95 protein-coding genes, 2 tRNA genes and 3 pseudogenes (2 of these 100 running past the window's edge) are annotated in these 115,343 nt (G+C 63.8%); 46 read left to right on the top strand and 54 right to left on the bottom strand.

Translation table 11 applies throughout. From position 1 onward, the window contains the following. Positions 1-870, bottom strand: partial view of a Fe(3+) ABC transporter substrate-binding protein gene (locus tag KF719_RS11530; protein WP_293508857.1) — the 5' portion only. 183 nt of this gene lie to the left of the window's left edge; 870 of the gene's 1,053 nt are visible here — the first part of the coding sequence; it begins with the start codon at positions 868-870; its stop codon lies beyond the left edge, outside the window. A 100-nt stretch (positions 871-970) separates the two neighbouring features. Beyond that, complete coding sequence (locus KF719_RS11525; protein WP_293510644.1) at positions 971-2,017, bottom strand: ABC transporter ATP-binding protein; 1,047 nt, start codon at positions 2,015-2,017, stop codon at positions 971-973. Positions 2,018-2,133: 116 nt separating this feature from the next. Between KF719_RS11525 and KF719_RS11520 the strand changes: the two genes are divergently transcribed. The 8 genes from KF719_RS11520 to KF719_RS11485 all read left to right on the top strand — a co-directional run bounded on the left by KF719_RS11520 (position 2,134) and on the right by KF719_RS11485 (position 15,852). Continuing rightward, positions 2,134-3,831, top strand: coding sequence for an iron ABC transporter permease (locus KF719_RS11520; protein ID WP_293508856.1), 1,698 nt, complete (start codon positions 2,134-2,136; stop codon positions 3,829-3,831). A gap of 128 nt (positions 3,832-3,959) precedes the next feature. Continuing rightward, complete coding sequence (locus KF719_RS11515; RefSeq protein ID WP_293508855.1) at positions 3,960-5,036, top strand: efflux RND transporter periplasmic adaptor subunit; 1,077 nt, start codon at positions 3,960-3,962, stop codon at positions 5,034-5,036. Positions 5,037-5,051: 15 nt separating this feature from the next. Beyond that, entirely contained in the window at positions 5,052-8,192 is a 3,141-nt protein-coding gene (locus KF719_RS11510) for an efflux RND transporter permease subunit (protein ID WP_293508854.1), read from the top strand. A 6-nt stretch (positions 8,193-8,198) separates the two neighbouring features. Beyond that, positions 8,199-10,034 carry an acetyl-CoA hydrolase/transferase C-terminal domain-containing protein gene (locus KF719_RS11505; RefSeq protein ID WP_293508853.1) on the top strand — a complete coding sequence of 612 codons (1,836 nt, stop codon included), beginning with the start codon at positions 8,199-8,201 and terminating at the stop codon, positions 10,032-10,034. A 36-nt stretch (positions 10,035-10,070) separates the two neighbouring features. Beyond that, the gene (locus KF719_RS11500; RefSeq protein ID WP_293508852.1) at positions 10,071-10,796 is read left to right on the top strand and encodes a glutathione S-transferase N-terminal domain-containing protein; all 726 of its coding nucleotides are present in this window, start codon (positions 10,071-10,073) and stop codon (positions 10,794-10,796) included. A gap of 190 nt (positions 10,797-10,986) precedes the next feature. Further along, positions 10,987-11,547, top strand: a complete 561-nt coding sequence (locus tag KF719_RS11495; protein WP_293508851.1) for a PadR family transcriptional regulator — start codon at positions 10,987-10,989, stop codon at positions 11,545-11,547. Continuing rightward, positions 11,540-12,673, top strand: a complete 1,134-nt coding sequence (locus KF719_RS11490; protein ID WP_293508850.1) for an efflux RND transporter periplasmic adaptor subunit — start codon at positions 11,540-11,542, stop codon at positions 12,671-12,673. Before KF719_RS11495 ends, KF719_RS11490 begins: the two co-directional genes overlap by 8 nt. Then, positions 12,670-15,852, top strand: a complete 3,183-nt coding sequence (locus KF719_RS11485) for an efflux RND transporter permease subunit (protein ID WP_293508849.1) — start codon at positions 12,670-12,672, stop codon at positions 15,850-15,852. The genes KF719_RS11490 and KF719_RS11485 overlap by 4 nt, the downstream gene beginning before the upstream one ends. A gap of 7 nt (positions 15,853-15,859) precedes the next feature. Here KF719_RS11485 and KF719_RS11480 read toward each other — a convergent pair whose 3' ends face one another. Genes KF719_RS11480 through KF719_RS11470 form a run of 3 tightly spaced genes read right to left on the bottom strand, consistent with a single transcriptional unit; the run spans position 15,860 to position 19,377 of the window. After that, positions 15,860-16,699, bottom strand: a complete 840-nt coding sequence (locus KF719_RS11480) for a fumarylacetoacetate hydrolase family protein (protein ID WP_293508848.1) — start codon at positions 16,697-16,699, stop codon at positions 15,860-15,862. A 57-nt stretch (positions 16,700-16,756) separates the two neighbouring features. Further along, on the bottom strand, positions 16,757-18,913 hold the full coding sequence (locus KF719_RS11475) for a molybdopterin cofactor-binding domain-containing protein (RefSeq protein ID WP_293508847.1): 2,157 nt from the start codon (positions 18,911-18,913) through the stop codon (positions 16,757-16,759). Next, on the bottom strand, positions 18,910-19,377 hold the full coding sequence (locus tag KF719_RS11470) for a (2Fe-2S)-binding protein (RefSeq protein WP_293508846.1): 468 nt from the start codon (positions 19,375-19,377) through the stop codon (positions 18,910-18,912). The genes KF719_RS11475 and KF719_RS11470 overlap by 4 nt, the downstream gene beginning before the upstream one ends. 201 nt (positions 19,378-19,578) lie before the next feature. Here KF719_RS11470 and recQ point away from each other — a divergent pair, with 201 nt between their 5' ends. Beyond that, positions 19,579-21,393, top strand: coding sequence for a DNA helicase RecQ (recQ, locus tag KF719_RS11465; RefSeq protein ID WP_293508845.1), 1,815 nt, complete (start codon positions 19,579-19,581; stop codon positions 21,391-21,393). A 70-nt stretch (positions 21,394-21,463) separates the two neighbouring features. Beyond that, the gene (locus KF719_RS11460; RefSeq protein ID WP_293508844.1) at positions 21,464-22,351 is read left to right on the top strand and encodes a DUF3108 domain-containing protein; all 888 of its coding nucleotides are present in this window, start codon (positions 21,464-21,466) and stop codon (positions 22,349-22,351) included. Between the two features lie 6 nt (positions 22,352-22,357). On the opposite strand, the gene KF719_RS11455 is transcribed toward KF719_RS11460, so the two are convergent. The 6 genes from KF719_RS11455 to KF719_RS11430 are packed head-to-tail and all read right to left on the bottom strand — an operon-like array spanning position 22,358 to position 29,202. Next, on the bottom strand, positions 22,358-23,551 hold the full coding sequence (locus KF719_RS11455) for an ABC transporter substrate-binding protein (protein WP_293508843.1): 1,194 nt from the start codon (positions 23,549-23,551) through the stop codon (positions 22,358-22,360). Then, positions 23,548-25,389: a long-chain fatty acid--CoA ligase gene (locus KF719_RS11450; RefSeq protein ID WP_293508842.1), complete on the bottom strand. Its 1,842-nt coding sequence runs from the start codon at positions 25,387-25,389 to the stop codon at positions 23,548-23,550. The genes KF719_RS11455 and KF719_RS11450 overlap by 4 nt, the downstream gene beginning before the upstream one ends. Before the next feature lie 13 nt (positions 25,390-25,402). Further along, positions 25,403-26,188 carry an ABC transporter ATP-binding protein gene (locus KF719_RS11445; RefSeq protein ID WP_293508841.1) on the bottom strand — a complete coding sequence of 262 codons (786 nt, stop codon included), beginning with the start codon at positions 26,186-26,188 and terminating at the stop codon, positions 25,403-25,405. Further along, positions 26,185-26,961 carry an ABC transporter ATP-binding protein gene (locus KF719_RS11440; protein WP_293508840.1) on the bottom strand — a complete coding sequence of 259 codons (777 nt, stop codon included), beginning with the start codon at positions 26,959-26,961 and terminating at the stop codon, positions 26,185-26,187. Before KF719_RS11440 ends, KF719_RS11445 begins: the two co-directional genes overlap by 4 nt. After that, positions 26,958-28,205, bottom strand: a complete 1,248-nt coding sequence (locus tag KF719_RS11435) for a branched-chain amino acid ABC transporter permease (RefSeq protein ID WP_293508839.1) — start codon at positions 28,203-28,205, stop codon at positions 26,958-26,960. Before KF719_RS11435 ends, KF719_RS11440 begins: the two co-directional genes overlap by 4 nt. A 7-nt stretch (positions 28,206-28,212) precedes the next feature. Next, entirely contained in the window at positions 28,213-29,202 is a 990-nt protein-coding gene (locus KF719_RS11430; RefSeq protein ID WP_293508838.1) for a branched-chain amino acid ABC transporter permease, read from the bottom strand. A 308-nt stretch (positions 29,203-29,510) separates the two neighbouring features. Here KF719_RS11430 and KF719_RS11425 point away from each other — a divergent pair, with 308 nt between their 5' ends. From KF719_RS11425 to KF719_RS11415, 3 genes are read left to right on the top strand one after another with little or no spacing between them, the layout of a single operon-like run. After that, on the top strand, positions 29,511-30,323 hold the full coding sequence (locus KF719_RS11425; RefSeq protein WP_293508837.1) for a crotonase/enoyl-CoA hydratase family protein: 813 nt from the start codon (positions 29,511-29,513) through the stop codon (positions 30,321-30,323). Further along, positions 30,230-31,339 carry a nitronate monooxygenase family protein gene (locus tag KF719_RS11420; RefSeq protein WP_293510642.1) on the top strand — a complete coding sequence of 370 codons (1,110 nt, stop codon included), beginning with the start codon at positions 30,230-30,232 and terminating at the stop codon, positions 31,337-31,339. The genes KF719_RS11425 and KF719_RS11420 overlap by 94 nt, the downstream gene beginning before the upstream one ends. A 7-nt stretch (positions 31,340-31,346) precedes the next feature. Then, on the top strand, positions 31,347-31,559 hold the full coding sequence (locus KF719_RS11415) for a hypothetical protein (protein WP_293508836.1): 213 nt from the start codon (positions 31,347-31,349) through the stop codon (positions 31,557-31,559). Here the strand turns inward: KF719_RS11415 and KF719_RS11410 are convergent. Continuing rightward, positions 31,556-32,782 (bottom strand): phosphotransferase, encoded by a 1,227-nt coding sequence (locus KF719_RS11410; protein WP_293508835.1) that lies wholly within the window; start codon positions 32,780-32,782, stop codon positions 31,556-31,558. The genes KF719_RS11415 and KF719_RS11410 overlap by 4 nt on opposite strands. Before the next feature lie 195 nt (positions 32,783-32,977). On the opposite strand from KF719_RS11410, the gene KF719_RS11405 reads away from it, so the two are divergent. Beyond that, a complete protein-coding gene (locus KF719_RS11405; protein ID WP_293508834.1) occupies positions 32,978-35,722 on the top strand; it encodes a cation-transporting P-type ATPase in 2,745 nt (914 codons plus the stop codon). 99 nt (positions 35,723-35,821) lie between these two features. Here KF719_RS11405 and KF719_RS11400 read toward each other — a convergent pair whose 3' ends face one another. The 5 genes from KF719_RS11400 to KF719_RS11380 form a co-directional block, all read right to left on the bottom strand. Then, positions 35,822-37,453: an NAD(P)/FAD-dependent oxidoreductase gene (locus KF719_RS11400; RefSeq protein WP_293508833.1), complete on the bottom strand. Its 1,632-nt coding sequence runs from the start codon at positions 37,451-37,453 to the stop codon at positions 35,822-35,824. Between the two features lie 82 nt (positions 37,454-37,535). Beyond that, a complete protein-coding gene (locus KF719_RS11395; protein ID WP_293508832.1) occupies positions 37,536-38,648 on the bottom strand; it encodes a fumarylacetoacetate hydrolase family protein in 1,113 nt (370 codons plus the stop codon). A gap of 10 nt (positions 38,649-38,658) precedes the next feature. Beyond that, on the bottom strand, positions 38,659-39,108 hold the full coding sequence (locus KF719_RS11390) for a DUF6640 family protein (RefSeq protein WP_293508831.1): 450 nt from the start codon (positions 39,106-39,108) through the stop codon (positions 38,659-38,661). Between the two features lie 12 nt (positions 39,109-39,120). Further along, positions 39,121-39,900 (bottom strand): SDR family oxidoreductase, encoded by a 780-nt coding sequence (locus tag KF719_RS11385; RefSeq protein WP_293508830.1) that lies wholly within the window; start codon positions 39,898-39,900, stop codon positions 39,121-39,123. A 12-nt stretch (positions 39,901-39,912) separates the two neighbouring features. After that, the gene (locus KF719_RS11380) at positions 39,913-41,580 is read right to left on the bottom strand and encodes an FAD-dependent monooxygenase (protein WP_293508829.1); all 1,668 of its coding nucleotides are present in this window, start codon (positions 41,578-41,580) and stop codon (positions 39,913-39,915) included. Positions 41,581-41,690: 110 nt separating this feature from the next. On the opposite strand from KF719_RS11380, the gene KF719_RS11375 reads away from it, so the two are divergent. Further along, positions 41,691-42,320, top strand: a complete 630-nt coding sequence (locus KF719_RS11375) for a TetR/AcrR family transcriptional regulator (protein ID WP_293508828.1) — start codon at positions 41,691-41,693, stop codon at positions 42,318-42,320. A gap of 277 nt (positions 42,321-42,597) precedes the next feature. On the opposite strand, the gene KF719_RS11370 is transcribed toward KF719_RS11375, so the two are convergent. From KF719_RS11370 to KF719_RS11330, 9 genes and pseudogenes are all read right to left on the bottom strand, one after another. Continuing rightward, on the bottom strand, positions 42,598-43,275 hold the full coding sequence (locus KF719_RS11370; RefSeq protein ID WP_293508827.1) for a site-specific integrase: 678 nt from the start codon (positions 43,273-43,275) through the stop codon (positions 42,598-42,600). Further along, positions 43,241-43,686: pseudogene (locus tag KF719_RS11365) on the bottom strand (transposase); the annotation flags it as partial. The gene KF719_RS11370 and the pseudogene KF719_RS11365, both read right to left, overlap by 35 nt. Before the next feature lie 91 nt (positions 43,687-43,777). Further along, on the bottom strand, positions 43,778-45,391 hold the full coding sequence (locus KF719_RS11360) for a hypothetical protein (RefSeq protein ID WP_293508826.1): 1,614 nt from the start codon (positions 45,389-45,391) through the stop codon (positions 43,778-43,780). Positions 45,392-45,914: 523 nt separating this feature from the next. Then, complete coding sequence (locus KF719_RS11355; protein ID WP_293508825.1) at positions 45,915-46,433, bottom strand: hypothetical protein; 519 nt, start codon at positions 46,431-46,433, stop codon at positions 45,915-45,917. Between the two features lie 10 nt (positions 46,434-46,443). Further along, entirely contained in the window at positions 46,444-47,214 is a 771-nt protein-coding gene (locus KF719_RS11350; protein WP_293508824.1) for a YMGG-like glycine zipper-containing protein, read from the bottom strand. Continuing rightward, entirely contained in the window at positions 47,204-48,868 is a 1,665-nt protein-coding gene (locus tag KF719_RS11345) for an SUMF1/EgtB/PvdO family nonheme iron enzyme (RefSeq protein ID WP_293508823.1), read from the bottom strand. Before KF719_RS11345 ends, KF719_RS11350 begins: the two co-directional genes overlap by 11 nt. Next, positions 48,861-50,084: an ABC transporter permease gene (locus tag KF719_RS11340; RefSeq protein ID WP_293508822.1), complete on the bottom strand. Its 1,224-nt coding sequence runs from the start codon at positions 50,082-50,084 to the stop codon at positions 48,861-48,863. Before KF719_RS11340 ends, KF719_RS11345 begins: the two co-directional genes overlap by 8 nt. After that, complete coding sequence (locus KF719_RS11335; RefSeq protein ID WP_293508821.1) at positions 50,081-50,812, bottom strand: ATP-binding cassette domain-containing protein; 732 nt, start codon at positions 50,810-50,812, stop codon at positions 50,081-50,083. The genes KF719_RS11340 and KF719_RS11335 overlap by 4 nt, the downstream gene beginning before the upstream one ends. 8 nt (positions 50,813-50,820) lie before the next feature. Continuing rightward, positions 50,821-52,830 (bottom strand): hypothetical protein, encoded by a 2,010-nt coding sequence (locus KF719_RS11330; RefSeq protein ID WP_293508820.1) that lies wholly within the window; start codon positions 52,828-52,830, stop codon positions 50,821-50,823. A 145-nt stretch (positions 52,831-52,975) separates the two neighbouring features. Between KF719_RS11330 and KF719_RS11325 the strand changes: the two are divergent. Next, positions 52,976-53,752 (top strand): annotated as a pseudogene (locus tag KF719_RS11325) (IS1595 family transposase); the annotation flags it as partial. 367 nt (positions 53,753-54,119) lie between these two features. Beyond that, a pseudogene (locus KF719_RS11320) lies at positions 54,120-54,230 on the top strand (IS1595 family transposase); the annotation flags it as partial. A 29-nt stretch (positions 54,231-54,259) separates the two neighbouring features. Here the strand turns inward: KF719_RS11320 and KF719_RS11315 are convergent. Beyond that, the gene (locus KF719_RS11315; protein WP_293507738.1) at positions 54,260-55,273 is read right to left on the bottom strand and encodes a hypothetical protein; all 1,014 of its coding nucleotides are present in this window, start codon (positions 55,271-55,273) and stop codon (positions 54,260-54,262) included. Positions 55,274-55,445: 172 nt separating this feature from the next. On the opposite strand from KF719_RS11315, the gene KF719_RS11310 reads away from it, so the two are divergent. Next, on the top strand, positions 55,446-56,624 hold the full coding sequence (locus KF719_RS11310; RefSeq protein ID WP_293508819.1) for a recombinase family protein: 1,179 nt from the start codon (positions 55,446-55,448) through the stop codon (positions 56,622-56,624). 285 nt (positions 56,625-56,909) lie between these two features. Here the strand turns inward: KF719_RS11310 and KF719_RS11305 are convergent. Both KF719_RS11305 and KF719_RS11300 read right to left on the bottom strand, forming a co-directional pair. Further along, positions 56,910-56,985 (bottom strand) — tRNA-Ala (locus tag KF719_RS11305). 131 nt (positions 56,986-57,116) lie between these two features. Beyond that, the gene (locus KF719_RS11300; RefSeq protein ID WP_293508818.1) at positions 57,117-57,503 is read right to left on the bottom strand and encodes a TIGR02300 family protein; all 387 of its coding nucleotides are present in this window, start codon (positions 57,501-57,503) and stop codon (positions 57,117-57,119) included. 206 nt (positions 57,504-57,709) lie between these two features. Between KF719_RS11300 and aroA the strand changes: the two genes are divergently transcribed. The 12 genes from aroA (at position 57,710) to KF719_RS11240 (ending at position 69,093) form a co-directional block, all read left to right on the top strand. Then, a complete protein-coding gene (gene aroA, locus KF719_RS11295; RefSeq protein WP_293508817.1) occupies positions 57,710-59,056 on the top strand; it encodes a 3-phosphoshikimate 1-carboxyvinyltransferase in 1,347 nt (448 codons plus the stop codon). After that, on the top strand, positions 59,053-59,676 hold the full coding sequence (gene cmk, locus KF719_RS11290; RefSeq protein WP_293508816.1) for a (d)CMP kinase: 624 nt from the start codon (positions 59,053-59,055) through the stop codon (positions 59,674-59,676). Before aroA ends, cmk begins: the two co-directional genes overlap by 4 nt. Before the next feature lie 195 nt (positions 59,677-59,871). After that, positions 59,872-61,581: a 30S ribosomal protein S1 gene (gene rpsA, locus KF719_RS11285; protein ID WP_293508815.1), complete on the top strand. Its 1,710-nt coding sequence runs from the start codon at positions 59,872-59,874 to the stop codon at positions 61,579-61,581. Positions 61,582-61,660: 79 nt separating this feature from the next. Then, entirely contained in the window at positions 61,661-62,605 is a 945-nt protein-coding gene (sppA, locus tag KF719_RS11280) for a signal peptide peptidase SppA (protein WP_293508814.1), read from the top strand. Between the two features lie 70 nt (positions 62,606-62,675). Beyond that, the gene (locus tag KF719_RS11275; protein ID WP_293508813.1) at positions 62,676-63,005 is read left to right on the top strand and encodes an integration host factor subunit beta; all 330 of its coding nucleotides are present in this window, start codon (positions 62,676-62,678) and stop codon (positions 63,003-63,005) included. Between the two features lie 49 nt (positions 63,006-63,054). Further along, the gene (locus tag KF719_RS11270) at positions 63,055-63,345 is read left to right on the top strand and encodes a DUF1049 domain-containing protein (protein WP_293508812.1); all 291 of its coding nucleotides are present in this window, start codon (positions 63,055-63,057) and stop codon (positions 63,343-63,345) included. 60 nt (positions 63,346-63,405) lie between these two features. Continuing rightward, positions 63,406-64,107, top strand: a complete 702-nt coding sequence (pyrF, locus tag KF719_RS11265) for an orotidine-5'-phosphate decarboxylase (protein ID WP_293508811.1) — start codon at positions 63,406-63,408, stop codon at positions 64,105-64,107. 6 nt (positions 64,108-64,113) lie between these two features. After that, complete coding sequence (locus tag KF719_RS11260; protein WP_293508810.1) at positions 64,114-64,761, top strand: phosphoribosylanthranilate isomerase; 648 nt, start codon at positions 64,114-64,116, stop codon at positions 64,759-64,761. 35 nt (positions 64,762-64,796) lie between these two features. Beyond that, positions 64,797-66,014: a tryptophan synthase subunit beta gene (gene trpB, locus KF719_RS11255; protein WP_293508809.1), complete on the top strand. Its 1,218-nt coding sequence runs from the start codon at positions 64,797-64,799 to the stop codon at positions 66,012-66,014. After that, positions 66,011-66,850 (top strand): tryptophan synthase subunit alpha, encoded by an 840-nt coding sequence (gene trpA / locus KF719_RS11250; RefSeq protein ID WP_293508808.1) that lies wholly within the window; start codon positions 66,011-66,013, stop codon positions 66,848-66,850. The genes trpB and trpA overlap by 4 nt, the downstream gene beginning before the upstream one ends. A gap of 12 nt (positions 66,851-66,862) precedes the next feature. Further along, positions 66,863-67,774, top strand: coding sequence for an acetyl-CoA carboxylase, carboxyltransferase subunit beta (accD, locus tag KF719_RS11245; RefSeq protein ID WP_293508807.1), 912 nt, complete (start codon positions 66,863-66,865; stop codon positions 67,772-67,774). Beyond that, a complete protein-coding gene (locus KF719_RS11240; RefSeq protein WP_293508806.1) occupies positions 67,771-69,093 on the top strand; it encodes a folylpolyglutamate synthase/dihydrofolate synthase family protein in 1,323 nt (440 codons plus the stop codon). The genes accD and KF719_RS11240 overlap by 4 nt, the downstream gene beginning before the upstream one ends. Before the next feature lie 67 nt (positions 69,094-69,160). On the opposite strand, the gene trxA is transcribed toward KF719_RS11240, so the two are convergent. From trxA to tsaE, 6 genes are all read right to left on the bottom strand, one after another. Beyond that, complete coding sequence (gene trxA, locus KF719_RS11235; protein ID WP_293508805.1) at positions 69,161-69,481, bottom strand: thioredoxin TrxA; 321 nt, start codon at positions 69,479-69,481, stop codon at positions 69,161-69,163. Between the two features lie 120 nt (positions 69,482-69,601). Then, complete coding sequence (addA, locus tag KF719_RS11230) at positions 69,602-73,078, bottom strand: double-strand break repair helicase AddA (RefSeq protein ID WP_293508804.1); 3,477 nt, start codon at positions 73,076-73,078, stop codon at positions 69,602-69,604. Then, positions 73,075-76,098 carry a double-strand break repair protein AddB gene (addB, locus tag KF719_RS11225; RefSeq protein ID WP_293508803.1) on the bottom strand — a complete coding sequence of 1,008 codons (3,024 nt, stop codon included), beginning with the start codon at positions 76,096-76,098 and terminating at the stop codon, positions 73,075-73,077. The genes addA and addB overlap by 4 nt, the downstream gene beginning before the upstream one ends. A gap of 25 nt (positions 76,099-76,123) precedes the next feature. Further along, positions 76,124-76,834, bottom strand: a complete 711-nt coding sequence (locus KF719_RS11220) for a nucleotidyltransferase family protein (RefSeq protein WP_293508802.1) — start codon at positions 76,832-76,834, stop codon at positions 76,124-76,126. After that, positions 76,831-77,919: a phosphotransferase gene (locus tag KF719_RS11215; RefSeq protein ID WP_293508801.1), complete on the bottom strand. Its 1,089-nt coding sequence runs from the start codon at positions 77,917-77,919 to the stop codon at positions 76,831-76,833. The genes KF719_RS11220 and KF719_RS11215 overlap by 4 nt, the downstream gene beginning before the upstream one ends. Next, positions 77,916-78,404, bottom strand: a complete 489-nt coding sequence (gene tsaE, locus KF719_RS11210; protein ID WP_293508800.1) for a tRNA (adenosine(37)-N6)-threonylcarbamoyltransferase complex ATPase subunit type 1 TsaE — start codon at positions 78,402-78,404, stop codon at positions 77,916-77,918. Before tsaE ends, KF719_RS11215 begins: the two co-directional genes overlap by 4 nt. A gap of 108 nt (positions 78,405-78,512) precedes the next feature. Between tsaE and KF719_RS11205 the strand changes: the two genes are divergently transcribed. The 6 genes from KF719_RS11205 to KF719_RS11180 all read left to right on the top strand — a co-directional run bounded on the left by KF719_RS11205 (position 78,513) and on the right by KF719_RS11180 (position 84,398). Then, on the top strand, positions 78,513-79,031 hold the full coding sequence (locus KF719_RS11205) for a PAS domain-containing protein (protein ID WP_293508799.1): 519 nt from the start codon (positions 78,513-78,515) through the stop codon (positions 79,029-79,031). Positions 79,032-79,468: 437 nt separating this feature from the next. Then, entirely contained in the window at positions 79,469-80,689 is a 1,221-nt protein-coding gene (locus tag KF719_RS11200; protein WP_293508798.1) for an FAD-dependent oxidoreductase, read from the top strand. A 44-nt stretch (positions 80,690-80,733) separates the two neighbouring features. Beyond that, positions 80,734-81,054 (top strand): 2Fe-2S iron-sulfur cluster-binding protein, encoded by a 321-nt coding sequence (locus KF719_RS11195; protein WP_293508797.1) that lies wholly within the window; start codon positions 80,734-80,736, stop codon positions 81,052-81,054. A gap of 224 nt (positions 81,055-81,278) precedes the next feature. Further along, on the top strand, positions 81,279-82,583 hold the full coding sequence (gene dcm / locus KF719_RS11190; RefSeq protein ID WP_293508796.1) for a DNA (cytosine-5-)-methyltransferase: 1,305 nt from the start codon (positions 81,279-81,281) through the stop codon (positions 82,581-82,583). A gap of 28 nt (positions 82,584-82,611) precedes the next feature. Then, positions 82,612-83,031: a very short patch repair endonuclease gene (locus tag KF719_RS11185; protein ID WP_363318026.1), complete on the top strand. Its 420-nt coding sequence runs from the start codon at positions 82,612-82,614 to the stop codon at positions 83,029-83,031. Further along, positions 83,028-84,398 carry a type II restriction endonuclease gene (locus tag KF719_RS11180; RefSeq protein WP_293508794.1) on the top strand — a complete coding sequence of 457 codons (1,371 nt, stop codon included), beginning with the start codon at positions 83,028-83,030 and terminating at the stop codon, positions 84,396-84,398. Before KF719_RS11185 ends, KF719_RS11180 begins: the two co-directional genes overlap by 4 nt. A 182-nt stretch (positions 84,399-84,580) precedes the next feature. On the opposite strand, the gene KF719_RS11175 is transcribed toward KF719_RS11180, so the two are convergent. Next, complete coding sequence (locus KF719_RS11175) at positions 84,581-85,441, bottom strand: universal stress protein (protein ID WP_293508793.1); 861 nt, start codon at positions 85,439-85,441, stop codon at positions 84,581-84,583. A 155-nt stretch (positions 85,442-85,596) separates the two neighbouring features. Between KF719_RS11175 and KF719_RS11170 the strand changes: the two genes are divergently transcribed. Genes KF719_RS11170 through KF719_RS11160 form a run of 3 tightly spaced genes read left to right on the top strand, consistent with a single transcriptional unit; the run spans position 85,597 to position 87,426 of the window. Beyond that, positions 85,597-86,319 carry a DUF1538 domain-containing protein gene (locus tag KF719_RS11170; RefSeq protein WP_293508792.1) on the top strand — a complete coding sequence of 241 codons (723 nt, stop codon included), beginning with the start codon at positions 85,597-85,599 and terminating at the stop codon, positions 86,317-86,319. Next, positions 86,319-87,113, top strand: coding sequence for a DUF1538 family protein (locus KF719_RS11165; protein ID WP_293510640.1), 795 nt, complete (start codon positions 86,319-86,321; stop codon positions 87,111-87,113). The genes KF719_RS11170 and KF719_RS11165 overlap by 1 nt, the downstream gene beginning before the upstream one ends. Further along, positions 87,076-87,426, top strand: coding sequence for a P-II family nitrogen regulator (locus KF719_RS11160; protein ID WP_293508791.1), 351 nt, complete (start codon positions 87,076-87,078; stop codon positions 87,424-87,426). Before KF719_RS11165 ends, KF719_RS11160 begins: the two co-directional genes overlap by 38 nt. 13 nt (positions 87,427-87,439) lie before the next feature. On the opposite strand, the gene KF719_RS11155 is transcribed toward KF719_RS11160, so the two are convergent. The 3 genes from KF719_RS11155 to KF719_RS11145 all read right to left on the bottom strand — a co-directional run bounded on the left by KF719_RS11155 (position 87,440) and on the right by KF719_RS11145 (position 91,287). Then, positions 87,440-88,462, bottom strand: a complete 1,023-nt coding sequence (locus KF719_RS11155) for an aldehyde reductase (protein ID WP_293508790.1) — start codon at positions 88,460-88,462, stop codon at positions 87,440-87,442. 87 nt (positions 88,463-88,549) lie between these two features. Next, positions 88,550-90,805, bottom strand: a complete 2,256-nt coding sequence (locus KF719_RS11150; RefSeq protein WP_293508789.1) for a molybdopterin cofactor-binding domain-containing protein — start codon at positions 90,803-90,805, stop codon at positions 88,550-88,552. 14 nt (positions 90,806-90,819) lie between these two features. Then, positions 90,820-91,287, bottom strand: a complete 468-nt coding sequence (locus KF719_RS11145) for a (2Fe-2S)-binding protein (protein ID WP_293508788.1) — start codon at positions 91,285-91,287, stop codon at positions 90,820-90,822. A gap of 181 nt (positions 91,288-91,468) precedes the next feature. Between KF719_RS11145 and KF719_RS11140 the strand changes: the two genes are divergently transcribed. The 3 genes from KF719_RS11140 (at position 91,469) to KF719_RS11130 (ending at position 92,719) form a co-directional block, all read left to right on the top strand. Next, the gene (locus KF719_RS11140) at positions 91,469-92,011 is read left to right on the top strand and encodes a superoxide dismutase family protein (RefSeq protein WP_293508787.1); all 543 of its coding nucleotides are present in this window, start codon (positions 91,469-91,471) and stop codon (positions 92,009-92,011) included. A gap of 76 nt (positions 92,012-92,087) precedes the next feature. After that, complete coding sequence (locus tag KF719_RS11135) at positions 92,088-92,429, top strand: hypothetical protein (RefSeq protein WP_293508786.1); 342 nt, start codon at positions 92,088-92,090, stop codon at positions 92,427-92,429. Further along, positions 92,426-92,719 carry a ribbon-helix-helix protein, CopG family gene (locus KF719_RS11130; RefSeq protein WP_293508785.1) on the top strand — a complete coding sequence of 98 codons (294 nt, stop codon included), beginning with the start codon at positions 92,426-92,428 and terminating at the stop codon, positions 92,717-92,719. Before KF719_RS11135 ends, KF719_RS11130 begins: the two co-directional genes overlap by 4 nt. Before the next feature lie 252 nt (positions 92,720-92,971). On the opposite strand, the gene KF719_RS11125 is transcribed toward KF719_RS11130, so the two are convergent. The 7 genes from KF719_RS11125 to KF719_RS11095 form a co-directional block, all read right to left on the bottom strand. After that, the gene (locus tag KF719_RS11125) at positions 92,972-95,530 is read right to left on the bottom strand and encodes a PAS domain-containing sensor histidine kinase (RefSeq protein WP_293508784.1); all 2,559 of its coding nucleotides are present in this window, start codon (positions 95,528-95,530) and stop codon (positions 92,972-92,974) included. 205 nt (positions 95,531-95,735) lie between these two features. Then, complete coding sequence (gene ahcY / locus KF719_RS11120; RefSeq protein ID WP_293508783.1) at positions 95,736-97,154, bottom strand: adenosylhomocysteinase; 1,419 nt, start codon at positions 97,152-97,154, stop codon at positions 95,736-95,738. 225 nt (positions 97,155-97,379) lie between these two features. Further along, positions 97,380-97,679: an HPr family phosphocarrier protein gene (locus KF719_RS11115; protein WP_293508782.1), complete on the bottom strand. Its 300-nt coding sequence runs from the start codon at positions 97,677-97,679 to the stop codon at positions 97,380-97,382. Continuing rightward, positions 97,676-98,083, bottom strand: a complete 408-nt coding sequence (locus tag KF719_RS11110) for a PTS sugar transporter subunit IIA (protein ID WP_293508781.1) — start codon at positions 98,081-98,083, stop codon at positions 97,676-97,678. Before KF719_RS11110 ends, KF719_RS11115 begins: the two co-directional genes overlap by 4 nt. A 159-nt stretch (positions 98,084-98,242) precedes the next feature. Next, the gene (locus KF719_RS11105; RefSeq protein WP_293508780.1) at positions 98,243-98,710 is read right to left on the bottom strand and encodes an HPr kinase/phosphatase C-terminal domain-containing protein; all 468 of its coding nucleotides are present in this window, start codon (positions 98,708-98,710) and stop codon (positions 98,243-98,245) included. 2 nt (positions 98,711-98,712) lie between these two features. After that, positions 98,713-100,500 carry a stimulus-sensing domain-containing protein gene (locus KF719_RS11100; protein ID WP_293508779.1) on the bottom strand — a complete coding sequence of 596 codons (1,788 nt, stop codon included), beginning with the start codon at positions 100,498-100,500 and terminating at the stop codon, positions 98,713-98,715. A 62-nt stretch (positions 100,501-100,562) separates the two neighbouring features. Beyond that, a complete protein-coding gene (locus KF719_RS11095; RefSeq protein WP_293508778.1) occupies positions 100,563-101,267 on the bottom strand; it encodes a response regulator transcription factor in 705 nt (234 codons plus the stop codon). Positions 101,268-101,556: 289 nt separating this feature from the next. On the opposite strand from KF719_RS11095, the gene KF719_RS11090 reads away from it, so the two are divergent. Next, positions 101,557-103,044: a M20 family peptidase gene (locus KF719_RS11090; protein ID WP_293508777.1), complete on the top strand. Its 1,488-nt coding sequence runs from the start codon at positions 101,557-101,559 to the stop codon at positions 103,042-103,044. Positions 103,045-103,370: 326 nt separating this feature from the next. Then, complete coding sequence (locus KF719_RS11085) at positions 103,371-104,984, top strand: phosphoenolpyruvate carboxykinase (RefSeq protein WP_293508776.1); 1,614 nt, start codon at positions 103,371-103,373, stop codon at positions 104,982-104,984. An 80-nt stretch (positions 104,985-105,064) separates the two neighbouring features. On the opposite strand, the gene KF719_RS11080 is transcribed toward KF719_RS11085, so the two are convergent. The 3 genes from KF719_RS11080 to polA form a co-directional block, all read right to left on the bottom strand. Further along, positions 105,065-105,337 (bottom strand): hypothetical protein, encoded by a 273-nt coding sequence (locus KF719_RS11080; RefSeq protein WP_293508775.1) that lies wholly within the window; start codon positions 105,335-105,337, stop codon positions 105,065-105,067. 70 nt (positions 105,338-105,407) lie between these two features. Beyond that, positions 105,408-106,457, bottom strand: a complete 1,050-nt coding sequence (locus KF719_RS11075; protein ID WP_293508774.1) for a hypothetical protein — start codon at positions 106,455-106,457, stop codon at positions 105,408-105,410. A 14-nt stretch (positions 106,458-106,471) separates the two neighbouring features. Then, a complete protein-coding gene (gene polA, locus KF719_RS11070; protein ID WP_293510638.1) occupies positions 106,472-109,348 on the bottom strand; it encodes a DNA polymerase I in 2,877 nt (958 codons plus the stop codon). A gap of 170 nt (positions 109,349-109,518) precedes the next feature. Between polA and KF719_RS11065 the strand changes: the two genes are divergently transcribed. Next, positions 109,519-110,523, top strand: coding sequence for an ABC transporter ATP-binding protein (locus tag KF719_RS11065; RefSeq protein WP_293508773.1), 1,005 nt, complete (start codon positions 109,519-109,521; stop codon positions 110,521-110,523). 21 nt (positions 110,524-110,544) lie between these two features. Here KF719_RS11065 and KF719_RS11060 read toward each other — a convergent pair whose 3' ends face one another. After that, positions 110,545-111,054 (bottom strand): PAS domain-containing protein, encoded by a 510-nt coding sequence (locus KF719_RS11060; protein ID WP_293508772.1) that lies wholly within the window; start codon positions 111,052-111,054, stop codon positions 110,545-110,547. Positions 111,055-111,219: 165 nt separating this feature from the next. Between KF719_RS11060 and KF719_RS11055 the strand changes: the two genes are divergently transcribed. Then, a tRNA-Arg gene (locus KF719_RS11055) sits at positions 111,220-111,296 on the top strand. Positions 111,297-111,962: 666 nt separating this feature from the next. Here KF719_RS11055 and KF719_RS11050 read toward each other — a convergent pair. The 4 genes from KF719_RS11050 to KF719_RS11040 all read right to left on the bottom strand — a co-directional run. Continuing rightward, a complete protein-coding gene (locus KF719_RS11050) occupies positions 111,963-113,201 on the bottom strand; it encodes a hypothetical protein (protein ID WP_293508771.1) in 1,239 nt (412 codons plus the stop codon). Positions 113,202-113,613: 412 nt separating this feature from the next. Continuing rightward, the gene (locus KF719_RS18140) at positions 113,614-114,216 is read right to left on the bottom strand and encodes a molybdenum cofactor guanylyltransferase (protein WP_363318025.1); all 603 of its coding nucleotides are present in this window, start codon (positions 114,214-114,216) and stop codon (positions 113,614-113,616) included. Further along, the gene (locus KF719_RS11045) at positions 114,209-114,847 is read right to left on the bottom strand and encodes a carbonic anhydrase (RefSeq protein ID WP_293508770.1); all 639 of its coding nucleotides are present in this window, start codon (positions 114,845-114,847) and stop codon (positions 114,209-114,211) included. Before KF719_RS11045 ends, KF719_RS18140 begins: the two co-directional genes overlap by 8 nt. After that, a protein-coding gene (locus KF719_RS11040) for a hemerythrin domain-containing protein (RefSeq protein WP_293508769.1) crosses the window boundary here: on the bottom strand, positions 114,844-115,343 show its 3' portion. The gene runs 61 nt beyond the window's last position; 500 of the gene's 561 nt are visible here — the last part of the coding sequence; its start codon lies beyond the right edge, outside the window; the stop codon is at positions 114,844-114,846. The genes KF719_RS11045 and KF719_RS11040 overlap by 4 nt, the downstream gene beginning before the upstream one ends.

Below are 115,343 nucleotides of genomic sequence, written 5' to 3'. Positions count from 1 at the left end.
CAGGAATTCGATGAAGCGCACCGCGTTGGCGCGGTTCGGCGCATGAACGAGAACACCGGCGCCGCCGATATTGACATGCGTGCCGTTGCCTTCCTGATCGGGAAAAACAAGTTCGACCGCATCGGCGACCGTACGGTCGCCGGCGTTGCCGGACCCCATCAGGCGGCCGACATAATAGGTGTTCGCGAGCGAGATGCGGCATTCGCCGGCCGCCACCGCCTGGATGTTTCCGGTGTCGTTGCCTTGCGGTTCGCGCGCGAAATTGGCGACGACGCCTTTCGCCCAGTTTTCGGCTTCTTCCGTACCCCGATGTTCGATCGTCGCGGCCAGCAGCGAGAGATTGTAGATGTTCGACGACGAGCGCATGCAGATCTCGCCCTTGTGCAAGGGGTCCGCGAGGTCGGCATAGGTTTCGAGCTTTTCGGGACGGCCCTTCGCCTTGTTGTAGATGATGATGCGGGCGCGCTTTGACAGGCCGAACCACAAGCCGTCCGGATGGCGCAGATGTTCGGGGATGCGCGTCTCCAGCGTTTCGGAGACGACCGCCTGGAAGAGGCCCTTCTCCTCGGCGCGCCACAGCCGCCCCGCATCGACCGTGATCAGCAGGTCGGCCGGGCTCTGCGCGCCTTCGCGTTCGATGCGCGCGATCAGTTCGTCGCTGTCGCCCTCGATCAGATTGATCGCGATGCCGGTCTCCTCGGTGAACTTGTCGTAGAGCGCGAGGTCGGTGTCGTAGTGGCGGGCCGAATAGATGTTGAGTTCGAGCGGGGTGACGGTCGGTGTCGCCGTTTCGTTCGAGCCCATTTGGGACCCGACGATGACAGCGAGGACAACACCGAGAACAAGTATGCCGGCAAGGAGACGTGACATGGCGGTTCCGGATCTGAGAGGGGGTTACGGACTATTGATAACGACTATCATTCGCGTACCCAAGCCGTCATGTGACATATTTTTGACAGTTCGATGACAGTCAGGGCTTCGCGGCGAATACGAAGGTGCCCTGCGGGTCGAAATCGAGGCTGGCGGCGGCGCCGATTTTCAAGGCGCCGGGGTCGGTCACGCGGGCGCGCAACGGCTCCAGCGCCGGCGAGGCAGCAGCCGAGAGCAGCACCAGCCAGTCATGGCCGAGGAAGCGCAAGTCATTGACCAGGAAGGTGTTTTCGGCGCCATTCGGCGCGCCGAGCGTCACCGCTTCGGGCCGCACGATCACCTCGACCGCCGCCCCTTCGTGAAAATCGGCGGCCGGCACCGATCCGTAGGCCGTCACCGCGCGGCCCGACGATACGGTCGCCGGAAAGCGCTGCGCCTCGCCGAAAAGCGAGGCCACAAGGGCACTTGCGGGATTTGCGTAGAGTTCTTCGGGCGTCGCGCACTGGGCGATGCGGCCGCCCTCCATCACCGCGATCCGGTCGGCGATTTCGAGCGCCTCCACAGGGTCATGCGTGACGACAAGTGTAATAACGCCAGCGCTTTTCAGCGTTCGCCGCGCTTCCTCGCGCAGGCTGCGGCGGCGCGTCACGTCGACGCTCGCGAAGGGTTCGTCGAGCAGCATCGCCGCCGGTTCCGGCGCCAGCGCGCGGGCCAGCGCCACGCGCTGCTGCTGGCCGCCCGACAGCGTGTGCGGGTAGCGCGGCTCGAAGCCGGAAAGTCCAACGGCGGCAAGCCGTTGCGCGACGATGCGGGCCTGCTCCTCCTTCGGGCGGCGGCTCAATCCGAAGGCGATGTTCTCGGCCACCGTGAGATGCGGAAAGAGCGCATTGTCCTGAAAAACCATGCCGAACGGCCGCTTTTCGGGCGGCAACGCGCGTCCCGGCATCGCCAGCACCGCGCCGCCAAGATCGATCGACCCCTCCTGCAGGACTTCAAGTCCGGCCGCCAGCCGCAGCAGCGTCGTCTTGCCGCTGCCCGACGGTCCGAGCAGGCAGAGAATCTCGCCCGCCCGCGCCTCCAGCGAGACGCCGGACAACACCTGAAGGTCGCCATATCTGTGTCCGACATTGCGGAACGCCAGCGTCATTCGCGTCAAACCCGCCCGTTTCCTCGAAAACCTTTGCAAATGCGTAGCAAAATTACTTTGCCGCAAGGACCCGTATTTGTCACAAAGGCCGCATGGCAGTCACGGAAAAAGATTGGATGGCCGGCCGTGCGCGACGCCGCGCCGCATCGGGTTGGACGCTGGCGGCGCTCGCCGTCGCGCTGGTGCTGCTCGCCCCCTCGCTGACGGTGCTGGCAAGCCTTGTGCTGCCCGCGAGCGAGAACTGGGCACATCTGCGCGCCACCGTGCTGCCCGCCTATGTGGCGAACACGCTCTGGCTGATGGTGCTTGTGGCGCTGATGGCGGGCGTTATCGGCGTCGGCACGGCATGGCTGGTCGTCGCGGCGCGGTTTCCGGGCCAGCGCATATTCAACTGGGCGCTGGTGCTGCCGCTGGCGATGCCAGCGTATATCATCGCCTATGTCTATACCGACCTGCTTGCCTTCGCCGGACCGGTGCAGAGCGGTTTGCGCGCGCTGACAGGATGGAGCGGCGGCGACTACGTCTTTCCGAATATCCGTTCGCTGCCCGGCGCGGCCATCATGCTGAGCCTCGTCCTCTACCCTTACGTCTACCTGCTGGCGCGCACCGCCTTTCAGCGGCAATCGGCGGCGCTCTTCGAAGCGGCGCGCATGCTCGGCGCGCGGCCGTGGCGGGCATTCCTTCGCGTGGCGCTTCCCTGCGCGCGGCCGGCCATCGCGGGCGGCCTCGCGCTGGCGCTGATGGAGACGATTTCCGATTTCGGCGTCGTCGATTATTTCGCGGTGCCGACGCTGACGACCGGCATTTTCCGCACCTGGTTCAGCCTTGGCGACGCGCTGGCCGCGGCGCAAATCGCCGCCTGGCTTTTTCTTTTCGCGCTGGCGCTGGTGATGATCGAGATGGTCAGCCGCCGCGGCCGCGTCGCCAATCCGCTGGCGCGCGACATGGCGGCGCGCCCGGTGACGCTCAAAGGCGGCCGGGCCGCGGCCGCGACGATTGCCTGCGCGCTGCCGGTGTTGCTGGGCTTCGTCGTTCCGGCCATCGTGCTCGCCCGCTATGCCCTGATCGAAGGCGATCCGCTGGTCGGGCGCAGCTTTCTCGATTTCGCCTCCAACAGTCTTTTCGTCGCCTGTGTCGCGGCGGTGCTGGCGACCGCGCTGGCGCTGCTGCTCGCCTATGGCGAACGCCTGCATCCGACACCCTTCAACCGCATTTCGATCCGCCTCGCAACGCTCGGCTATGCGCTGCCGGGCGCCATGATCGCCATCGGTATCCTGACGCTGACAACCGGCGTCGACCGCGCGCTGGCGGGCTTTGCCGAAACATATCTCGGCTTCGCGCCCGGCCTTCTCATCACCGGCTCGGCCGCCGGTCTTGTCTTCGCCTATGTCGCGCGCTTCCTGACCGCCGCCTTCAACGCGACCCATAGCGGGCTTGAGAAAATCCACCCCACGCTCGACGCGGCCGCGCGCAGCCTCGGCGCGCCGCCGGGCCGCGTCCTGCGCGCCGTTCACGTGCCCCTGCTGCGCGGCGCACTGGCGAGCGCCGTGTTGTTGGTTTTCATCGACGTGATGAAGGAATTGCCGGCGACGCTGCTGTTGCGGCCCTTCAATTTCGAGACGCTGGCCACCCGGACCTACCGCCTCGCCTCCGATGAAAGGCTCGCCGAAGCTTCGACGGCGGCACTGACCATTGTCGCGCTCGGGCTCTTGCCGACAATCCTGCTCAGCCTGTCGATTGCGCGCTCCGGCATCCGCCCGCCGGCGCCGCCGAGCGACACCGCACACGCAAATGTGACGCCGCCGGCCGCCTGAACGGCGTTTAAACCGCCGGTCTTGCTTGAAATCGCCGTCACGTCGGCCAAACTTGACTTGCTGTCACAATTCAGTCGGATGACGACGGGATCATCCCTGCTGCCCTCGCGCCCCAAACCGGAGCTTTCATGCGTCTGCCGATACTCACCGCCGCGTTTTCTGCCGTGCTGTTCGCAAGCGCCGGCCTTTCGGGCGCCGGCGCGCAGGAGGGGCCCGTGCAGAACGTCATCGTCGCACCGGCCGTCATCGACCGTTTCGTCGATCAGGTCGAGGCGCTCGGCACGACCTTCGCCAATGAAAGCGTCACCATCACCGCCAATGTGTCGGACAAGGTCGTGGAGATCCTTTTCGACGACGGACAACAGGTCGAGCAGGACCAGGTTCTGGTTTTGCTCCGGCGCGACGAACAGCGCGCCGAACTGGAGGCAGCGGAGGCCGTTCTGGCCGAACGGCGGACCGCCTATAACCGCGCCAGCGAACTGGAGCGGCGGCAATACACCGCAACCGCACAACTGGAGGAACGGCGCGCGGCGCTGCGCCAGGCGGAGGCCAATCGCGACGGTGCGAAGGCGCGGCTCGACGACCGCGAAATCCGCGCGCCCTTCGAGGGCGTGGTGGGCCTGCGCAACATCAGCCCCGGTACGCTGGTGACGCCGGGCAGCGTCATCACGACGCTCGACGATCTCGATCCGATCAAGCTCGACTTCACGGTGCCCGCGGCCTATCTGGCCAATATCCGGCCGGGGCTCGAAATCCGTGCGACGACGACGGCGCTTCCGGGCCGCGAATTTCGCGGTACCGTGCGCAGCGTCGCGACGCAGGTCGACCGCGTGACGCGCTCGATCACGGCGCGCGCCTTTATCTCCAACGAGGACCATGCGCTGAAGCCGGGCCTGCTGATGACGGTGCGGCTTCTGAAAAACCCGCGCGATGCGGTCGTGATCCCGGAAGAAGCGCTGGTGCCGTCGGGTACACAGAACTTCGTTTTCGTTATCGACCGCGCCAGCAACAAGGCCGAGCGGCGCGAGATCAAAACCGGCGGGCGGCGGCCCGGCGCCGTCGAAGTGGTCAGCGGGCTCGTACGCGGCGAAATTGTCGTGACGCATGGCACGATGCAGGTGCGCGACGGCATGACGGTCAATATCGTCAAGGAAGAAACGCCGGAACAGACGCTCGGGCGGCTCGGCACGACGGTCGTCCAGTAGGAGGCGGGGGAGACCATGAAACTTTCCGACGTTTCGGTTACACGGCCCGTCTTCGCCGCCGTCATCAGCATGCTGCTGGTGGCCTTCGGTCTCGTTGCCTTCGACCGGCTCCCCTTGCGCGAATATCCCGACATCGACCCGCCGATCGTTTCGATCACCACCGATTATCGCGGCGCGGCTGCGGCCGTGGTCGAGACGCGCATCACCGAGGTCATCGAGGAGCGCATTGCCGGCATCGAAGGCATTTCATTCGTGCAATCCTCGAGCGAGGACGGACGCTCGCGCATCACCATCGAATTCAATCCTGGCCGCGACATCGACGCCGCCGCCAACGACATTCGCGACCGCGTGTCGGGGATTCTCGACGTCCTGCCGACCGAAGCCGATCCGCCGGACATCCAGAAGGCCGATTCCAGCGACGACGTCATCATGTGGCTCAATGTCGTCAGCGACCGTTTGTCGATGCTGGAACTGACCGATTATGTGGAGCGCCATCTCGTCGACCGGTTTTCGACGCAGGACGGCGTGGCGCGTGTCAGGCTCAGCGGCGCGCGCAGCTATTCGATGCGCATCTGGCTCGACCGTACCGCACTTGCGGCGCGGGCGCTGACGGTCGGCGATGTCGAGGCGGCGCTGATCGCCGAGAATGTCGAGCTGCCGGCCGGCAGTATCGAATCCGTGCAGCGACAGTTCACCGCGCGGGTCGAACGCGGCTTTCGCAGCGAAGAAGATTTCCGCCAGCTCGTTCTCGGCCAGGGCGCGGACGGCTATCTGGTGCGGCTCGGCGATGTCGCGCGCGTCGAACGCGCGGCCGCCGAAGAGCGAACGTTCTTTCGCGGCAATCGCATACCGATGGTCGGCATCGGCATCGTCAAACAATCGCAGGCCAATACGCTGACGGTGGCGCGCGCCGCCAAGGCCGAAGCCGAACGTCTTGCGCCGGGCTTGCCCGAGGGCATGGAGATCAGACGCAGCTACGACACCAGCGTCTTCATCGAAGGAGCGGTAAACGAAGTCTACAAGACGCTCGCCATCGCCGTCACATTGGTCATCCTGACGATTTTCGTTTTTCTCGGCAGCGCGCGGGCAACGCTCGTTCCGGCCGTCACCGTGCCTGTGTCGTTGATCGCGCCCTTTCTCGTGCTGTTCGCACTCGGCTTTTCGGTCAATCTCCTGACGCTGCTGGCGCTGGTGCTCGCCATCGGGCTTGTGGTCGACGATACGATCGTGGTGCTCGAAAATATCTACCGGCGCATGGAGGAAGGCGAGACGCCGCTTGTCGCCGCCTATCGGGGCGCGCGGCAGGTGGGGTTTGCGGTCATCGCAACGACCGTGGTGCTGATTTCGGTCTTTCTTCCTCTCGCCTTCGTCGAAGGAGCGATCGGGCGGCTCTTTTCCGAGTTCGCAATCACCATGGCGGCGGCGGTTGCCTTTTCAAGCCTTGTCGCGCTCAGCCTGTCGCCGATGCTGTGCTCCAAAGTCCTGCGGCCGACCTCCAATCGTACCCGCTTCAACATCGCCGTCGACGAGGGCTTCGACAAACTCAAGACGCGCTACCGCGAGGTGCTGGCGCGCGCGCTTCTCAAGCCGTCGATTACGGCGGCAACCTTCGGCGGGCTTGTTGTCGCGGCGCTCGGCCTTTTCATCGTCATTCCGTCCGAATATGCGCCGCGTGAAGACCGCGGCATCTTCTTCGTGATCGTCAACGGGCCCGAAGGTGCATCGTTCAACTATATCAACGAATACATGACAGAGATCGAGGACCGGCTGATGCCGCTGGTCGAGAGCGGCGAGGTCAACCGGCTGCTGGTGCGCGCGCCGCGTTCGTTCGGCAATCTGTCGAGTTTCAACACCGGGGTCGCCGTCATCGTGCTGGCCGACTGGAGCGAGCGCCGCTCGGCATGGGCGATCATGGATGATGTGCGGGCGCGCCTTGCCGACCTGCCGGGCGTCACTGCTTCGCCGATGATGCGGCAGGGCTTCGGGCGCGGCGCGGTCAAGCCTGTGCAGTTCGTCATCGGCGGCGGCTCCTATGAAGAGCTCCGCGAATGGCGCGACATCCTGATCGCGGCGGTCGAGGCGGACAATCCCGGCCTCATCAATATCGACCACGACTTCAAGGAAACCAAGCCGCAGCTTCGCGTCGAAATTGACCGCAACAATGCAGGCGATCTCGGCGTGACGGTGGGCAATATCGGGCGAACGCTCGAAACCGTGTTCGGCTCGCGCCGGGTGACGACCTTTGCCGATGGCGGCGAGGAATACGACGTCATTCTCGAAGGCGAACGTTCCGCGCAGCGGACGCCGAGCGACATGAGCAATGTCTTCGTGCGCTCGGAGCGGACGGGCGAACTGATACCGCTCGCCAATCTCGTCACCGTCAACGAGGCGGCGGGACCGGCCAGCCTCAACCGCTACAACCGCATGCGGGCCATCACCATCGACGCCAACCTCGCCGACGGCTACACGCTGGGCGCCGCGCTCGACCACCTGCGCAATCTCTCGCGCCAGCACCTGCCGCCGAACGTCGCCATCGACTATCGCGGCCAGTCGCTCGACTTCGTGCGGGCCGGCGGCGCGCTCGGCTTCATCTTCGTGCTCGGCCTTGTCGTCGTCTTCCTGGTGCTGGCGGCGCAGTTCGAGAGTTTCGTTCATCCGGTCGTCATCATCCTGACCGTGCCGCTGGCGATCACCGGCGGACTGTTCGGCATCTGGATAACGGGCGGTACGATCAACCTCTATACGCAGATCGGGCTCATCATGCTGGTCGGGTTGGCCGCCAAGAACGGTATCCTGATCGTCGAGTTCGCCAACCAGCTGCGCGACGAGGGGCGGGAGTTCGGCGAAGCGCTGATCGAAGCGGCAGCGATCCGGCTGCGCCCGATCCTGATGACGGCGATCACGACGATTGCGGGTTCCGTGGCGCTGATCCTTTCCTTCGGCGCCGGCGCCGAGACGCGCACCGCCATCGGCGTCGTGATTTTTTCCGGCGTCATCGCCACCACGATCTTTACTCTCTTCGTGGTTCCGGTCGCCTACCAGGCGCTGGCGCGCCGCACCGGGTCGCCCGGCGACACGCAGCGCCGGCTCGAGAGCGAGATCGAGCGGATCGAGGGCGCGGGCTTGCGGCCGCGTCCCATGGAAGGTGCGGAATAAATCGCGATGCCGGGACAGCCCGAACGCTTCGACGATGCCGAACGGCTGGCAGACGCCATTGTCGCGCGGGTCGGTCGCAAGATCGTGATGGCGCTGCCGCTCGGGCTCGGCAAGGCCAATCATATCGTCAATGCGCTGACGGCGCGCGCCATTGCCGATCCGTCGATCAGCTTGAGCATCCTGACGGCGCTGACGCTCGAGAAACCGCGCGCGTCGAGCGATCTCGAACGGCGCTTTCTCGAACCCGTGGCCGAGCGCCTCTTTGCGGGCTATCCCGAGCTTCGCTATGCGACGGCGCTGCGGCAGGGGACGCTGCCGCCCAACATCGAAGTCCATGAGTTCTTCCTGATGGCCGGGCGCTGGCTCGGTTCGCCGCGCCAGCAGCAGAATTACATCTCGGCCAATTACACCCATGTCGGGCGCTACATCCTCGAACGCGGCGTCAATGTGCTGGCGCAGCTTGTCGCGCCGCCGGAGCGCGCGGGCGGCGGCTACAGCCTCAGTTGCAATCCCGACGTCACGCCCGACTTTCTGGCCGCAAGGCGCGGCGGACAAACCGGCATTGTCTTTGTCGGCGAAGTCAACGACGCGCTGCCATTCATGGACGGCGCGGCGGAGGTGCCGGCGGCGGAATTCGATTTCCTGCTCGAAGGCGACGATTTCCGCTTTCCGCTGTTCGCGCCGCCGCGCGAACCCGTGACGCCGGCCGATTATGCGATCGGCCTCAACATCGCCGGGCTCGTGCCCGATGGCGGAACGCTGCAGGTCGGCATCGGCTCCATCGGCGATGCGATCGGGCAGGGGCTTGTGCTGCGGCACCGCGACAACGCGATCTGGCGGGCAACGCTTGAACGCCTCGGCAGCCCGCCGCGCGAGACGGCGCGCTTCGAGGAAGGGCTCTACGGCGCCAGCGAAATGCTGGTCGAATGTTTCCTCGATCTGATGGAAGCCGGAATCGTCAAGCGCGAGGTCGACGGCGTGGCGATCCATGCGGGCTTCTTTCTCGGTTCGCGAAACCTCTATGCGCGGCTGAAGGAAATGACGCCCGAGGCGCGGCGGCGCATCGCGATGGTGCCGGTGTCCTTTGTCAACGAACTCTATGGCGACGAAGCGGGCAAGCGCGCGGCGCGCAAGGGGGCGCGTTTTATCAACACCGCGATGATGGCGACGCTATCGGGCGCCGTCGTGTCCGACGGGCTCGATGACGGGCGCGTCGTCAGCGGCGTCGGCGGCCAGTATAATTTCGTGTCGCAGGCCTTTGCGCTTCCCGATGCGCGTTCGGTGATCGCGCTGCGCGCGACGCGCGAGAAGGGCGGCGAGGCCTTGTCGAACGTGGTCTTTTCCTATGGCCACCAGACGATCCCGCGCCATCTGCGCGACATCGTCGTCACCGAATACGGCGTCGCCGATTTGCGCGGCAAGACCGATGCCGAGGTGGTGGCGGCGATGCTCGGCGTCGCCGATTCGCGCTTTCAGGCGGGGTTGCTGGCGCGGGCGAAGAAGGCCGGCAAGATCGCGGCGGATTACGAGATCCCGCCGGCGCGGCGCAACAACCGCCCCGAACGGATCGCGGCGGGGCTGGCGGACGCCAAGGCGCAAGGTCTGTTGCCGCTCTTTCCCTTCGGCAGCGATTTCACCGCGGTCGAGCAGGCGTTGATGCCGGCGCTCGGGCGCCTTTCGCGCGCCTCGAAGCGGGAACTCGCGCGCATGGCGCTGAAAGGCGGCCCCTCGAATGCTTCAACAAATGCCGCTCTCGAACGGATGGGGCTCGCAAGGCCTTCGTCTTTCAGCGAAAGGCTTTACCGCCGCCTCTTGCTGGCGGCGCTTGCAGCCCCCAACTAGGGATTTGTCATCACGCGCGTTGGGAGGACGCCCGCCATGATCGATCTCTATTACTGGCCGACACCCAACGGGAAGAAAGTGACGATCCTGCTCGAGGAATGCGGGCTTCCCTACAATCTGATCCCGCTGCATATCGGGCGCGGCGACCAGTTCAGCCCCGAATTCCTGAAGCTCAATCCCAATCACCGCATGCCGGCCCTCATCGACCATGAACCGATGGGCGGCGGCGCGCCGCTCGGCATTTTCGAGTCCGGCGCGATGATGATGTATATCGCCGAGAAGGCCGGGAAGTTCTTCCCGCAAGACCCCCACGGCAAATACGAAGTCACCCAATGGGTGATGTGGCAGATGGCCAATCAGGGTCCGAAGCTCGGCGAGTGCGGCCATTTCCGGCGCCTGGGCGAGCGCGAGGGCGACCAGTCCTATGCGGTGCGCCGCTTCACCGACGAGGCCAACCGGCTCTACGGGGTGATGAACAACCGCCTCTACGACCGGCGCTACATGGCGGGCGAGGCGTACACGATCGCCGACATGATCTGCTATCCTTGGGCCGTCAACTGGAAGGCGCAGGGACAGGACATCGAGGAATTCAAGCATTTCAAGCGCTGGCTCGCGGAGATCGGCGAGCGCCCGGCCGTCCAGCGCGGCATGGCGGCGGGCAGCGACCTTTCGATGGACCTCTCCAAAATGACGCCCGAAGAGCAGGAGAAGGTCCGCAAGATGCTCTACAACCAGCGCGCCCGCCCGGCGCCGGACGCCTGAAAGGCGGTCATATCCCCCGCGTCACGCTGGTGTTGCGTGTTTGCCGCAGTGCAAAAAAATACAGAAAAGAATGCGAGAAACCGGGGCACACCCCTTGGATTCTCATATATCGGCCCTATATAGACGCGATATATCGGCCCAGCATATATGCCCGCGACACCCCTTGGCCGGCGCGGCAAGGATACCCCCGATGCAAGTCACCACGCTCTGTCTCGGCGCGTTGGTCTTCGGCGAAGCCACAGGCTACGAGATCAACAAGATGTTCGAGGACGGCCCGTTCAGCCATTTCCTCGACGCCAGCTATGGCTCGATCTATCCGGCGCTGACGCGGCTGACGGATGAGGGCCTGGTTACCTGCAAGGCGGAACAGCAGGAGCGCCGCCCCGACAAGAAAATCTACTCCCTGACCGACAAGGGACGGCAGAGCCTCCGCGAGGCGCTGCATACGCCGCTGGCCGAAGACAAATTCAGGTCCGAATTCCTTTTCGCGGTTTTGTTTGCCCATTTGCTGCCGCGTTCGCGCGTGGTCGAGCTTGTCGATCAGCGTCTTGCCGCGATGAAGGCGAAGACCGAAGAACTCGCGACGAAGGATCCGGGCGACACGCCGGGCATGGATTTCGCGCGGCTCTACGGTCACGCCGTCTATTCGGCATCCGTCTCCTTTCTCGAGAACAACCGGCACCTGATCGAAGACATTGCGGTGGACGACAAGCCGCAGGAAGCCCCCAGAGAAGTACACACGCATGTTTGAGCACCAGCGGAATATCATCGGTCAGGCCGCGTCGAAACTTAATCGTTCGCAATTGATCGCCATCGGCATCGCCGCGATCATCGGGGTCTGGTTCTTCACGGGCATTTTCAACGGCGGCAACGGCGTCACCGACGACATGACGGCGGCCGAACGCAATGCGGCAAACACGACCGTTCCGCAGGTGCGCGTCGTGACGTCGACCGCGAGCGCCCGGCAGGGCGTGGTTGCGATCCGCGGACGCACGATGGCCAAACGCGCCGTCGAAGTGCGCGCCGAAACGCAAGGAACGGTATCGGAACTCCCGGTCGAAAAAGGCGCGCGCGTCAAGGCGGGCGACGTCTTGTGCGCGATCAACCTCAACGCCCGCGACGCCCAGCTTGCCGAAGCGCGCGCGCTGGCGCGCCAGCGTCAGCTCGAATATGACGCCTCGCGCCAGCTTGCCGAAAAGGGCTACCGCGCGCCGACGGCGGCGGCGGCTTCCAAGGCCGCGCATGACGCCGCGCAAGCGCGGCTGAAGCAGATGCAGATCGAGGTCAGCCAGACGAAGATCGTCGCGCCTTTCGACGGCGTGTTCGACGACCGGCGCGTCGAGGTCGGCGACTATCTGCGCGTCGGCGACGTTTGCGGTCTCGTGGTCGAGCTCGATCCGCTGCTGGTCGTCGGTCAGGTTGCCGAAGACCGCGTCGGCATGCTCAAGATCGGCCAGCCGGGCCGGGCGCGCCTGATCACCGGCGAAACGGTTTCGGGGACGGTCAGCTTCGTCGCCAAGACGGCCGATCCGGCGACCCGGACGTTCCGTGTCGAGCTTGAAGTGCCCAATCCCGATTTTGCGATACGCGCCGGCATCACGGCCGAAATCGCCGTGCCGGGCCAGGAAATCCAGGCGCATCGCATTCCGAGTTCGGTGATCTCGCTCGACGACAAGGGCGTGATCGGCGTCCGCACGGTGGACGCGGACAGCCGCGTCCGCTTCGACGCGGTACAATTGATCGACGACACGCCCGAAGGCCTCTGGGTTGCCGGCCTGCCGCAGACGGTGAAGCTCATCACCGTCGGTCAGGACTATGTGATCGAAGGACAAAAGGTCGAGGCAATGCCCGCCGCCACACTTGGAGCCGGCCTGTGAACGGATTTGTCGACGCAGTTCAAGGGCGCGCCCGCACCACCATGACGACCATGGTGCTGATGGTCATTGCCGGTCTCATCGCCTATGTGACGATCCCCAAGGAGGCCGATCCGGACATTCCGATCCCGATCTTCTACGTTTCGATCACGCATCAGGGCATTTCGCCGGAAGACGCCGAGCGGCTGCTGATCCGTCCGATGGAAACGGAGCTGCGCTCGCTCGAAGGGCTCAAGGAAATCAGGGCCACGGCCTCGCAGGGCCATGCCGGCATCGTGCTCGAGTTCGACGTCAACTTCGACAAGGACAAGGCCCTGCAGGACGTGCGCGAGAAGGTCGATCTGGCGCGCGCCAAGCTGCCGGGCGAATCCGACGAACCGACGGTGCGCGAGTTCAACGCTGCGCTTTTCCCGGTGCTGATCGTCACGCTGTCGGGCGAAGTGCCGGAGCGGACGCTTTATGAGGCGGCGCGGCGGCTGAAGGACGAGATCGAGGCGGTCCCGACCGTGCTGCAGGCCGAACTGATCGGTCATCGCGAGGAATTGCTGGAAGTCGTGATCGATCCGGCGAAGCTCGAATCCTATGGCATCTCGCAATCCGAACTCATCAACATCGTGCAGATGAACAACCGCCTCATCGCGGCGGGCAACATCGACACGGGCCAGGGCCGCTTCTCGGTCAAGGTGCCCGGTCTGTTCGAAACGCGCGAAGATGTGCTGACCCTGCCGGTCAAGGTTTCCGGCGACGGTATCGTGACGCTTTCGGATGTCGCCGACATCCGCCGGACCTTCAAGGACCCGGACGGCTTTGCGCGCTTCAACGGCCATCCGGCCATCGCCATCGAAATCACCAAGCGCATCGGCACCAACATCGTCGACAACAACACGCAGGTGCGCGCCGTCGTCGACGAGTTCACGGCCGACTGGCCCGACGCCATCCATGTCGATTTCACGCTCGACGCATCGAGCTGGATTCACCGTTCGCTCGGCTCGCTTCAGTCCTCGATCACCACCGCCATCGTTCTGGTGATGATCGTCGTCGTGGCCGCGCTCGGTCTGCGCTCGGCGCTGCTGGTCGGCATCGCCATTCCGACCTCGTTCATGATCGGCTTCCTGTTCCTGTCGGTCACCGGCTACACCGTCAACATGATGGTGATGTTCGGCATGCTGCTTTCGGTCGGCATGCTGGTCGACGGCGCCATCGTGGTCGTCGAATTCGCCGACCGGAAAATGTCGGAGGGGCTCGAACGCCGCGCGGCCTACGGGCTTGCCGCCAAGCGCATGTTCTGGCCCATCGCCGCCTCGACGGCGACGACGTTGGCCGCCTTCCTGCCGATGCTTCTCTGGCCGGGCGTCAGCGGCAAGTTCATGAGCTACCTGCCGATCACGCTGATCGTCGTGCTCTCCGCCTCGTTCATCACCGCGCTCGTATTCCTTCCCGTTCTCGGCGGTCTCGTCGGCAAGGCCGAGAACGCCGACAGCGACGTGCTGAAACTTCTGGCGGGCACGGAGACCGGCGACATCCGGTCGCTGCCGGGGCTCACGGGCGCCTATGTGCGCCTGCTCGACCGGTTGATCCATTTTCCCGGCCGTGTGCTGGCCGGCACCGTTGTCATTCTGGTCGCTACCATTGTGCTCTTTTCGAATTTCAACAACGGCGTCGAGTTCTTCGTCGACACCGAGCCGGAACAGGCCATTGCCTTGGTCAGCGCGCGCGGCAACCTGTCGGCGCAGGACACGTTGACGCTGGCGCGCGACGTCGAGGACATCGTGCTCTCGACCGACGGTGTGCGCACGGTCTTCACGCGCACCGGCCCCGGCCTCGGTTCGGGTCCCGTCGGCCGCGGCGACGTGCCGAAGGACCTGATCGCGCAGTTGATGATCGAACTGAAACCCTATGAGGAGCGCGCCAAGGGTGCTGTCATTCTCGACGGCATTCGCCAGCAGACGGACAAGCTTCCGGGCATCAAGGTGGAACTCCGGAAGCTCGAGGAAGGCCCGCCGACCGGCAAGGACATCCAGATCCAGTTGACGTCCAGCGACTATACGCGGCTGCTGGAAGCAACCACCCGAATCCGCGAACATCTCGACCGCAATGTCGACGGGCTGCTCGACGTCGAGGATGGAAGGCCGCTGCCCGGCATCGAATGGGTGATGACGGTCGACCGCGAACTCGCCGGGCGCTTCGGCGCCGATGTGACATCGGTCGGGGCGACGATCCAGCTCGTCACCAACGGCATCCTGATCGGCAAGTACCGTCCCGACGACGCGCAGGACGAAGTCGACATCCGTGCCCGCTTCCCGGACTCCTACCGCGTGCTCGACCAGCTCGACCAGTTGCGCGTCCAGACGCAGAGCGGCCTCGTGCCGATCTCGAATTTCGTCAAGCGCACGGCGCAACCGCAGGTCAGTTCCATCGAGCGCGTCGACGGATTTCGGCAGATCACGATCAAGGCCAACACCGCCTTCGACCGCGAGACCGAAGCCAAGATCAATGTCGACGAAAAAACGCGCGAGATACAGGAATGGATCGAGGCGCAGGATTTCGGGCCGGGCATTCGCATCCGTTTCCGCGGCGCGAGCGAAGAGCAGGAGGAATCCGCCAACTTCCTTGGCGGGGCGCTGATCGGCGCGCTGTTCCTGATGTTCGTGATCCTGCTGACGCAGTTCAACAGCTTCTACCATTCGGTGCTGACGCTTTCGACGGTGGTGCTGTCGACCGTCGGTGTGCTGATCGGCATGATGGTCACTGGCCAGCCTTTCTCCGTCATCATGACGGGCACCGGCATCGTCGCGCTGGCGGGCATCGTCGTGAACAATTCGATCGTGCTGATCGACACCTATCAGCGCCTGCTTCGCGAAGGCATGGATGTGATCGAGGCGGTGTTGCGCACGGCGGGGCAGCGTCTCCGGCCGATCATGCTGACCACCATCACCACGATGTTCGGCCTGTTGCCGATGGCGCTGCAGATCAATCTCGATTTCGCGGCGCGCGAGATCGTGTTTGGCGGCCCGGTCGCGGTGTGGTGGGTGCAGTTGTCGACGGCGATTATTTTCGGCCTCGGCTTCTCGACACTGCTGACGCTGGTTCTGGTGCCGGTGCTGCTGGCCGCACCGTCGACGCTCCGGTCGCGTCGCGGGCACTCGTCGCGATCCGGCGCGGTCGCGCATCCGGCCGAGTAAAGGGGTTCTATTCGGTGGCGATCGGGTTGGCGAGAAGGCCAACGCCCTCGATCTCGACCTCGATCCGGTCGCCGGGCTTCATCCACACGGGCGGCGTGCGCGCGAAGCCGACGCCCGCCGGCGTTCCCATCACCAGCACGTCGCCGGCTTCGAGCGTCATGCAGTCGCTCAAGAGCGCGATCGTCTCGTCGACCGGAAAAATCATGTCGCGCGTGTTGGCGCTTTGCATCGTCTCGCCATTGAGCCGCGAGGCGATGGCGAGGCCCGTCGCGCCCGGCGGCAGTTCATCCGCCGTCACGAAGAGCGGGCCGAAGGGTCCGCTGCCGTCGAAATTCTTGCCGATGGTCCATTGCGGCGTCCGCCGCTGATAGTCGCGCACCGACACATCGTTGAAACAGCTGTAGCCGGCCACATAATCGAGTGCCCTGGCGCGTTCCACATGGCGCGGCACCGTGCGGCCGATGACGGCCGCCAGCTCCGCCTCGAAATCGAGTTGCTCGGAAACGCGCGGCCGAACGACCGGCGCCCCGTGGCCTACCAGCGACGTCGCGCAGCGCATGAAGAAATTCGGATAGTCCGGCCTCTCGCGCCCGCCTTCGGCAGCGTGTTCGGCGTAATTGAGGCCGAGACAGATGATCTTGCCGGGGCGCGGAATGACCGGCAGCAGGGTCAGCCCGTCGAGCGACAGGCGCGGCGCATTGCCCGCCGCCTTCGCCGCCGCCGCAAGCCCGTCCTTGCCGGCACGGATCGCGTCGATCAGCGCGCGAGCGCCGAGATCGGCCACCTCGCCGCCCTCGACCAGCCCAAGCCGCGCCGCGCTCGCCACCTCGAATGTCACAAATCGCATGATTGCCCTCGCCTGTCCCTGCCGCTTTATCCCACGGCGCGCGGGCGGCAACAAGGATCAGGCCAGCGCCGCGCGCACTCTTTCGGGCGTCATCGGCAGTACCGTCAGCCGGCGCTCCGTAGCGTCGGCCAGTGCATTGCCGATGGCGGCGGCGGCGGCGATGATGCCGGTCTCGCCGGCGCCGGTCGGCGCGTCGCCATCCTCGTCGATCAACTCGATGGCGATTTCCGGCATTTCGGCGATCGTCGGGATGACGTATTCGCCAAGATGATCGGCGCCGACGCGACCGTCGCGGATGCCGAGATTCTCGCTCAGCGCCATGCCGATGCCCCAGACAAGGTTTCCCTCCGTCTGCGCCCGCACCTGGTCCGGGTTGACGACGACGCCGCAATCATGCGCCGCATACATATGCGTCACGCGCACAGCGCCTGTTTCCGCATCGACCTCGACATCGGCGGCGACGGCGATGTAGCTGACCTGCTTGTAGATGCCGCAGGCATAGCCGCGGCCGCGCAGCGTGCTTTCGGGGGCTACGCCCGCCAGCAGCGCCACGCGCTCCAGACAACGGCGCAGCCGCACATGCTCAGGCGCGATATTGGCGAGCCGGAACGCCAGCGGATCCTGGCCACTTGCCCGCGCTGCCGCGTCGATCGCCGTCTCGATGGCAAAGCCGTTGGGCCCGGCGCTAAGGCCGCGCCACGGACCGGTATCGACCGGCAATCTGATGTCGGCGCATTCGACACGCAGATTGGCCGCGGCGTAGGGCGGCACGGCGTCGCGCGCGACGCCCGGATCGGTGACGAAGCTCGTCACCCTTTGCAGCCAGGGCGGCATTGCGGCTGAGGTGAATATCACATGACCCGACGCGAAGGCATGCCACCAATCGGCGATGCGGCCGTCGTCGCCGACGCGGATGCGGACGCGATGCGCCGAAGGCGGGCGGTGAAACCCCTGCTGGAACTCCTCCATGCGGCTCCATTGCACCTTGACCGGCCGTCCGGCGGCCTGCGCCAGACGCGCCGCTTCGATCTCCTGACGGCAGATGCCGCGCGCGCCGAAGGCGCCGCCGACCCGGCAGCTATGCACCGCGACCTCTCTCTCCTTCAGCCCGAACTCGCGCGCCAGCACGCTGCGGGCGAAGAACGCATCCTGCGTTCCCGTCCACACGTCGAGCCTTACAGGCCCGTCGTCGTTCCAGCGCGCCACCGCGGCGCGCGGTTCGATCGTCGCATGCGCCGCCATCGGAATGTCGAGGCGCAGATCGACGGTCCAGTCGTCGCGCGGCGGCATCTTGCCATCCGCCAGTTTGTGTTCCAGCGCACCGCGCGCCAGCAGCCGGTCGACATCGATTGCCGCGTCGATCGCCTCCTGCGTCGCGCCCGCGCCGTCATCCCATTGCGTCTCGACCGCTTCCAGCGCGCGTTGCAAGGCCGGAAAACTGTTGGCGACAATGCCGGCGTCGCGGTCGAGGCGAAAGAGCCGGCCGTCCGCAATGCTTTCGCCGGCCGCATCGCGCAACCGCGCGCCAAGGCGCGGGGCGCGCAGCATCGCGCCATAGACCATATCGGGAAGCATCACATCGGCGGCGTAGAGCGGCTTGCCGGTCACGATCTCCTCGATGCGGTCGGTGACGGCGGCGCGACCGACATGACGCCTTTCGCGCGCGGTATCGAAACTGCGCAATGTCACGTCCTGTCCCTCGTCGGCAAGCAGCAGCGCTTCGCCGCCGGCGAGCGCGGGAAAGTTGATTTCGCGCTCCCCGGCCGCGTAGCCCGTTCCGGTTTCGGCAAGCGCGCCGGGCGCGACGCCGAGTTCGTCGGCCGCGCGGGCACGCAAGGCCTCGCGCATGATAGCGGCGGCGCGTGCCAGCGGTTCGCCGAAGGCCGAAATGCTTTCGCTACCGACGGTGGCGCGCGCCACGGCGATCCCGGCCGTGTCGGGCAGCACGGCGTCGACGAGATCGAGGGAAGCGTTCAATTCTTCCGCCACGATCTGGCGCAGCGACACCGAAATCCCCTGGCCGATTTCCTGCCGCGGCGAGTGAACGACAAATCGTCCGTCCGGTCCGAGGCGCAGCCAGCCCAGCGCGTCGGCGGGCGAAGGATTGCCGCGCGGCGGCAGCGGCGGGATCGGGTTCAGCGTCCAGCCGCCCAGCGCCACCGTCACCGTGATGCCGCCTGCGGCCGCGAGAAATCTCCGGCGTGTCGTCCTCATGCCCGCTCTCCCTCGGCGGCAGCGCGGCGCACCGCGCGGCGGATGCGGTCATAGGTGCCGCAACGGCAGAGATTTCCGGCCATCGCCGCATCGATATCCGCGTCGCCCGGTTGCGGCACACGCGCCAGCAGCGCCGCGGCCGACATGATCTGCCCCGCCTGGCAGTAGCCGCATTGCGGCACGCTCTCGGCGATCCAGGCGCGCTGCACCGGATGAAGCGCCGCGTCTTCGCCCGCCAGTCCTTCGATGGTGGTGACGGCCGCGCCTTCGGCATCGCCCGCCGGCACCAGGCAACTGCGCACCGCCTCGCCGTCGAGATGCACCGTGCAGGCGCCGCAGACGCCGAGGCCGCAGCCGAATTTCGCGCCGGTCAGGCCGAGCCGGTCGCGCAGCACCCAGAGCAGCGGATCATCCGCGACGCTTGCAGGCAGATCGACCGCCCTGCCGTTGATGTTGAGCTTCATCCGGTCCTCCCATGGCAAGGCTTCATGTAGCGGAGCATAGTGACCGGCATTTCCGTTGAATTGAACAATTGCGCCGCTATTTCGGGCCGCGCGCGCATCACAACCGTGTGACCGGCGCCGCAGCGCGCGGCTTTTCAAAGCGTGGCCTGCATGCGACGGTAAGGCACCGATTCGCCTTCTCCTTCCCGGATATTGTCCCCGATGAATGCCCCCGCCGCGACGCGCACGCCCGAGCGGCAGATCCTGAAAGATGTTTTCGGCTTCGACGCCTTCCGTCCCGGTCAGGCGCAGGCCGTTGCGACGCTGCTTTCCGGCCGCAACCTCCTCACCGTCATGCCGACGGGCTCGGGCAAGTCGCTCTGCTTCCAGGTGCCGGCGCTTGTCCGGGGCGGGCTTACCATCGTCGTCTCGCCGCTTGTTGCGCTGATGCAGGATCAGGTTTCGGCGCTTCGGCTCGCCGGCGTCGCCGCCGACAGCATCAATTCCGCGCAATCGCGCGACGACAATGTGGCCGCGTGGCGGCGCGCCGCCGCCGGCGAAACGCGGCTTCTTTATCTGGCGCCCGAACGGCTGATGACGGAGCGCATGCTGGCGGCGCTGCAACGGCTCGACGTCCGGCTCATCGCCGTCGACGAGGCGCATTGCATTTCGCAATGGGGCCCGGCCTTCCGGCCCGAATATGAGGGCCTTGCGCGCCTGCGCGACATCTTTCCCGATGTACCGATCGCGGCGCTGACGGCAACCGCCGACGAGGCGACGCGGGCCGACATCGCCGCGCGGCTTTTCGGCGGCGATGTGGAAACGCTGGTGCTCGGTTTCGACCGGCCGAATATCCGCCTCACCGTTTCGCCGAAGAAGGAATGGAAGCGCCAGCTTCTCGACACGGTCGGGCGTCACGCGGGCGCCAGCGGCATTGTCTATTGCCTGTCGCGGCGCAAGACCGAGGAGACGGCCGAATTTCTTGCCGGCGAAGGTTTCAGGGCGCTGCCGTATCACGCCGGCATGAGCAAGGAAGCGCGCGAGGCCAACCAGAACCGCTTCATGACCGAACGCGGCATCGTGATGGTCGCGACCATCGCCTTCGGCATGGGCATCGACAAATCCGACGTGCGCTACGTCGTGCATGCCGATCTGCCCGGCAGTCTCGAAGCCTATTACCAGGAGATCGGACGCGCTGGGCGCGACGGCGAAGCGGCGGAAGCGCATATGCTGTTCGGCCTTGCCGACATCCGCATGCGCCGTTCCTTCATCGAGGAGGAAGCGGCGGGCGAAGAGCGCCGCCGCCGCGAGCATCGCCGTCTCGATCACCTGCTCGCCTTTTGCGAAGCGCCCGGCTGCCGCCGCCAGATCCTGCTGTCCTATTTCGGCGAGACGTCGGCGCCTTGCGGAAACTGCGACACCTGCCTCGACCCGTCCGAACTCACCGACGGCACGGCGGAGGCAAAGCTGGTGCTCGCCGCGATCCGTCAGAGCGGCGAGCGCTACGGGGCCGCGCATGTGATCGATATTCTGCGCGGCTCGGAGACCGAAAAAATCGCCGCGAGCGGACACAACGATCTCGCGGTCTTCGGCGCGGGCGCCGCGCGGCGCAAGCCCGAATGGCAGGCGCTGATCCGGCAATTGACGGCGGCCGGTTTTCTCGCCGTCGATATCGGCGGCTATGGCGGATTGACGATCGCCGAAAAGGGTCAGGCGCTGATCCGCGGCGAGGGCACCTTCCTCTACCGCGCCGAGCATGTGACGCGGCGGAGCGAGGCGGCGGCGCCGATGAGCGACGAGGCGGCGGGTTTGCTTGCCGCCCTCAAGGAATTGCGCCTGCGCCTCGCACGCGAGCGTCAGGTGCCGGCCTATGTGATCTTTTCCGACCGGACGCTCGCCGACATGGCCGCAAAACAGCCGCGCACCGAGGACGAGTTCGCGGTCGTCAACGGCGTCGGCGCGGCCAAGCTACGCGATTTCGCGGGCATCTTCCTCGCCACCATCCGGGCCCATGAAAGCGGCGCTTCGGCCGCTTGATCCGCGGCGCGGGCGCGCTACCCTTCTGACGGGCTCCGCTGTCGGGGGTCTGGCGTCGACGGGTAAAATTATGGCGAATGTATCGCTGCCATCGCGGTTGCCGAAAGGCCGGACAAGGCGCGTCGCGCCGTTGCTGGTCGGCGCCCTGTTGATTGCGGCCGCGCCGGCCGCTGCAACGCCCGCGGCCGCGCCCGCCACAGCGGTCGACCTCACCTACAAGGTCTATGGCGGCGGCCTGCTGATTCTCTCGCTCGACACAAAGGCCGAGCTCGGCGGCGGGCGCTACGAAATCGCCTCCAATGTCGTGACCGAAGGCCTCGTCGAGCGGCTGTTTCCCGGCCGCCTGACCTCGCAGGCGCACGGGACTTTGACCGGCGCCGGGCCGCAAATGCAGCGTTACATGCAGGCCTACAAGGGCCGCTTCGGCGACCGCTCCATCGACATGACGCTGGCCGCCGACGGCACCTATGACGTCGCGGCCGAGCCTGAGATGCTGCCCGAGCAATCGCCGATCGATCCGAAGGCGATGGCCGGCGCGGTCGATCCGCTGACGGCGTCGATCTATGCGGCGCTGACGGGCACGAAGGCGCCCTGCGCGTCGCGTGTGCCGGTCTTCGACGGGCGGCGCGTCTACGAGCTCGATTTCTCGATGCGCGCAACCGACCGCCTCGAGCCGCGCGCCGCCGGCGAGTTTGCGGGCGAAGCCTGGCGCTGCGAGGTCGCCTACAAGCCGAAATCGGGTTTCACCCGCGAATGGCACATCCGCCGCGCCAAGGATCCGCTACGGCCGGCAACCGTGTGGCTCGCGCGCTTCGACGGCGGCAACGGCGCGGATGACGGCCCGAGCCTCTTGCTTCCGGTCAGGGTGCAGGTCGAGTCGGCTTACTTCAACGCCGTTGCGCATCTGACGCGCGCCAGCATCGACGGTCGCGAACTCATCGTCAGCCGCGAAGAGTGAGCGCGCTCAGCCGTCCGCCTCAACCGACATCGGTCCAGTCAGCGTGATCCAGCGTCCGTCCTTGATCTGGGCGAGAAAGCCCGACTTGGTGCCGAGATGGTCGCCTTCGTTGAAGTCGATCGGCACGCCGCCGAGATCGGGGTCGACCCAGGGCTCCATGTCGACCAGCGCCTGGGTAAAGCTTTCGGCGGTCGGTTCGGGGCCCGCCTGTTCCAGCGCCTCGGCGAAAAGCCGCGCCAGCGTGTAGGCGGCCACCGCCTGCACATTGGCGACAAGATTGAAGCGCTCGTTATATTTCGTCACCCATTCGCGCAGCTTCGGGTTCGGATCGTCGGGATAGGGGATCGGCGTCTGGCTGACCGCGTAGACGCCGTTCACCGTGTCGCCGCCAAGATCGTGAACCTCGGGCGTGTAACAGGCCTGCGAGCAGAGAACGATCGGGTCCCAGCCCAGCGAGCGCGCCGCCTGCATCGCACCGATCGTTTCGCGCACCACCGTTCCGAGAACGATCAGCTCGGCATCCGCCGCGCGCAGCCGCGCAATCTGGCTCGAAAAGTCGGTAGCGCCGCGCTTGTAGGTCGTGCTTTCGACGATTTCGAGGCCGTGGGCCGCCGCCTCGATTTCGGCGCCGCGCTTGACGTTGAGGCCGAACTCGTCGTCCTGATAGAGAAGCCCGATGCGGGTCACGCCTTCGTTCTCGATGAAGTGGCGCGTGCCGATGCGCATGGCATGAACGTAGGGGATGTTCGAGGCGAATTTCAGCGGATGGTAGGGATCGTAGGTCTGGTCGGCGGCGGTGAACGGAAACAGCACCGGCACGCCGCGCCTGAGCGCCAGCGGCATCGAGGCGATGACGGTGGGCGAGCCGAGCGCGCCGATGATCGCGAAAACCTTGTCGCGGTTCAGCAGCTTCTGCGTCGCCAGCACCGCACGGCGCGGGTCGTAGCCCGTGTCCTCGACAACGAGGCGGATCTGGCGGCCGTGGACGCCGCCCGCCGCATTGATCTCGTCGAAGGCCATCAAAAGTCCATTGCGCACCGGCACGCCCCACGAGGTCAGCGGGCCGGAAAGGTCCTGATGCGTGCCGAGAACGATTTCGGTTTGGCCGACGCCTTGCGTTTCTGCCTGCGCCGGCAGGGCATATCCCGCGGCGAGAAGAAGGCCCGCCGCCAGCGCGGTCCGGGTTTGCGTCAATGTCATGCGGCTTCTCCCTTGTACATGCCCTCGATCAGCGTCGCATATTTCTCGTTGACCAGCGACCGTTTCAGCTTGCCGGTCGCAGTGATCTCGTCGTCCTCGGCCATGATCTGGTGTTCGATGACGCGGAATTTCTTGACCGTTTCGACGCGTGCGAACTTCTTGTTGGCGCGGTCGACCTCGGCCTGCAACAGCTCCAGCACTTCCGGCGCGCGGCACAGGCTGCGGAAATCGGAGAAAGGCACATTGGCGTCCTGCGCGAATTTCTCGACATTGTCGCGGTCGATCATGATGAGCGCCGAGAGGAACTTGCGCCGGTCGCCGATCACCACGGCGTCCTGAATATAAGGCGAGAACTTCAACTCGTTCTCGATTTCCGACGGCGTGATGTTCTTGCCGCCGGCCGTGATGATGATGTCCTTCTTGCGGTCGGTGATGCGCACCCAACCCTCATTGTCGATCTCGCCGATATCGCCGGTATGCAGCCAGCCATCGACCACCGTTTCGGCGGTCTTGTCGGGCTTGTTCCAGTAACCGAGAAAGACATGCGGACCGCGCATCAGGATTTCGCCGTCCTCGGCGAGGCGCAAATCCGTGTTCGGCACCGGCTTGCCGACAAGGCCGAACTTGTAGGCGCCGAAGGGCTGCGGGATCGTCGCAATGCCGGCGTTTTCGGTCTGGCCGTAGCCTTCGGCCATGTAGAGGCCGAGCGCGAAATACCAGCGGATCAGCTCCGGCGAAATCGGCGCGGCGCCCGACAGGATGTAGCGGCATGAATCGATGCCGATCATCTTGCGGATATTTTTCAGCACCAGGAAATCGGCGAGCGCGAAATGCCAGCGCAGGAGCGTCGGCACCGCATCGCCGGCAATCCGCCGGTCGGCGACCTTCTCGCCCACCGAAATCGCCCAGCGATAGGCGAGCCTCTCGGTCAGCGTTGCATCCTTCAGCGAGATCGAAACGGTCGAATAGAATTTTTCCCAGATGCGCGGCACCGCGAAAAAGGCCGTCGGCTGCACCTCGCGCAGATTCTCCGGCACCGTTTCGAGATTTTCGGCGAAGTTGACCGTCTGCCCGGTCATCAACTGGTTGAAGGTCGTGAAGGTGCGCTCGGCGATGTGGCAGAGCGGCAGGAAGGCCAGCGAGCGGTCTTCCGGCGTATGCGGCAGCAGGTTCTGGTTGTTCTCGATCTGGAACATGATGTTGGCATGGCTGATCATCGCGCCTTTCGGCGGGCCGGTCGTGCCGCTCGTATAGACCAGGATCGCGACATCGCCCGGCTCGGTCTTGCGCACGAGCTCGTCGAAGCGCTTCGGCGCGTCGCGGGCCTCCTTGCGGCCGATGTCGATGAAGGCGTCGAAGCCCATCACCATCGGATCGTGGAAATCGTGCAGGCCTTCCATGTCGAAAACGACGATGCGTTTCAGCGACGGCACGCGCGCGCGCACTTCGAGGATCTTGTCGAGCTGCTCTTCGTTCTCGGCGAAATAGAATTCCGCGCCGCAGTCGTTCATGATGTATTCGACTTGCGGCGCCGTGTCGGTCGGGTAAATGCCCATCGAGACGCCGCCGACGCCCATGCAGCCGAGATCGACGAAAAGCCACTCGGGGCAGACTTCCGAAACGATCGCGATGCGCCCGCCATCGGACAGGCCCAGCGTTTTCAGCGCGAGGCCGGCGGCGCGCGCCCTTTCGTAATAGTCGCTCCAGGTGATCGGTTCCCAGACGCCGAAATTCTTGTCGCGCATCGCGACGCGACTTCCAAGCTCCTTCGCCCGCTTGACGAAGAGCTTCGGAACGGTGTCGCAATCGGGTGTAATGACGAGCGGTGAGAGTTTCATGTGAGGCTCATCCCTATCGCCAGACTTTTCGCTTCTTCCAGCGCCGCTTGCCGCGCGCGCCCTGTTCCTTCTGGCCCAGATAGAATTCCTTGATGTCCTCGTTGGCCAGCAGCCTTTCGCTGTCGCCTTCCATCACGATGCGGCCGACCTCGAGCACATAGCCGTAGTCGGAAAGCTGCAGCGCCATGTTGGCGTTCTGCTCGACCAGCAGGATCGTCACGCCGCGCTCCTCGTTGATGCGGCGGATGATCGCGAAAATCTCCTTCACCAGCCGCGGCGAGAGCCCGAGCGAGGGCTCGTCCAGCAGCAGCACGCGCGGCCGCGCCATCAGCGCGCGCGAGATCGCCAGCATCTGCTGCTCGCCGCCCGAGAGCTGGCCCGCCTGCTGATGCATGCGGGTGCGCAGCACCGGAAAATAAGTATATACGAGCTCCAGATCCTCGGCGACGCCCTTGCGGTCGTTGCGCAAGTAAGCACCCATGCGCAAATTGTCGGCGACCGAAAGCGTCGGGAAAACCTCGCGGCCCTCCGGCACATGGCTGACACCGAGCCCCACGATCTTTGCCGGGTCGAGCCCGCCGATGCGCTTGTCGCGATAGGTAATCGTGCCCTTTTGCGGGTCCATGATGCCGGACACGGTTTTCAGGATCGTCGTCTTGCCGGCGCCGTTTGCGCCCAGCACAGTCACGATCTGGCCTTCGCGCACATCGAGCGAAACGCCGCGGATCGCCATGATCGGCCCGTAAAAGGTTTCGACATTGCGCAACGAAAGGATGACGGGAGCGTCGGGCCTGTTCATGCGGCCTCCGTCTCGTCGCTGCCGAGATAGGCGCGGATGACTTCCGGATGCGCCTGCACCTCGGCCGGCGTTCCCGTGGCGATAACGCGGCCGTAGTTCAGCGCCAGCACGCGGTCCGACACCTCGTTGACGAGGTTCATGTCATGCTCGACCATCACGACGGTGATGCCGAGAATGTTCTTGATGTCGGAAATCCAGAACGACATGTCCTCGGTCTCCTCGACATTGAGGCCGGAGGACGGTTCGTCGAGGAGCAGGACTTTCGGTTCGGTGCAGAGCGCGCGGCCGAGTTCCACCACCTTGCGCACGCCATAGGGCAGATTGGCGATCATCTGGTCCCGATAGTGCTGCAAGTCGAGGAAGTCGATCACCTCCTCCACCTTGCGCCGGTGCGCCAGCTCTTCCGACCTTGTGCGCGGGCCGAAGAAAAGATGCGACAGCATCCCGGTGCGGCGATGCGCATGGCGGCCGAGCATCATGTTGTCGAGCACGGTCGCCATGTCGAAGAGTTCGATGTTCTGGAAGGTGCGCGCGATGCCGAGGCCGGCGACGCGGTGCGGCGGCACCTGCGTGATGTCCGTCCCCTCGAAGCGGATGCGGCCGCTTGTCGGCTCGTAGATGCGGCTGACGAGATTGAAGATCGTCGATTTGCCGGCGCCGTTCGGACCGATGATCGTGAAGATCTCGCCCTTGTCGACGCCGAAGCTGACGCCGTCGACGGCCTTGATGCCGCCGAAATGCACGGCCAGGTTTTCGACTTCGAGCAACGTCATCGGTTTTTCTCGCTGACCATGTAGCTCTTCTGGCGCTTGAAGGTGCCGCGCTTGTAGAGCGGGAAAAGCTGGAAATAGGTCTTGATCTTCATCCAGCGGCCGTGAATGCCCATCGGTTCGAAGATCACGAAGAGGACGATGACAAGGCCGAAAATGCCGGACTCGAGCCCCGGCAACTGCCCGACGACCGGCGGCAGGCTGTCCTTGGTCAGCGAGATCAATTGCGGCAGCACGACGATGAAGGCGGCGCCGAAGACCGCGCCATGCATCGAGGCAAGCCCGCCGATCACCGCCAGCACAAGGAGGTTGATCGACAGGAAAATCGTGAAGCCTTCGGGGCTGATGAAGAAAAGCAGATGCGCATAGACGGCGCCCGCAAGCCCCGCCATGCCGGCTGAAATCGCGAAGGCCGTCGTCTTGTAGACTGCGAGATTGACGCCCATCGCTTCCGCCGCCGTTTCGGAATCGCGGATCGCCATGAAGGCGCGGCCCGTCGAGGAGCGGCGGATATTGAGCCCCGCCAGCAGCGTCAGCACGAAGAGCGCCATCGCCAGGTAATACATCTTCTGTTCGCTGTCGAAGCTGTAGCCGAGGATCGAGGGGTCGGAGAGCACGAAGCCCATATTGCCGCCGGTCAGCCCGTCCCAGCGCGCCAGCACTTCCTCGACGATGAAGGCGAAGGCATAGGTCGCGAAGGCGAGATAGATGCCGGTCATGCGCAGCGCCGGCAGGCCGATCACGACGCCGAGCGCCGCCGACAGGAGGATGGCGGCCGGCAGCGTCACCAGTAGGTCGAAGCCCTGCGCCTGCAACAGGCCCGCCGTGTAGGCGCCGCAGGCCATGAAGGCGGCATGGCCGAGCGAAATCTGGCCGCACATGCCGAGCAACAGGATCAGCCCGACGCCGGCAATCGCATAGACATAGACGAAGGTGATCTGGCTCAGGAAATAGAGATCGAGTACGAAGGGCGCCGACAGCGCGCCGACGCCGAGCAGCCCATACCAGAAGGCCGCATGGCCGCCCTCGCCGTCGGCATTCTGGCGCAGGAGAACCGCGCCGAAGAGAACGGCATAGACGATCCCGATGCCGAGCCAATGCGTCGGGCTCAGCGCCACCGGCGCGTAATGCGCCAGCGCCACGAGGATCGCAGCATAAAGCGCGAGGCCCGCCCAGAAGCGCCTTGTGCCGCCGAAGGGAAAGAGGCGGGTGTCCTGCGCGTAGTCGGTTTTGAAGAGAAAACGCATGCCGCCCTCACACTTTCTTCACGACGACACGGCCGAAAATGCCTTCCGGCTTCAGCAACAGCACGACCAGCAGCACCACATAGGCCGCCACGTCCTTGAAGCCTTCGGGCAGATAGAAGCCCGCCAGCGCCTCGACGATGCCGATAATCAGTCCACCGACGATGGCGCCGGGGATCGAGCCGAAGCCGCCCAGGATCGCGGCCGGAAAGGCCTTGAAGACGACGCCGAAGCCCATCTGCGTGTGGATGAAGGTGACCGGCGCCAGCAGGAGGCCGGCGAAAGCCGCGACACCGGCCGAAAGGCCCCAGATCAGCGTGTAGACGCGCTTGACCGGGATGCCCATGTAATAGGCCGCGAGCTGGTTTTCCGACGAGGCTTCCATCGCGACGCCGAGCCTCGTGTAGCGAAAGAAAACGAATAGGAACGCGACCAGCACCACCGTGCTGACGATGATGGCCGCATAATCCTGGCTGACTACCAGCGCGCCGAGGCGCAGGTCCGCGCCGGAGAAAGGCGTCGCCAGCGCATAGGTGTCGGTGCCCCAGCCGGGGATCATGCTGACGACGGCGCGCACCACGAAGCCGAAGCCCAGCGTCACCATGACGATGGCAAAAACCGGCTGGCCGACCACGGGGCGGATGATCGCGCGGTCGGTCGCCATGCCGAACAGCACGCCGCCCGCCACCGCCATGGCCGCGCCGATCCAGAACCCGAAGCCGTACATGGTGATGAAGGTGAAGGCGAGAAAGGCGCCCACCATCATCAGCTCGCCTTGCGCGAAATTGATGGTTTCGGTCGCCTTGTAGATCAGCACGATGCCGAGCGCGACGAGGGCATAGACGCAGCCGTTTGCCGTGCCGCTCACCACCTGTTGCAGATAGAGCGTCAGCCCGGCCCCATCCATGATGCCGAAAAGCCAGAGAAACGGCGGCGAAAGGAACGCAATGACGGCGCTGGCCGCAAGCAGCCACCATATCCGTCCCAGAACTCTATCCATTCCCCTCCGCCCGCATCCCTGCCTTTGACGCCTGCCGCTCGCTCGCAGCTTCCCCCTCCCAAGGGAACGGCAAGCTTAGAGAAACTTGGGCGTCCCGATCAATTCCAATCGGCCCGTTCCCTGAAAAAAGAACCAGCTACACCTGACTGAATGTCAGCCCTATTCCTCTATCGGGTAGTGCCGCTGCGTCAGTCGGGCCCGGTTCATTTCTGCAGAGCCGTCCGACCGCTCCCGGCCTTGTATTCGTCCGCCGGGCCGCTATGACTCTTGCAACCGAAACAGACCGAAAGCAACCGGGAGGCGGGCTCATGGAAGAACGCATCAAGACGACGATAACCGAAGGGGTCGCCGATGTGCGCCTCACCCGCGCCGACAAGATGAACGCGCTCGACGATGCGATGTTCATGGCCCTGCTCGACACCGGCGAAAAGCTGAAAGCCGACAAATCGGTGCGCGCCGTCGTCATTTCCGGCGAAGGCCGCGCCTTCTGCGCCGGGCTCGACATGAGCAATTTCGGCCGCATGGCGAGCGGCGAGCGCGAGGCGAACAAGTCCGAGGTCACGGGCCGCCTCGAACAGCGCACCCACGGCATCGCCAACCGCGCGCAATATGCGGCGCTTGTCTGGCGCGACATTCCGGTGCCGGTCATCGCCGCCGTTCACGGCGTCGCCTTTGGCGGCGGCTTCCAGGTCGCGCTCGGCGCCGATATGCGCTTCGTGGCGCCCGGCACGCGCTTCTCGGTCATGGAAATCAAATGGGGCCTCGTGCCCGACATGGCCGGCATGTATCTGATGCGGGGTCTCGCGCGCGAAGACGTGATCCGCGACCTCACCTATACCGGCCGCATCTTCGAGGCCGATGCGGCGCTCGCCTACGGCTTTGCGACGCGGCTCTGCGACGACCCCTATGCCGAGGCGCTCGCGGTGGCGCGCGAGATCGCCGACAAGAGCCCGTCGGCCATTCGCGCCGCCAAGCGCATCCTCAACGATGCGCCGGACAACGACGCCGGCGCGATCCTGCTGGCCGAATCCGTCGAGCAGGACAAGCTGATCGGCGGCGCGCACCAGAAAGAAGCCATCATGGCCAATCTCGAAAAGCGCCGCCCGCAATTCGCCGGCTGATCCGGCATCTCCTATTTTCATCGAAAACGAAGGCAACAAACATGAAGACGCGCATTACCGAACTTTTCGGCATCCAGCATCCGATCATCCAGGGCGGCATGCATTTCGTCGGCCTCGCCGAAATGGCGGCCGCCGTGTCGAATGCCGGCGGGCTTGGCATCATCACGGCGCTGACCCAGCCGACGCCGAAGGATCTCGCCAACGAGATCGCGAAATGCAAGAAGATGACCGACAAGCCGATCGGCGTGAACTTGACCTTCCTGCCGGGCTTCGCCAATCCTCCGTATCCTGAATATATCAAGGCGATCATCGACGGCGGCGTTCGCATCGTCGAGACGGCGGGCCGCAGTCCCGAAGCCTATATGCCGGCGATGAAGGATGCGGGCATCAAGGTCATCCACAAATGCACCTCCGTCCGCCACTCGCTGAAGGCCGAGCGCATCGGTTGCGACGCGGTCAGCGTCGACGGTTTCGAATGCGGCGGCCATCCCGGCGAGGACGACATTCCGAACATGATCCTGCTGCCGCGCGCGGCCGAGGAACTGAAAATCCCCTTCGTCGCTTCGGGCGGCATGGGCACGGCCTCACAACTCGTTGCCGCGCTGGCGCTCGGCGCCGACGGCATCAACATGGGCACGCGCTTCATCGCCACCAAGGAAGCGCCGGTGCATGAGAACGTCAAACAGGCGCTGATCGCGGCGAGCGAACTCGACACCCGCCTCATCATGCGTCCCTTGCGCAATACCGAGCGCGTGCTGGCCAACGCCGCCGTCGACAAGATCGTCGAGATCGAACGCGAAAAAGGCGCAAGCCTCGGCATCGAGGACATTCGCGAACTGGTCGGCGGCGTCTATCCGCGCGTCATGCAGGGCGGCGAAATGGATGCGGGCGCCTGGAGCTGCGGCATGGTGGCCGGGCTCATCCACGACGTGCCCACCTGCAAGGAGCTGATCGACCGGATGATGGCGGAAGCCGAGCAGATCATCCGCCAGCGGCTCGACAAGCTCGTCGCCTGAGGCCTTCATGGCCTGGCGCGTCACCCATGGCCGCATCGCCGCGCATGTCCTTTCATGCGCGGCGGGGGCCGGTGTCGTGGTCGGCGCGGAAGCGCTGCTGCGTCTCGCCGGCGTTCCGCTGCCCTTCGATCCCGCATGGGCATGGGTCGACTTTCTCGGCATCGCGCTTGTCATCGGCGTGGTGACGGCGTCGTTCTTCTACAAGGATGTCGAGGACTAGGCGGCGGCGCGCATTTCGCCGGCGAGGATCCGTTGCAGCGTCATCATGCGCGGCGAGGTGCGGCCGAAGGAGCCGATCCGGTCGGCATAATGTATGACGAAATGCAGCGGCAGCAGTTCGCCGAACGGCAGTTGCGCGCCGGGAAGTTGCGAGGCGCGCATGAAATCGACAAGCCGCCGCGCCGGCGCGTCGATCAGCGCCTCGAGCGACGCCGCCGTTCCGGCCGCATAATGCCGGTCGAGCGCGAAGCGCAGGAAATCGAGAAGACCGAGCGAGCGGGTTCGCGAAAATTCCCAGTCGAGCAGCCGCAGCGTCGTGCCGCCCGGCACGTGCAGCATGTTGAGCGGCCGCATGTCGCCATGCAGCCGCGAGGCGGCAACCGGCGTCCGGTCGCGCACCCGCGTGAGCAGGCGCAGCAAGGCCTGCTTCTCGGCGTGTTCGAGACGCGGATATGCGGCGATCTCGGCGGCGCGTTCCTCGGCAAGGCCGCGCAGCGTCACCTCCGCTTCGGGCTCCACGAGACGTAGCAAGGTCGCCTCGACCGCGCGCAGGAATGCGAGGTCGGCCACCGGCCGGCCCGCAACCAGCCGCCCGGCGCACCAGCTCTGCGCCGTCGTCACCGGTCCCTCGCCGTTCGCGAAGGTGCCGCCGGCGCCGAAGGGCCGCGGCGCGATGCCCCGTCCGGCGACGCCTTGCAGCGCCGCATATTCATGGCCGAGATTGCGCGCGATGCGCGGCAGACCCGCCCCCTTCAGCACCGCGCGCCCGGCGCCGCTTTCGCGGTCGATGACGGCGCCGACCACCTTGAGGCTGGCGGTGCGCGCCAGCAGCGCGGTATCCTCGAATGTCCGGCCGTTGAACCGGATCGTCGCGCCCGCCGGCAGGCGCACCCGCATCGCCTGCCTTTCGCCATGGGGCCGCCGCGCCTCATCGCGCATCCGCCGCACCGCCTGCGCCGGATCGCCCGCGATGAGCCCGAAGGCGCGGATATGCGGCAGCCAGCGTTCGGCATCCGCCGGCACCCATATGAAGCCGCCGGGCTTGTGCAGAACAAAATATGTCGAGGCATCGTCCGGCGCGCCGGCCGGCGCTTCTTCCAGCGGCCCGGCGAGATCGACGATGCGGTTGAGCCAGCCGGTGGCGAATTCGGGATCGCCCGCACCGCCGCCGGGGCGCGATGCCCCGGTCACATCCGGCATTTCGATCCGCTTTCCACGTTGCATCGGACGATGCTGCTACGGCGCCTCGCGCCCGCGAAGGAACGACCGCTCCATTCCGGCGGCACTTCGCCGCCCGCGCGCGAAATGTCGCGCCACGCGGCGGCCCGGCGACGGCGGCGGCCCGCTTTGCTATCATTGCTCCCATCCCGGCAGCGCATGTCCATGCGCCATAACTTCCATGCGACAAACGGGTGACCGATGTCTCCGACCGAACATCCGCCGCATTCCGCCGACAAGGACTGGGCCGCCCTGCCGGTCGACGAGACGCTTGCGGCGCTCGAAAGTACGCCCGGCGGTCTCGACGCCGCCGAAGCCGCCCGGCGTCTCGCCCATTTCGGTCCCAATCGCCTCGCCACCGCCGCGCGGCGCGGGCCGCTGAAGCGCCTTCTCGCACAGATCAACAACCTGCTGATCTATGTGCTCATTGCCGCCGCCGCGCTGTCGCTGCTGATCGGCCACGCGATCGACGCGGCGGTCATCCTTGCGGTCGTGATCGTCAACACCGCCATCGGCTTCTTCCAGGAAGGCAAGGCCGAGGACGCGCTCGCGGCGATCCGCGGCATGATCGACCCCGAGGCAAGCGTGATGCGCGACGGACACCGCATCGCCGTCAAGGCGGAAGAGGTGGTGCCGGGCGACATCGTGCTGGTCGAGGCGGGCGACCGCGTGCCGGCCGATCTGCGCCTGACCCGCGCCCGCAACCTCAAGCTCGACGAGGCGGCGCTGACGGGCGAATCCGTGCCGGTCGACAAATCGGTCGAGGCCGTAGCCGCCGGCGCCGATCTCGGCGACCGCAGCAGCATGGCCTTTTCGGGCACCATCGCCGTGGCGGGGCTCGGCGTCGGCGTCGCGGTCGCGACCGGCACGCGGACCGAGCTCGGCCGCATCAGCGGCATGCTCGCCGAGGTCGTCGAGCTGAAGACGCCGCTGGTGCGCCAGATGGATGAGTTCGCGCGCCACATCACCTTCGCGGTGCTGACGGCCGCCGTCATTGTCTTCGCCGTCGCGGTCTGGCTGCGCGCCTATGCACTTCCCGATGCTTTCATGGCGGTGGTCGGCCTCTTTGTCGCGGCCATTCCCGAGGGGCTTCCGGCGATCATGACCATCACGCTTGCCATCGGCGTGCAGCGCATGGCCGGGCGCAACGCGATCATCCGCCGCCTGCCCGCCGTCGAGACGCTGGGCGCCGTTTCGGTCATCTGTTCCGACAAGACGGGCACGCTGACCCGCAACGAAATGGTCGTGCGCTCGGTCGCGACCGCCGACGGCAATATCGAGGTATCGGGGACCGGCTACACGCCGGAGGGAACGCTGACGCAGGACGGCCGCGACGTGACGGCGGATGCCACACCGGCGCTTGCCGCCATTCTCGATGCGGCGACGCTTTGCAACGATGCCGAGGTCAAGCACGAGGACGGACAAACGACGGTCGCCGGCGATCCGATGGAGGCGGCGCTACTGGTGCTGGCGATGAAAGCCGGCCTTGAGCCTGTGCAGGCGCGGCGCGATCACAGGCGTCACGACGAGATCCCGTTCGATTCCGCGCATAAATACATGGCGACGCTGAACGAGACCGACGCCGGCCGCACGATTTTCGTCAAAGGCGCGCCGGAGCGGCTGATCGACATGGCCGACCGGGCGCTGGCGGACGGCGAGGCCACGCCCATCGACCGCACCTATTGGCACGGCCAGGTCGAGACGCTGGCCGGGCGCGGCGAGCGCGTTCTCGGCTTCGCGATGAAGCGCGTCGCCGAAAGCGAGAGCGTCGTCGAAACCGGGCATATCGAGGAGGGGCTCGTCTTTCTCGGCCTGATGGGCTTCATCGATCCGCCGCGCGAGGAGGCGATCGAAGCCGTCAAGGCGTGCAAGGAAGCCGGCATTCGCGCCGTCATGATCACCGGCGACCACGCGTTGACCGCAAAGGCGGTCGCAAAGTCGCTCGGTCTTGCCGACGATCCGCATGTGTTGACCGGTCGCGATCTCGAGGAGCTGGACGACTGGGCGTTCCGCAAGGCGGCGCGCGAAACGCAGGTCTTTGCGCGCACGACGCCCGAACACAAGCTGCGTCTCGTCGAGGCGCTGCAGGCGGACGGGCTGACGGTCGCGATGACCGGCGACGGCGTCAACGACGCGCCGGCGCTGAAGCGCGCCGATGTCGGCGTCGCGATGGGCCGCAAAGGCACCGAGGCCGCCAAGGAAGCCAGCGAGATGGTTCTCGCCGACGACAATTTCGCCTCCATCGTCGCGGCCGTGCGCGAAGGCCGCACCGTTTACGACAATCTCAAGAAGACCATTCTCTTCCTGCTGCCGATCAATGGCGGCGAGTCCATGACCATCATCTTCGCCATTCTGGCCGGCCTCGAAATGCCGATCACGCCGGTGCAGATTCTCTGGGTCAACATGGTGAGTTCGGTCGCGCTGGCGATGGTGCTTGCCTTCGAACCGACCGAGCCCGGCACGATGCGGCAGAAGCCGCGCGCGGCCGAAGAACCGATCCTGCGTGGCGATGTCGTCTGGCGGATCGTCTTTATCTCGATCCTCTTTCTCGTCGGCGCTTTCGGCATGTTCGCCTGGGCCATCGGCCGCGGCCTGCCGCCCGAGGTCGCACGCACCATGGTCGTCAACACCATCGTCGTGATGGAAATTTTCTATCTCTTCAGTGTACGGTATGTTTACGGCACGTCGCTGACGCTGCGCGGCTTCTTCGGCACGCCCGCCGTGCTCGGCGGCATCGCGGCCGTCGTCCTTCTGCAGTTCGCCTTCACCTATGCGCCCTTCATGGCGATCCCGTTCGACACCGCGCCGGTCGCGCTTGCCGACGGGCTCGTCATTGTCGCGGTCGGCGTGGCGCTGTTCGTTATTCTCGAAGTTGAAAAAAGGGTCCGGCTCGGCTTCGGCGCGCTTCGGTCGCGGCGGGCGCGGAAAGATGTTTTTGCGGGATAAAGCGGGGACAAGTTCCGCGCTTCATCCCGCAAATGCGGCTTGCGACAAAGCCGTGACAGTTTTTTGACAGATCGATGACAGAGGGCCCTTTTTCGGCCCTCAGGCACCCAGCGCGAAGCCCTCGTAGTCCTTCGCCGCGACCTCGGCAAGCTTCTCGCCATAGACGCCGACACCGCCGGCATAAGGCATGAAGATGCGCGGCTTGCCGGGAATGTTGGCGCCCATGTACCAGGAATTTGCCTGCGGATAGAGCGTCGTCGACGCCACTTCGTTGACGTGTTCGACCCACACGTCTTCGGCATCCTTCGTCGGTTCGATCGAGCGAATGTTTCCTTCCGTCAATCGTCCGATGCATTCGGCGATCCAGTCGACATGCTGCTCAATCGAAACGATCATGTTGGACAGCACCGACGGACTGCCGGGGCCGGTGATGAAAAACAGATTGGGAAATCCGGCCGAGCCGAGACCGAGATAAGTGCGCGGGCCCGCCGCCCATTTTTCGCTGAGCTTCGCGCCGTTGCGTCCGGCAATGTCGATGCTTGTCAGCGCGCCGGTCATCGCATCGAAACCCGTCGCGAAAACGATGCAGTCGACTTCGTATTCCTTGCCGCCGCTGACGATGCCCTTCTTCGTGATGCGTTCGATCGGCGCCTTGCGCACATCGACGAGGTCGACATGCGGCGCGTTGAAGGTTTCGAGATAATGCGTGTCGAGACATAGCCGCTTGACGCCGATCGGATGATCGTTCGGCAGCAGCAGATCGACGACTTCGGGCTTCTCGATCACCTCGCGCATCTTCGCACGCGCGAATTCGGCCGCATAATCATTGGCTTCATGCGTCGCCATCACATCGCCGAAAGCCCCGAGAAAGGCGAAGCCGCCCATGTTCCAGCGGTCGTTGAGCTCGCGCGCGCGATCCTCGGGCGTCATTTCGGCGGCGGGGGTCTCGTTGTATTCGAAGCAGATGATGCCGCCCGCCGTGGTGCGCGCATGCCGGCGATCCTGCATCAGCGTCGCTTTCGACTTCTCGATTTCTTCTTTCGGCAGCGGCCGGTTGCCGGCCGGCAGCGTGAAATTCGCCGTGCGCTGGAACACCGTCAGATGTTTCGCCTGTTCGGCGATCAGCGGGATGCTCTGCACGGCGGACGATCCGGTGCCGATGACGCCGACACGCTTGCCCGAGAAGTCGACTCCTTCTTTCGGCCAGTCGCCGGTGTGATACCAGGGGCCTTCGAATTCATCGATGCCTTCGAAGTCCGGCACGCGCGCGGCCGACAGGCAACCGGTCGCCATGATGCAGAACCGCGCGGCAACGCGGTCGCCGCGATTGGTCGCGACCGACCACAAGCCGGCGCGCTCGTCATAGGTCGCCGCGGCCACGCGCGTCGAAAACCGGATGTCGCGGCGAAGATCGAGCCGGTCGGCGACGTAATTCTGGTAACGCAGGATTTCGGGCTGGGCCGCGTAGCGTTCGGTCCAGGTCCAGTCGCGCTGTATCTCGTCGGAAAAACCGTACTGGTATTCGAGGCTTTCGACATCGCAACGCGCGCCGGGATAACGGTTCCAGTACCAGGTGCCGCCGACGCCGTCGCCGGCCTCGAAGACGCACGCGGTCAAACCGAGACCGCGCAGGCGGTGCAGCATGTACATGCCCGCAAAGCCCGCTCCGACGATAACCGCGTCGAACTCTTTGGTTTCCGCTTGCGCGGACGCACTCGTTTCCTGTGCCATGACCCATCCTCCCGATTTTTTGTTGGAAGGAGTGTAGCCCGGGCGGGGACGCACACAAGAGAGGCGTTTGCGCCGGGTGTTTCTAGGGTGCGACCGTGCTGTCGATCTCGCCGAGAAACCCTACGGCAATTCGCACGCGCTCGCCGGGCTGGAGGTAGCGTTTGGCGGCGCGCTCCTTTGCGATCTGCCGTTCGACGACATGCGCGGTGACCGGCCGGTCCCAACCACCGGCAATCCAGTCCCAGGCGCCCAGCGCCATCGCCGACTTGTCGATGCCCTTGAAAATCGTTCCGTCGGGCGTTCCCGCGAGAATCGCCGTGCGCGCGGGGATGCGGCCATCGGCAATCGGCAACCCGACCATGCGGCCGTCATAGGCCCATGTCGTGTTCTCGCGCGCCTTTGTCTGGCGCAGCAATTCGTCGAAATCCCAGATCGCATCCGATTGGCGCGCCGACTGCTTCAGTTCGCCGTTCCGGTAGAGCCGCAGCTCGACCGCTGCGGCGAAGGCGCGCAGGTCGCGCGGAATGACGAAAAGATTGCCGACCGGCATGAAGCCCGGCGCACTCTTGCCCGTCGTGAAGCCCTTGCCCGAGGTCACGTCGTTCGGATCGATATGCCGCATCAGCGCCGCGCGGTCGGTCACGTCGTTGCACAGCATCAGGCCCGCGCGCGCCGGCGGCGCATCGAGGTCGATCGCGTCCAGCGCCACGAAACAAAGTTCGACTTCATAATCAAGAAGCGCCTCTCCGGCCGGAATATCCGCATTGAATGGCGTCGGAACCACTTCCTTCGGGAAAAGGAAGGGGCCGTCCGTCACCGTCGCTTCCTCGGCATGTTCGGGAAAATTTGTACCGGCCGCGATGTGCGACGCCGTCAGCCGCACGGGGAGCGAGAGGTCCTCCACCGGCAGGTTGACCGTCGCGCCGTTCAATGCCGCCAGGGCGTCGTAGCCATGGCTTCGATAGGCGTCGATCGGGTCGTCGCTGCCGAGCGTTTCCGTCACGTCGATGCCGCTCACCACGCCGCCCGCGTAAGACGAAACGAGCATCAGGCGCGCCCCATCACCGCGCTCGACACGCGCGAAAGTCAGCGCTTCCGCGACAGGCGCGATCTCGACCGAACCGAATTCGGCGCGCGCCGCCGTCGCCGCAAGCAGCGTCATGGCAAGAAGTCCTGCAAACCGTACAATGCCCATTCGTTCTTCCTCATTGGGTCAGCAACACCACGCCGACCGTATTGACGATCGTCAGCACGGTCGCGCCGAAAAGATTGGTGTCGACAAGATAGACCTTCCCGAAAATATTGAAACGGAACGGCTTGATGCCGTTGACGTCTTTCAGCGCGCCGCCATAGACCGGCATGGAGGCGAGCGTCGCAAAAAAGCTCGCTAGCCACACATAGTTGAGCGTCGCCGCCACCCAGATATGGGTCCGGTAGTCGGCGGCGTCCCACCACAGCAGATAAAGGATGACCAGCGAAATGCCGGTCTGGCTCAACACCTGCCACACCACATGAAAGCGCGCATGCGGCGTCCATAGCGGATTGGTCGCATGCGTCTTGTTGAAGTCGGCGAAGATCGGCCCGATGCTGATCATGACGGCAACCAGCGTGAAGAGCAGCCTCGATACCAGCGTTTGATCGAATACCGTTTCCATTTTCTCGCTTCCTCAAATGAGCCCGGGGTAGGAGCCCCCGTCGAGCTGCAGGTTCTGTCCGGAAATGAAGCCCGCCTGGGCGCTGCACAGAAAGGCGCAGGCGTCGCCGAATTCGGCGGGGTCGCCCATTCGTTTGGCGGCGATCGACGCGGCGATTTCGGCGCGCGCCTCCTCGTAGGAAATTTTCTTGAACGCCATGGCGAGCTTTGCCATCTGCTTCTGCCGGTCGGTATCGAAGCGTTCGGGTAGCATGTTGTTGATCGTCACGTTGAAAGGCGCGACTTCGATGGAGAGCGCCTTCGCCATCGCGGTGAGGCCGGAACGCGCCGTCGTCGAGAGCCCCATTGCCGAACGCGGCGCCTTCACCATCGCCGAGGTGATGTTGACGATGCGGCCGAAGCGGCGTTCCTTCATGCCCTCGATCAAGCCCTTGATCATGAACACCGGCGCCAGAAGGTTCGCTTCAAGCGCCGCCTGCCAGTGACTTTCGTCCCATTGCTGAAAGGCGCCGGGCGGCGGACCGTCATTGTTGTTGACGAGAATGTCGGCCTCGGGACACGTGGCGATCAGCGTGGCGCGGCCTTCGGCGGTATTGATGTCGGCGGCAACCGGCGTCACCGAGCCCCTGGCAGTGCGGGCAATGTCACGCGCCGCAAGATCGAGCGTTTCGGCGCTGCGGCCGTTGATCACCACATCGGCGCCCTCGCGCGCCAGCGCTGCCGCGCAGGCCTTGCCGAGCCCGCGCGACGAGGCGCAGACGATGGCCTTGCGTCCGGTCAGTCCGAGATCCATCGCATCCGCTCCTTATCTGGCGAGAATTTGCGCCATCTGCCGTTTCAGAAAATCCGCGGGATCGTTCACCGCCTTGTCGAAGCGGCAGGCGATATGTCGGTCGGGCCGCACAAGCAATGCGCCGTCGGCCGGCAATCCGGTCAGCCGGCTCCAGTCGGTTTCGATGTCGCTGAAGTCGCTTTCGGCGGTGAGCGCGCCGGTGCCCGTCGCGTCGGCCGCCGCGCGCCATGCCGCACCTGCCGGCCCCGCCAGCAGCGTGAAGCGATCGGGGGGGAGCAGCGACAGCAGCGACACACGCGCGCTCTTGTGGACCACCCAGCGATGCGGCACATGCGCGCCCGCGTCCCATGACGGCTCGTAGTTGCTGATGTCGACATCGCACGCGGCCGCAAGATCGGGTGCGCCGATGGTCGCGACCGACGCATAGCGATATCCGAGCTGCAGATTGAAGCTGTCGAAATGCGGCCTTTGCGCTTCGACGGCGGCGGCAAGCTCGGCGGGCGGGCGCGATGCCGTTTCCATGGCCGCGTAGTGCTTTTCGGTTCGCGCCGGGTCCGTGCCGTGGAGCGCGAAAAGCAGATCGAAAAGTTTTCCTGCATTCGCAAGGCTCTGTTCGCTGTTGACCTGCGCCACCGGCCGCCGCTCGATCTCGTAAGTGTCGAGAAGCGCTTCGCCCGCCTCTCCCTTCAGAACGGCGGCAAGTTTCCAGGCGAGGTTCTGCGCGTCGACCGCCCCGGTGTTGAGCCCGAGCCCGCCTGTCGGCGGGAAGCGGTGCGCGGCATCGCCCGCCAGAAAGACGCGGCCTTGGCGGTAGCGCTCCGCGACCTGCGCCGACATCGTCCAGGGACTGATGTTGCGGATTTGCAAGGGCGGCGGCGTCGCGCCGACGGCCGCCTCGATGAGTTTGCGGCAGCGCGCATCGTCGAAACTCTCGCGCGTTTCGGCATCGGGATCGTAGGGATGCATCAGCACCCAGGTGCCGGCGCGATCATAGGCGATGAAGACACCGCCGGTCTTCGGATCGAACAGGAAATAGAGAACGCCGGGCCGCGCATCGGTCAGCGCGCGCAGATCGGCCTCGAAATGAATCATCACGTAGTGTTGCAGGGATGCCGGGCCGTCCATCGCAATGCCGAGCATGTCGCGGAGCGTCGAACCGGCGCCGTCGGCGGCGATCACATAGCTGCAGTCGAGGGTGGTCGTGGAGCCGCCTTCGGTTTCGAGCGTCGCCGTCACGCCCGATGCCCCTTCGACAAGCCCTGAGCAAGCGACACCGCGCGTGAAGACAATGTTGCGGTCGGCCGCGATCGCTTCGGCAAGCGCCGCTTCGAATTTCGGCTGCGGAATGTTGGTCAGCGGAAAAGGCGTGTGGGCAAGCGCGTTATCGTCCTGCCGCTCATAGGGAAGCACGCCGAATTCCGGCCCCGCCAATGTGCCGACGAACCGCACCCAGCCGGCATCGTTGGCGCTGGCGCCCGCGGCGCGCAACCGCGCCGCCGGCACACCGACGCTGTCGCAAATCTCGAGCGTGCGCGGGTTTACCGCATGGGCTTTCGGTGCGGTCGAGGGCTCGCTGCGCCGGTCCACGAGACGCGATGCAATGCCGTGGCGCGACAGCAGCAACGCTGCAAGCTGGCCCACGGGACCGGCGCCGACGATCAGAACAGGGGTTGCGGGCATGCCAATTCCATAAATGAGAGTATTCTCATATTTGAGATACATCTCAAAAACAGCTTTTGTCAATCCTTTATCCCGGTTATTCTCGCGCGGTTGAAACGGGAGCCCGCCTTTTGCACGACAGACATTTTCAGGAATTGAGCGCCGGCCGGGGAAAGCGGGAACGCACGCGCTCGGCGCTGCTCGACGCCGCCGTTTCGGTCGTCGCCGAGAAAGGCATGGACGGCGCGAAGATCACCGACATCACCACGGCCGCAGGCATGGCCAACGGCACGTTCTACAATCACTTTAGCGACAAGGACGAGATTCTGCGCACCGCCGCCTATGGCATCGCCTTCGAAGTCAGCCGGCAGATCGACGCGGAAATGGAAGAGATCGAGGACGCGGCGGCGCGCGTCGTCACCGCGACATCGCGCTTCATCGCCATACTTGCCGCGGCGCCCGACTGGGCGGCCGTACTGCTCGACGGCGCCGATCACCTGCCCGAGATTCGCAAGGACCTCTACAAATATCTGCGCGGCGACATCGAGCGCGGCGTCGCACAGGGAAAATTCGATGTCGAGGTCAACACGTTCCTGCTCGACCAGGTCGTCGCGCTGGTCGCGGTCGCCGTGCGCGTACGCCTCCGCGGCAAACCGGATCCGTCGCTGACGCCGCAGATATGCGAAAGCATCCTTCGCCTTCTCGGCATGCCGCCGGCGCGTGCCCGAAAGGCCTGCAGCCACATCGCATCGCCGCACTAGTGCGGAGCGGGAGACCGAATTCCAGATTTTCCGGGGAAGATTGGTGGTGTTTGCAGTCACGACCTTACATGCCTCGGTTCAAATTCCCTGTTATCAGGGAAAGAACAGGGAAAGTTGCAATTTTTCGACATGGTTTTCGGAAATTCGCCCGGAATTCTCTAAAGATTTCATGGGCTTGGCGAGAAATTCCCTGAACAGCGGAACAGGGAATTTGTTCGGCCGAACAGGGAACTGATTTCAGGAAAACAGGGAAATTCTCGCGCCGATCAGGGAAGGTTCATGTCTGGTGCGCCGGAGCGCGGCGCGTACGCCGCGCATGTCTGTCTATCGGCGCTACTGGCTTGCCTGGAGTCTTCCGGGCACCCGTCGGTGAGGCCGCGATGCGAGGCGAAAGGCGCCGTATCTGATCGACCGCAAAGGCTGCAGATACGTGACCGTAGGTCTTTATGACTTGCGTACAATCTGCGTGCCCCAACTGATCCGCCACGACGAAGGGCGATACACCTGCCATCAGAAGGCCGCTTGCATAGGTGTGACGCAGCTCGTGAAAGACGATAGCAGGGTCGAGACCGGCGTCGGCGGAGACCTTGCGCATTCGGGCGCTATGACCGGTGATCGTCCAGGGCAGACCATCGATCCTTCGGAACACCAGCTGCTTCTCGTCGAGCCCGCGCGTTATGCCCGCGAAGAACTCGACGGCCTCATAGGACAGAATGATATTGCGGCTGCGGCCGGTCTTGGTTGCATGCACGAAGAGACTGCCGGCCTCACTGTTGAATGCGGATCGCCGCATCGCCCGCAGTTCGCCGATCCGGCAGCCTGTGTAGAGGCTCGCGAGAACCAGCGCCTGGAGATCACCCGGGCAGGCGGCAACCAGAGCCGCAATCTCATCCTGGTCAAGGATTCGGGCGCGGGCCTTGCGAACGCCGCGCTGGCAAATGCGACTGCTCGACAAGCCCGATGATCTCAAGCTTCTCAGATACGGGGTACCTCATGCGTCTTCGTCCCATCCGCGATCGTGTTTTTTTGAGCAGACGGTTCTCAAGCGTCAGATCGGCTACGCTTTCCTTCAAAGCGCTGGCTTCGCGGCGCAGATCCTTCACCCTCGTCGGTGGTTGCCGCGCGGGCCGTATCGCCCGCCAGGCGCCGTTTGCCGGCTTCCATGAACTCCTTCGACCCGTGTGTAATACAGACTCTGGGCGATGCCTTCCTTACGGCACAACTCGGCGATTCTGTCCTCGCCGCGCAAGCCTTCCAGCACGATCCTGATCTTGTCTTCAGCCGAGAAATGCCGACGGGTCGCCCGCCGGATATCCTTGGCCACCTGCTCGGCAGGCTTTTTGGGGCTCGAGTATTTGCTTCTCATCTTCGTTCCTTCGTGACTATGATGAGAACCAAATACTCCTTAAACTACACCGTCAAATCTGTGCCATAGGCCCTGACGGGGAACACATGATTCAGAATTCCACCATCCTCATGTGCGTGATGGTGAAGTTGCTCGTCACGGTGCTGCCGGTTCGCCATGTCCGTGGGTCAATCTTGAGTTGGTTGCCGCCCCAGGGATCGTTGGCGATAACAAAATCATTCGGGTCTATTCCAATCGCAAGAATTTTATGGGTGCAGGGGACTTTATCTCCGTCACTATTATAGCAATCGCCGGGGAAGGGGCCGACGAGGATCACCGGATTCCCAGCTGCCATCTGTTCGCGGATAGTCAGAAAGTTCACCCTCGTTTCGCTTGTAGATGCCCCTGCGATTGCTATCGCCCCGACGCTATCACTCCAGTTCGACCGCCCATCAACGACAGCGCCAACGCGATAGCTTGTTCTCCCTCTGGCGTGTTCGATCATTGCGTAAACGGCAGACAGGCAGGTTTCCTTCCATCGCGGCAGGGAGCCGACCACGGTTTCCGCCCAAGCCTGACTTACATACAAGCCAAGATCGGCAGTCTTCTTTTGATCGAACTGCTTGAAAGAATTCATTGATTCTACGATTCCCCGCCATGGCGTTCCGCTTGCCGGGGTTGTCGATCCCGCAGAGGCGGAGCGGGCATAGGTGACGGAAAAATTCTTCTCCACGCGCTGAGTGCCGGCAATGAAGGCAACAGTCCAGTACCAGGCTCCTGCGGGATCGTTGTCGGCGATGAAATTTGGCGACACGGTCGCAGAACGTCCGTCGGAAGCCGGGAGGAATCGCGGCCAATCTCTTGATCCCGGAGTCCAGACCGTGCTGCCGCTATTGGGTCCGCTCCATGACCAGCGAATTTCAGTTACGCGGTCAAGCCCTTCTCCGCTCAAGCGGACCGTCGGAGTGTAGGGCTTGCTCGATGTCGTATAGGTAGAGTCCAACCCGTTGACCTGCAACGCCGCAACCGGCGGCGGCGGGGGCACCACTTGCGGAGATGTGTAGTGCACAGTGAATGATCTTGTGACCTGCTGTCCGTCGTCGGAAACAAAGATAACTTTCCAATGGTATACACCAACAGAATCTCCAGCGGCTACCAGCACCGGACTGACTTCTGCCAATCGATCGTTTTCTCGAACAAGTTTTCCATCGAAATTGTCATCAGATCGCCAAATCGCAGTTCCCGGAAGGTTGGATGGAGAGATCCACAACCACCGGATCTCTTTGATTGAGTTGAACCCGGTTCCGGTGACACTGATGGTCGGCTGAAAAGGTGCCTGCTGCGTGGTGTAGCGCGCCGCCAGTCCGTTGACCGAGAGTGCCGCAACAGGACTACTCGTTGAGGGAGCGGAAGACTGCACTTGGGGCGCCGGCTGCGCAGGGCGTTGTGTCGGCATTTTCTCGCCAGGAGGCGACTGGCCGTTCTTCTGCGCTTTATTGGAAGGCGGTAGTTGAGGAATCTGTAGACCAGTATTCTGAGCAGTGGATCCGCCGGGCGGCGGCGCGCAAGGCTTAGGATATCCGTCGCCAAAGAGCATGTCGTCGGCGACACACTCGACACCTTCACCAATCGACCCCTCAACTTGAAAGGCATAAATATGTCTGTGGGTCAAACTTGATGGAGTCAAAACGTAGCGACCTTCCTCCAGGGGCTTTGCAAGAGTCATAATCGCAACGTTCCGCCTGGTGGCATCAACCTTCACATTCAAACCCGCAAGGCTGAGTATAGAGAACATGTCTGAGGGAGGTGCTGTCGTCCGACCTCCGTCAGCACTGACAGTGTCTGTGGTGCCGATACGCGCAACCCGAGCAATTCGAGGGCTCGAAAATGACCCAAAGGGATTGCCGAAAAGGGGTACGTTTTGAGAAAGCACAGCAACAAACCGGAGGTTTCCGGTCCGAAAAGCAGGGCCCTCGACGGGCCCAATTAATCCTTTCGATCCAAATCCGTATGCAACAACCTCGCCCTTTCGCGCCGTTAGTTGCGTGAGAGTATTACCGTCAAGCACGTAGTAGCCGATTTCTTCCGGAAGGTTTTCAGAGTCAACCTCTGCATTCGCAACGTGCGCACCCAAGCAGCTCACGAGCATTGCGAACAGACAATGTCGCGGCAAGTATCTCTGATTTTGCATGCCATCGTGATCGTTGCGCCTGCCCTGTGCCCAGCCACCTGTGACCCAAAGCGGGGTGCTAGCGAACACCCGATGCAAGCATATCAAACTCGGAAGAAAGGGCATTTGACTCCTTCTCCAACTCTGCAAGCTCATCACGGACACCCGATGCCGACTTCGCGGTTGAATAAGCATCCATTCGATCCGCATGCTGGCGGAGGTCCGCGGCACGAGAGGACAGACGTGCAAGGCGCGACCTTTCCTCGTCCGTCATAGACGAACTTTCTCGTACTCGGCTCTCGAGCTCGGCTATTCGCGCATTTTGTTGAGATATCCGGTTTCGAACTTTGGAAATCTCGAGAGACAATTGGTCTCTTTCTGCTTTCAAAGCATTGCTGCGCGCCTCCAGATCGGCGTTGTGCAGGGCCAGCCGATCTGCTTCGACTTTCCGTTCATGTAGGCGCTCGTCGTACTGTCCGCCAAGAACGCCCGCTACGGCGTTGCCGAACCCGCCCTTGGACGGGTCATTCTCGGCCGCAGTCGTAGCACAAGCGGCAAGGGCAAGAGTCAAGCCGACAGCTAACAAACAGTTGCGCATTTTCTTCTCCCTAGACTGCTCCGCGGGTCGCCGTGAGCTCATTATTGAGTTCCGCCAATCGGCTCGTGTTCGCCTGCATTTCTGCAAGCTCAGTATCCATCTCCGACAGGTTCGAATATGGTTTCTGGTCAGCGATCAACGTCCTTGTTTCCGTGAAAGTAGCGAGCTGCTTGTTTGCGGAGTCGATCGATTCCTGAACAATTTTTTGATCAGCTTCGATCTGAGCAACTTTTCTGCGGTACACCGACTCGTCCACCGTGCCCGCCTTGTACTTTCCGGCAAGCTCGGCCATTTCCAGACGATGTTCGGCGACTACGGTTTCCAGAGAGGCGATAAGGCGTTCTTCCTCAGTGTTCTTCATTCGGAGATCGGCAACTATCGCATTAATCTGGGCCTCACTATTGGCATAGTGCTGCTGTTTGCTTCCCAGATAGCTTCCCGCGAGACCGCCTGCCAGCGCACCTACACCAGCGCCGATCAGTATGTTCTGGCCCCGATTGGCACTATTTCCGACAACGGCACCGAGTATCCCCCCGAGCACCGCGCCGGCCGCCACCCCCTGCCACAGCGTTTTATTGAAGGCAGAAGCGCTGGATCGCATCTCCTGCTGCGCGGGCGTCAACCCGGCTTCGCGTCCGTAGGGGTTTGATGTCAGCCCTCCCCCCGAATACCCCCCGCCGCCGGGTGCCTGACACCCGGCAACGACAATTGCGAAGCTCGCAGCGACGATTACCGGGTAGCGCGCCGTCTTTCGAGCGGACAGATTCAATTTATTGATCATCGTTTCCTCCAATTTTTCTGAGTTCCTGTGACCATTTCTCACGCTCGATTTCATCATTCGAACGAAGCTCCTCAACATGCCCAACAAACAGCTGCGCAAACGGAACCAGGTATCCAAAACCTTTTTCTCTATAATCTACGACTAGTGCTTCCAACTGCGGCGCTATCAGAGTAAGCGGGTAGTCAGACGAAACGCTGTATACGAGGTCGCTGTAGCTCGCGACGGTCGTCTGACTATCCGATCGCAAGGTCACTATACGCCGCTCGCGGCTTTCCATTTCGCTTTGAATTTTCGCAACGACCGCCCTGGCGCTCTGAGCGCGGGCCGCGTCACCAGCGCTTTCTGCCTGCGCGAAAAGCTCCTGCGCCCGGGCAAGATTTTTGTTCATTTCCTGCAAAACGATCTCCGTTCGCGCGATTAGAACGGGATCGGTCTTGACCTTGTTGCCAATGATAGCGCCGGACTGAAGAAGGGCTCTGATCGCCCGGTTGCGGATGTCGTTCTGTATCGTGCGGGCGGATTCCAATTGCAGGATTGCCTGTTCAAGCTGCTGCTTTACGATCTGGTCGTCGGTCCGCTGCGTAACATTGCTCAGCCGTGCAAGCGCCTCGCGCTGGGCGCTCGAACTGTCGGATTCGAGGTCTGGTGCTGGCAGGGCTTTCCATTCCGACTGAATAGCCTGCAGGCGATCGGCGGACACAACAACCGGGACGGACAGGACAAACCGCGCTCCCATATTGGCGACCTTCAGCGCCTCACCCGTTCTGGTGTCGAAGAACTGGTTTTCATTGCGAAGGGCACTCCTCATCTCGCCCTGAGATGTTGCAATGTCCCCGCCCTTTGAGACAAATCCACCTGCCTGACCATGAAGACGTCCGCGACGATTGAGATGAAAAAGATCGAAGGTGATTTCCGATGCGTTCCCGAGAATGTCGTAAAGACCGAGGGGGTTGGGCTTAAGGAGACCGATCGGTCGCAATTTACCGGCGGCAGATTCGCTCCCCTGAAACCAGACATACTCGGAAAGCTGTCCATCGGGCATCGGGAACACGCGTCCGGAAAAATCGGCTTCATCAACAGACAGGCCACCGCGGGCCGCAAACTCCCATTCAATCTCGGTCGGCAATCGGACGAATGCACTTGCGCTACCTTGCTTTGGAAGCACATCCGACGCGTTCTGCATGAGCCATTCAGTATAGATCCGGCCCGCGTTCACCGCATCGAACCAGGATAGCTCGGTCACGGGGAGTCTGAGTGCCGTCGACGGCTTGCTGCACTCGTTCTGCAGGGCGGCATATTGCAGGCGGGTCAGTTCGTATTTGCCGATATAGTAATAGCGCTCGCTGCTCTCGCCCGGATCCGAGAAACTTCCCGCAATATGTTCAAATCTGGGATCCTCCTTATAGGCCACATTTTCCTGACGTAACCCTACACGGACGCGTCGATCATCGAGATACCCGGTGCTCTCCACGGAAACGCGGCGGAACACATAGCTGCCGCCACATGGCATCGGCAAAGCAAGGTCACCCTCAGCCGCCTTGGGGTTGTAGTCCCGTTCCTCCCAGGTGATTTCCTGAGCATCCGCTCCCGTGAAGGTCAGCAATGCCAACAAAAGGCCGAAACACAGGTGAGGGATGCTGCCGAACCTATACATCTGCGAGACCCTCCGCAGGTTCTATCCGGAGCGCCGCCACCCCGGCCCAAAGCGAGGACAGGATTGCAAAGCCCATCGTTGCCAGGCCTGCGACGAGAATATGATGCGGCAGGAGTTGGCTGATGGACTCGCCGGTGCGGATCGTATGACTGAAGATGTCGTTCAGACTTCTGGATACGAAAGTGAAAATTGCGAGTGAAACTGCCAATCCGGAAACTGCGACAATCAGTGCCTGGGTAATGGGAAAGGCCACAATCTCCCGCAAAGGCGCTCCAATAAGACGAAGAACACTCAATTCACGGCGCTTGCGTTGGACATTGGCAGCCAAAATGGAGGCCAACGCCAGGACGAAACCGCCACACGCAACTGCTGCAATGATTGCAAACACGGTGGACAGACTGCGATCAAGGGAGCGCATGGACTCAATGGCCACTGCTTGCGTACGAATATCCAGGTGTTCCGCGACGAGAGCATCCCGAAGGCCGGGAACGTCGTAGATCGACCGCGCATAGAGCCTGAATCGAGGAAAGACACGTTCGTCCGCTACACCCTGCCTGCCCGGCCAGCCGAAACTCTCGACAGCAAGACCATCTCGATACTCTTCCGTGGCAATCAGAAGTTCGAGATCAACAAAGGCCGCAGGCTCGGTTTCCGCCCACGGGGCGGCGACACCGACGACCTCAAGTTCGATAAACTGTGCTTCTGCTGTGTTATCTCTGGTTCTCTGCACACGCGCGCGTAGCGACTGGCCCACCGACGCCTGAAGGCGTTCTGCGGCAAGCGAACTCAGAACAATATGCCGGGGTTCCGTTATCCGGGCTGCCAGATTCTCGAGCAACGGATCGCCGGCCGCCGTCGGGATCATAGATAGCCCACGCACCGTTTTCCGTTTGTCGCGATTTTGAACACTGTTGAAGCTTGCGGCGATCGTTCGAGTGTTCGGCACGACAAACTCGACATCGTCGCGTGTTCTCATTCGGTCAAACCAATCGTACGTCAGCTTCGTACTACTGATGATGACGACCTCCCGATTGCGAACGTCTTCGATAAGACGTTGTGCCATCGTGTCGATCAGCCCAAACTTCAAGCTGAAAAGGATGAGAAGGGGTGCCAGAACGGCCACCAATGCGAGCACGGTGCAACTCGTCATCAGGAGTTCACTCGCCGCATCCTTTGCAGCAATCCACGCTACTGTGTGCCTCGCAAAGCCGCTCATGCCGCCACCAGCGTAGAAACGACGGACTCTCTCGTTGCTTCGATCTCGTGATACAGACTGACAAAGTCCGACCGCCTTACTCTGCCCCAGTCGTGACTTGCGACCACAAGAGCTGCGTTCGTTTCCTCCACCAGCTCGACAAGAAGATCGAAGATGCCATCGGCGGTCAGCGGATCAACTGAGGCGGTCGGCTCATCGGCCAAGATGAGATCGGGCGCGTTTATGAGTGCTCGAGCAATGGCGACGCGTTGCCGCTGTCCGACCGATACCTGCCCCGGACGCCGGCGGAGAATTCCCTCAATCCCCAGCCTTGCCGCGAGCGACAACGCCCGCTCCCGTTCGTCGTGCCCCACAAGCAATGCCGGCAGCAGGATATTCTCCAGGACCGACAAGCAGGAAATGAGACCGCCCTGTTGCAAGATGACCCCAATGTGCCGCCGTCGAAGTCCCGCCATCCAATCCGCCTTTCGTCTGCGCCAGAGGTCGATGACGTTCACTGCGTCATCGTCCGGACGAAAGACAAACTGCCCTTCCATGTCGGGCCTCAAGGCCATTGCGGCCAGCGCGAGAAAAGTGCTCTTGCCGCTTCCGCTAGCCCCGATCAGCGCATAAGCCTGACCTCTCCGGATTTCGATATCCGGTACCCGCAAAATGAAACTGCGTCCCTTTTCCGCAGATCGACGTGTCTTTACGAGGTTCCGCATGATGAGCAAACGGGTCGTTTCCAACCCTCCCGTCATGGCAGGGAAGACAGGGAAACCGGATAGACGGCATCCCCCGGGATTCTTCCTCCGTCCAGAGCCACCCAGAGCGTAACCTCATCGCCAAGGCGCCCATAGAGCTCGATCTTCTGCCTGAGCTCATCCAGAAACTCACGCTGCCTGTCAAAACTCCAGGTCAGCCAGTCATCTTCGCTGACTTCAAGAATGCGGCTACGATAGGGAAGATCCTCCAGATATTCTCCGATGATTCCGATTTGCGCTAGCCGCTTCACAGCACCGACCTGATCGGGTGTGCGGCTGAGAAGCGCGGCGGCCGTCTGCAATTGGCTAAAGAAATCCCGCGGTGTCATCCGTGTACGTTCGGCCGTTTCAAGAATAGTCCGCAGTGCGAGCGTCAGGTCGGAAAGCTGATTGCGGGAAAGGAGAACGCGTACATCGAAAGTGGCAAGGGCCGGGTTTTCGATATCTCGATCGGCAGCCCATGCTTCAAAGAAGGAGGGCGCACGCGTTCCCGCTTCCCGGCCAAGATAGGCCAACTGCATGGCTCGCCCGGCGAGCATAACCTGGCGTTGGAATTTTTCCAGATCCGCCTGATAGCGTGCCTCCACCTCGGCCGCACCTGCGTCTTCGACCTGCACTGCAGTGGGTGCGCGCTCAACCTCACTTCGCGCTTCGGCTTCTGCCTGCATTCGAAGTTCGTCCCGACGGCGCAACACTTCGGCCCGCGCAACTGTCAGCGCTTCGTTCCCGATTTCTATAAGGCGACCTTCGCCGGCGACCTCAACTTGCAGAGCAACGCTCTGTGCGATTGTTTCGACAAAAGAAGAAAATCGGTCCGCGTCGCCGGAGTCCACACCGTGATAAAGCGTCTCGTTGCTGCCAGGCAATCGCGTCAAAAGCTGGTACTGGAGCTTTGCCTGTTCATGGTTGGTGTTTCCTGCCTTGGTCAACAGGTGCAGCGCAGAGAGCGTGATGCCGTGCTCTTGGGCGAGACTGTTTACCTCGGTCGGTCCGAGCCCGGTCGCCGATAGTGGATCGGAGCCACTTCGCGCTCCGGCATCGGTGATCAGAACCACCCATTTTCCCTGATAGCCACTCCACTTGACATCGTTCAACGCGGTGGAGATGCCAGAAAATGCGTCCTCTTCGAATCCTTTGCTCGAAGCCGTCGCTGCCGCCGCGCCGCGAACACGATCGAAGAATTCGGCTTCCGTTCTTGCGTCGCCCAGGTTGGCGTAAATATGAGTGAGATATTCGAGCGCCGGCGCGGCCGCCAGATTGTCACGATACCCGATCAGGCCAAAGTCTATCCGGTCGCCGTATTTCGATGTGGCAAGCTGGCTATACATCACCCTTACGGCATCGCGCACGCGCTCAATGTAGGGGTCCATTGACGTCGTGGTGTCGATGACAAAAACGACACCAGCCCTGTAGTCGTTGTGGACGCGGCTGAGAACGTCGGCCGGATCGACGTCGGGAATAATTGTTTCCGGATGGGGTGCAGACACTGAAGGCGGGGCGATGGTGACTTCGGCTTCCCGAGGAGCGGGAGGTTCTGGTCTCTCAGGAGCTGAAAAGTTCGCACGTTCCTTTGCGTTGACAGCGGCGACCTTGACAAGCTGTGTACTAAAGCCGTTCGCGAAATAAGCTTCGTCGAACTCGAGTATCGGCAGCAGGTAGAAATTCTCGGATAAATCGACATAGGTGTCCGGCTCCACAGACACCACCGAAAAGTCCGATGGCACTTCGCCCGACAAGGCCGTCGACCGCAGTCCCGCCGCTTTCGCTTCGGGTCGATCGGCCTCAATCAGGCTTTGCAATCCGCCATACTCCCGGAAGAACAATGTCTGCTTGCGGCCGGCAGGGTTGGTGAAGGCAAGCGTCATTGCCTGCTTCCACTCCACTGTTCTGTCCGCATTGAGCCAGCCGTCAGTCGGGCCCTGGTTGGCGCGGCCGACTTCAAGCCATATGCGCCCGTGAACCTCCACCCGTTTGTAGACGTAAAGAGGCGTCAGCGGCGGCAACGGTTCCGCGTTTGCATCAGCTTCTTCGCCGGGGTTCTCAACAAGCGGCGTCCCCGGCCTTGTCAACACCCGCTGATAAAGGCAAATATATCCCCTTGAAACATGGGGCGGGAATTGCTATATTCAGGTCATAGGAGAGACGCCCATGACCAAGATGACCCTCAAGAAATTCAATTCCCGCTTCCCGGACGATGACGCCTGCCTAGATCACCTCATGGCAGTTCGCTATGGCCACAAGTTCCATTGCGGCACCTGCGGCGCGGAAGCCAAGCATCACAGGGTCAAAGGACGCCGCTGCTATGAGTGCGAGTTCTGCGGCCATCAGGTCTATCCGACCGCCGGAACGCCCTTTGAGCGCACCCGCACAAGCCTTCGGGACTGGTTTTTCGTCATGTATCTGTTCACGACGACGCGGAACGGCGTCAGCGCGAAGGAAATCCAGCGCCAGATCGGAACCACCTACAAGACGGCATGGCGCATGGGCCACGAAATCCGCAAGTACATGGGTTGGGTTGATGGTGACGATACGCTCGGCCACGATCACATTGTTGAAATCGACAAGGCTTTCATCGGCGGTAAGGACAAGCAGGGGAAAGAGGACAAGATGGTTGTTCTCGGCATGATCGAACGCGGCGGAAACGTTCTGACCCGCGTTGTCGAGGATCGCCGTGGCCGCAGTGTCGTCCCCTCGATCTTGCAGCACGTCCGCCCCGGCGCATGGGTTGCGACCGATGAGGCCGGTGCCTTTGCTCGCTTGGAAGAGTATGGCTATGAGCACGAAACGGTGAACCACGCCCGCAAGGAATACGTGCGCGGTCCCATTCACACCAATTCAATCGAAAGCTTCTGGGCGACGATCAAGCGCGGGATTTACGGGACGCACGTTTGGGTTTCGAAGAAGCATCCGTGCTTATCCGTTTATCACCCACAACTACTACCCCTTGTGTCTATCGCTGAGGACGGTGGTTATGGCCTCAAATCGCGCGGCGGGGATAAGGACGTAGCCGGGATGGTGTTTTTCGCTGGTCGTGTAATCGTCGGCGATGCCGTCGCATGCAACGTATAAGGGCACGTTGAGCAAATATGCCTCGCTCATCGCGCCCGCCAGTTCGTTTCTCGTGACCAAGACCATGTCTGGATACTCGGCAGGGCTGGTCCGGTCATCCTTATCGAGCAGGCCCTGCCACTCGCTTTCAACCAGCGCAGTGAGTGGCGACACGACGGCCGCGTCGGACAATTCATTGATATCTGACATCAACATCTAGCTCCTGTGGGTGATAAACGGATAAGCACGGAAGCATCTGCCTTCTTACCTTGGCGAGTTCGAGTTCCGTCATAACCTGCGGAAGCGTCCCGAGTTGATGTTCGAGCGTCTGTTGCAGGCTTTTCCTCGCCCTTGAGCATCTTGGATAACAGAAGATCAAACCCCTTATGCGCTTGGCTCATCATTTCCTGACTCTACGGGCGGTGTAGGCAACAACGACTGCTGCCTCATTCTCGGGCTGGCGGGAAAAAATTTAATGACCTCAAGAACCCTGTAGTGAGGCTTAGTGCGATTTCCCTTCTCGTCCACCCCAACAGTGATTTCAAGCCTCACTTGATACGTGTCGTCTGTAAGCGCACCGCCGCGTTCCAGTGCATCGTGTGAAATTGATGTCTCGGAGATGTCGGCATAAATCACCTCAGTGCCGAGGCGGAAGCGCCAGTTCTCTGCTTTTTCATCGTAGACAGGGGAGTAAACACTCAGCCAAGCGGTCGTTGTATCGACCTCTGGCTTTTTTTCTTTTGTTTCAGCTAGGGCTGTAGTGCAGGACGCGACGATATCTTCGACTTCGGAAGGTTCAATAGTGGCAACAACACTTTCGCCCTGTCTTACTTCCACCTTATCAAAGCCGTCCTGCCCAATCGGCAAGAATGCGTCGCGGGTTGCCTTCAAAGCATTGGCATTCTGAGATAAATTGTAAACGTTTTGATTTATCGTAACTGAATTTCCGTCACCCTCGACACTAACAACAACATTCCCAAGCTGACTCTTGTCAGTGAGCTGAACTACCTGTGTTGTTTTGCGCCCCTTTTTCCACCGCAGGTACCCAAGAAAAGATAAAGGGATCACCACCGGAGCGCTCAGAATCCCTATCCATTCCAATATTTCCTTAGCGTCTTTTATTTCTGTCGTTTGAACGAGGCTTTTGACTTGCTCGTAGAATCCGAGAGCTAGATCAAAATTGATGTTGAAACATTTATGCTCGAAATCAGAGACGACATAGACGTTCGCCTTTGCTTTCGGCCCATTAAGTTCTGAATTGGCTTCGCGCAAGAGCTTGCCAAAGGCCAGCAACGCCGGGGCCAACGCCTCCACGCTGATTGAGTGATCCGCGCCGCGCTCATCTCCCGTGTAGGCAATTGAAAACTGGTGCCTACTCACTTCGACAACCTCTGGCATTTCACGTCCCCCCAAGTATTTCGGAGAAACATGACAGCATTTACATGTGGTTTTGAACAGCCTGTTTGCGTCACAAGTAACAGGTTGGCGCTAGAGATCATAGCCGACCCTCCCGATTCCGGGAGTCCGGCGGGTCCATGTTCGAAGGGGATATATTTGGAAGGAGAAGGGCATGTGGATGGGTGGCTTGCCGCCGCTCGGCTATGACATCAAGCACCGCAAGCTCATCGTGAATGGGAGCGAGGTCGAGCGGGTTCGCCTCGTCTTCAATCGCTATCTTGAGCTTGGCTCCGTCCTCCGCCTCATGAAGGACCTCAAATCCCGGGATATCCGCTCCAAGCGCTGGGTTACCCGGAAGGGCAACGCAAGGGGCGGCTCGACCTTCACGCGCGGCGCGCTTTATGCGCTGCTCCAGAACCCCGTCTATATCGGCCGCATCCGTCACAAGGACAAAGTCCACGAAGGCCAGCATGAGGCGATCGTCGATCGCGAGACCTGGGACGCGGTTCAGCAACTCCTTGCCCGCAACAGACATGAGAGTCGTGCCAAGACAAATGCCAAATCCCCGTCGCTGCTTGCAGGCCTGCTCGTCCATGAAGACGGCGCGCCCTATCGGCCGCGTCAGGGACGCAAGAAGGGAGCCCATTTCCACTACTATGTGCATCCCTCTGGCAGTTTGCCTGTCCGTGAGATCGACAGCTTCATCACCGACGAACTGATCGCCCTTCTCGGACGACAGGCAGAGCTCTGCCGGATCATCGGCACGGAAGATCCGGCTCAGATGGATGTGGCGGGCGCGAAGGCCACACTCACTGCTACCGAGCTCAAGCTCCGCCCGCGCCGAGACATTCTCCTTCAGATGGTCGACAAGGTGACGGTCGGCGAGAAGCACATCTCGCTCGCCATCAATCGACTCGGGCTGCGGAGCTTCCTCACCAACATCCAGGATTCCATGCAAACCAAAGGAGCGGACGGGACGAAGGCGCCCCATCACATCACGCGGGCGTTCCAGCTCAAGCGTTGTGGACATGGCAGGAAACTCATCATCGGACAGCACAAGGCCGACGACAGATCGCAGCCTGATCCTTCTCTCCTGCGAACCATCGCCCGCGCCCATGCCTGGTTCGACGATCTGAAGTCCGGACTCAGCTACAAGGAGATCGCCATGCGCGATGCAATCGACGAGCGGCTGGTCGCGCGCACCGTCCGGCTGGCGTTTCTCGCGCCGGATATCACAAAAGCGATACTTGCCGGACTGGAACCGCGTGGGCTCACGGCCGAACGACTCGTTCGTATCCCAAAACTCCCGACAAGCTGGAACGAGCAGCGGAGCCTACTCGGGTTCGACTGAGTGCACGATCCTCAGACAGTCACGCCCGCGCCGAGGCGCGGGCGTCTTCGTTCAGCGTCATTTTCAGCCAACCACGCTGATGCACCGCTGCATCACTGTGCATCGGAAACGCCTGAAGCGGACCAGTTCGAAGCCACCTGGAGAAACGGCTCCGAAACAGCGCCGAATCCCGCAACTGTCAGCGTCTCTGTGTGTGCTCGCGATGCAGAACTGCGCGGCAAGCCCCCGAAAGTACGGACACTTTCCGGAGACGCCCTGGCGGTCGTCGTTTTGCTAGGAGAGGATTGGTGGAGCCAGACGGAATCGAACCGACGACCTCTTGCATGCCATGCAAGCGCTCTCCCAACTGAGCTATGGCCCCGCCTTGTATCCGGCGCGGGGATGGGTCCTCGCGCCAGCGGTGGCGGAACTTAGGGCTGCTCCCCCCGGCGATCAAGAAAAACTTGATGCCGGACAGGCCGCGCCGCCGCGGCGTTCCGCCGTGCCGTCAATTCAGTCGTCGTCGCCCTTGCCGCCGCGAACGATGCCGGTGACGTCGTCATCCTCGTCCTCGTCGTCCGGCAGGAAGGCGTCATCCGCGTCGTCGTCATCGACTTCGACATCCACGTCGACATCGATATCGTCGTCATCGACATCGGCCGCCAGTTCGTCGTCGCGCATTGAATCCAGCGAAACCGTGTCGCCATCATCGGACACGACGCGCTTCAGCGGCTTTTCCTTCGGCTTTTCGGCCGGCTTGGCGCGCTTTGCCTTGGCGCCCGTGTCCGGCACATACTCGTGCTTGCACTTGGGACAAACGACCGGGTTCTTGTTCAGGTCGTAAAACTTCGCGCCGCAGCTCGGGCAATCGCGTTTGGTTCCCAACTCCGGTTTCGACAAGCTTACACTCCCCCGCGTCTATCCGCGTCTTGCGCGCCCAGGCTCGACCCGGCGCGCGGCATATGGCCTTGAAGGATTTTCCCATTGCCACGTTAAGTTGCTCCTGTCAAAACCTATTCGCGCCGCGCCCGCCCGCCGCCGCTCCGCCCGGAGCGGGCCGGGACGCCCCGCCGGCGCTTCCCGGCAACATCAGCAGTGAAAGCGCCTTGGCCCATTCCCCCGCGACGCCCCTCACCGCCGAACCTTCGGCCCGCCTGTCGGGCACCGTCAGGGTGCCGGGCGACAAGTCGATTTCGCACCGGGCGCTGATTTTCGGCGCGCTGGCGGTCGGCGAGACGCGCATTACGGGGCTTCTGGAGGGCGCCGATGTGCTGGCGACCGCCGAGGCCATGCGCCGCCTTGGCGCCGATGTCGAGCGCCTTGCCGACGGTTCGTGGTCGGTGCACGGGGTCGGCGTCGGCGGGCTCCGGGAACCGGAGCAACCTCTCGATTTCGGCAATTCGGGAACCGGCGTGCGCCTCGTCATGGGTCTTGTCGCCGGGCACCCGATTACGGCGACCTTTATCGGCGATGCCTCGCTGTCGCGCCGCCCGATGGGCCGGGTGATCGCACCGCTGACCGACATGGGGGCGACATTCCATGCCCGTGCCGGCGGCCGCCTGCCGCTGACACTGATCGGCGCCCGGCGCGCCATGCCGATCGCCTATCCGCTGCCGGTCGCCTCGGCACAGGTCAAATCTGCGGTGCTGCTGGCCGGCCTCAATGCGCCGGGACAGACCACCGTCATCGAAGCGACGCCGACCCGCGACCACACCGAACGAATGCTCAAGGCCTTCGGCGCCGACGTCCAGATCGAAACCGGGCCGCGCGGCCTGCTGGCGATCCGGCTCACCGGCGAGCCCGAGCTCAAGCCCTGCGCCATCACGGTGCCGGGCGACCCGTCGTCCGCTGCCTTCCCGGTCGTCGCGGCGCTGCTGACGCCGGGGTCCGAGATCGTGGTGCAGGGCATTACGCTCAATCCGCACCGGGCCGGGCTCTATACGACGCTCAAGGAAATGGGCGGCGACATCGAAGTGATGAACCAGCGCGAGGAAGGCGGCGAACCGGTGGCCGATCTTCGCGTTCGCGCGAGCCGGTTGCGCGGCATCGAGGTGCCGCCGGAGCGCGCGGCGTCGATGATCGACGAATATCCGGTGCTCGCCGTCGCCGCCGCCTTTGCCGAGGGGACGACGAAAATGCTCGGCATCCACGAATTGCGCGTCAAGGAGAGCGACCGCATCGCCGCCACGGCATCGGGCCTCAGGGCCAACGGCATCAAGGTGCATGAGAGCGAAGACGGCATGTCGGTCGACGGCCGGGGCGGCGCGGTTGCGGGCGCCGGCCATGTCGCAACACATATGGACCACCGCATCGCGATGTCCTTCCTCGTCATGGGGCTTGCGGCGCAAAAACCCGTGACCGTCGACGACGCCACGATGATCGCGACCAGTTTTCCCGATTTCGTGCCGATGATGCGCGGTCTCGGCGCAAGTTTCAGCGGCATGGGCCAATGATCATCGCGGTCGACGGTCCCGCCGCCTCGGGCAAAGGCACCCTCGCCCGCGCGCTCGCCCGCCATTACGGCCTCCACTATCTCGACACCGGCTCGCTCTATCGCGCCGTCGGCCAGGCGGTGCTGGCGGCCGGCGGCGACCCGGCCGACGAAAAAGCGGCACGCGCCGCCGCCGAGGCGCTTGACGCGTCCCAAATCGACGAAAAGGCGATCCGCACAGCCGAGGCCGGCCACGCGGCATCCGTGGTCGCCGCCATGCCGGCCGTCCGGGCCGCCATTCTGGACCTGCAACGGCGGTTTGCCGCCCGAAAACCCGGTGCAGTGCTCGACGGGCGGGATATCGGCACGGTGGTCTGCCCGGAGGCCGATGTGAAACTTTTCGTCTCCGCCAGCCCGGAAATCCGGGCGCGGCGGCGCTGGCTCGAACTCAACAATTCGGGGTCGGGGCCGTCCGAGGCACAAGTCCTTGAAGATGTTCGGGAAAGAGACCGCCGCGATGCCGAGCGGGCGGCCAGCCCCATGAAGCCGGCGGCCGACGCGCACTTGCTCGATACCTCCGATTTGAGTATAGAAGCGGCGTTCGACGCAGCCGTCGCGATCATTGACAAAGCAATGGGTTAGTCGCGTTTTCGCCCTCCGGGCGGCGCCGCTTTTCCGCATTGGTTTGAACGAAGTCGCGCAGGCTGTGCCGCGTTGTTTCAACCTCTAACCGACACCGCCCAAATCCACATGCTCCCGGACGTTTCACGATCTCGGGGGAAGACCCGCGGACCCAACCGCCGGCCGGAATAAAAGCATCGTCAGGAGACTTTTACATTGGCTAACACCGCAAGCGCGCTCAATCCGAGCCGCGAAGATTTCGCCGCCCTGCTGGAGCAGTCCTTTTCCGAAAGCAACATGCAGGAAGGCTCCGTCATCAAAGGGACGGTCGTCGCCATCGAGAACGATCTCGCCATCGTCGATGTCGGCCTGAAGACCGAGGGCCGCGTCGCCCTCAAGGAATTTGCGACCCCCGGCAAGCCCGCCAACATCAATGTCGGCGACACCGTCGAGGTCTATCTCGAGCGCATCGAGAACGCGATGGGCGAAGCGGTGCTGAGCCGCGAAAAAGCCAAGCGCGAAGAAAGCTGGATCCGCCTCGAAGTCGCCTTCGAGAAGCAGGAACGCGTCGACGGCCAGATTTTCGGCCGCGTGAAGGGCGGCTTCACCGTCGATCTCGACGGCGCCGTCGCCTTCCTTCCGGGCAGCCAGGTCGACATCCGCCCCGTGCGCGATGTGACGCCGCTGATGAACATTCCGCAGCCCTTCCAGATTCTGAAAATGGACAAGCGCCGCGGCAACATCGTCGTCTCGCGCCGCGCCGTGCTCGAAGAGACCCGCGCCGAGCAGCGTCAGGAACTGGTCGAGAACCTCAAGGAAGGCCAGGTGCTCGAGGGTGTCGTCAAGAACATCACCGACTACGGCGCGTTCGTCGATCTCGGCGGCGTCGACGGCCTGCTGCATGTCACCGACATCGCGTGGCGCCGCGTCAACCATCCGACCGAAGTTCTGTCGATCGGCCAGACGCTGAAAGTGCAGGTCATCAAGGTCAATCACGACACGCAGCGCATCTCGCTCGGCATGAAGCAGCTCGAGGCCGATCCGTGGGAAGGCGTCGAGGCGAAGTATCCGCTCGAGGCGCGTTTCAAAGGGCGCGTCACCAACATCACCGACTACGGTGCATTCGTCGAGCTTGAGCCCGGCGTCGAAGGCCTCGTTCATGTCTCCGAAATGAGCTGGACCAAGAAGAACGTGCATCCGGGCAAGATCGTTTCGACCTCGCAGGAAGTCGAAGTGATGGTGCTAGAAGTCGATCCGGTGAAGCGCCGCATTTCGCTTGGTCTCAAGCACTGCATGGACAATCCCTGGACGACCTTCGCCGAGAAGTATCCCGCGGGCACGCTGGTCGAGGGCGAGATCAAGAACATCACCGAGTTCGGTCTCTTCATCGGTCTCGACGCCGATGTGGACGGCATGGTGCATATGTCCGATCTCGACTGGAACCGTCCGGGCGAAGAAGCGATGGCCGACTTCCAGAAGGGTCAGGTCGTGAAGGCGGTCGTGCTCGATGTCGACACCGAGAAGGAGCGCATCTCGCTCGGCATCAAGCAGCTTTCGGGCGACCCGATGGAAGCACTCGGCGACATCCGCAAAGGTGCGGTCGTGACCTGCACCGTGACCGGCGTCACCGAGAACGGTCTCGAGGTCACCGTCGGCGCCGACGACATGTCGGCCTTCATCCGCCGCGCCGAGCTTGCCCGCGATCGTGCCGACCAACGGCCGGAGCGTTTCTCGGTTGGCGACAAGATCGACGCGCGCGTCACGCAGTTCGACCGTGCGGCCCGCAAGATCCAGCTTTCGATCAAGGCGCTCGAAATCGCCGAAGAAAAGGAAGCCGTGGCACAGTATGGCTCGTCGGATTCCGGCGCGTCGCTGGGCGACATTCTGGGTGCCGCGCTCAACAAGGCCAACACGGACGACAAATGAGGCGACGGGCGGGGCGACAAGCCCCGTCCGCCGCGCTAAGCTCCGGCCCTGATTTCGTCCTGTCCGGAGGGCAAACCTCGTGTCGCTCGATGCAGATACATTGACGGACAGGCGGCGTTTGAAGCGCCGCCTGTTTTTTTGGCGTGTTGGCGCGGTTCTCGCCGTGGCGGTGGCGCTTGTCGCGCTGTTGGCCGAGCGCGGCTGGCCCGCCCGGTCGCATATCGCCCGCGTCGAGATCGGCGGCATTGTCGTCGACGATCGCATACAGCGCGAAATGCTCGACAAGATCGCCAGGGACCCGCGCGTCAAGGCGGTGATCCTCGCCATCGACAGTCCGGGCGGCACAACGACCGGCGCCGAGGCGCTCTACGAAGCCGTGCGCCGCGTTGCCGAGGAAAAGCCCGTTGTCGCGGTCCTCGGAACGGTCGCGGCCTCCGGCGGCTATATCGTCGCCATGTCGGCCGACCGCATCGTCGCCCGCGGCAACACGATCACCGGTTCCATCGGCGTGATCTTCCAGTGGGCTCAGCTCGAGGAGCTGCTGAAATATGTCGGCATCGAGATGCGCGAGGTCAAATCGGCACCCCTCAAGGCCGAGCCGAGCCCGTTTCACAAGCCGAGCCCGGAATCGCTGCGCGTGACCAAGGACCTCATCGACAGTTCCTATGACTGGTTCCTGCGCCTCGTCGTCGAACGGCGCGGCATGGACGAAGCGACGGCGCGGCGTATCGGCGACGGCCGTGTCTATACCGGCTGGCAGGCGGTCGAAAACGGGCTCGTCGACGAGATCGGCAGCGAGGAACAGGCGATCGCCTGGCTTGTCGAGACGCATGGGCTCGACGCGGACCTGCCGGTGCAGACATGGCAACCGGCCTATCCCAATCTCGGCATCGCCGGCTTTGCGGGGCGGACGCTGGGCGAGGCCATCATCGTCGCCGGCGAGGTCGTGGCCGGAAAAACACAGCAAACAAAAAGACTTACACTTGACGGTCTGACAAGCGTTTGGCAACCTGACCGCCAATAAGGGGAGAGTCATGGCCGTTTCCGGTGACGGTCGACGACGCAGCGCGAGGCATGCCGGGGGACGCAAGCACATGATCAAATCGGAACTCGTCGCCCGCCTGGCCCAGGCCAATCCGCATCTCTACCAGCGCGATGTCGAGCGCATCGTCAGCACGATCTTCGACGAGATCAGCGCGGCGCTGGCGCGCGGGGACCGGGTTGAACTGCGCGGTTTCGGCGCCTTTTCGGTCAAAAGCCGCCCGGCACGCACCGGCCGCAACCCGCGCACCGGCGAACCCGTTCACGTCGAGGAAAAGTCGGTGCCCTTCTTCAAGACGGGCAAGGAATTGCGCGAGCGCCTCAACAATGCCGATATTTCGGACGACAAGCTGATGGCGGCGGACGACGGCGACGACGATTGATCCCGGCATCGTCCGCGCCGGCCGACGCCCTGATTTCGGGACAGAACGCGTGAAACTCCTGCGCTGGATATTGCTGCCGCCCGTCGTTCTCCTTGCGATGGTGCTGGCGGTCGCCAACCGGTCGACCGTGACCTTCAGCCTCGATCCGTTCGACCCCGAAACCCCGGCGCTCGGCATCGACGTTCCGCTGTTCCTGATTGTGCTGGTTTCGGTGCTTTTCGGCATTCTGGCCGGCGGCTTCGGCGCCTGGGCGCAGGCGCGGCGAAAGGCGGCGCGCATCAAGGCGGCGGCCCCGGCGGGCGGCGGCCTGCCGGCGCTCCGGAACGCCGACGGCGACTAAATCCGGTCCCCTTGCGGCCCCGATCTGCTATAAGGCGGCCAAAGACATGGACATGGTTCGATGATACCCGGAAATCCGATTTTCTGCGCCCTCGACACGACCGACGTTACCCGCGCGGTGGCCTTGGCGCGCGGCCTCAAGGGCAGCGTCGGCGGCGCCAAGATCGGCATGGAGTTTTTCAACGCGCATGGGCCTGCCGGCTACCGGGCGGTCGCCGAGGCGGGTCTGCCGATCTTTCTCGACCTGAAGCTCCACGACATTCCCAACACGGTCGCCGGCGGCATTCGCGCGGTGCTGCCGCTCGAGCCCGCCATCGTCAACATCCATACGGCAGGCGGCAGCGCGATGATGCGCGCCGCGGCCGAAGCCGCGCGCGAAGCGGGCGACCGCCGTCCGCTCATCGTCGGTGTCACGCTGCTGACAAGCCTCGACGAAAGCGACCTTGCGGCAACCGGCGTCGGCGGCACGGCCTCCGACCAGGTGCGCCGGCTCGCGGGGCTTGCCGCCGGTGCCGGGCTCGACGGCGTCGTCTGCTCGGCGCATGAAATCGAAATGCTGCGGCGCGATCTCGGGCGCGACTTCAAACTGATTGTGCCGGGCCTTCGTCCCGCCGGGAGCGCCATCGGCGACCAGAAGCGCGTGATGACGCCGACCGAAGCGCTGGCGCTCGGCGCCGACGTGCTCGTCATCGGCCGACCGATCACCGGCGCGGGCGATCCGCGCGCGGCGGCCGATGAAATCGTCAGATCTCTGGCGGCGTGACCGGCGATGACCGTTCGCGTAAAAATCTGCGGTCTCTCGACGCCGGAAACCATCCGGGCATCGGTCGATGCCGGTGCCGACTATCTGGGTTTCGCCTTCTATCCGAAGAGCCCGCGCCATCTGACCTATGAACAGGCCGCAGCGCTTGCAACACATGTTCCCTCGTCCGTGCTCAAGGTCGCCTTCACCGTCGATGCCGACGACCGGACGCTCGACGCCGTCGTCGAGGCGCTCAAACCCGACATGCTGCAGCTTCACGGCGAGGAAACGCCGGAACGGCTCGTCTATCTCAAGGCGCGCTTTGGTCTGACCCTGATGAAGGTGATCGGCGTTGCCGGACCGGAAGACCCGCTTCGCGCCGCTATTTACCGAGATTCCGCCGATTTGTTGCTGTTCGACGCCAAACCACCTAAATCTATGGCAGGCGCGCTGCCGGGCGGAAACGGCCTGGCTTTCGATTGGTCGCTGATCGCAGGCCATCGGCCGGAAATGCCCTGGATGCTTTCGGGCGGGCTTAACGCTGAAAATGTCGCCGAGGCGATCCGCATTACCGGCGCCGAAGCGGTCGATGTTTCATCCGGCGTCGAAAGCGCGCCGGGACAGAAGGATCCGGCCGCGATCGAAGCCTTTATTCGCGCAGCGAAAGCCGCCTGACGGCAGCGCCGGTTGTTGAAAGAGAAAGTTCGAGCGTGAGCGCATCGCAAGCCAATTCCCTCCGCAACGGCCCCGACGAGCGGGGACGCTTCGGCATTTTTGGCGGACGCTTCGTCGCCGAAACGCTGATGCCGCTGGTGCTCGATCTCGACAAGGCCTACACCGCCGCGAAAAACGACCCGGCCTTTCAGGCGCAGATCGATTTCATGCAGCGCGACTATGTGGGCCGGCCAAGCCCGCTTTATCTCGCCGAACGTCTGACCGAGAAGTTCGGCGGCGCGAAAATCTACATGAAGCGCGACGAGCTCAACCACACCGGCAGCCACAAGATCAATAATTGCCTTGGGCAAATTCTGCTCGCGATGCGCATGGGCAAGACGCGCATCATCGCCGAGACCGGCGCCGGCCAGCACGGCGTCGCAACGGCCACCGTCTGCGCGCGTTTCGGCCTGCCCTGCGTCGTCTATATGGGCACCACCGACATCGAACGGCAGAAGCCAAACGTCTTTCGCATGAAGCTGCTCGGCGCCGAGGTTGTGCCGGTCACGTCCGGCACCGGCACGCTGAAAGACGCGATGAACGAGGCGTTGCGCGACTGGGTGACCAATGTCGACAACACCTATTATCTCATCGGCACGGTCGCAGGTCCGCATCCCTATCCGGCGATGGTGCGCGATTTTCAGTCGGTGATCGGCAACGAAACGAAGGCGCAGATGCAGGAGCGCGAAGGCCGCCTGCCCGACTCGCTCGTCGCCTGTATCGGCGGCGGCTCGAACGCGATGGGATTGTTTCATCCTTTCCTCGACGATCCGTCGGTCAAAATCTACGGCGTCGAGGCAGCCGGCAAGGGCATCGAAACCGGCGAGCATTGCGCGTCGCTGAAAGGCGGGTCGGCGGGCGTTCTGCATGGAAACCGCACCTATCTGCTGCAGGACGACGACGGACAGATCAAGGACGGTCATTCGATTTCGGCGGGTCTCGACTATCCGGGCATCGGACCGGAACATGCATGGCTGCACGACACCGGCCGCGCCGAATATGTGTCGGCGACCGACAAGGAAGCGCTTGAGGCCTTCCAGCTCTGTTCGCGGCTCGAAGGCATTATTCCGGCGCTCGAACCCTCGCACGCGCTGGCTTTCGTCTCGAAGCTCGCGCCGACATTGCCGAAGGATCATCTATTGGTGATGAATATGTGCGGGCGCGGCGACAAGGACGTGTTCGCGGTTGCCGATCATCTGGGGGTGACGCTGTGACGACGCGGCTCGACAAACGCTTCGCGCGGCTGAACGCGGAAGCCCGCGCGGGCTTCATCACCTTCATCACCGCCGGCGATCCCGATTTCGACACGACGCTGGCGATCCTGAAAGGCCTGCCCGGCGCCGGGGCCGACGTGATCGAACTCGGCATGCCTTTCACCGATCCGATGGCCGACGGGCCGGCGATCCAGGCCTCGACACAGCGCGCGCTGAAAGCGGGCGCCAGCATGATGAAGACGCTCGAACTCGTGCGCCGCTTCCGCACCAGCGACGGCGACACCCCGATCGTGCTGATGGGCTATTACAATCCGATCTACCACATGGGCGTCGACTTGTTCCTTTCCCGCGCGGTCGAAGCCGGCGTCGACGGACTGATCGTGGTCGACCTACCGCCGGAAGAAGACGACGAGCTCTGCGAACCCGCGATGCGCGCGGGCCTCAATTTCATTCGTCTCGCGACGCCGACGACAGACGACCGGCGCCTTCCGGCGGTCCTCGCCAATACGTCGGGCTTCGTCTACTACGTCTCCATCAACGGCATTACAGGCTCGGCAAGCCCCGAGGCGCGCAATGTCGCGGCGGCGGTCGCGCGCATCAAGCGCCACACATCGTTGCCGGTCGCTGTCGGCTTCGGCATCCGCACGCCTGAGCAAGCGGCCGAGATCGCCCGCAACGCCGATGGTGCCGTGGTCGGTTCGGCCATCGTAGACGCCATTGCCGCCGAGATCGACGCGCAAGGCCGGGTTAATCCGGGTGCGGCCGAACGCGTTCTCGCTTTCGTGCGCCAGCTTGCCGACGGCGTCCACGGGGCGCGCGCCACCGCCGCAGAATAAAGGGAAGAGCCCATGAACTGGATCAACAATGTCGTCCGGCCGAAAATCCAGCGGGTTTTCAAGAAGCGCGAGCAGACGCCCGACAATCTCTGGCACAAATGCGGCAATTGCGGCGAGATGATCTTCCACCGCGATCTCGACGCGGCAATGCGCGTCTGTCCTGCATGCGATCACCATTTGCGCCTCGGCACCAAGGAGCGCCTCGCTTCGATTTTCGACAATGCCGACTACCAGACGGTACCGGTGGACGGTGTGACGCTCGATCCACTGAAGTTTCGTGACCAGAAGAAATATCCCGACCGCCTGAAGGAAGCGCGCAGCAAGACCGGCCGCGACGACGCCGTGACGGTCGCGCATGGACCGCTTGACGGTGTCGAGACGGTGGTTGCGGTCGAGGACTTCTCTTTCATGGGCGGCTCGCTCGGCATGGCCGCCGGCGAAGCGATCATTCGCGGCGCCGAGACGGCACTCGAGAAGAAGGCCCCCTATATTCTCTTTACCGCCGCCGGCGGCGCACGGATGCAGGAAGGTATCCTGTCGCTGATGCAGATGCCGCGCACGACGGTTGCGATCCAGCTCCTGCGCGAGGCGGGGCTTCCGTTTATCGTCGTTCTGACCGACCCGACCACCGGCGGCGTTCTCGCATCCTATGCGATGCTGGGCGATATCCAGATTGCCGAGCCGAAAGCGCTGATCGGCTTTTCGGGCCGTCGCGTCATCGAGCAGACGATCCGCGAAAAACTGCCGGCCGACTTCCAGCTTGCCGAATTCCAGTTCGAGCATGGCATGGTCGACATGATCGTCCATCGCCACAAGATGAAGGAGACGCTGGCGCGCATCGTCCGGCTGATGACGCATCGGCCGCGCAACACGCGGCAGGCCGGCACCAATGTGCCGGCGACGTTGCCCGCGCCGGCGCCGTGAACGAAAAGATCCTCGCCGCCAGCGACGTCATTCTCGATCGGTTGACCGGCCTTCATCCGAAGCTGATCGACCTTTCGCTCGACCGCACATGGCGGCTGCTCGCCGCGCTTGGCCATCCCGAGCGCGCCTTGCCGCCGGTCTTCCACATCGCCGGAACCAACGGCAAGGGTTCGGTTGCCGCCTATCTGCGTGCTTGCCTCGAAGCGGGCGGCTATGCCGTTCACAGCTACACCTCGCCGCATCTTGTACGCTTTCACGAACGCATCCGACTTGCCGGACGGCCGCAAAGCGCCTTTATCGAGGAGCCGGCACTTGCCGGCTTGCTCGACGAATGCGAACGCGCCAATGACGGCGCGCCGATCACGTTTTTCGAGATCACCACCTGCGCGGCGCTGCTCGCTTTCTCGCGTGCACCTGCCGATGCGCTGATCCTCGAGGTCGGCATGGGCGGGCGTCTCGACACGACCAACGTGGTTGAGAGACCGGCCATATCGGTCATCACGCCGGTCGACCTCGATCATCAGGCCTTTCTCGGCGACACGATTGCGCTGATCGCGGCGGAGAAGGCCGGCATCCTGAAACGCGGCGCACCCGCCATCATCGGCCCGCAGCCCGACGAGGCGCGCGTCGCCATCGAAATGGCGGCCGAGAAGACCGGCACGAAGCTCTTCATTCACGGTCAGGATTTCACCGCCCATGAGGAAGCGGGCGCGCTTGTCTATCAGGATGAGGCCGGCCTTCTCGATCTGCCGCTGCCGCGCCTTGCGGGCCGCCACCAGATCGACAATGCGGGCATCGCGATTTGCGCGTTGCGTCAGTCCGGCATCCTGCCGCTCGATCGCGCGGCAATCGCCGACGGACTTTCCCGTGCCGATTGGCCGGCGCGCCTGCAGCGGCTGACGCGCGGGCCGCTGATCGCGCTGTTGCCGAAGGAGAGCGATATCTGGCTCGATGGCGGCCACAATCCCGCCGCCGGACGCGCCGTCGCCGAAACCATGGCCGATCTTGCCGCGCGCGATCCGAAGCCGCTGGTGCTTGTCGCCGGCATGCTCGACACGAAAGACGCGGCGGGCTTCTTTGCGCCTTTCGCGGGGCTCGCCGCGCATGTCGAAACGGTGACGATCCCGGACGCGCCAGCTTCGCTGCCGGCCGAAAAACTTGCCGAGGCGGCGCGCGCCGCCGGGCTCGACGCAACGCCCGCCGTCTCGCTCGAAAGCGCCATTGCACGGGCGGTTGTCGACGCCGGCCGCGCGGGCCCCCGCGCTCTCATCTGCGGTTCGCTCTATCTCGCCGGGCACATTCTTCGTGATCATGCGTAAGAAAAATCGTGCATGAAAAAGGCCGGTCCTTTCCGAACCGGCCTTTCGACAATTTCAGCGGAAACGATCAGAGCGCGCTGTCGATCCACTCGACGATTTTGCCCTTGGGCAGCGCGCCGACCTTTGTTGCGGCCACCTGACCGTCCTTGAAGATCATCAGCGTCGGGATGCCGCGCACGCCGTATTTCGTCGGCACGTTCGGATTCTCGTCGATGTTGATCTTCGCGATCGTCAGCTTGCCGCCATAATCCTTGGCGATTTCTTCCAGCGCCGGGCCGATCTGCTTGCAGGGGCCGCACCACTCCGCCCAGAAATCGACCAGAACCGGGCCGGACGCATCCAGCACGTCGCTCTCGAAGGATTGGTCGGTCACTTTGTTGGTCGCCATCTTCTTCCTTTCCTGGCCCTGCCCTGTTTTTACCGGGGCGGACCCGCGCGCCACCGGGGGCGCGGATACGAGGGGTACAAATTCAACGTGCCTCAAATCTAGGAACGCACCCCGCCAAGGTCAAGGCGCGCGCTTTGTCGCGGAAGCTGCAGGTTTCAGCGCATTCTCCAGCATTTCGGCGGGCAATTCCATTAACGTCGGACCGTCCGTCCACAAAAGGGCGCAACGCACTTTACGGCCCGGATAAACGCGCGCCAGCACCGCGCGATAGGCGGCCATTTGCGCCACATAAGCGGGTGCAACCTCCGCCAGCGTCGCGGGCGGCGGGCGATTCGTCTTGTAGTCGACGATCATCACCTGATCGTCCGCAACGCAGAGACGGTCGATCTGGCCGGTGACCGGAAATGCCTCGCCGCCGAAATCGATCATGCCGGCGACCGGCGTCTCGGCGCGGCTGCCGGGCGCGAAGATGGCCGCAAACTTCCGATCGTTCAGTACACGGAAAACCGCGTCCGCAATCTCCTCGCGTGCCGCCTCATCGAGCCCATGCGCGGGCAGCGCCAGATAGCGTGCCGCCGCCTCGCGCTGCCGTTCGGGAGCAATTTCCGGCAGGGTTTCGAGCAGGCGGTGGATGAGGCTACCGCGCTGAAAGCGGTGCGTTGCGTCGCCGGATCGCGGCGACACCGGCGCGGGCTCGGCCATGCCCTCGGGCGGCAAACGCGACGGGGCGAGCGGCCGCGAGGGCCGCGGCTCGGCGGCAGCGGCGCGCCGCGCCCAGTCCGGAAGCGCGGGCGCCGGCACACCGGCTGCTTCGGTCTCCGGTTCGGGTTTGCGCTGCTGCCTGCCCTCGATGCGCCAGACCGGGCCGCCATCGGCATGCAAGGCGTCTTGCGCCTCCGGCAACAGGGCCTCGCAAACGAGCTCGTACCAGCAATCGGGCGGCGGCGGATTGATGCCGCGATAGCCCGCCACATAGAGCCGGTCGCGGGCGCGCGTCATCGCCACATAAAGGAGGCGGCGATACTCATCTGCCTGCACACGGCGATGGCCTTCGCGCGCGATGGCACTGACCTCGTCCTCATCCTTCTTGCGCACCGGCCAGAGCAAAAGTTTCGGCCCGTCATTCGGCAACGGCAATTCGAGCAGCGCCGGGTCATGGGCGCCACCCGGCGCGGCGCAGGTGTCGGGCATGAAAACAATCTCGGCTTCGAGGCCCTTCGCGCCGTGCACCGTCATCACGCGCACTTCGTCGCGGCCCTGGTCCATGTCGCGCTTGATCTCGGCGGCGCCGCGCTCGACCCAATGCACGAAGACCTCGAGCGAAGGCGCATGGCGCCGTTCGAATTCGAGCGCCAGCGACAAGAGCTCGTCGATCGGATCGGCGGCGTCCGGCCCCAGCCGCGCCAGCAGGCGCTCGCGGCCTTTCTCGGCCAGCACATGCGCGAAGAACTCATAGGGCGGTTCGAAATCGGCACGCGCCAGCAGATCCGCAAGCAGCACTTCGGCGGCGGCGTAGCGCGCATTGCCCTTCGCCTTGTCCTGCAACGCTCGCCAGAGCCGCCCTTTACGATCATACGCAAGATCGAAAAGCTCGTCCTCGGTTAGACCGACAAGCGGGCTTTTCAGCACCGTCGCCAGCGTCAGGTCGTCGTCGGGCAGCAACACGAAATGCGCCAGCGCCAGCAGGTCCATCACCGCAAGCTGCTCGGTCAGCACCATGCGGTCGGCGCCGGCGACCGCGATGCCCTGCTCTTTCAGGTGCCGCACCATCTCCGCCACGAAGGCGTTGCGGCGGCGGACGAGGATCAGGATGTCGCCGGGCCGGATTGGACGACCGCGTCCGGCCAGAATTTCCCCGTTGTCGATCCAGCCCCTGATCGTCAGCGCAATGCGCGCGGCGAGCTTCGCCATCGGCGCTGTCTCGGTCATGTAGTCGAGCGGTGCGTCCCAGACGACGGTTTCCTCGCCCTCTTCCGGCTCTTCCAACGGCCAGATTTCGACAAGCCCCGCATCCTTCGCGCGGAAGGCGATGTGATCGTCGATGTCGCCCGAGGCCGTCAATCCATTGCGGGCATGCGCCAGCGCAAATACCTTGTCGACCGCCGACAGAACCTCCGGCACGGAGCGGAACGAACGCGTCAGCGGCACATAGTCCCATTTTCGCTTCGCCGCCTTCACGCGCTTCTCGAAATAGCGTTTCATCGCATCGAAGCGTGCCGGATCGGCGCCCTGAAACGAAAAGATCGACTGCTTTTCGTCACCGACCGCAAAGACCGTCCGCACGCGTTCGCGCGCACCGTGCCCGGCCAGAAACTCGTCGGCCAGCGCGGCGATCACGTCCCATTGATCGGGGCTCGTATCCTGCGCCTCATCGACCAGAATGTGATCGATGCCGCCATCGAGTTTGTAGAGTACCCATGCGGCCATGCGGCTGCGCGTCAGCAGTTCGCGCGTGGCCGATATCAGATCGTCATAGTCGAGCAGCGCGCGGGCGCGCTTCGCGTCGCGGAAGGTGTCGAGAATGGCGACCGCCAGGGTCAGGATCGCCTCCGTCGCTTCGGCAACCGCAACGGCGCGCATCCGGCCATAGAGGCCGAGAATTCGCTGTTGCTCCGCGTACAGGACTTCCGCCGCCTGCGGATGCGCGCCGGCGGACTTTGCCGTCATCAGGCTTTTGCGCGGCTCGTTTTTCTGCGTCAGGAAGACGGAAAGATAATCTTCGACGGCATCGGTGCGGTCTTCGGATGTCTCAAGATATCCGATGAGTATCTCCGCGCGTTCGACATCGGTTTTGGCGCCGCCGGAAAGCGCTACTGCCGCGGCGCGCATTTCCGCCTCGGGCAGATCCGCAATCGCCGCGCGCAGACCCTCGACCGTTTCATCCGGGCCGACCGACAGCGCATGACGCAGCGCCGCACGGATGCCGTCGAGGCCGCCGAACCCTTCCATCAGTTCGGAAAAGTTGCCGCGCTGCGTCGTTATTTCCTTCAGCAGATTGCCGAAGGCCAGTTCGTCGACGCGCGCCACAACATGCGCCAGCGCCGCCGAAAGGGCCGTGCCTTCCTCCGTGCCCGCGCGGCGCAGAACGGCGTCGCGCACTTCCGCCATCAATTCGGTCGCGGCTCGCTCGTCGAGAATGTCGAAATGCGGCGGCACGCCGGCCTCGAGCGGGAAGCGGCCGAGCAGACGTTCGCAAAAAGCGTGGATGGTCTGGATTTTCAACCCGCCCGGCGTTTCGATGGCGCGGGCGAAGAGCTTGCGCGCATCCTTGAGCGTCGCGGCATCGGGGGGATCGCTTTCGATACCTCGAATCTCCGCCGCAAGCGTCTTGTCGTCCATCATCGCCCAGTCGCCGAGACGCTTGTAGAGACGCGCCGACATTTCGGCCGCCGCCGCCTTGGTGAAGGTGAGGCACAGAATGCGTTCGGGCGCGTTGCCGGCCAGCAGCAACCGCGCCACGCGCGTCGTCAGCGCGTGCGTTTTTCCCGAACCCGCATTGGCCGACACCCAGACCGAGGCTTCGGGATCGGAGGCACGGCGCTGCGCGTCGTCGGCGCCCGGCGATTTTCCCGGAGATGGGGCGCGCGCTTTTGTCATTCGCCCTCTCCGCCCGATGCCGACCACTCCTTGACGCGCGCCAGATGGTCGTAGTCGCCGTAGCGGCCGGTGAACATCGGACGCGGACGCGAGAGATAAGGCGTCGTCTCGTTCTCGTATTGCTTCAGCAGATCGACCAGCAGCGCGAAAATCTCCTCGGCGAGATCGCCGCCGGGATCGGGAATGACACGTTCCTCGCCCGCGGTTTCACCGCCCGTCAGCCGCAGATATACAAGCCGCGATGCGGGCGCCTCCGGTAGACCCTTGTCGCGGAAGCCGCCTCTCGCCGCCATCGCCGCTTCGAGCGGCAGTTGCGGCGAGAGGCCGATTTCGACCTGCTTCTTGCTGGGCACGTTGCCCGTCTTGTAATCGGCGATGCCGAGCGTGCCGTCCTTCATCAGATCGATGCGGTCGGCCTTGCCGCGCAGGATAACGGGCCGTCGCAAACCGCCGATTTCGGTTTCGCCCAGCGTCTCCGCAAAGGATCGCGCGACGTCCGGGCGGTGGGCACGCTCATACTCGATCATCCAGCGCGCGATGCGCCGGAAGCGCGGCCACCAGAAGGCGGCGACGCCCGGCCGTTCCATCGCGCTCTCGAAAACGCCTTCACCAAATTCCAGCAGCTTCTGGAGCGCATGATCGGGCAATTCCTCCGGGAACGCCGCGACAAATCTTTCGAGCGCCTTGTGAACGATCATGCCGCGCTCGGCGGCCGCGATGTCGGCATCCAGCTCATCCAGAACCGGCAGCTTCAAAATCTTTTTCGCATAGATCGCGTAGGGATCGCGGATCAGCGTTTCGATTTCGGTAACGGAAAAGCCGTCGGGACGCGCATCGAGCGGCGGCGCCGGACGCGGGCGCACCGGATCGATCTTCGCGGCCGGCTTGTCGAGGTCGTGCGACCATAGCGTCCAATGCGGCGCGCGCGGCGTATTTTCCTGCCCGAGGCCGGTCAACACGCTTGCCAGTCGCAACCACCAGCGCGAGGCGACCGTCGGCGCGCCCTCGACCTTTGCGGCCCTGGTCAGGATCGCTTCCTTCGCGCTCGCGCCCTCGACGAAATCATGCGCGGCAAGACCGATCCGCCGCTCCGGCGGATCGAGCCCGAGCGCGGCGCGCATCGGCCGGTTGAGCCAGGGGTCGATGCCGGCTTCGGCCGGCCATGTGCCTTCGTTGAGGCCGCCGAGAATAATCCGGTCGGCATGCTGCAGCCGTGCTTCGAGCGGGCCCCAGATGAAGAGCCGCGGATGGTGGCCCCAGCGCGGGCGCAGCACGCGGCCGTCGGCCAGTTGGTCGAAGAAGCGGGGGTACGAGTTCGCATCGAGTGGTCCGAAGGCGGGCGCTGCATCGATCAATTCCCGGATGAAATCGGCCGCCGCCTCGCCTTCCTCGCGCGCCCAGAGGCGGCTCGCGCCTAGCTCCGTCGCGGTTGCCGACAGGCGTTCGGCCGTTTCGACATGGGCGCGGACAAGCGCGTCGAGCGGCGCGCCGTCGCGCCATGCCGCCACCATCGGCGAAACCTCATGCTCGATTCTGTCGAGCAGGCGGCGCGTTTCGGCGAGGTCGCGCTCGAAGGCGGCGGTTATCCGTCCGGATTCCGCGCGGGCATGGCTTTCGGCCGCACATGCTCTGCGCAAACCGTCGATGCCGGGCGCCGGACGCGGCCCACGCAGGATGAGGCGCTCCATGGCGCGTACGCGAGAACGGAACGGCGCCAAATCCTCGCCCATCGCCGCCAGCGGATGCTTCAGGCAGGCCAGCATCGGGACCGGCGCGAAATCCTCTGCGATCATTGCCGCGATGAGACGCATGAAGGCCATTGGTGTTGTCTGCGCGAGCGGCTCGCCGCCGGAATCGTCGACCTCGATTTTCCAGCGCCGAAGTTCCATCGCAACGCGGCGCGCCAGTTTGCGGTCGGGCGTCACCAGCGCCGCGGTTTTCGCTGGCGTTTCAACGGTTTCGCGCATCAGCAGCGCGATCGCGCCCGCTTCGTCGCGCTCGCCCGCCGCCTCGATCATGGTCAATCCATCTATCGCGGCGCTCGCCTCCTTCTTCATCGCCGCAAGACGTGCCCGCCAGCGTTCCGTCGTTTCGGCCGGCCGCAACGCCTCGGAGAGAAGCCGTGCACGGGCGGGCGCCTCCTTCGCTTCGCAACCCGGCCATAGCGCGACGTCCTCGCGCGCCGCATCGAGATGACGCAGCAGTTTCGACATGCCGTATTGGGGATGCGACGCGGTGCCCGGTTCGCCGATGACCGACCAGCTTTCCGCGTCGAGATCGAGATCGAGACCCGGCAACACGACCGCGCCGTTCGGCAGTGCGGCGATAACCTTCAGCAAATCGGCTGTTGCGGGGATCGAACCGGTCGACCCCGCCGCGATGACCGGCGCCACAGGCGGATGCGCGCGCCAGAGATCGGCCTGCGCACGGATCAGACGGTTGCGGCGTTCGGCCTGCTCCATGTAACCCATTTGCTCAAGGGCATGAGGCCACGCGGCGGTCAGCAGCTTCAGAAATTCGAGCGTGATCTGCCAGTGGTCGGCGAATTCGTCGGGCACGAGATGCGCAAGCGTCGCGAGATCGACGCCCTCTGTCAGGCCCATGTCGAGAAAGCGGCCGAGATCGGCGGCAAGCGCCAGCGCGCGCGTTTCGTCTTCGCCGCGCCCGGCCACGATCATGCGGGCCAGATGCAATTGCCGTTCGAGCGGCGGCATCGCAGGCGGAAGATCGAGCGCGTCTGCGCCCATGCCTTTCGGATCGAGGATCAGATCGTCCTCGTCGACATCGCCGAGCGTGCGGATCGACGGCAGGATCAGCGCCGTGCCGCCGCCGGCGCGCAGAAACGCCTCGCCGAGCGCGCGCACCGCACGGCGCGTCGGCAGCAGGATCGTGATGTCCGCGAGCGCGCACGCGCCGAAGCGCCCGTCCAGCGTCGCGTCGGCCAACAGCGTCGCCGCCAGCCGCTCCAGAAAGGGCGTGCCGGGCGGCATGGTGAACAGGGTGCGGGAATCGGCGGGCATGGGCCCTATCGTAGCGGGTCGGCGCTCACAAATCCCGCAGGAAGGCTTCGGCCTCGGCGAGATCGTCCGGCGCGCCAACATGCATCCAGGTGCCGCCCATGCGCTGGCCGTAGAGCCGGCCCTGATCGATCAGGCGGTCCCAGATCAGGTTGGTCGAGAAGGCGCCGTCCGGGCCGTCGGCGAAGAGGCCGGGCTTGACGATCTGGACGCCGGCAAACATGTAGGGCGCCGTTGTGCTTTCGCCGCGCCGCGCCAACAGGCCCGCCGGATCCATCGTGAAGTCGCCGCGGCCGACATAGCCGATGGTGCGGGCGGCGTCGGCGATCATCAGCAGCGCATCCATGCGCTCGGGATCGAACGCCGCCATCAGATTGCGCAGGTTGGCGCCGAGGCCCTCGACCCAGACCGAATCCGAATTGAAGGTCAGCACCGGATCGTTGCCGAGCAGCGGCAAGGCCTTTTTCGTGCCGCCACCGGTGTCGAGAAGCGCGTCGCGTTCGTCCGAAATGACGATGCGCGGATGCGTGCGTGCGGCGAGATGCGCAACAAGCAGGTCGGCCAGATAATGGACATTGACGACCGCATCCTCGATACCGGCTTCCGCCAGACGGTCGAGCACATGGTCGATCAGCGGCTTTCCGGCGAGACGCACCAGCGGTTTCGGCACTGTTTCGGTGAGCGGGCGCATGCGCAGACCCCTGCCCGCCGCCATCACCATTGCCTTGCGGATTTTCATGCGTGCTCCCGCAAGACATGCGCCTCAAGCCAGACCTTCAACGCCGCGAGCGCCGGGTGAGCGAGGTTGCGGCGCAGATAGTCGATGGTGCGCGGCATATGCGCCATGTATTGCGGCTTGCCGTCGCGTTTCAACAGGCGCGGCCAGAGACCCATCAGACGCAGCGCGCGTTCGGCGCCGAGCGCCGCATAGGCGGCAAGGAATTCCTCTTCGTCAAAGCCCGGCAACTCGCTTTTGGCACGCTCGATATAAAGCGCGCGCATGGCCTGTTCGCGCGCCGGCGGCACGTCGCGGCGCGCATCCTGCAGAAACGACACGACGTCATAGGCGCGCGAACCGATCAGCGCGTCCTGATAATCGATCAGACCGACGCGCGCCGCGCCTTCGCGCGCCCCGAGCCAGAGCATGTTGGGCGAATGATAGTCGCGCAAAAAAAGCGTTGCGGGGCCGGCATCGATCGACGGCCGCAGTTCGCTCCAGCATTGGTGAAATTCGGCGCGTTCCTCGGTCGCGGCCTCGCGGCCCAGCACCACCGGGAAATGCCAGTCGAGCAGCACGTCGAGTTCGCCGCGAAAGACGCCGTCGTCGAAATGCGGCACGACATGCATCTCTCCGTTGCCGACCGGCAGCGCCTTCGGCGCGGGCGCGGATTGCAGGCGCAGCAGGGTTTCGATGCCGGCGCGATAAAGCGCGTCGAGCGGCTCGCCGGCGGGGCCTGCGCCTTGCTCGATCAATGTTCCGTAGACGTCGTCGCCGAGATCTTCGAGCAGCAGCAGGCCTTTCTCGATGTCGGCCGCATAAATTTCCGGCGCCGAAAGACCGAGGCCGCGCAAGTGTTCGCCGACCGCGACAAAGGCGCGTACGTCTTCGGCGAGATGGGCGATGCGGCTGTAGGCGGCACGGCCTTGCTCGACCGGTGCATCGGGGCCCGAAGGCCAGTCCATCAGCACGGCGGGGCGGCCGTTGAGCGAGAGGCGTTCGTAGCGGCGCGTCGAGGCGTCGCCGGTGAGCGGGCGGCGCACGGCCTCGCCCCAACCGGCGGCGGCCAGAAAAGCGCGGATCGTTTCGTCTCGCGTGGTCGTCAAATCGTCAGCCCCTCGAGCCGCGCGGCCCAGCTTCCCGTTCCGGTGAGGCGGGCGCGGCGCCCGCCTTCTGGCACGAGAGAGAGGGCGATGTCGAGACGGGAGGGCGAGAGGCGCAGCAGGCCGGGGCCGCCGCGTTCCGGCCATTCGACGATGGCGACGCCTTCATCGACGATTTCGGCGAGACCAAGCTCGCGCAATTCGTCCGTGTTTTCAATGCGATAGAGGTCGACATGGGCGATCAGGAGCGCCGGGCTCTCATAGGTCTGGATCAATGTGAAGGTCGGCGAGGGCACGTCCTCGGCGCGGCCATGGGCGGCCAAATGGGCGCCGATCAGGGCGCGGGCGAGCGCAGTTTTCCCGGCGCCGAGGTCGCCCGTGAGCAGGATCAGATCGCCGGCCGCCATCAGCGGCGCCAGCGCGGCACCGAGCGACGCGGTGGCGCGCTCGTCCGGCAAATCGAAATCGCGTGAAAAAACGGCGCTCATGCTGGCTTTCTAGCGCGGCTTTGCGCGGCAGAATAGTAAAATGCCGTGACTTTAGGCGCTTCTTAACGCCGGTCGCCCAGACTCCCGTCCGAACGGGGGACCGGGGACATGACCGCAAAGCTGCTAGGAACGTCGGTCGATATCTGCCCGGTCCGGATCGAACATCCGACCCTTGCCGCCATCCATGCCTATTGGGACGCAAAACGCGGGGACCGCGCGATGCCGGCGCGCGCCGACATCAACCCGCCGGACCTCAGGGAACATCTCGGCTGGATCATCCTGCTCGACGTGCTGCCGGACCTCAGCGATTTCCGCTACCGGCTGGTCGGCACCAAGGTCGCGCGCTACTTCGGCGGCGACGGCACCGGACAGACAATTTCCCAAGCTTTTCAAGCATTTGGCGCGGGCGCCATCAAGGGCGTGCAGGCGGTGCACCGCAAGGCGGCGCGCGACCGGTTGCCCGTCCGGGCGCGCGGCGAGGCGGCCTGGCTCGCCGACGGCTTCGACTATTTCGACTCGCTCTACCTGCCGCTCTCGGATGACGACAAGACCTGCAACATGATCCTGTCGGCCTTCGTTTTCGACTATGCGGTGGTGCGGGCGTCGAGCGAATCGGCGCTGCCCTGAGCACCCAAAACCCCCTGCTGTCATCGAACTGTCAAAAAACTGTCACAATCGGGGATAAGTTCTCTCCGTGTACGGACGATGTGGCAAGTTATCCCCGGTTTCAGGGCGCGGCGGAATCCGGGCTGGGCGATTCGGGGTCCGGCCGGATGTCCCATAAAAAAGTTGACGCAGGCGTCATTTTTTGGCGAGGTTGAGGCGCGGCGACGGGTCGCGCCGGGCGGCCGGTTTTGCCCTATAAAGGGCGGGACAGGCGGCTTATTGCGTAGTAAAAGTCCGTAAAATTTGGTGGCCAGAGCGAATTCGATGGGCCGCGCCCCCGCCCCAAACGGGCTCCGCCCGTTCGACCCTCCCCCAGGGGAGGGTGGAAGCGAGAGGGTGGGAAGGAAGAGCGGCGGCGATCGCGAATAAAGGTCCGTGGGCGGAGGAACGGGAGGGGTATGTCGGACGAGATCATCATTATCGGCGCGGGCCAGGCGGCGGCGCAGGCGGTGCAGAGTTTGCGCGCCGAGGGCTTTGAAGGCCCGATCCGGCTTTTCGGCGACGAGGCTTACGCGCCCTATCAGCGGCCGCCCTTAAGCAAGAAGTTCCTCGCCGGCGAGATCGGCTATGACCGGGTGGAGCTGAAGGCGCCGGATTTTTATGCGGCGTCCGGCGTCGCGACACATTTCTCGACCCGCGTCACCGAAATCGACCGGCGCAACAAGCGCGTGCTGACCGGCGACGGGCAGGAATTCGCTTACGGCAAGCTGTTGCTGGCGACCGGCAGCCGGGTGCGCGAGATCAACGTGCCGGGCTTCGACCTCGAAGGCGTGCATTATTTGCGCAATATCGACGACGTCAAATCGATCCAGGCGCATTTCCGCGAAGGCGCCCGCATGGTCGTGGTCGGCGGCGGCTATATCGGCCTTGAAGTGGCGGCGGTGGCGGCGAAGCGCGGCATCGCGGTGACGGTGCTTGAGACGGCCGACCGCGTGATGGCGCGCGTCGTGGACCCCATCGTCTCGCATTTCTACGAGCGTGTGCACCGGGAAGAAGGCGTCAGGATCGAAACCGGCGTGACGGTTGCAGGCTTCGAGGGCGACGCGAAAGTGGAGGCCGTGGTTTCCGGCGAGGGCGGGCGCTACGATTGCGACCTCGTGGTGGTCGGGATCGGCATTCTTCCGAACACGGAGCTTGCGGCCGAAGCGGGCCTGAAGGTCGAGAACGGCATCGCGGTCGACGAACTCTGCCGCACGTCGGACCCCGACATCTGCGCCGCCGGCGACTGCACCAGCCATCCGAACGGCATTTACGGCCACCGGCTGCGGCTCGAAAGCGTGCATAACGCGATCGAACAGGGAAAGACGGCGGCGGCGACGCTGGCCGGCCACGAAAAGCCCTACAACCAGGTGCCGTGGTTCTGGTCGGACCAGTACGACCTCAAGCTGCAGATCGTGGGCTTGTCCACCGGCTATACGCAGGCTGTGGTGCGCGGCGACCCGGCGGCGGGGCGCAGCTTCGCGGTTTTTTACCTCAAGGACGGGGTGCTGATCGCAGTCGACGCGATCAACCGCGCGCCGGAATTCATGATGGCGAAAATGCTGACGGCGAAACGCGCGAAGCTCGACCCGGCGCGCATCGCCGACGAAAGCATCGGCGTCAAGGAGATTGCCGGCTGAGCCGGGAACGACAACAACAAATAAACGTGGAGGCGCGCGGCGCAATGGCGAAGATCACCTATATCGAACATGACGGCAAGGAACACACGCTCGACGTCGCCGACGGCACGACGCTGATGGAAGCGGCGGTGAAGGCCAGCGTGCCCGGCATCGACGGCGATTGCGGCGGCGCCTGCGCCTGCGCCACCTGCATGGTGTTTGTGCCCGAAGAATGGTGGGACAAGCTGCCGCCCAAGGAAGACATGGAAGAGACGATGCTCGAATTCGCCGAATATGCCGAAACGAATTCGCGGCTGTCGTGCCAGATCGTGGCGGGACCGGCGCTGGACGGGATGAAGGTGCGGATGCCGGAGAGCCAGCATTAGGGGGGTTGGCAGAGGTGCGAACGGCGCGCCGAAGGACACCAACGGATTCAGAACGGCGTCCAAAGGGCGCCGTTTTTGTGTCGAGGGGCGAAATGCTTGCAGAGTCCTGTTTTAAAGTTTCCAGAAAAGAACAAAACAGGTACGATTTCGGTTGACGCAACTCTTCATCTAGGTGACAAAGAGGACATATTGTCCATTTTTGTCCCAGATATTTGGAGGTGCCCTTGGAAGACCAAGCTTTTCGTTCCCTGCGCGAACAAAACGGTCTCTCCATAGACGAGGCAGCCGAACTTCTGGATGTCAGCACAAAGACCGTCCGCCGGTGGGAAGCAGGCGAGACAGCACCCCGTCGCGCCTTTGTCGAGGTGCTGACCCACAGGCTGGAGTCACGAAAGCCGCATGAACCCGACAACCCCGACTTCACTTTTATCGACCTCTTCGCAGGAATAGGGGGTATGCGGAAGGGTTTTGAAGCTGCCGGTGGAAAATGCGTTTTCACTAGTGAGTGGGATAGCTATGCCCAGCGAACCTACCGGGCAAATTTTCCGGGCGACCACGAGATCGCCGGTGACATTACCGAAGTCGATGCGGCGGACATCCCGAAGCATGACGTATTGCTGGCAGGCTTCCCCTGCCAACCCTTCTCCATTGCAGGAGTATCAAAGCTCAACTCGCTCGGGCGCGAGCATGGCTTCATGAACAAAACGCAGGGAACGTTGTTTTTCGATGTGTTGCGCATTCTGAAGCATCATCGTCCGGCGGCATTTCTGCTTGAGAACGTCAAGAATCTAAAAAGCCACAACAAGGGTGATACGTTCAGAACAATCCAAGGGGCCCTTGAAAACGATCTTGGCTACAAGATCAGTTGCCACGTCATTGATGCGAAGGGCTACGTACCACAGCACCGTGAACGCATCTTCATCGCGGGCTTCCGGGAGGATACCGGTTTCGATTTCAGAAGGCTGGAGTTTCACGATCCGACGAAGGGCCCAACGCTCGCCGAAATTCTTCACTCACCAAACGAAACGCCAGAAGATCGATTTACGGTCCAGAAGAAAATTGGCCGACTCGGACTCCGAACATTCGTCAAGCCTCGATACACCCTCTCGGATCACCTTTGGAATTACCTTCAAGGCTATGCTGCGAAGCACAAGGCAGCTGGCAACGGCTTCGGGTTCGGACTTAACAAGCCAGGCAACAAAGCTCGCACCTTGTCCGCACGTTATTACAAAGATGGAAGCGAAATCCTGATAGCGCAGCCTGGGAAAAATCCCCGAAGATTGACGCCGCGCGAATGCGCGAGACTGATGGGATTCGACCCCGACCGCGAAACCCGCATGGACATCCCTGTGTCAGACACCCGTGCCTATAAACAATTCGGCAATGCAGTTGTCGTTCCCGTCGTCGCCGAAATTGCCAGATATATGAAACCTCATATTCAACGCATCATGGACCCTGGTGAACTTTTCGAAAAGTTTCCTTCCGCGCCCAGTGAGAGGGCACAGCAACCGCAGATGGAAGTTGGCTGACGTCGTTTCACCAGCTACCCGAAGCCGGATGATGTCCGGCATCAGGAGCAAGGACACCAAACCGGAGCTTGTCGTCCGGCGCGGGCTGCATGCGCTCGGATATCGCTACCGGCTTCATGTGAAAGACCTGCCCGGCAAACCAGATATTGTTCTCCCCCGCCGACGCGCGGCCATTTTCGTTCACGGATGCTTCTGGCATGGACATAACTGCCACCTTTTCAAATGGCCAAAGACCCGAACCGACTTTTGGCGACAGAAGATAAAGACCAATCGCAAGAATGATGAGAGAGCCATTAGGGCACTTCAGGAACAGGCGTGGCGTGTACTGATCGTCTGGGAATGTTCGCTGAAAGGGCGCACAAGACATAGTTCCGAGAAAACCATATCATTAATCTCAGACTGGCTTCGATCCGATCAAGGCAAAGATGAAATCAGGGGGCGAGATTGACTGATCAACACGAACCCATGCTTGGTCGATCGGGCACCGACGCTGATTTTCTCGCGCGGCTTTTCGAGAGATCGGATCAGATACTGGTCAAGAAGCTTTCCAACAATGACCGGGACTGGGCACGATATCCGAACAAGCACCAAGCGGGTGTCTATGTTCCCCATGAGCAGCGGGACAGTGGTTTCTTCCCTGTCCTGAGGAAGAAGGCGCGAGACGAGCCTGGCGCCAGAGAAATCCGGCAGGCCTACTTCACCACTATCTGGCCGCAGACGGACAGTAAAGAAAAGCGGTCGAGGCTGGTTCACTACACCAGCAAGGGGCAAGAAACCCATGTGACCGGGCTCCCCAAGGAAGTGTTTGCAACGTTGTCACCCGCCTCACTTCTGATCATGGGAAGACTCTCATCAGGCAAAGAGCACATCTATGAATGCTTGACGATAGATTCCGACAGCGAGGAAGCTCTTCTTGTAGGAGAACTGTTCAATCTCTCCGCTGATTTTCTTGTAGATGTTTTCGAACCTTCCGAGAGGAAGGCCGAGGAACGAGACCGAATTCTCGACTTCGCGGAGCAAGTAATTTCTGCTTGGCAAAAAGGGGTACTGGCCGCCTTTGCGCAAGACAATGCTGCCATGCCATCGACCGCAGAACTCGCCGCAAAAGCCCGGCAAGCGTTTCTCAACAAGTACGGTCTCTCCAGAACCAATCCGTTTGAACTCGACAGACCGGGCGACGCGTTGCGGGAAATCAGCCGCATTATCGAGTTGGATCTGTTCCGGGACTATCAGCGCAAGGAGCGTGCTGTCGAACTGGTTCGGCTGGTTTTGGGCGACACTCGACGCACGATCACTGCGGCCGACGTCATTCGGAAACTCATCGACGAGTTACCTGCCATCGATGCGTTGATGCTTTCCGCAAGCCAGCAACGCAAGTCACGCGCGGGCTATTCCTACGAACATCATATAGAAGCAATGCTTCTCGACGGCGATATTCCATTCGAAAAACAGGTAGTTATCGACGCCCGGAAACGACCGGATTTCATTCTCCCGTCACTTTCTTTCATCGACAGCGGCACAAGAAAAGCGAAAACAGGATTGATCCTGAGTGCAAAAACGACACTGCGAGAAAGATGGAAGCAAGTCGAGAGGGAGAAGGGGAAACGGCGGTTGTTCCTGACAACCGTGGACGAGAATATAGCAAGTAGCTCCATTGAGGACATGGCATCTTTCGGAGTTCACCTCGTGATCCCGGAAAGTCTCCGACTGTCAAAAGAGACTGAGTACAAGAATCACGAGAACGTGGTCAGCTTCAAGGAATTCTGCACCACCGTCGTTCGACCGAACCTCGGAGTTTGGGCGGCGGAGGTCTAGAACTTCGCGAGCAGTGTCTCTAATCCATCGTCCCTCCAACCTCGCAAGGCTTTCGGCGGTGTCGACGGCGGATTGGTCCGAAGGGCGGGCGGGAAGAAAGAAAGACACCGGCTTCCGCCGGTGCAGGCGTGGATGGCCCGAATAAATCGGGCCATGCCGTTTTGGGGTGAGCGCGGCGGCGGTCAACCGGCCGGGGGCACGACCAGGATGTCGCATTCGATGTTGCGCAGGACGGCGTCGGCGGCGCTGCCGAGGAGGACGCGTTCCAGCGCGTTGAGGCCGCGCGAGCCGATGATGACGAGATCGGCGGACGCGGCGCCGACCTGGGCGGCGATGGCGGCGCAGGGATCGGCGTCGACAACGGCGACGGCGTCGGGCTCCTTGCCGAGAAGGGAGGCCGGCATGTCGCCCGCGATGCGGCCCGACAGTTTCGAGACGTCGGTCGAGACCTGCTCGGCGATGGCGCGCGCCTCGAGCCCGACATATTGCATCTGTGTGCCGACAATGTCGCGGTAGCCATGAACCAGCGCGATGCGCGGGCCGTCGAGCAGGCCGAGGGCGCGGGCGGTTTTGACCGCGTGGCGCGAGGCTTGCGAAAAATCGACGCCGATGACGGCGCTCTTGTGGGCGCCGGCGGCGGGCGCGGGCACCATCAGCACCGGGCGGGCGGCGATGCGGATGACGCGCTCGGCGGTGGTGCCGGTGAAAATGTCGCGCAGGATGCGGCGGCGATGGGCGCCCAGCACGATCAGGTCGACATTGCGGCCGTTGGCGACATCGGCGATGGCGGCGAAGGGATCGCCGCGGACAATTTGCGCCTCGGCGGCGGCGCGGACGGCGCCGGGCAGGCTTTCGAGCGCCGATTGCAGACGCTCCTCGGCAAGATTGGTCAAGGCGGCGACCTCGGCCGGCGGCTGATCGTCGTCGACGACGTGAAGCAGCGTCAGCGCGGCGCCGAAGCGCCCGGCCAGTTCGACGGCGCGGGTCAGCGCAATGTCCGACCGGCTTGAAAAATCGGTGGCGAAAAGCAGCTTGCGGATCATCCTCGTCTCCGGCGGCGGCGGCGGCGGCCTGTTTGCCGCCCATCGATGACATGCCTGTGTATAGTCAATGTCGCCCATTGCGGTTTCGAGCGCAACGGGGGCGGGCGCGGGACGCCGGCCGAAAATGTGAACGGACAGAAGACGCACAGGCCGGCATGTCATCCGAGCTGAAGAATCTGATGCAGGGGCTTTCGGACGCGCTGCGCGACCTGATGCCGATTGTCGGCATCGTGGTGCTGTTCCAGTTCGCGATCATCGGCCAGCCGATGCCCGATATCGGCGCCAAGCTGGCCGGGCTTGCGGCCATTGCGCTGGGGCTGACGCTGCTCTTGCGCGGGATCGGGCTGGTGCTTCTGCCGCTGGGCGAGAAAATGGCCTTCAGCCTGGCGGCGCGGGGCAATCTGGCGCTGCTGCTGATCTTCGCCTTTGCGCTGGGCTTCGGCAGCACGGCGGCCGAACCGGCGCTGTTCACCATTGCCGCGCAGGCCGCGCAGGTGGCGGGCGCCGAGGGACTCATCGCCGACGAGGCGGTCTTCGCCGCCACGCTGCGCTATCTGGTGGCGGGCGGCGTCGGCGCCGGGATTGCGCTCGGGGCCTTGCGTATCGCAATGGGCTGGCCGGCGATGCCTTTCATCCTGGGCGGCTACGGGCTGGCGGCGGTGCTGGCGCTTCTCGCCGACACGCCGCTTTCGGCGCTGGCTTTCGATGCCGGCACGGCGGCGACATCGGTGCTCAACATTCCGCTGATCCTGGCGCTGGGGATCGGCCTTGCGGCGGCCATTCGCGGGCGCTCGCCGCTGGCCGACGGGTTCGGCCTGGTGGCGATGGCCAGCCTGATGCCGATGCTGGTCATTCTGGCCGGCGAGTTGGTGCTGTGATGGAAGATGTCGCGATGCGGCTGATGGCGGCGGCGGTCGATGTGGCGATCGACCTTGCCGCGATCGCCGCCGTGATGGGGTTGTTTTTCGGACTGGTGCTGCGCCGCGCGCCGATGGGCGCCGGGCCGCTGCTGCTCGGCGGTTTCTATCTGCTGGCGGGGCTGGTGCTGCTGCGCACCGGGCTCGAAATCGCGCTGGTGCCGCTCGGCTTCGAGATGGCGGTGGCGCTGACGGGCACCGGCGGCGATGGATCGGGCGTGGCGCTTGTGCGGCTGCTGCTGTTCGTCGGGCTGATCGGCTTTGCGACGGCGCTGATCGAACCGGCGCTGACGGCGATGGCCGAGCGGACCGAAGCGGTTTCGGGCGGCGCCATCCGCGCCCGGCCCTTCCGCGCCGTGGTGGCGGCCGGCGTCGGCGCGGGACTGGCGCTCGGCGCGGCGCGCATTCATGCCGGGATTGCGTTCGAGGAATTTCTGGCGGTCATGGTGGCGGCGATCGCGGCGCTTTCATGGGGGGCGCCGAAAACGATCCGGCCGATCGCTTATGACAGCGGCGCGGTGGCGACGTCGCTGGCCGTGGTGCCGCTGGTGGCGGCACTGGGGATCGGCATTGCCGGGGCGCTGCCCGGGCGCTCGCCGCTGGCCGACGGATTCGGGATGGTGACGGGAGCGCTGCTGCTGCCCGTGATCGCGGTGCTTCTTTATGCGCGGCTGCAATTGTGGCGCGCCGCGCACGCGCAAGGAGGAGGAAAGGCCGATGCAGTTCAAGTTGATACTGGCGCTGGTGACCGATGACCGGTCGGCGCGCATCGTCGAGGCCGCTCGCGGCGCGGGCGCAACCGGCGTCACCATCATCACCGGCGCGCGCGGCGAAGGGCTGACGCCGCACAAGACGTTCTTCGGACTCGACCTGCTGGGGCCCTGCGATGTGGTGGCGATCGTCGCCGAGCAGCATCTGGCGCCGGCGATCCTCAACGCCATTGCGGCGGCCGGCGAACTCGACACGGTGCCCGGCGCGGGCATCGCCATCCAATTGCCGATCGAGGCGACGGCGGGGCTGGCAACGCAGATCAAGGCGCTGCAGGCGATGGTGCGCGAGACGGAGTGAGCGAACGGGCCGCTCAGGCGTCGAGCGCGATCAGGCTTTCGGCGGTGTCGACGGCGGATTGTTCCCAGGGGCGGGGGTTCCAGCCGAGGAGGCGGGTCGCCTTTTCGCCGGTCGCGTGTTTTTCCTTGCCGAGTTCGGGGAGCACAAGTTTCAGCTCGGGCATGCGCATGGCGGCGATGAAGACCAGCCAGTTGGGCAATTGCCGCGTCGGCACTTTGGCCGCCGCCTTGCCCATGCGCGCCTTCAGCGCGCGGGCGATGTCGCGCATCCAGACATAATCGCCGGAGATGGCGAGGAAGCGCTCGCCCTTCGCGGCCGGATCGGTCATCGCGCGCAGGTGCAGATCGGCGACGTCGCGCACATCGACAAGGCCGAAGGAGAGCTTCGGCATGCCAGGCACGGAACCGTCGATCAGGCCTTTCACGATCTGGATCGAGGTCGAAAAGTCCGGCCCGAGGACGGGCCCGAGCACGCCGACCGGATTGACCGTTGCGAGTTCGAGGCCGTTGCCCTCGCGGGCGATGAAATCCCAGGCGGCGCGTTCGGCGATGGTTTTCGATTTGGTGTAGGGGGTGAGGTCGCCGCCGCCTTCGAGGTTCGTCCAGTCGGTTTCGTCGAAGGGCTTCTTGCGGGCGGGGTGGCCGTAGCCGATGGCGGCGAAGGACGACGTCATCACGACGCGCTTGACGCCGGCGTCGCGCGCGGCGCGGAGCACACGCAGCGCGCCGTCGCGGGCCGGCACGATCAACTCGTTCTCGTCTTTCGGTACGCCTGAGGGAAAGGGCGAGGCGACATGAAGCGCGTAGTCGGCGCCCTGCGCGGCCTCGGCCCAGCCCTTGTCGGATGTGAGGTCGGCGGCGAAGAAGGAAAGACGCGGGCCGGGTTCGGCACCGCCCGCTTTCAGCATGGCGCGGACATCCGCCTCGCGGGCGAGGTTGCGCACCGTGGTGCGGACCTCGTGACCGGCCGCCAGCAGTTGCAGGATGCAATGAGCGGCGATGAAGCCGGAGCCGCCGGTGACGAGGACTGTTGGCATGGGGCGTTCCTCCGTTGGCGGATCACTTTTCCGCGCCGCCTATGGACCCCGGCTTTCGCCGGGGTGACACGGGTTTGCCGGTGCCGGTCAGTCCGCCGCTTGCGCGAACTGGCCGGAGGCGGGGGAGAGTTTGTGGTTCTTCAGCGGCAGCTGGCGGATGCGCTGGCCGGTGAGCGAGAAGACCGCGTTGGCGACGGCGGCCGAGATGGGCGGCGTGCCGGGCTCGCCGAGGCCGCCGATGGCGGCGCCGCTTTCGATGAAGTGGACGTCGATGGCGGGCGTGTCGGCGAGCTTCAGCATTTCGTAGTCGGTGAAGTTCGTCTGCGCGACGGCGCCGCCTTCGATGCTGATCTCGCCGAAGAGCGCGGCGGTGAGGCCGTAGATGATGGCGCTCTCGACCTGCTGGGCGGCGGTGTCCGGATGGATCACCTCGCCGCAATCGACGGCGGCGGTGACGCGGTGGACCTTGACCGCGCCGGGCTCGACGATCGAGATTTCGGCAACCTCGGCGACGATCGAACCGAAGCTTTGCTGGATCGCAATACCGCGCGAGCGCCCGGCGGGGAGCGGGCGGCCCCAGCCGGCTTTTTCAGCCGCAAGTTCCAGCACCGCCAGATGACGGGGCTGGTCCTTCAGCATGGCGCGGCGATATTCGAACGGGTCCTGCCCCGCTTCATGCGCCAGTTCGTCGACGAAGCTTTCGTTGAAGAAGGTGTGCTGCGTGTGCGCGACGGAGCGCCAGGGACCGCGCGGCACCGGATTGTCGATCTCGACAAAGCGGATCGACTGGTTGGGCACATTATAAGGAATGTGCGGGGCCTCGCCGGGCTCGTCCTTGTGGACGTAGCGGTTTTCCCAAGCCGTTGGGAAGCCGCTCTCGTCGAGCGCGGCGCGCAGGCGCGAGGATGAGGCGATGCGGTAGGCGTCGTGCTGGATGTCGTCTTCGCGGGTGTAGATCAGCTTCACCGGCGCGTCGACTTCCTTGGCGATCATCGCCGCGAAATCGATCTCGCTCGGGAAATCGAAGAAGCCGGCGCGGATCGGGATGCGGCGGCCGAAACCGCCACCGAGCAGCATCGGATGCATGGTGACGTTGTCGAAGTCGAGGCCGGCGACTTCGGCGATGCGGGCGCGGGCGCCGAGCGGGTCCTGCACGCCGAGCCAGACATCGGCCTTGCCGTCGCGGATCCAGACGGTGCAGTTCATCGGCTCCATGCAGGCATGCGCCAGATAAGGCACGCGGTAGGACGCCTCGACGGTGCGCGCGGCGGTTTGGAAGGCGCGGGGTGCGTTGCCGGTTTCGAAGTCCTTGTCGCTCTTGCCGGCGTCAAGCGCCGCGTCGTGCGCGGCGAAGATGGTTTCCGACGAGATCGCCTCATTGCCCTTGGTGTCGAAAGTCACGTCGAGAGCAAGCGCGGCTTCCTTGGCACGCCAGTAATTGTCGGCGATGACGGCGACGCCGCCGGGAAATTCGACAACTTTTTTGACGCCGCGGCGGGCGAGGATTTCCGACGCGTCATATGAAGCGACGCTGCTGCCGAAGACCGGGCCGAGATGGACCGCCGCATAGAGCAGACCTTCGGGGCGCGCATCGACGCCATACATGGCCGTGCCGTCGACCTTGGACGGGATGTCGAAGCGGGGACGCGCCGTGCCGACGATGGTGTAGTCCTTTTTCGCTTTCAGCTTCGGCCGCGCCGAGGGCGAATAATCCGCCGCATCGGCCGCAAGCTCGCCATAGGTGGCGGACTGGCCGGCCGGGCCCTTGACCATGCTCATCGCGGCCGTGCATTCCGACGGCGAACAATTCCAGCGCGCGGCGGCGGCCTTGACCAGCATGTCTTTCGCGGCGGCACCGGTGACGCGCATGCCGTGATGGCCGGTGTAGCGCACCGCCATCGAACCGCCGGTGATCTGCAGGTTCATGAATTGCGCGACTTTGGTCCAGGTCGCGGCGGTGACGCCTTTCAGCATCGGCGGCACGGCATCGCCGGCGAGGAAGCGGTTGCCCAGCGCCTCGTTGGCGAAGGCCTTTTCGGCGGGGGCCTGTTCGGCGCGGACCAGCGACCAGTCGGCCTCGAGCTCTTCGGCCGCCATCATCGCAAGCGCGGTGATCGGGCCCTGGCCCATGTCGGCATGCGGCACATAGACCGTGACGATGTTGTCGGGGGAAATTTTCAGCCAGGCGGTGAGAAAGCGTTCGCCGCCTTCCGCCGCCAGTTTGTCGGCGAGGCCGCGGCGCGAGGGACCGGAAACGGCGACGCCGAGCAGCAGACCGCCGCCGGCGAGACCGCCCGCGACCAGCAATTGACGGCGTGTGGGCTTTTTGAGTTCGATGGCCATGATGCTGTTCTCCCTCAGGCGGCGGTGACGGAACGGATGGCGGCGCGGACGCGCGGATAAGTGCCGCAGCGGCAGACATTGGTGATCGCCGCGTCGATGTCTTCATCCGTGGGCTGAGGATTTTCGGCGATCAGCGCCGATACGGCCATCAACATGCCGGACTGGCAATAGCCGCATTGCGGCACCTGCGCCTCGATCCAGGCCTGCTGGAGCGCGCTCAGCATGCCCTCGGCCGCGCCCGAGACGGCGGCAAGGCCTTCGATGGTGGTGATTTCCGCGCCGTCGACCGCCTCGACCGGGGTGACGCAGCTTCGCATCGCAACCCCGTCGACATGGACCGTGCAGGCGCCGCAGGCGGCGACGCCGCAGCCGAACTTGGTGCCGGTCATGCCCAATTCGTCGCGAAGGGCCCAGAGGAGCGGCATTTCGGGCTCGATGTCGAGTGCATGAGCCTTGCCGTTGACGCGCAGCGTGATGGACATGGGGGTTCCTCCAGCGGATTCGGGGGCGGTTTCCGGGCCTGACTGACCGTTTTTACCATTTCGGTCAGTCGGTATCCAGCGCCGATTTCAGGGTCACGGTTTTGTGAAGGCGGCGGTGGGCAGGTCCGGCGGGGCGATCTATCTTTTGGGCACCGTTGTTTCGACATTTCCGGAGGTTTCCATGTCCGTTCGTCCGCTCGCCGCCGCCATGCTTCTGGCCCTGATGCTTCCCGTGAGCGCCGCATGGGCCGCACCGGAGGCCCGGGCCGTGTTCCAAACCAATGAGGGCGCGGATGCCGGCGAGGCCGTACTTCGCGAGGGACCGACAGGCGTGCTGCTGCGGATCGAGGTGGAGGGGCTGGCGCCCGGCTGGCACGGGGTTCACTTCCACGCCACCGGCGACTGCTCGGACGAAAAGTTCATGGCGTCCGGCGGACATATCAATCATGCGCATGAAGCCGACAAGGCGCCGCACGGGCTTCTCAACCCGGATGGCCCCGACTTCGGCGACCTGCCGAACCTTTATGTGGCGGCGGACGGCGCCGGAAAGGCCGAGATGTTTTCAGGCCTGGTCAGCTTCGACGGCGCGGGCGATCGCGCCGCGCTGTTCGATGCCGATGGCAGCGCCATCGTGATCCATGAAAGCGCCGACGACCATGCGAGCCAGCCGATCGGCGGCGCGGGCGCGCGCATCGCCTGCGCGGTGCTGGAACGCACCGAATAGGCCATATATTTTTCGGTTGATTGTTGATGATATTTTGATTATATCTTGCTGCGAGACAGTCGCAGGGAGAGAGATCATGGACGATCGTCAGCAAGAGGAGAGCGCGGCGACGCGCTACCGGGTCGGCGTCGGCGAGGAATTTCCGATGGCCGAACGGCTGAGGCACGAATTCGAGCGCGGCTGCGAATATGGCCATGCGCGCTGGCGCGAGGAGAGCGGACATTGGCGCCGGCGCTTCGGCGGCGGGTCTGCGCTGTGGGGACTGGCCGCGCTTGTTGCCGTGGTCGCGGCCCTGTCGGTGGCGATCAGCTATCCGCTGGCGACGCTCGGTGTGCTGGCGGCGCTGCTGCTGCTTTCGCGCGGACGGCGTGGCCGGTATCCGGGCCGGCGGCGCTATCGCAGGGAATTCGACGCATGAGCGCGGAGATGGACGAGGATCGCAAGCCGCGGCGCGGAAGGCGGCATGGACGTCACGGGCGGCATGGCGAGGCGGAACGCGAGACGACGCGGGTGCAGCTCGAAATGCCGCCACAGGCGATGGAGCGATTGCAGCAATTGAAGGACAAGACCGAGGCCGCGTCTTACGCCGAGGTGATCCGCAACGCGCTCCGGCTTTACGAAGCGCTGATCGGCGAGGCCGAACGCGGCGCCGAATTCCAGGTGAAGGAACCGGACGGAACGAGCGTGCCTTACCGGATATTTTTGTAACGCCGCTCCTTGGATGTCATCCCGGCGAAAGCCGGGATCCATGGACCGCGCCCCACACACTTCAAAGTCAGATGGACCCCGGCTTTCGTCGGGGTGACACTTCTATCTTGGTTTGCCGTATTGCCTCCATCTCTTCTAGCGAAGAGAGACGCCGCTCTCGCGGCTTCTGGATTGCCGGGTCAAGCCCGGCAAAGACAAAGTGTGGGAGTGGACGAAAATAATTCTATCCGTCTACAGACGTCTCTCCGCTCCCTACCCCACCTCAAGCCGTGTCGGGGCGTCGGGGGCGGGCGAGACGCGGGCAGGCGGTGCGGCGCGGACCGGGAGGTGGCAGGCGACGCGGGTGCCGATGCCGGGTGTGCTTTCGAGCGTCACCCAGCCGCCATGCAGTTCGACGAATGAATGCACCAGCGAGAGGCCGAGGCCGGCGCCGCGGCGGCGGTCGCCCGACCCGTGCGCCTCGAAACGGTCAAAAACGTTGGACTGGAATTCCGGTTTGATACCGTCGCCGGTGTCGGCGACGAATAGCTCGACCGAGTTTTCAAAACGCATGGCGCCGATGGTGATGGTGTCGCCGGGGCTGGTGAAGGCCAGCGCATTGGACAGCAGGTTGATCATGATCTGCTTGATGCGCTTTTCGTCGGCGCGGACGATGCCGATGTCCTTCGGGCATTCGACTTTCAGCACGACCTTGTTTTTCTGCGCCGGGCGCTGCGCGAATTCTTCCGTCGCGTAGATCACCTCCGACAATTCGACATCGGAAAGATCGAGCGTCATGGCGCCCGCCTCGATGACCGCGAGATCGAGAATGTCGTTGACGACGTCGATCAGCGTTTCGGAACTTTCGAGGATGCCTTGCATGTATTCATGCTGGCGCGGGTTGAGCGTGCCGAACATTTCGGTTTCGAGAATTTCGCCGAAGCCGAGAATGTTGGTGAGCGGCGTGCGCAACTGATAGGAGACGTGGCTGATGAATTCCGATTTCAGCCGGTCGGCGGTTTCGAGCGCGTCGTTGCGTTCGCGCAGGGCGCTTTCGATCTGGATCGAATCCGTGACGTCGACGAATGTCACCAGCGTCGCCCCGTCGGGCAATGGCACCTGCGCATAGTCGATGACGGTGTTGTCCGGCCGCCGGAGACGCCCGGTCGTCTGGGCGCGGGCGCCGGACGCATTGGTGATGGCGGCGATGACGCCCGGCACTTCCGGCACGCCGTCGATCAGCCCGCGGGCGATCTCGGCGAGATCGTTGACATGGGGCTCGTCCTCGAGATCGGCGGGCGAGAAATTCCAGATGCGCGCGAAGGCGGGGTTCGAAAGTTTCAGGCGGCCGTCGGAGCCGAAGACCGCGACGCCTTCATAGAGATTGTCGATGGTTTCGCGCTGCACACGCGCCAGCGTGTTGTAGCTGCTTTCGAGATTGAGACGCTCGGTGACGTTTTCATAGAGATAGACGACGCCGCCAAAGGGATGCGCCTGACCGACCATCTTGACGGTGCGGCCGTCGGGCAGGTGCCAGTATTCCTCGATCGGATCGGGGGCGGTGTAGATCTCCATGCGCGCCTGCTTCCAGGCCTGGAAGTTCGCCTGTTCGGGCAGGCGGCGGCGGGCGCGCAGCTCGTCGAGAATTTCGCCGTCAGCCGGACCCTGATCGAGCCATTGCGGATCGAGGCCCCAGAGCGTTTCGAAGGCGCGGTTGTGGAAGGCGAGGCGCTTGTCGGGCCCGCAGATCGCCACCGCCGTCGTCACGCGGTCGAGCGTCGCGGCATGGCTTTCGATGTGACGGCGAAGCTCGCCCTCGGCCGCGTCGAGCGCCGAGACATCGACGGCGACGCCGGCGACGCCGTCGCTGACACGCTGTTCGACGATTTCCAGCGCCCGGCGCTCGCCGGCCATGATGGCGTGGCTGCGCTCGCGGGCGCGGGCCCGGTCGAACAACGCGCGGCGCAGCGCCGAGAGCGTTTCCTCGTTCAGAAGTTCGAGGCCCTTCATCACCGCCTCTTCCGGCGAGGCGGCATCGACCGCTTCGGCATAGGCGGTGTTGACCCAGGCAAGCTTGCCTTCGCCATCGCGGCGCCAGGCCGGCAACGGCGCCGTCATCAATTGTTCCTCGAAGCGGGCGCGCGCGGCCTCGGTGGCGCGCAGGCGATCCTTCAGGCGCGAGACCTCGGCGCGTTCGCCGGTGACGTCGCGCAGCCAGAGCACCGCAAGGGCGCCGGCCGGGCGGCCCTCGGCCTCGAAGGTGCGGCCGTCGACCGATTGCACATGCAGCGAAAAGCGGGCGCCGCGCGTGCGCAAGCGCTGGACGGCGGTGTTGAGGCGGCCGGCATTTTCAGGTTCGAGCCGGGTCAGCAGATAGCTGAAATCGAGATCGCCCGAAGAGGGATCGACCAGCGTCGCCGTCGAACCGACGATGCGGGGGCGGGCCTGAAAGGTGCCGGGGGAGGCGCGCAGGCTCTCCGGCGTCCAGATGAAAACGGCGTCGGGCTCGGCGGCGAGGATCGCTTCGGCCTCGTCGAGCCGGGCTTCGAGGGCACCGAGGCCCGCCTCGCGCGCGAGCGCCACGCGGCGCGCGGCACGGGCCGAGCGCAGACCGACAATGCCGGCCAGAGCGCCCGCAAAGGCGATGCCGGCGGCAACGGCATAGGCGGCGGCGACGGCGGGATCGGCCGCGGCCTCGGGCGGCAGGCCGATGGCGACCAGACGGTCCATCAGGCCTTTCGGCACGATTTCCTGCGCGGTGGCGGCGGCCGGCCAGAACAGGGGCGCAAGCAGGGCGGACGGCGCGGCGGCGGCACGCAAGGTTCTCGTCAAATTCCGGCTTCCGGCCGCCTTCATCACGCAAATCCCCATCGCGCTCCGCCCCCGTTTCGTGGGCGCGGACGCAAATCACCTGACCCCGCCAGATACTACACCATTGGCGACTCCGGGGTGAAAGCGGGGCCGGGTAAAAAGGCAAAGACAGAAAAAAGCCCGGCGTTTCCGCCGGGCTTTCTTTTCGTTTGCGCGAGGCCGCCGATCAGTAGCGGTAGGTCTCGGGCTTGAAGGGGCCTTCGGCGGAGACGCCGATATAGTCGGCCTGCTTCTTGTTCAGCGTTTCGAGCTTCACGCCGATCTTGGCGAGATGCAGGCGCGCGACCTTTTCGTCGAGCTCCTTCTTCAGCACATAGACCTTCTTCTCGTAGTCGTCCGGCTTCGTCCAGAGTTCGATCTGGGCCAGCGTCTGGTTGGTGAAGGAGGCCGACATCACGAAGCTCGGATGACCGGTGCCGCAGCCGAGATTCACGAGGCGGCCCTCGGCGAGCAGGATGATGCGCTTGCCGTCCTGGAACTCGATCTCGTCGACCTGCGGCTTGACGTTGTGCCATTTGAGATTGCGCAGACCGCCGATCTGGATCTCGCTGTCGAAGTGACCGATGTTGCAGACGATGGCGCGGTGCTTCATGGCGCGCATGTGATCGACGGTGATGACGTCGACATTGCCGGTCGTGGTCACGAAAATGTCGCCGCGGGGCGCGGCTTCGTCCATCGTCGTCACTTCATAGCCTTCCATCGCCGCCTGGAGCGCGCAGATGGGATCGATTTCGGTGACGATGACGCGGCAGCCGGCCTGACGCAGTGAGGCGGCCGAACCCTTGCCCACGTCGCCGAAGCCCGCGACGACGCCGACCTTGCCCGACATCATCACGTCGGTGGCGCGGCGGATGCCGTCGACCAGCGACTCGCGGCAGCCATAGAGATTGTCGAATTTCGACTTCGTCACGCTGTCGTTGACGTTGATCGCCGGCCAGAGCAGCGTGCCCTTCTTCTGCATTTCATAAAGACGGTGGACGCCGGTGGTGGTTTCCTCCGTCACGCCGCGCACGCTTTTGGCGATCTGGCTGTAGAAGCCCGGCTTGTGCTTGAGGCGGCGCTTGATAGCGGCGAAAAGGATTTCCTCTTCCTCGTTGCCCGGCGTTTCGAGGAAAGCGACGTCGCCTTCTTCGGCGCGCTTGCCGAGATGGATCAGCAGCGTCGCGTCGCCGCCGTCGTCGAGGATCATGTTGGGGGCGCCGCCATCCGACCATTCGAAAATGCGGTGGGTGTATTCCCAGTAATCCTCAAGGCTTTCGCCCTTGATGGCAAAGACCGGAATGCCGCGCGCGGCGATGGCGGCGGCGGCATGGTCCTGCGTCGAATAGATGTTGCAGGAAGCCCAGCGGATGTCGGCGCCGAGCTCGGCCAGCGTCTCGATCAGCACGGCGGTCTGGATCGTCATGTGCAGCGAGCCGGCGATGCGGGCACCCTTCAAGGGCTTCTGCGCGCCGAACTCCTCGCGCGTCGCCATCAGGCCCGGCATTTCGGTTTCGGCGATGTCGATTTCCTTGCGGCCCCAATCGGCGAGATTGATGTCCTTGATCGCGTAGTCGCGCGGATCGGCTTTGGCGGCTTGACTCATGGGGCGGTAGCTCCTTTGCGGGGCGTGATTTCAGGCGGGCCGGCGCGGGCGGCGCGCACAGGCGCCGCGGCTCGCGGAGCGGCCGGTTCGGGGGCGGTTATAGCAAGGGCGGGGAGAGGGGGCAAGGTCGATATAAAGAAATCTTTATATCGTTGTTTTGGCCGGCAAAATGGCCCTGCCGGCCTTAATCCCGGCGGTTACGACATGGCGATGGGCAGGCGAAATCTAGTCGCGTTCGCCGAAACCGTCCGACACCAGCGCCTCGAGGGCGTCGAGCGCGGCCTCGGCTTCGGGGCCCTCGGCCTCGATCAGGATGCAGCAGCCGGGCGCGGCGGCCAGCATCATCAGGCCCATGATCGAGGTGCCGGGGACCGTCTGGCCTTCGCGGGAAACGCGGATGTCGGCGTCGAAACGTTCGGCGGTCTGGACGAATTTCGCCGAAGCGCGGGCGTGGAGGCCGCGCGTGTTGACGATGTTGAGGAGGCGGGATGCGGGACGCGGTGCCCCGCCGCTTTCGACCGTCACGCGCCGTCGCCAGCCAGTACGCGGCTCGCAATCGAGATGTATTTGCGGCCGGATTCCTGCGCCTGATCGACGGCCTCGCCGAGCGAAGCCGTGTCGCGGACGGAGGCGAGCTTGATCAGCATGGGCAGGTTGACGCCGGCGATCACCTCGACCCGGGCCTTGTCCATCACCGAAATCGCGAGGTTGGAGGGTGTGCCGCCGAACATGTCGGTCAACAGGATGACGCCGTCGCCGCTGTCGGACGCGGCGACCGCCTTCAATATGTCCTTGCGGCGCTGCTCCATGTCGTCGTCGGGGCCGATGCTGATGGCCGCAACCTGCGCCTGCGCGCCGACGACATGTTCCATCGCGGCGACAAACTGGCTGGCCAGCTGACCATGTGTGACAAGTACCAATCCGATCATCGACCGCCCTCTTTGCCGCTTCCGGGCCGCCTGACGGCCGGGCGGCGTAACTTACCCCTGCGAGGGGCGTATCGTGACCTCATTCCGGCGTCAATGACAAGTGTTGCGACGCAACAATCGGCATCGCTTCGGGGGCGCCGGCGGATGCGGATTTCGGGATCAAAGGCGGCCGTCGGGGCCCGGGAAACCCGTTTCCGGAATAGCGGCCAGAGCGAGACGGAGCTTTTCGGGCGCCGTGATATCGAAAGCGTGTAGCGCCAGCACCGGCAGGCGGAGGCCGGCGATTTCCTCGTGGCGGGGTTCAGGCAGACGCGGCACGGCAGCGCGCGGCACCAGATCGACGATCAATACGACATCGCCCTGCGCCGCCGCCGGCATTTCGACAAGGCCGAGGCCGCGCAACTCGATGAGGCCGGTCAGCATTTCGGGCGCGGAGGCGACAAGACGCGCGCCGTCGCGAACGAGGCGCACCTGATCGTCGGCGACAAGACGGGTTTCGCCGCTGGCGTCGGCGCGGATCAGGCGGAAGGCCAGATCGGACTTTCCGGCGCCCGACGGTCCGCGCAGCAGCGCCGCGCGGGCGCCGCAGGCAATACAGGTGCCATGCATGTAGAGCGCGCCGGGCAAGATCAGCCCGCCGCCGGCAGGTCGACGGTGAAGCGCGCGCCGCGCACCTTGTCGCCATCCATCAGATTGGTGGCGCGCACCGTGCCGCCATGCACGTCGACGATCTGCCGGGAAATGGCGAGGCCAAGGCCCGAATGCTTGCCGAAACTGTCCGGCCGGTCGGTGTGGAAACGGTCGAAGATGCGCTCGAAACTGTCGGGCGGGATGCCCGGCCCCTCGTCCTCGACGTGGATGACGATGCGGTCGCGCAGACGCTCAGCGGAAACGCGAACGACGCCGCCCGGCGGACTGAACGAAAGCGCGTTGTCGACCAGGTTGCGCACGACCTGACCGAGGCGCATGTCGAAACCCCTGACCGTCATGTGCTCACGGCCCTGCGGGCCGGGATCGATGTCGAGCACGACGCGGGCATCGCCCGCGACGCCCGTTTCGGTGAAGAGATCGCAAACCGTTTCGAGCAGTGTCGGAATGCTCACCTCTTCCATTTCCTCGCGCGACAATTCGGCGTCGAGCCGCGAGGCGTTGGAAATGTCGCTGATCAGACGGTCGATGCGGCGGACATCGTCCTGAATGATCTGCGTCAGACGTTCCTTGGCGGCATCGTCCTTCGCCAGCCGCAATGTCTCGACGGCGCTTCGGAGCGAGGTCAGCGGGTTTTTCAGTTCATGCGCGACGTCGGCGGCAAAGCTTTCGATCGCATCGATGCGGCTGTAGAGCGCATTGGTCATGTCGCGCAGCGATCCGGACAATTCGCCGATCTCGTCGCGGCGTCCGGTGAAGTCGGGAATTTGCGCGCGCGCATTCTTGCCGCGGCGGACGATTTCGGCGGCCTGCGCCAGGCGGCGGACCGGCTCGGCGATGGTGCCGGCGAGCACCACCGACAGAAGAATGGTGACGCCGAGCGCAACCATGAAGACCTGCACGATGGCAAAGCGTTCGGCGCGGACAATGGCGTCGATGTCGCCGCCGCGCGTCGACAGCATCAGCACGCCAAGCACCGCGCGGTAACGCTGGATCGGCACGGCGACCGAGACGATCAATTCGTTCCGGTCGTTGACGCGTTCCATGCTGGAGGGCGTGCCCGTCAGCGCGCCGATGACTTCGGCGTACATCGTGCCGTTCTGACTTCCGGCTTCGCGGAAGCGCTCGAGATCGCGGCCGGGCAGTATGCTCAGCATCCAGTCGGCAATGCCCTCCAGGAAACCCGGCTCGTCGACGCCTTCAGGCGGCGGCAACTCGAAGGCGACAACCTGGCCGGACGCGGAGAGCTGGCGCGAATCGAGAATAAGCCAGCCATCCTTGTCGTAGAGACGGGCGCGGGTCTGGGTCGGCAGAACGAGCCGCCGCAGGATCGGCGCGGCCCCTTCGGGATCGATCGGCAGGGTTCTTTCCGCCAGCGCGGCGTCGATCGAGGATTGCGACGCGCGATTGCCCGCCAACGGATCGATCACCTGCGCATCCGGTGTCGAGGTCGCGCCTTCGGCAATGGCGCCGGCGATGATTTCCGCCTGGGTCAGAAGGCTCTGGCGGCGCGCATCGATCAGACCTTCGCGAAACTGGTTGAGATAGAGAATGCCGGTCAGCAGGACAAAAAGCGCCGCGACATTGAAGGCGACGATGCGGCGCGTCAGGCTCGAAAACCGGCCGCGCGCCAGAAAACCGCGAAAGGCGGAAAGCGAACGCGCCGCCCATGCCGCGAAACGCGCGGGCAATGCCGATGCGGGCGCGGCGCGCGGCGCGGGATCGTCCCGGCCCGCGCGCTCGCTTTCATTTTCGATCAGGCTGGCCATGACATTTCTTCGGCCTTTTCATGCCTGGCTTCATGCCGCGCGCCGAAGCCCGCCGACAGGTTTCAGGCCTCGCGGTAGCGGTAGCCGACGCCGTAGAGGGTTTCGATGGCGTCGAAATCGTCATCGACTTCCTTGAACTTCTTGCGCAGCCGCTTGATGTGGCTGTCGATGGTGCGGTCGTCGACATAGACCTGATCGTCATAGGCCGCGTCCATCAGCGCGTCGCGGCTCTTGACGTAGCCGGGACGCTGGGCCAGCGCCTGCAGGATCAGGAATTCGGTGACGGTCAGCACGACCTGCTTGCCGCCCCAGGTGCAAGTGTGGCGTTCGGGATCGAGCAGCAAATGGCCGCGCTCCATCACCTGATTGGCGGCGCCTTCGGCCGGCGCGGCGCCCTCGACCTTGGGGCTGAAGCGGCGCAGAACCGCCTTCACGCGTTCGACCAGCAGGCGCTGCGAGAAGGGCTTGGTGATGTAGTCGTCGGCGCCCATCTTGAGACCGAACAATTCGTCAATCTCGTCGTCCTTGGAGGTGAGGAAAATCACCGGCAGGTCGGATTTCTGGCGCAGGCGGCGCAGCAACTCCATGCCGTCCATGCGCGGCATCTTGATGTCGAAGACGGCGACGTCGGGCGGATTGGCCGAAAGGCCCGCCAGCGCCGCCGCGCCATCGGTATAGGTCTGAACGTGATAGCCCTCGGCTTCGAGCGCGATGCTCACCGAGGTCAGAATGTTGCGGTCGTCGTCGACCAGCGCAATGGTCGGCATTGGCCCCCGTTCCTTCTCAGCCTGGCCCCTTTGGCCGGTCTGGCCCTTCGGTTCTTCCTCGTTCCGGACCTCTTGCATCGGCATACCCCGCTCTCAGACGCCGCCCAGCATGGCGATGAGGCTTAGGGTCGCTTTTGGCCCAAAATGTGGCGGCAGTATAAGGGGTTGGTGCCTCACACGCCATGCCCCGCGCGGCGCGCAAACGGCCGATTTGACAAGCGCGCGGCCGGACGGCCATGAGTAGGTGAATGGAAGAAGGCCGGGAAGCGGCCAATGAGGGGGGAATATCATGCTGAAGCGCGTTCTGGCGGGGTTTGCCGGGCTCATCATCCTGCTGATCGCGGTGCTTGTCGGCCGGACGCTGGCGGTGCCGGTGCTCAATGTCGAGGCTGCGGGGCAGGCGGCCAGCATCGACGCCGAACGCGCGGCCGCGCATCTCGCCGAAGCCGTGCGCTTCGAGACGATTTCGCATCAGCGCGGCGCGGACGCCGCCGCCGTCGCCCGCTCGGACGCGGCCTTTACCGGCTTCCGCAACTGGATGGACGCGACCTATCCGGCCTTCACCGAAGCGACGAGCCGCGAGATCGTCGGCGGGCACACGCTCTTTTATACCTGGGCGGGCAGCGACGCGACGCTCGATCCGGTGCTGTTGATGTCGCATATCGACGTGGTGCCGATTGCGCCGGGTACGGAAGATCAGTGGGAGCATCCGCCCTTTTCGGGCGCCATCGCCGACGGCTATGTGTGGGGACGCGGCACGATCGACAACAAGGGCTCGCTGATCGCGATGGTCGAGGCGGCCGAGTTGCTGGCGGCGCGCGGCTTCCGGCCGGTGCGCAGCATCATGTTCGCTTTCGGCCATGACGAGGAAATCGGCGGCGGCACCGGCAACAAGGTGCTGGCAGAGCTGCTGCAGGCGCGCGGCACGCGGCTGCACTGGGTGAAAGACGAAGGCGGCGTGATCGGCCACGGGATGCTGCCCGGCGTCAACACGCCCGTCGCCATGATCGGCGTGGCCGAGAAGGGCTCGATCTCGCTCGACATCGTCGCCTATTCGCGCGGCGGACATTCGTCGATGCCCTCGCCCGCCGCCGAAACCGCCATTGGAAGGCTGGCGCGCGCGCTGGAGCGGATCGGCGATGCGCCGTTTACGTCCCGCGTCGACGGCGCGACGCGCGGCATGATCGAGGAACTGGCGCAGGCGGCGCCGTTTCTGCAACGCTTGGTCTATGCCAATCTCTGGCTCTTCGAGCCCGTGGTGCGCGGCGTGATGGAAAAGAGCCCGACCAGCGCGGCGCAAATTCACACGACGATCGCGCCGACGATCATCGAGGGCGGCAACAAGGAAAACGTGCTGCCGCCGGAAGCGCGCGCGGTCGTCAATTTCCGCATTCATCCGCGCGACAATGCCGAGACGGTAATGGCGCATGTGCGCGCGGCCATCGACGACCCGGAGGTCAAGATCGAACCGCTGCCGGGCATCCGCGAGGCCTCGCAGGTGTCGAACATCGAAGGCGACGGCTACAAGTTTTTGACCCGCGTCATCGGCGAGAGTTTTCCGGGCACGATCACTGCGCCTTATCTGGTCGTCGGCGGCACCGACAGCCGCCACTATCTTCCGATCACCGACAATGTGTTCCGCTTCATCCCCATCCGCATGGGCCCGGACGACATGGCCCGCTTCCACGGCACCAATGAGCGCGTGTCGGTGGCCAATATGGGGGAGGCGGTGGCTTTTTACGTCCGGCTGATGGAAACGATGGAGGCCGCCGAATAACGCCGTTTTCAGGGTTAAGGCTGCCGCTTTTTGCGCCATGAAAGCCGCTTTGGCGGGCAAGAGGGGCGCTTCGCCGCACCCTTTGCAAGCGCCTTGCAAAGCGGTTGCGCCGGGGAGGGGCCGCCAGTATGTTGACGCCGAATTTCCGACCCGCTGGAGAGAGACCGGGGCATCTGGCCCCAGTTTTGCTATATTTCCAGTGGATGACCGACGCGCCCAAACCGGCGCGACAATAATCGCCCGACGGGTTTTCCGGAACCGGGCGGCGGGGAAGCGAACAAGCCAGACGGCCCGCGGGGGCCTCTCGGGATCACGAGGAGAGAATTGTGAAACAGACCGGGCCCATCATCAGCCGTTTCGGCGCCGACAAAAGCGGCTTTAAAAATCTTGCCGCCGCGCACTGGAACTACCGCCCCGCCGCGCTTTACGAAGAAGCGATAAAACGGAACGAGGGCCACGTCGCCGCCAACGGGCCCTTCGTCGTCAAGACCGGCGTTCACACCGGCCGCTCCGCCAAAGACAAATTCATCGTCCGCGACGCCTCCACCGAAAAGACCGTCTGGTGGGACAACAACAAATCGATGACGGCCGAGGCCTTCGACCTTCTCCATGCCGACATGCTGAAACACGCCGAGGGCAAGGAACTCTTCATTCAGGACCTTTTCGGCGGCGCCGACGAAACCCACCGCCTCGCGACCCGCGTCTACACCGAATATGCCTGGCACTCGCTGTTCATCCAGAACCTGCTGATCGAACCGAAGCCGGAAGAGCTCGACAATTTCGAGCCGCAATTCACCATCATCGACCTGCCGAGCTTCGAGGCCGACCCCGCCAAATACGGCGTGCGCACCGGCACCGTGATTGCCTGCAACTTCGCCAAGCGCATCGTGCTGATCGCCGGCACATCCTATGCGGGCGAAATCAAGAAATCCGTCTTCTCGATGCTCAACTACGAATTGCCGCCGAAGCGCGTGATGCCGATGCATTGCTCGGCGAATGTCGGACCGGAAGGCGACACGGCGATCTTCTTCGGCCTTTCGGGCACCGGCAAGACGACGCTTTCGGCGGTCGCCACGCGCACGCTGATCGGCGATGACGAGCATGGCTGGTCGGAAAACGGCGTCTTCAACTTCGAAGGCGGCTGCTACGCAAAGATGATCAAGCTGTCGGCGGAAGCCGAGCCGGAAATCTATGCCGTCACCAAGCGTTTCGGCACCGTGCTTGAAAACGTCGTGATGGACGACGACACCCGCGAACTCGATCTCGACAGCGCGGCGCTGGCCGAGAACTCGCGCGGCGCCTATCCGCTTTCGTTCATTCCGAATGCCAGCCCCACGGGCCGCGCGCCGCACCCGAAAAACATCATCATGCTGACGGCGGATGCCTTCTCGGTGCTGCCGCCGGTCGCGCGGCTGACGCCGAGCCAGGCGATGTATCACTTCCTGTCGGGCTATACCGCGAAAGTGGCCGGCACCGAAAAGGGTGTGACGGAGCCGGAAGCGACCTTCTCGACCTGTTTCGGCGCGCCCTTCATGTCGCGCCATCCGACCGAATACGGCAACCTCTTGCGCGACCTCATCGCCCAGCACAAGGTTTCGTGCTGGCTCGTCAACACCGGCTGGACCGGCGGCGTCTACGGCACGGGCTCACGCATGCCGATCAAGGCGACGCGGGCGCTGCTCGCCGCCGCGCTTGACGGCTCGCTCAACAATGTCGCTTTCCGCACCGATCCGAACTTCGGCTTCGAGGTTCCGGTCAGTGTGCCGGGCGTCGACGACAAGATCCTCAACCCGCGCGACACATGGGCCGACAAAGCCGCCTATGACGCGCAGGCGCAGAAGCTGGTGAAAATGTTCATCGACAATTTCGCCAAGTTCGAGGCGCATGTCGATCCGGACGTCCGCGCCGCAGCGCCCGCCGCCGCCCGCGCCGCCGAGTAAGCGCGCTTCATACCAAACGCGAAAGCCCGGCGGGAAACCGCCGGGCTTTTTCGTTGGCGCGCGATCCGACGGCGCCGATTTTACTTCCTGTCCGGCGGGTTATGACCGTCGCCGGCATGGGTGCCTGTCCATGAGGGCGGATCGGAGGCCGGGAAGCTTTCATCCAGCGTTTCGTCGATCTCCGCTTCTTCGGCGTCGCGCTCCTTCTCGGCTTTCTCCGCCGCCTTTTCGGCACGCTTTGCATCGGCCTCGGGCGAGGCCGCGCCGCTCGTCCAGGCGGGCGGGTCGGAAGCGGGGAAGCTTTCCTTTTCGGCCTCGTCGACTTTTTTCCTGTTCTCCTTCGGCGTCGGCATCGGCGGTCCTCCGGCTGTTAACGGCGCGTCCCGGATTCATATAGGGCGAAAGCGGCGCGCGGCGAGCGCGTCACACGACCAGTGCTTCGAGAGCGATATTGACGGCACCCGCGCCCACCCATGAGCCGAGCGGGATGGCCGCATAGAGGATGAGGCGGCCCGCCGTCTGAAGGTCAAGCGGCCATTCGCGCATGCGTTCCAGCCGTCTTTCGAGCGCAATGAACGCGGAAAGCATCAGCGCTGCTTCGCGCGCCGCCTCGCCGCCATTGCGGAAGGTTCTTTCGTGACGGCGGATTTCGCTACGGACCCGGGCGAGATCGCGGTATTTGGCCCGCCGGATGACGCGGTGCGAGCGCAGCATGGGACGGGAGAAGACGAAGAAGGCCGCGGCAAGCGTCAGGACCAGAGCAGGCGCAGTGATGCCGTCCGCGTCCTGTCCGACCAGCAGCAGGGCAACGACACCCGATACGGCGAACCAGGGCAGCGCGCCGCGCAATGCGACGCGACCGAAGGCATCGAGTTGCGAGATATCCGACAGGTCAGGTTCGAGCCCCTTCAGCGCATCCGAGAAAAGCCTTGTATCGCCGCGCAGGAAATAAATGCGACGCAACAACTGCATGACGAGCAGCGAAACGATGCACAACATCCAGATATCGACCGGCGTTTCGAATGCGGACCAGCCGTTCTGCCGGACACCCAGCACGGCGATCGGATAGAGAACGGCCCCCGCGACGAAACCCGCGAGCCCCGCCAGTCGCGAGCGGGAAAGCTCCCGCGGCGTGACGCCCAGGGCGTGGCGCTCGACCTCGGCCGCGGTGATGTTGGGGGCGATCCCGACCAACAGGCGCGCGTCGCGCAGGTTTCCGGCGACCGTGTAGCGGCCGATGCCGAGAATTGCAAACCAGAGAAGCGAAAGGGCGAGCGCCGCCCAAGCCTCGCTCGAGAGAGAGACCTCGTCAGGGCGAATAACAACGATGTCGACGCCGGAAAGAAAGGCCGTGAGGAGAAAACTCGCGAAGAAAAGAGCCGAGACGGCGCCGCCAATCAGGAAGGGGCTGACGGGAAGCGCGTCGGCGAGCGCGTTCTCCCAGCTCTTTCTGCGTTGATCTTCGCTGTCCATACCGCCGCCTTCTGCTAATGCGCCTCATCCCAGTTTTTGGCGGCGCGGGCATCGACGTCGAGCGGCACCGAAAGTTCGAGCGCCGGCGCCGCGGCGCCCGACATGATCTTCGCCACCGCTTCACAGGTCTTTTCGGCTTCTTTCTCCGGCGTCTCGAAAATCAGTTCGTCATGGACCTGCAGCAGCATGCGCGCCGAAAGTTTTGCCTTTGCGAGTGCGCCCGGCATGCGGATCATGGCGCGGCGGATGATGTCGGCGGCGGAGCCCTGGATCGGGGCGTTGATCGCCGCGCGTTCCATAAAGCTCTTTTCGGCCGGATTTTTCGAGTTGATCTGCGGCAGGTGAATGCGGCGGCCGAAAATGGTTTCGACATAGCCGTTCTTGTGGGCGAAGTCCTTGGTGTCGTCCATATAGGCGCGGATGCCGGGGAAGCGTTCGAAGTAGCGCGCGATGTAGTCGCCGGCCTCCTGGCGCGAAATGCCGAGCTGGTTGGCGAGACCGAAGGCCGAGATGCCGTAGATGATGCCGAAATTGATCGCCTTGGCGCGGCGGCGGATGCCGGGGTCCATGTCCTTCAGCGGCACCGAGAACATTTCCGACGCCGTCATCGCGTGAATATCAAGCCCGTCGGCAAAGGCTTTTTTCAGCGCCTCGATGTCCGCGATATGCGCCAGCAGCCGAAGCTCGATCTGGCTGTAGTCGGCCGAGATCAGCAGGTTGCCCTTCTCGGCGACGAAGGCCGTGCGGATCTTGCGGCCGTCCTCGGTGCGCACGGGGATGTTCTGCAGGTTGGGTTCGGTCGAGGCGAGGCGGCCGGTCGAGGTCGCGGCCAGCGAATAGGAAGTGTGGATGCGGCCGGTATCCTTGTCGATGAATTCGGGCAGCGCATCCGTGTAGGTGCTTTTCAGTTTGGCGAGACCGCGCCAGTCGAGCACCGCGCGCGGCAACTCGTGGCCTTGCGCGGCCAGCGCTTCCAGCATGTCGGCATCGGTCGACCAGGCGCCGGTCTTGGTCTTGCGGCCGCCGGGAATGCCCTGCTTGTCGAACAGGATTTCGCCGAGCTGCTTCGGCGAGGCGATGTTGAAGCGCTCGCCGGCCAGCACATAAATCTCGTCCTCGAAGCGCGCCATCTTCTGCGCGAAGTCGGACGAGAGCCGCGCCAGCACCGCCTTGTCGACTTTGACGCCGGCACGTTCCATTTCGACGATCACCGGCACCAGCGGCCGCTCCAGCGTTTCGTAAACCGTCATGCGGCGCTCGGCGACGAGGCGCGGCTTCAGGATGTGCCAGAGCCGGAGCGTTACGTCGGCATCCTCGGCCGCATAGGCGACCGCCTTGTCGACCGGCACGCGGTCGAAGGTGATCTGCGCCTTGCCTTTGCCCGCCACTTCCGAAAACGGGATCGGCTTGTGGCCAAGAAAAAGATCGGAAAGCTCGTCCATGCCGTGGCCGTGAACGCCGGCATCGAGCGCGTAGGACATCAGCATCGTGTCGTCGAGGGCTGTGAGCGCGATGCCGTGCTGGCGGAAGACCAGCATGTCGAATTTGAGGTTCTGGCCGATCTTCAGGATGGACGGGTCTTCGAGCAGCGGCTTCAGCGCCTTCAGCGCATCCTTCAGCGGGATCTGCTGTTGCGCGCCCGCATCCGCGAAATCGAGACCGTCGCCGGCGCCGTGTTGCAGCGGCACGTAGCAGGCCTCGCCGGGCACCAGCGCCATCGACACGCCGACAAGGCGGGCCTGCATCGGGTTCAGCGAATCCGTTTCGGTGTCGATGGCGACATATCCCTGCGCGCGCGCCTTTTCGATCCATGTTTCGAGATCGGCGCGCGTGACAACCGCCGTGTAACTGGCTTGCGCGAAATCGGCGTCGACGCCCTTCGGCATTGCGCCCGGAACGCCGCCGCGCGCGCCGCGCGCCGCCACCTGCTTTTCCGGCTTGCCACCGGCGTCCCTCGCCGCCTCCGCTTGCGGCGGATGGGCGCCTGTCGCCGGGATCGCATCGACATCGATGTTGAAGCGTTCGCCGACGCGGCGCGTCAGCGTCGAGAATTCCATGTCCTTGCAGAAACCGATCAGCGTTTCGGGGTCGGGGTCGCGGACAGCCATCGTGTCGAGGTCGACGTCGACGGGCACGTTGTTGTCGAGCTCGACGAGCTTGCGCGAAATGCGCGCCTGCTCGGCAAACTCGATCAGGTTTTCGCGGCGCTTCTGCTGTTTGATTTCACCGGCGCGGGAGAGCAGCGTTTCGAGATCGCCATATTCCTCGATCAGTTGCGCGGCCGTCTTGATGCCGATGCCGGGGACGCCGGGCACATTGTCGGTCGAGTCGCCAGCCAGCGCCTGCACATCGACGACTTTTTTGGGCGGCACGCCGAATTTCTCGATCACCTGGTCGCGCGCGATCGTTTTCAGCTTCATCGTGTCGAGCATGTCGACGCGGTCGTTGACGAGCTGCATCAGGTCCTTGTCGGAGGAGACGATGGTGACGCGGGCGCCCGCTTCCGCCGCGAGGCGCGCATAGGTGGCGATCAGATCGTCGGCCTCGAAGCCCAGCATCTCGATCGAGGGCACGCCGAAAGCGCGCGTCGCGTCGCGCACCAGCGCGAATTGCGGGCGCAAATCTTCCGGAGGTTCGGCGCGGTTGGCCTTGTACTCGGGATAGATGTCGTTGCGGAAGGTCTTCGACGAGGCATCGAAAATGACCGCGAGATGCGTCGGCTCGAATTCGTCCTTCGTATCCTCGATCAGCTTGTAGAGCATGTTGCAGAAGCCGGCGACGGCGCCGACGGGGAGGCCGTCGGACTTGCGCGTCAGCGGCGGCAGCGCATGATAGGCGCGGAAAATGTAGCCCGATCCGTCCACCAGAAAGAGGTGATCGCCTTTTTTCAGCGGCTTTCCCGCCGCCGCTTTCTTTTCCGTTTTGCCGCTTGCCACGCGCCTCGCCTTCCCTATCTATGAGGCCTATGCTTGCCCTCCGCCTCGCGGCGGGACGCCACTATAACGCGTTCGCCGCTCCGCAACAGAACCCGCATCGAAGCCTTTAAAAAGAGCCCCGCGTCATGGCCCATTCGCTTGCCGACACAGACCCGACCGTCGAAGCCCGCATGCCGGCCGAGCCCGCGCCGCACGCCGCGGCGCGATACGCCATCGAGGCGCGCAACTTGCGGAAGGTCTACAAGGCGAGCGGCAACCAACCTGCCAAGGAAGCGCTGAAGGGGATCGACCTTGCGATTCCGCGCGGTTCGATTTTCGCGCTTCTGGGGCCGAACGGCGCCGGCAAATCGACCTTCATCAACATACTCGCAGGGCTCGTCATCAAGACGTCGGGATCGGCCTCGATCTGGGGTTTCGACATCGACGTCAATCCGCGCCAGGCGCGGGCCTCGATCGGCGTGGTGCCGCAGGAACTCAACATCGACCCGTTCTTCACGCCGGCCGAGGTGCTGGAAATGCAGGCCGGCCTATATGGCGTGCCGAAGCGCGAGCGGCGGACCATGGAAATCCTCAAGGCCATGGGGCTCGACGACAAGGCGGACGCCTATGCGCGCACGCTTTCCGGCGGGATGCGGCGGCGGCTGCTGGTCGCCAAGGCGATGGTGCACAACCCGCCGGTGCTGATCCTCGACGAGCCGACGGCGGGCGTCGACATCGAACTCCGCCGCCAGCTCTGGGACTATGTGAAGGGGTTGCACGCGCGCGGCACGACCATCGTGCTGACGACGCATTATCTCGAAGAGGCGGAAGCGCTGTGCGACACCATCGCCATCATCGACAAGGGCGAGGTGGTGTGCTGCGAGCCGAAGGACCAATTGCTTTCGCGGATCAGCGACAAGCGGCTGATCGTGCGGATGGCGCGGCCGCTCGCGGCGCTGCCGGCGGCGCTTGCCGGCCTGAAGGCGGAACTCCGGCCCGACGGAGCGCTGACCGTGCAATACAACCCGGCCGAGACCGGCGCCATGGATATCCTCCGTTCACTGAGCGATGCGGGGCTCGAAATCCGCGACATCTCGACGGAGGAATCCGACCTCGAAGACGTCTTCATGCAGCTCACATCGACGAAATAGTGCCCGCCGCAGCGATATCCGTCACGCCGATGCCCGTTTGACGAGCTCGCCCAGCACCATGTCGACGCCGGCGCCGGCCGAGAGCGGCAACAGCACCGCCTCGATTTCGGTCGCGGGACCCGATGGCGAAAAAACCGCCGCGCCGTAAACGCGCAAGGGGCGGCGCAACTGGCAGACGACGCCCAGCACCTTGGCGATGGCGGCGGCGGGCTTTTCGGCGATGTCGCCTTCGAGCGTGCGGCCGGTGAAGTCGCGCGCGAAAAGTTCGTTCAGCGCCGTTCCCATCAGACGTACACGGAAGTTCGACAGCGACAGCGCCGGCGGCTCGGCATCGACCAGAAAAACCGACGGCAGATGGCTGACAATATCGGCGGGGCTGACATCGGCGCGCGCCGGACAGGGCTTGCCGCCGCGCTGGCGCTCCCAATAGGCCAGCATGTCGCGGAGACGGGCATCCTGAAACGACAGGAGCGGGTCGATGAAAAGATCGAGGGGCGCGAGCCGCAGGGCCTCCGGCGCTGACATCGACATGGGAACGCAGAACTCTTTGAAAGGCGCATGGCGCGGAAATAGCGGGTTCCCTGCTATAGGCGGATTCGAGCGCGCCGCCAAGACAGGCCCCGATGCCGCCGATTGTCAGGGCGCCCAGTTTGTTCTACCTTGCGGCGCGCTTCGGCCGGGCTTCCCCGGCGGCCCGCACCCGTAGCTCAGCTGGATAGAGCGCTGCCCTCCGAAGGCAGAGGTCAGAGGTTCGAATCCTCTCGGGTGCGCCAATTCTAGCATATAATTCAAATAGTTACCGTTCTTGCGGAGATGACTGCAATCACTTCGCGATTGCTTATTCCCCCAGCATTCCCCCAGATGGCTTCATGCGGCGGGCTTGCTGTTGGTCCACACGCGACGCGCCCTGGAGTTCGCTGGGGTGCCAAAATCCTCGTGCTGCCGTTGAGACTACTTGTCAGTCTCGAGTCTCAAACCGCGCAAACCATTCACGGGACAGCTTCTGCGCGTCGGCGATCTGTGCGGGCGACATTAAAATCGAGAGAAAGTCGCGTAGTTTGGTTATGGCATCACGAACTTCTGAATGAGTCGCAAAGGTGGTCGCGAGGCTGAACCACATGTGCGCCGAACATTATCCTGCGGGGCACCTTGCCCTTGGCATACATGACCCGAGATTGTTTTGCGCGTCGGCATCCGCCTGTGCCGCCGCCAGCCGGTACCATCTGACCGCCTCGACATCATCCTGTGGGACTGTGAGTTCACATTTGAAGTGCAACAGTTGGGTTGGGAAGAAGGTACTGACATGTTAAGCCGGGCCGGCCGCGTGCTCCCTCACCGGTTGATCACGCCCTATGGTTCCAAACCGGCGACAAGTTAGCGTCAGCGTGCCAGCGCCCGTTGGCGCGAGTGCATGTGCCGTTCTGTCCAGCGACAGACGATCAATAGGCGTATGTGACGGAAATCCAGGTCTTGTCGCGGTCGGCAAAGCCGTTCTTGCCGTCGAAGCTGGCGTATTTGACGTTGAACGACAGCCGACTGGTGAGAACGAAGTTTGCGACGACGTCGAATTCATTGCCGAAGTCGACGCCGCCCTTGTCGGATGAGAATTCGTGATAGGCCACGCCGAGCACGAGCTTGGAAACCATCGGAATGCCGGTCAGCGCGTATGATGCAGCGACATAAATGTCTTCGAGACCTGCCGCAGGCGTCGCAAGGAAAGCGTCGGCCCAGCCGTTGAAGGCGTGAAGCGTGGCAAGCGGCGTGGAAAACCCCGTGGTGCCGTCGCTTCCAAGCCGTTCATAGCCGGCCGTCAGGCTTGCGGCGCCATGGGCGACCGTCGCTTCGGCGAGGTAGTAGTCGAGATCGAGCGACAGCGGATTGCCCGCGTGGTCGTTCTGATGTGCGTATTCGCCGATCAGCGTGAGCTTCGTGCCTTCGGCAATGTCGAAAGGTGCGGAGAGGCGAACGCCATAGGTCGCCGTCGACAGCGCCGGTGCTTCGTTGAGATCGAGGAGATAGGCGTAGCCGCCGATGGTCACGACGCCAAGCCCGGCATAGTCAACATTGAAGAGATGCGTGTCGCCACGGAAACGTCCGGCGGGGCTGTTTTCGCCGAAGATGCGATTGACGCGATTGACATAGGCGTAGCCGAGCGTCGTGTCGGGCAGGCTCGTGTTGACCACACGAAAGGCGTCGAAGGTCTGTTCGTTCTGGCGCCAGCCGACATTGCCGACGAAGCGGGCATTTCCGAGAATGATGCGCTGGCGGCCGACCGTCACCGTTGTGGCAGGAAGTCCGGTGTAGGCAATCTGCAGCCGGTTCAGCTCCGCCGTGTCGGCATCGGGCACGACGGGATAGGTGGCCCGGCCGTTGATGGTGTCGTTGTAGTCTTCAGGACCGACATGACCGATCAGGTCGAAATCGGCCAACGCCGAGAAGCCGTAGAACGATCCGGTCTCGTAACCGAGGCGCGCGCGACCCGTATAGGCGTTCGCGTTGTTCGGCAATCCCTCCTGTTCGACATGCTCGTAACGCAGACGCAGGTCGATGATCGGCTTGCCGCCGAGAAGCGCTTCGCTGAAATCCTCTTCGGCCTGGGCGGGGCCGCTGGCGGCGCCGGCCGCGGAAATGACAAGAGCAGCAACCAGACAGGTGCGTTTCGACTGATACGATCGCATTCGCCGTCCATCCTTCACTTGGCGGCACCAGCCGCGAGCCACAAAAAAAGCGCCCGCTCGACGAGCTTTCATCGAAACAGACGTCATTGTCTGAACCGATATTCACCGGATGACCGGTGTCGAAGCCCAATTGGGCTATTGCGACTTCCCCAGCAAGACTGACAGCCGGCCGCACAAGCTGAGGGGGGATGGGTCGAAGTCGAAGGTGGACCGCGCCTGGACCTTTGTCCCCAGCCAAATTTCCACCGCCGCGATTTATTGACGAAATAGCCTCCGTCGCCGAACTCATCGCAACCGACCTAAACTCTCGACGCTCCGAAAACGCCGCGTGCTGACCTGTTACTCAACACGCCCGAGAGGGTAAACTGCGTACCGCAGCTCTAGTCCCCGAAGGGGAAACTTCAATGGCAGGTCAAGTCCTGCAAGTCCCGGATTGGACAACATGTTCTGCCGTCAACAAATCTTCCATTGTGTTGATGTTCATGAACTCTGCGGATCGGTCAGGACTCCATTCAACTTGAACAGCGCGGCAGCGCTCAAGCGCTCCGTGAAGGCTTCGCCGTCCCTCGAGGGCGTATTTCCTGAGGGTGCCCTGACAGGTGGAAGGCCAAGCCGCAGATGTGGGATATGATGCGCCTTGCTGCGCGGCGACGGCAGGACAGTCGGTTTCCCTGACAGCGGCCACAAGGCGCAGGAACAGATCGCAAGGCAAGAAAGGGCTGTCACAAGGATATGTAACGAATCCAGCCAGGTTGTTCGCAAGTGCCCAATCCATGCCAGCCAGCAATCCGGCAAGTGGTCCCTCAGCAGCCGGATGGTCTGTGATCTCAGGCAGACACGTTTTTCCCACCTGGCCTCGCTGTCTGACATTTATTACCGCAGGCACTCGCAAGCCATTCACCAGCGCAGACACGTGATCGATAAGTCGCTTCCCGGCGAGAAAGCGTTCAGCCTTTCTGCCGCCGATGCGCGTGCCATCACCACCGGCCAGAATGATCACACCGAATTCAACCATCTGGACACCAGGAGCGCCGCGCAAGCGTTTCGACATCCATCGCCTTTTCTACGGTCAGATCGAAGTTCCGGATAAGACCGTCGCGAACTGAGTAGAGCCAACCATGTATGTCAAAGGTCTGACATCGGCACCACGCATCGAAGATGAAGCGGTTGCGTCCTACATACTCACCCTGGGCTCTCATATTCTGTTGGCAGGTAGCGTTTACCTTTGTTTTGAAGTCCGTGATCGCATCAAAGCGCTCAGCGCACCGGTGCGCGAGGTCTGCAACCGGTTTCGACCAGTAATCAATCAGTCCGCGGCGGTTGCTATCGAGCGCAGCGCGAACACCACCACACCCATAACCCCCGCAGACGATGGTGTGCCTGACCTTCAGCATCTTGAGGGGATACTGAAGGACCGAAAGGAAGTTGATGTCTCTCGACGGCGCCAGATTTTCCATGTTCCGATGAACAAACAGCTCGCCGGGGTCCAGTCCTACGACTTCATTCGCCGGGACTCGGCTGACACCGCAGCTTTTCCATAGATATTCAGTCGCCTGTTGTTCGGAAAGGCGCATGAAGAACGGGGGATCTGCATGCATGCGAGCGCGGGCCCAAGCCATATTGTTTCTTATGAGCGTGTCTATCATGACGCCTCGGGAAATGGGTCCGGAAGTCCGCGTCTGGCGGCAAGCCGCCGCCCAAGGTTACGCAGGTCTGTCTCGGTAAGCCGCACCCGTGCAACGGGTAGGACGACGGCATTCTCAACGGCAATATGCCCCTTCAGACCAGTGCAGAACTGCTCGATCACCGATCGAGATTCCGAATAACATCCGAGTCCTCGTTTTTCGGAAATGGCCTTGGCGATGACGCACTTCACCTCAGATGCATCATGCATGTCCGTCGCGTGTTCGCCGGAAAGAAAACCAAGCACATTCTCGATATGATCATTGAGCTCACATCGTTTGCGCATCAGAGGGAAGAGATCGTCTTCCTCATCAAGGATGTGGATGGGCAGGTCACACTCAAGAAATTCCAGGATCGCGCTCAGCGCGTTCCGGTCAAACTCAACCACATCAATGAGCTGAAGGAGCCGCTTGCACACGTCGCGGTGGCGATAGTGCTCGGCAAAGAACCAGACCAGCG

The sequence above is a fragment of the Parvibaculum sp. genome, assembly GCF_019635935.1.
Lineage (GTDB): Bacteria > Pseudomonadota > Alphaproteobacteria > Parvibaculales > Parvibaculaceae > Parvibaculum.
Note: the sequence above shows the minus strand (reverse complement) of the source record. Positions and strands in the feature narration are given on the sequence as shown.

Bases quoted from the DNA above. Each gene is read 5' to 3' on its own strand.
- KF719_RS18140 (WP_363318025.1), bottom strand. From the start codon at position 114,216: ATGGTTGAATTCGGTGTGATCATTCTGGCCGGTGGTGATGGCACGCGC.
- KF719_RS11355 (WP_293508825.1), bottom strand. From the start codon at position 46,433: ATGCGCAACTGTTTGTTAGCTGTCGGCTTGACTCTTGCCCTTGCCGCT.
- KF719_RS11350 (WP_293508824.1), bottom strand. From the start codon at position 47,214: ATGATCAATAAATTGAATCTGTCCGCTCGAAAGACGGCGCGCTACCCG.
- KF719_RS11425 (WP_293508837.1), top strand. From the start codon at position 29,511: ATGGAAGAACGCATCAAGACGACGATAACCGAAGGGGTCGCCGATGTG.
- KF719_RS11185 (WP_363318026.1), top strand. From the start codon at position 82,612: ATGATGTCCGGCATCAGGAGCAAGGACACCAAACCGGAGCTTGTCGTC.
- KF719_RS11160 (WP_293508791.1), top strand. From the start codon at position 87,076: ATGCAGTTCAAGTTGATACTGGCGCTGGTGACCGATGACCGGTCGGCG.
- KF719_RS11275 (WP_293508813.1), top strand. From the start codon at position 62,676: ATGATCAAATCGGAACTCGTCGCCCGCCTGGCCCAGGCCAATCCGCAT.
- KF719_RS11195 (WP_293508797.1), top strand. From the start codon at position 80,734: ATGGCGAAGATCACCTATATCGAACATGACGGCAAGGAACACACGCTC.
- KF719_RS11135 (WP_293508786.1), top strand. From the start codon at position 92,088: ATGGACGATCGTCAGCAAGAGGAGAGCGCGGCGACGCGCTACCGGGTC.
- KF719_RS11310 (WP_293508819.1), top strand. From the start codon at position 55,446: ATGTGGATGGGTGGCTTGCCGCCGCTCGGCTATGACATCAAGCACCGC.
- KF719_RS11090 (WP_293508777.1), top strand. From the start codon at position 101,557: ATGCTGAAGCGCGTTCTGGCGGGGTTTGCCGGGCTCATCATCCTGCTG.
- KF719_RS11410 (WP_293508835.1), bottom strand. From the start codon at position 32,782: ATGCAACGTGGAAAGCGGATCGAAATGCCGGATGTGACCGGGGCATCG.
- KF719_RS11095 (WP_293508778.1), bottom strand. From the start codon at position 101,267: ATGCCGACCATTGCGCTGGTCGACGACGACCGCAACATTCTGACCTCG.
- KF719_RS11525 (WP_293510644.1), bottom strand. From the start codon at position 2,017: ATGACGCTGGCGTTCCGCAATGTCGGACACAGATATGGCGACCTTCAG.
- KF719_RS11155 (WP_293508790.1), bottom strand. From the start codon at position 88,462: ATGCCAACAGTCCTCGTCACCGGCGGCTCCGGCTTCATCGCCGCTCAT.
- KF719_RS11345 (WP_293508823.1), bottom strand. From the start codon at position 48,868: ATGTATAGGTTCGGCAGCATCCCTCACCTGTGTTTCGGCCTTTTGTTG.
- KF719_RS11110 (WP_293508781.1), bottom strand. From the start codon at position 98,083: ATGATCGGATTGGTACTTGTCACACATGGTCAGCTGGCCAGCCAGTTT.
- KF719_RS11165 (WP_293510640.1), top strand. From the start codon at position 86,319: ATGGAAGATGTCGCGATGCGGCTGATGGCGGCGGCGGTCGATGTGGCG.
- KF719_RS11060 (WP_293508772.1), bottom strand. From the start codon at position 111,054: ATGTCGATGTCAGCGCCGGAGGCCCTGCGGCTCGCGCCCCTCGATCTT.
- cmk (WP_293508816.1), top strand. From the start codon at position 59,053: ATGATCATCGCGGTCGACGGTCCCGCCGCCTCGGGCAAAGGCACCCTC.
- KF719_RS11065 (WP_293508773.1), top strand. From the start codon at position 109,519: ATGGCCCATTCGCTTGCCGACACAGACCCGACCGTCGAAGCCCGCATG.
- KF719_RS11260 (WP_293508810.1), top strand. From the start codon at position 64,114: ATGACCGTTCGCGTAAAAATCTGCGGTCTCTCGACGCCGGAAACCATC.
- KF719_RS11490 (WP_293508850.1), top strand. From the start codon at position 11,540: ATGTTTGAGCACCAGCGGAATATCATCGGTCAGGCCGCGTCGAAACTT.
- KF719_RS11430 (WP_293508838.1), bottom strand. From the start codon at position 29,202: ATGGATAGAGTTCTGGGACGGATATGGTGGCTGCTTGCGGCCAGCGCC.
- KF719_RS11510 (WP_293508854.1), top strand. From the start codon at position 5,052: ATGAAACTTTCCGACGTTTCGGTTACACGGCCCGTCTTCGCCGCCGTC.
- KF719_RS11045 (WP_293508770.1), bottom strand. From the start codon at position 114,847: ATGATAGACACGCTCATAAGAAACAATATGGCTTGGGCCCGCGCTCGC.
- KF719_RS11170 (WP_293508792.1), top strand. From the start codon at position 85,597: ATGTCATCCGAGCTGAAGAATCTGATGCAGGGGCTTTCGGACGCGCTG.
- KF719_RS11400 (WP_293508833.1), bottom strand. From the start codon at position 37,453: ATGGCACAGGAAACGAGTGCGTCCGCGCAAGCGGAAACCAAAGAGTTC.
- KF719_RS11395 (WP_293508832.1), bottom strand. From the start codon at position 38,648: ATGGGCATTGTACGGTTTGCAGGACTTCTTGCCATGACGCTGCTTGCG.
- KF719_RS11495 (WP_293508851.1), top strand. From the start codon at position 10,987: ATGCAAGTCACCACGCTCTGTCTCGGCGCGTTGGTCTTCGGCGAAGCC.
- KF719_RS11080 (WP_293508775.1), bottom strand. From the start codon at position 105,337: ATGCCGACGCCGAAGGAGAACAGGAAAAAAGTCGACGAGGCCGAAAAG.
- ahcY (WP_293508783.1), bottom strand. From the start codon at position 97,154: ATGAGTCAAGCCGCCAAAGCCGATCCGCGCGACTACGCGATCAAGGAC.
- KF719_RS11200 (WP_293508798.1), top strand. From the start codon at position 79,469: ATGTCGGACGAGATCATCATTATCGGCGCGGGCCAGGCGGCGGCGCAG.
- KF719_RS11130 (WP_293508785.1), top strand. From the start codon at position 92,426: ATGAGCGCGGAGATGGACGAGGATCGCAAGCCGCGGCGCGGAAGGCGG.
- KF719_RS11205 (WP_293508799.1), top strand. From the start codon at position 78,513: ATGACCGCAAAGCTGCTAGGAACGTCGGTCGATATCTGCCCGGTCCGG.
- addA (WP_293508804.1), bottom strand. From the start codon at position 73,078: ATGACAAAAGCGCGCGCCCCATCTCCGGGAAAATCGCCGGGCGCCGAC.
- KF719_RS11140 (WP_293508787.1), top strand. From the start codon at position 91,469: ATGTCCGTTCGTCCGCTCGCCGCCGCCATGCTTCTGGCCCTGATGCTT.
- KF719_RS11505 (WP_293508853.1), top strand. From the start codon at position 8,199: ATGCCGGGACAGCCCGAACGCTTCGACGATGCCGAACGGCTGGCAGAC.
- KF719_RS11390 (WP_293508831.1), bottom strand. From the start codon at position 39,108: ATGGAAACGGTATTCGATCAAACGCTGGTATCGAGGCTGCTCTTCACG.
- KF719_RS11470 (WP_293508846.1), bottom strand. From the start codon at position 19,377: ATGAAGCTCAACATCAACGGCAGGGCGGTCGATCTGCCTGCAAGCGTC.
- KF719_RS11075 (WP_293508774.1), bottom strand. From the start codon at position 106,457: ATGGACAGCGAAGATCAACGCAGAAAGAGCTGGGAGAACGCGCTCGCC.
- accD (WP_293508807.1), top strand. From the start codon at position 66,863: ATGAACTGGATCAACAATGTCGTCCGGCCGAAAATCCAGCGGGTTTTC.
- tsaE (WP_293508800.1), bottom strand. From the start codon at position 78,404: ATGAGCGCCGTTTTTTCACGCGATTTCGATTTGCCGGACGAGCGCGCC.
- trxA (WP_293508805.1), bottom strand. From the start codon at position 69,481: ATGGCGACCAACAAAGTGACCGACCAATCCTTCGAGAGCGACGTGCTG.
- KF719_RS11385 (WP_293508830.1), bottom strand. From the start codon at position 39,900: ATGGATCTCGGACTGACCGGACGCAAGGCCATCGTCTGCGCCTCGTCG.
- KF719_RS11050 (WP_293508771.1), bottom strand. From the start codon at position 113,201: ATGCGATCGTATCAGTCGAAACGCACCTGTCTGGTTGCTGCTCTTGTC.
- KF719_RS11435 (WP_293508839.1), bottom strand. From the start codon at position 28,205: ATGCGTTTTCTCTTCAAAACCGACTACGCGCAGGACACCCGCCTCTTT.
- KF719_RS11515 (WP_293508855.1), top strand. From the start codon at position 3,960: ATGCGTCTGCCGATACTCACCGCCGCGTTTTCTGCCGTGCTGTTCGCA.
- KF719_RS11480 (WP_293508848.1), bottom strand. From the start codon at position 16,699: ATGCGATTTGTGACATTCGAGGTGGCGAGCGCGGCGCGGCTTGGGCTG.
- KF719_RS11100 (WP_293508779.1), bottom strand. From the start codon at position 100,500: ATGGCCAGCCTGATCGAAAATGAAAGCGAGCGCGCGGGCCGGGACGAT.
- KF719_RS11460 (WP_293508844.1), top strand. From the start codon at position 21,464: ATGGCGAATGTATCGCTGCCATCGCGGTTGCCGAAAGGCCGGACAAGG.
- KF719_RS11315 (WP_293507738.1), bottom strand. From the start codon at position 55,273: ATGCCAGAGGTTGTCGAAGTGAGTAGGCACCAGTTTTCAATTGCCTAC.
- KF719_RS11340 (WP_293508822.1), bottom strand. From the start codon at position 50,084: ATGAGCGGCTTTGCGAGGCACACAGTAGCGTGGATTGCTGCAAAGGAT.
- pyrF (WP_293508811.1), top strand. From the start codon at position 63,406: ATGATACCCGGAAATCCGATTTTCTGCGCCCTCGACACGACCGACGTT.
- KF719_RS11220 (WP_293508802.1), bottom strand. From the start codon at position 76,834: ATGAAAATCCGCAAGGCAATGGTGATGGCGGCGGGCAGGGGTCTGCGC.
- recQ (WP_293508845.1), top strand. From the start codon at position 19,579: ATGAATGCCCCCGCCGCGACGCGCACGCCCGAGCGGCAGATCCTGAAA.
- KF719_RS11440 (WP_293508840.1), bottom strand. From the start codon at position 26,961: ATGACGTTGCTCGAAGTCGAAAACCTGGCCGTGCATTTCGGCGGCATC.
- KF719_RS11175 (WP_293508793.1), bottom strand. From the start codon at position 85,441: ATGATCCGCAAGCTGCTTTTCGCCACCGATTTTTCAAGCCGGTCGGAC.
- KF719_RS11445 (WP_293508841.1), bottom strand. From the start codon at position 26,188: ATGAACAGGCCCGACGCTCCCGTCATCCTTTCGTTGCGCAATGTCGAA.
- KF719_RS11405 (WP_293508834.1), top strand. From the start codon at position 32,978: ATGTCTCCGACCGAACATCCGCCGCATTCCGCCGACAAGGACTGGGCC.
- KF719_RS11145 (WP_293508788.1), bottom strand. From the start codon at position 91,287: ATGTCCATCACGCTGCGCGTCAACGGCAAGGCTCATGCACTCGACATC.
- KF719_RS11455 (WP_293508843.1), bottom strand. From the start codon at position 23,551: ATGACATTGACGCAAACCCGGACCGCGCTGGCGGCGGGCCTTCTTCTC.
- KF719_RS11360 (WP_293508826.1), bottom strand. From the start codon at position 45,391: ATGACTCTTGCAAAGCCCCTGGAGGAAGGTCGCTACGTTTTGACTCCA.
- KF719_RS11380 (WP_293508829.1), bottom strand. From the start codon at position 41,580: ATGCCCGCAACCCCTGTTCTGATCGTCGGCGCCGGTCCCGTGGGCCAG.
- KF719_RS11150 (WP_293508789.1), bottom strand. From the start codon at position 90,805: ATGGCCATCGAACTCAAAAAGCCCACACGCCGTCAATTGCTGGTCGCG.
- KF719_RS11475 (WP_293508847.1), bottom strand. From the start codon at position 18,913: ATGAGGACGACACGCCGGAGATTTCTCGCGGCCGCAGGCGGCATCACG.
- KF719_RS11520 (WP_293508856.1), top strand. From the start codon at position 2,134: ATGGCCGGCCGTGCGCGACGCCGCGCCGCATCGGGTTGGACGCTGGCG.
- addB (WP_293508803.1), bottom strand. From the start codon at position 76,098: ATGCCCGCCGATTCCCGCACCCTGTTCACCATGCCGCCCGGCACGCCC.
- KF719_RS11415 (WP_293508836.1), top strand. From the start codon at position 31,347: ATGGCCTGGCGCGTCACCCATGGCCGCATCGCCGCGCATGTCCTTTCA.
- KF719_RS11500 (WP_293508852.1), top strand. From the start codon at position 10,071: ATGATCGATCTCTATTACTGGCCGACACCCAACGGGAAGAAAGTGACG.
- KF719_RS11450 (WP_293508842.1), bottom strand. From the start codon at position 25,389: ATGAAACTCTCACCGCTCGTCATTACACCCGATTGCGACACCGTTCCG.